This window comes from Streptomyces sp. Z26 (assembly GCF_003665095.1).
Classification (GTDB): Bacteria; Actinomycetota; Actinomycetes; order Streptomycetales; family Streptomycetaceae; genus Streptomyces; species Streptomyces phytohabitans.
The window spans coordinates 5,962,231-6,077,573 of the sequence record NZ_RCHV01000002.1; the positions used below are offsets into that span (position 1 = coordinate 5,962,231).

Annotated in this window: 94 protein-coding genes, 1 pseudogene and 1 riboswitch (2 of these 96 only partly in view); of the genes and pseudogenes, 42 read left to right on the top strand and 53 right to left on the bottom strand. The window is 74.2% G+C overall.

The window, feature by feature from the left end; translation table 11 throughout:
* From D7M15_RS25790 to D7M15_RS25810, 5 genes are all read left to right on the top strand, one after another.
* Nucleotides 1–761, top strand: the 3' portion of a protein-coding gene (locus D7M15_RS25790; RefSeq protein WP_121521401.1) for an ABC transporter substrate-binding protein. It extends 370 nt beyond the left edge of the window; only the last 761 of its 1,131 coding nucleotides appear in the window; its start codon lies beyond the left edge, outside the window; it ends in the stop codon at nt 759–761.
* Between the two features lie 3 nt (nt 762–764).
* Nucleotides 765–2,927 carry an ABC transporter permease gene (locus D7M15_RS25795; protein WP_121519689.1) on the top strand — a complete coding sequence of 721 codons (2,163 nt, stop codon included), beginning with the start codon at nt 765–767 and terminating at the stop codon, nt 2,925–2,927.
* A 71-nt stretch (nt 2,928–2,998) separates the two neighbouring features.
* On the top strand, nt 2,999–3,817 hold the full coding sequence (locus D7M15_RS25800) for an ATP-binding cassette domain-containing protein (protein ID WP_240649740.1): 819 nt from the start codon (nt 2,999–3,001) through the stop codon (nt 3,815–3,817).
* Between the two features lie 50 nt (nt 3,818–3,867).
* Nucleotides 3,868–4,605, top strand: a complete 738-nt coding sequence (locus D7M15_RS25805) for an ABC transporter ATP-binding protein (protein WP_121519691.1) — start codon at nt 3,868–3,870, stop codon at nt 4,603–4,605.
* Nucleotides 4,606–4,716: 111 nt separating this feature from the next.
* A complete protein-coding gene (locus tag D7M15_RS25810; RefSeq protein ID WP_121521403.1) occupies nt 4,717–5,916 on the top strand; it encodes an FAD-dependent monooxygenase in 1,200 nt (399 codons plus the stop codon).
* 79 nt (nt 5,917–5,995) lie between these two features.
* Here the strand turns inward: D7M15_RS25810 and D7M15_RS25815 are convergent, their stop codons facing one another.
* Nucleotides 5,996–6,961 carry a bacteriocin fulvocin C-related protein gene (locus D7M15_RS25815; protein WP_121519692.1) on the bottom strand — a complete coding sequence of 322 codons (966 nt, stop codon included), beginning with the start codon at nt 6,959–6,961 and terminating at the stop codon, nt 5,996–5,998.
* Nucleotides 6,962–7,353: 392 nt separating this feature from the next.
* Here D7M15_RS25815 and D7M15_RS25820 point away from each other — a divergent pair, with 392 nt between their 5' ends.
* Both D7M15_RS25820 and D7M15_RS25825 read left to right on the top strand, forming a co-directional pair.
* Nucleotides 7,354–7,992: a TetR/AcrR family transcriptional regulator gene (locus D7M15_RS25820; RefSeq protein ID WP_121519693.1), complete on the top strand. Its 639-nt coding sequence runs from the start codon at nt 7,354–7,356 to the stop codon at nt 7,990–7,992.
* 14 nt (nt 7,993–8,006) lie between these two features.
* On the top strand, nt 8,007–8,585 hold the full coding sequence (locus D7M15_RS25825) for a TetR/AcrR family transcriptional regulator (RefSeq protein ID WP_121519694.1): 579 nt from the start codon (nt 8,007–8,009) through the stop codon (nt 8,583–8,585).
* Nucleotides 8,586–8,627: 42 nt separating this feature from the next.
* On the opposite strand, the gene D7M15_RS25830 is transcribed toward D7M15_RS25825, so the two are convergent.
* The 5 genes from D7M15_RS25830 to D7M15_RS25850 all read right to left on the bottom strand — a co-directional run bounded on the left by D7M15_RS25830 (nt 8,628) and on the right by D7M15_RS25850 (nt 11,727).
* Nucleotides 8,628–9,347, bottom strand: a complete 720-nt coding sequence (locus D7M15_RS25830) for a VWA domain-containing protein (RefSeq protein WP_121519695.1) — start codon at nt 9,345–9,347, stop codon at nt 8,628–8,630.
* A gap of 294 nt (nt 9,348–9,641) precedes the next feature.
* On the bottom strand, nt 9,642–10,004 hold the full coding sequence (locus D7M15_RS25835) for a DUF397 domain-containing protein (protein ID WP_121519696.1): 363 nt from the start codon (nt 10,002–10,004) through the stop codon (nt 9,642–9,644).
* Nucleotides 10,005–10,083: 79 nt separating this feature from the next.
* A complete protein-coding gene (locus D7M15_RS29580; RefSeq protein ID WP_121519697.1) occupies nt 10,084–10,446 on the bottom strand; it encodes a DUF397 domain-containing protein in 363 nt (120 codons plus the stop codon).
* Nucleotides 10,447–10,525: 79 nt separating this feature from the next.
* The gene (locus D7M15_RS25845; protein WP_121519698.1) at nt 10,526–10,732 is read right to left on the bottom strand and encodes a DUF397 domain-containing protein; all 207 of its coding nucleotides are present in this window, start codon (nt 10,730–10,732) and stop codon (nt 10,526–10,528) included.
* Entirely contained in the window at nt 10,729–11,727 is a 999-nt protein-coding gene (locus D7M15_RS25850; protein ID WP_240649490.1) for a helix-turn-helix transcriptional regulator, read from the bottom strand. The genes D7M15_RS25845 and D7M15_RS25850 overlap by 4 nt, the downstream gene beginning before the upstream one ends.
* Before the next feature lie 151 nt (nt 11,728–11,878).
* Between D7M15_RS25850 and D7M15_RS25855 the strand changes: the two genes are divergently transcribed.
* A complete protein-coding gene (locus D7M15_RS25855) occupies nt 11,879–12,313 on the top strand; it encodes an ATP-binding protein (RefSeq protein WP_206337514.1) in 435 nt (144 codons plus the stop codon).
* Nucleotides 12,314–12,493: 180 nt separating this feature from the next.
* Nucleotides 12,494–14,554, top strand: coding sequence for a serine/threonine-protein kinase (locus D7M15_RS29255; RefSeq protein WP_240649491.1), 2,061 nt, complete (start codon nt 12,494–12,496; stop codon nt 14,552–14,554).
* 60 nt (nt 14,555–14,614) lie between these two features.
* Here the strand turns inward: D7M15_RS29255 and D7M15_RS25870 are convergent, their stop codons facing one another.
* Nucleotides 14,615–15,448 (bottom strand): aldo/keto reductase, encoded by an 834-nt coding sequence (locus tag D7M15_RS25870; protein WP_240649492.1) that lies wholly within the window; start codon nt 15,446–15,448, stop codon nt 14,615–14,617.
* A gap of 281 nt (nt 15,449–15,729) precedes the next feature.
* On the opposite strand from D7M15_RS25870, the gene D7M15_RS25875 reads away from it, so the two are divergent.
* A complete protein-coding gene (locus D7M15_RS25875; RefSeq protein ID WP_121519700.1) occupies nt 15,730–16,536 on the top strand; it encodes an alpha/beta hydrolase in 807 nt (268 codons plus the stop codon).
* 34 nt (nt 16,537–16,570) lie between these two features.
* Here D7M15_RS25875 and D7M15_RS25880 read toward each other — a convergent pair whose 3' ends face one another.
* Both D7M15_RS25880 and D7M15_RS25885 read right to left on the bottom strand, forming a co-directional pair.
* On the bottom strand, nt 16,571–19,258 hold the full coding sequence (locus tag D7M15_RS25880) for a polysaccharide lyase family 8 super-sandwich domain-containing protein (RefSeq protein ID WP_121521410.1): 2,688 nt from the start codon (nt 19,256–19,258) through the stop codon (nt 16,571–16,573).
* Between the two features lie 98 nt (nt 19,259–19,356).
* Nucleotides 19,357–20,700 (bottom strand): erythromycin esterase family protein, encoded by a 1,344-nt coding sequence (locus D7M15_RS25885; RefSeq protein WP_121519701.1) that lies wholly within the window; start codon nt 20,698–20,700, stop codon nt 19,357–19,359.
* 70 nt (nt 20,701–20,770) lie between these two features.
* On the opposite strand from D7M15_RS25885, the gene D7M15_RS25890 reads away from it, so the two are divergent.
* Together D7M15_RS25890 and D7M15_RS25895 are read left to right on the top strand one after the other, a co-directional pair.
* The gene (locus D7M15_RS25890; protein ID WP_121519702.1) at nt 20,771–21,580 is read left to right on the top strand and encodes a TioE family transcriptional regulator; all 810 of its coding nucleotides are present in this window, start codon (nt 20,771–20,773) and stop codon (nt 21,578–21,580) included.
* Nucleotides 21,581–21,836: 256 nt separating this feature from the next.
* Entirely contained in the window at nt 21,837–23,357 is a 1,521-nt protein-coding gene (locus D7M15_RS25895) for an MFS transporter (protein ID WP_121519703.1), read from the top strand.
* 91 nt (nt 23,358–23,448) lie between these two features.
* On the opposite strand, the gene D7M15_RS25900 is transcribed toward D7M15_RS25895, so the two are convergent.
* From D7M15_RS25900 to D7M15_RS25990, 19 genes are all read right to left on the bottom strand, one after another.
* Nucleotides 23,449–23,835, bottom strand: a complete 387-nt coding sequence (locus D7M15_RS25900; RefSeq protein ID WP_121519704.1) for a hypothetical protein — start codon at nt 23,833–23,835, stop codon at nt 23,449–23,451.
* Between the two features lie 161 nt (nt 23,836–23,996).
* Nucleotides 23,997–26,234 carry a glycosyl hydrolase gene (locus tag D7M15_RS25905; protein WP_240649742.1) on the bottom strand — a complete coding sequence of 746 codons (2,238 nt, stop codon included), beginning with the start codon at nt 26,232–26,234 and terminating at the stop codon, nt 23,997–23,999.
* Nucleotides 26,235–26,578: 344 nt separating this feature from the next.
* On the bottom strand, nt 26,579–27,088 hold the full coding sequence (locus tag D7M15_RS25910; protein WP_121519706.1) for a DUF4430 domain-containing protein: 510 nt from the start codon (nt 27,086–27,088) through the stop codon (nt 26,579–26,581).
* Between the two features lie 205 nt (nt 27,089–27,293).
* Nucleotides 27,294–28,820: a hypothetical protein gene (locus tag D7M15_RS28630; RefSeq protein WP_165906330.1), complete on the bottom strand. Its 1,527-nt coding sequence runs from the start codon at nt 28,818–28,820 to the stop codon at nt 27,294–27,296.
* The gene (locus tag D7M15_RS25920) at nt 28,817–29,761 is read right to left on the bottom strand and encodes an ECF transporter S component (protein WP_121521412.1); all 945 of its coding nucleotides are present in this window, start codon (nt 29,759–29,761) and stop codon (nt 28,817–28,819) included. Before D7M15_RS25920 ends, D7M15_RS28630 begins: the two co-directional genes overlap by 4 nt.
* 65 nt (nt 29,762–29,826) lie before the next feature.
* Nucleotides 29,827–31,485, bottom strand: coding sequence for an ABC transporter ATP-binding protein (locus D7M15_RS25925; protein ID WP_121519707.1), 1,659 nt, complete (start codon nt 31,483–31,485; stop codon nt 29,827–29,829).
* On the bottom strand, nt 31,482–32,639 hold the full coding sequence (locus tag D7M15_RS25930) for a CbiQ family ECF transporter T component (protein WP_240649493.1): 1,158 nt from the start codon (nt 32,637–32,639) through the stop codon (nt 31,482–31,484). Before D7M15_RS25930 ends, D7M15_RS25925 begins: the two co-directional genes overlap by 4 nt.
* The gene (locus D7M15_RS25935; RefSeq protein WP_206337425.1) at nt 32,636–33,721 is read right to left on the bottom strand and encodes a hypothetical protein; all 1,086 of its coding nucleotides are present in this window, start codon (nt 33,719–33,721) and stop codon (nt 32,636–32,638) included. The genes D7M15_RS25930 and D7M15_RS25935 overlap by 4 nt, the downstream gene beginning before the upstream one ends.
* Nucleotides 33,722–33,874: 153 nt before the next feature.
* A riboswitch (cobalamin riboswitch) is annotated at nt 33,875–34,019 on the bottom strand.
* A gap of 117 nt (nt 34,020–34,136) precedes the next feature.
* Entirely contained in the window at nt 34,137–35,195 is a 1,059-nt protein-coding gene (gene meaB / locus D7M15_RS25940; protein ID WP_121519708.1) for a methylmalonyl Co-A mutase-associated GTPase MeaB, read from the bottom strand.
* A gap of 13 nt (nt 35,196–35,208) precedes the next feature.
* Entirely contained in the window at nt 35,209–37,446 is a 2,238-nt protein-coding gene (gene scpA / locus D7M15_RS25945; protein WP_121519709.1) for a methylmalonyl-CoA mutase, read from the bottom strand.
* The gene (gene mutA, locus D7M15_RS25950; RefSeq protein WP_121519710.1) at nt 37,446–39,335 is read right to left on the bottom strand and encodes a methylmalonyl-CoA mutase small subunit; all 1,890 of its coding nucleotides are present in this window, start codon (nt 39,333–39,335) and stop codon (nt 37,446–37,448) included. The genes scpA and mutA overlap by 1 nt, the downstream gene beginning before the upstream one ends.
* 243 nt (nt 39,336–39,578) lie before the next feature.
* Nucleotides 39,579–42,962 (bottom strand): pyruvate carboxylase, encoded by a 3,384-nt coding sequence (locus D7M15_RS25955; RefSeq protein WP_121519711.1) that lies wholly within the window; start codon nt 42,960–42,962, stop codon nt 39,579–39,581.
* Nucleotides 42,963–43,287: 325 nt separating this feature from the next.
* Nucleotides 43,288–44,739, bottom strand: coding sequence for an FGGY family carbohydrate kinase (locus D7M15_RS25960; RefSeq protein WP_121519712.1), 1,452 nt, complete (start codon nt 44,737–44,739; stop codon nt 43,288–43,290).
* Nucleotides 44,736–45,452 carry a GntR family transcriptional regulator gene (locus D7M15_RS25965; RefSeq protein ID WP_240649494.1) on the bottom strand — a complete coding sequence of 239 codons (717 nt, stop codon included), beginning with the start codon at nt 45,450–45,452 and terminating at the stop codon, nt 44,736–44,738. Before D7M15_RS25965 ends, D7M15_RS25960 begins: the two co-directional genes overlap by 4 nt.
* Nucleotides 45,453–45,455: 3 nt before the next feature.
* Nucleotides 45,456–46,670, bottom strand: a complete 1,215-nt coding sequence (locus tag D7M15_RS25970) for a CoA transferase (RefSeq protein ID WP_121519713.1) — start codon at nt 46,668–46,670, stop codon at nt 45,456–45,458.
* A complete protein-coding gene (locus D7M15_RS25975) occupies nt 46,667–48,388 on the bottom strand; it encodes a thiamine pyrophosphate-binding protein (RefSeq protein ID WP_121519714.1) in 1,722 nt (573 codons plus the stop codon). The genes D7M15_RS25970 and D7M15_RS25975 overlap by 4 nt, the downstream gene beginning before the upstream one ends.
* A gap of 119 nt (nt 48,389–48,507) precedes the next feature.
* Entirely contained in the window at nt 48,508–49,515 is a 1,008-nt protein-coding gene (locus D7M15_RS25980; RefSeq protein ID WP_121519715.1) for a MaoC family dehydratase, read from the bottom strand.
* On the bottom strand, nt 49,512–50,873 hold the full coding sequence (locus tag D7M15_RS25985; protein ID WP_121519716.1) for an MFS transporter: 1,362 nt from the start codon (nt 50,871–50,873) through the stop codon (nt 49,512–49,514). Before D7M15_RS25985 ends, D7M15_RS25980 begins: the two co-directional genes overlap by 4 nt.
* A gap of 150 nt (nt 50,874–51,023) precedes the next feature.
* Entirely contained in the window at nt 51,024–51,986 is a 963-nt protein-coding gene (locus D7M15_RS25990) for a MaoC/PaaZ C-terminal domain-containing protein (protein ID WP_121519717.1), read from the bottom strand.
* Nucleotides 51,987–52,252: 266 nt separating this feature from the next.
* Between D7M15_RS25990 and D7M15_RS25995 the strand changes: the two genes are divergently transcribed.
* Nucleotides 52,253–52,606, top strand: coding sequence for an MmcQ/YjbR family DNA-binding protein (locus tag D7M15_RS25995; RefSeq protein ID WP_240649495.1), 354 nt, complete (start codon nt 52,253–52,255; stop codon nt 52,604–52,606).
* A 251-nt stretch (nt 52,607–52,857) separates the two neighbouring features.
* On the opposite strand, the gene D7M15_RS26000 is transcribed toward D7M15_RS25995, so the two are convergent.
* The 4 genes from D7M15_RS26000 to D7M15_RS26015 form a co-directional block, all read right to left on the bottom strand.
* Nucleotides 52,858–53,133 carry a glutaredoxin domain-containing protein gene (locus D7M15_RS26000; protein WP_121519719.1) on the bottom strand — a complete coding sequence of 92 codons (276 nt, stop codon included), beginning with the start codon at nt 53,131–53,133 and terminating at the stop codon, nt 52,858–52,860.
* Nucleotides 53,134–53,204: 71 nt separating this feature from the next.
* Nucleotides 53,205–54,539, bottom strand: a complete 1,335-nt coding sequence (locus tag D7M15_RS26005) for an NAD(P)/FAD-dependent oxidoreductase (RefSeq protein WP_121519720.1) — start codon at nt 54,537–54,539, stop codon at nt 53,205–53,207.
* 166 nt (nt 54,540–54,705) lie between these two features.
* Nucleotides 54,706–56,061, bottom strand: a complete 1,356-nt coding sequence (locus D7M15_RS26010; RefSeq protein WP_121519721.1) for an erythromycin esterase family protein — start codon at nt 56,059–56,061, stop codon at nt 54,706–54,708.
* Nucleotides 56,062–56,382: 321 nt separating this feature from the next.
* Nucleotides 56,383–57,567, bottom strand: coding sequence for a hypothetical protein (locus tag D7M15_RS26015; protein WP_121519722.1), 1,185 nt, complete (start codon nt 57,565–57,567; stop codon nt 56,383–56,385).
* Nucleotides 57,568–57,911: 344 nt separating this feature from the next.
* Here D7M15_RS26015 and D7M15_RS26020 point away from each other — a divergent pair, with 344 nt between their 5' ends.
* Nucleotides 57,912–58,328 carry a hypothetical protein gene (locus D7M15_RS26020; protein WP_121519723.1) on the top strand — a complete coding sequence of 139 codons (417 nt, stop codon included), beginning with the start codon at nt 57,912–57,914 and terminating at the stop codon, nt 58,326–58,328.
* A gap of 157 nt (nt 58,329–58,485) precedes the next feature.
* Nucleotides 58,486–60,228: a pyruvate dehydrogenase gene (locus tag D7M15_RS26025; protein ID WP_121519724.1), complete on the top strand. Its 1,743-nt coding sequence runs from the start codon at nt 58,486–58,488 to the stop codon at nt 60,226–60,228.
* Nucleotides 60,229–60,257: 29 nt separating this feature from the next.
* Here the strand turns inward: D7M15_RS26025 and D7M15_RS26030 are convergent, their stop codons facing one another.
* Nucleotides 60,258–61,724, bottom strand: a complete 1,467-nt coding sequence (locus tag D7M15_RS26030; RefSeq protein WP_121519725.1) for an MFS transporter — start codon at nt 61,722–61,724, stop codon at nt 60,258–60,260.
* A gap of 150 nt (nt 61,725–61,874) precedes the next feature.
* Between D7M15_RS26030 and D7M15_RS26035 the strand changes: the two genes are divergently transcribed.
* Entirely contained in the window at nt 61,875–62,540 is a 666-nt protein-coding gene (locus D7M15_RS26035) for a TetR/AcrR family transcriptional regulator (RefSeq protein WP_121519726.1), read from the top strand.
* 147 nt (nt 62,541–62,687) lie between these two features.
* Nucleotides 62,688–63,248 carry a dihydrofolate reductase family protein gene (locus D7M15_RS26040; protein WP_121519727.1) on the top strand — a complete coding sequence of 187 codons (561 nt, stop codon included), beginning with the start codon at nt 62,688–62,690 and terminating at the stop codon, nt 63,246–63,248.
* A gap of 108 nt (nt 63,249–63,356) precedes the next feature.
* Here D7M15_RS26040 and D7M15_RS26045 read toward each other — a convergent pair whose 3' ends face one another.
* Entirely contained in the window at nt 63,357–64,223 is an 867-nt protein-coding gene (locus D7M15_RS26045) for a DNA-formamidopyrimidine glycosylase family protein (protein ID WP_121519728.1), read from the bottom strand.
* A gap of 212 nt (nt 64,224–64,435) precedes the next feature.
* Between D7M15_RS26045 and D7M15_RS26050 the strand changes: the two genes are divergently transcribed.
* The 6 genes from D7M15_RS26050 to D7M15_RS26075 all read left to right on the top strand — a co-directional run bounded on the left by D7M15_RS26050 (nt 64,436) and on the right by D7M15_RS26075 (nt 72,819).
* Nucleotides 64,436–65,527, top strand: coding sequence for a LacI family DNA-binding transcriptional regulator (locus tag D7M15_RS26050; protein WP_121519729.1), 1,092 nt, complete (start codon nt 64,436–64,438; stop codon nt 65,525–65,527).
* A 103-nt stretch (nt 65,528–65,630) separates the two neighbouring features.
* A complete protein-coding gene (locus D7M15_RS26055; protein WP_121519730.1) occupies nt 65,631–67,259 on the top strand; it encodes an FAD-dependent oxidoreductase in 1,629 nt (542 codons plus the stop codon).
* Nucleotides 67,260–67,368: 109 nt separating this feature from the next.
* Nucleotides 67,369–69,576 (top strand): hydantoinase/oxoprolinase family protein, encoded by a 2,208-nt coding sequence (locus D7M15_RS26060; RefSeq protein WP_121519731.1) that lies wholly within the window; start codon nt 67,369–67,371, stop codon nt 69,574–69,576.
* 5 nt (nt 69,577–69,581) lie between these two features.
* Nucleotides 69,582–70,283: a hypothetical protein gene (locus tag D7M15_RS26065; protein ID WP_240649743.1), complete on the top strand. Its 702-nt coding sequence runs from the start codon at nt 69,582–69,584 to the stop codon at nt 70,281–70,283.
* A 6-nt stretch (nt 70,284–70,289) separates the two neighbouring features.
* Nucleotides 70,290–71,567: a TRAP transporter large permease subunit gene (locus tag D7M15_RS26070; RefSeq protein WP_121519732.1), complete on the top strand. Its 1,278-nt coding sequence runs from the start codon at nt 70,290–70,292 to the stop codon at nt 71,565–71,567.
* Between the two features lie 184 nt (nt 71,568–71,751).
* Nucleotides 71,752–72,819, top strand: coding sequence for a hypothetical protein (locus tag D7M15_RS26075; RefSeq protein ID WP_121519733.1), 1,068 nt, complete (start codon nt 71,752–71,754; stop codon nt 72,817–72,819).
* A 118-nt stretch (nt 72,820–72,937) separates the two neighbouring features.
* On the opposite strand, the gene D7M15_RS26080 is transcribed toward D7M15_RS26075, so the two are convergent.
* Nucleotides 72,938–73,363, bottom strand: a complete 426-nt coding sequence (locus D7M15_RS26080; protein ID WP_121519734.1) for an OsmC family protein — start codon at nt 73,361–73,363, stop codon at nt 72,938–72,940.
* A 517-nt stretch (nt 73,364–73,880) separates the two neighbouring features.
* On the opposite strand from D7M15_RS26080, the gene D7M15_RS29260 reads away from it, so the two are divergent.
* The 6 genes from D7M15_RS29260 to D7M15_RS26110 all read left to right on the top strand — a co-directional run bounded on the left by D7M15_RS29260 (nt 73,881) and on the right by D7M15_RS26110 (nt 78,336).
* Nucleotides 73,881–74,567 (top strand): MSCRAMM family adhesin SdrC, encoded by a 687-nt coding sequence (locus D7M15_RS29260; protein ID WP_240649497.1) that lies wholly within the window; start codon nt 73,881–73,883, stop codon nt 74,565–74,567.
* Nucleotides 74,568–74,693: 126 nt separating this feature from the next.
* Nucleotides 74,694–75,890: an oxidoreductase gene (locus D7M15_RS26090; protein WP_240649498.1), complete on the top strand. Its 1,197-nt coding sequence runs from the start codon at nt 74,694–74,696 to the stop codon at nt 75,888–75,890.
* A 146-nt stretch (nt 75,891–76,036) separates the two neighbouring features.
* Nucleotides 76,037–76,237: a hypothetical protein gene (locus D7M15_RS26095; protein ID WP_121521418.1), complete on the top strand. Its 201-nt coding sequence runs from the start codon at nt 76,037–76,039 to the stop codon at nt 76,235–76,237.
* Entirely contained in the window at nt 76,227–76,550 is a 324-nt protein-coding gene (locus tag D7M15_RS26100; RefSeq protein WP_240649499.1) for a hypothetical protein, read from the top strand. Before D7M15_RS26095 ends, D7M15_RS26100 begins: the two co-directional genes overlap by 11 nt.
* A 194-nt stretch (nt 76,551–76,744) precedes the next feature.
* Nucleotides 76,745–77,557 carry an arylamine N-acetyltransferase gene (locus D7M15_RS26105; RefSeq protein WP_121519736.1) on the top strand — a complete coding sequence of 271 codons (813 nt, stop codon included), beginning with the start codon at nt 76,745–76,747 and terminating at the stop codon, nt 77,555–77,557.
* Nucleotides 77,558–77,586: 29 nt separating this feature from the next.
* On the top strand, nt 77,587–78,336 hold the full coding sequence (locus D7M15_RS26110) for an endonuclease V (protein WP_121521420.1): 750 nt from the start codon (nt 77,587–77,589) through the stop codon (nt 78,334–78,336).
* Between the two features lie 176 nt (nt 78,337–78,512).
* Here D7M15_RS26110 and D7M15_RS26115 read toward each other — a convergent pair whose 3' ends face one another.
* Together D7M15_RS26115 and D7M15_RS26120 are read right to left on the bottom strand one after the other, a co-directional pair.
* Complete coding sequence (locus D7M15_RS26115; RefSeq protein WP_121519737.1) at nt 78,513–79,703, bottom strand: sulfotransferase; 1,191 nt, start codon at nt 79,701–79,703, stop codon at nt 78,513–78,515.
* A gap of 224 nt (nt 79,704–79,927) precedes the next feature.
* Nucleotides 79,928–80,251, bottom strand: coding sequence for a helix-turn-helix transcriptional regulator (locus D7M15_RS26120; RefSeq protein WP_121519738.1), 324 nt, complete (start codon nt 80,249–80,251; stop codon nt 79,928–79,930).
* 75 nt (nt 80,252–80,326) lie between these two features.
* Between D7M15_RS26120 and map the strand changes: the two genes are divergently transcribed.
* From map to D7M15_RS26145, 5 genes are all read left to right on the top strand, one after another.
* Complete coding sequence (map, locus tag D7M15_RS26125; RefSeq protein WP_121519739.1) at nt 80,327–81,094, top strand: type I methionyl aminopeptidase; 768 nt, start codon at nt 80,327–80,329, stop codon at nt 81,092–81,094.
* Between the two features lie 153 nt (nt 81,095–81,247).
* A complete protein-coding gene (locus tag D7M15_RS26130; protein ID WP_121519740.1) occupies nt 81,248–82,522 on the top strand; it encodes a CaiB/BaiF CoA-transferase family protein in 1,275 nt (424 codons plus the stop codon).
* A 1-nt stretch (nt 82,523) separates the two neighbouring features.
* Entirely contained in the window at nt 82,524–83,666 is a 1,143-nt protein-coding gene (locus tag D7M15_RS26135; protein WP_121519741.1) for an acyl-CoA dehydrogenase family protein, read from the top strand.
* A 116-nt stretch (nt 83,667–83,782) separates the two neighbouring features.
* Nucleotides 83,783–84,997 (top strand): acetyl-CoA C-acetyltransferase, encoded by a 1,215-nt coding sequence (locus tag D7M15_RS26140; protein ID WP_121519742.1) that lies wholly within the window; start codon nt 83,783–83,785, stop codon nt 84,995–84,997.
* Between the two features lie 72 nt (nt 84,998–85,069).
* Nucleotides 85,070–87,298, top strand: a complete 2,229-nt coding sequence (locus D7M15_RS26145; protein WP_121519743.1) for a 3-hydroxyacyl-CoA dehydrogenase NAD-binding domain-containing protein — start codon at nt 85,070–85,072, stop codon at nt 87,296–87,298.
* Nucleotides 87,299–87,310: 12 nt separating this feature from the next.
* Here D7M15_RS26145 and D7M15_RS26150 read toward each other — a convergent pair whose 3' ends face one another.
* Both D7M15_RS26150 and D7M15_RS26155 read right to left on the bottom strand, forming a co-directional pair.
* Nucleotides 87,311–88,144, bottom strand: a complete 834-nt coding sequence (locus D7M15_RS26150) for a MerR family transcriptional regulator (RefSeq protein WP_121519744.1) — start codon at nt 88,142–88,144, stop codon at nt 87,311–87,313.
* A gap of 236 nt (nt 88,145–88,380) precedes the next feature.
* Nucleotides 88,381–88,842, bottom strand: coding sequence for an Lrp/AsnC family transcriptional regulator (locus tag D7M15_RS26155; protein ID WP_121521422.1), 462 nt, complete (start codon nt 88,840–88,842; stop codon nt 88,381–88,383).
* A 109-nt stretch (nt 88,843–88,951) separates the two neighbouring features.
* On the opposite strand from D7M15_RS26155, the gene D7M15_RS26160 reads away from it, so the two are divergent.
* Together D7M15_RS26160 and paaI are read left to right on the top strand one after the other, a co-directional pair.
* Entirely contained in the window at nt 88,952–90,400 is a 1,449-nt protein-coding gene (locus D7M15_RS26160) for a pyridoxal-dependent decarboxylase (protein ID WP_165906331.1), read from the top strand.
* A gap of 53 nt (nt 90,401–90,453) precedes the next feature.
* Complete coding sequence (gene paaI, locus D7M15_RS26165; RefSeq protein WP_121521424.1) at nt 90,454–90,858, top strand: hydroxyphenylacetyl-CoA thioesterase PaaI; 405 nt, start codon at nt 90,454–90,456, stop codon at nt 90,856–90,858.
* 47 nt (nt 90,859–90,905) lie between these two features.
* Here the strand turns inward: paaI and D7M15_RS26170 are convergent, their stop codons facing one another.
* The 5 genes from D7M15_RS26170 to D7M15_RS26190 all read right to left on the bottom strand — a co-directional run bounded on the left by D7M15_RS26170 (nt 90,906) and on the right by D7M15_RS26190 (nt 97,173).
* The gene (locus tag D7M15_RS26170) at nt 90,906–91,436 is read right to left on the bottom strand and encodes a hypothetical protein (protein WP_121519746.1); all 531 of its coding nucleotides are present in this window, start codon (nt 91,434–91,436) and stop codon (nt 90,906–90,908) included.
* Between the two features lie 119 nt (nt 91,437–91,555).
* The gene (locus D7M15_RS26175; RefSeq protein WP_121519747.1) at nt 91,556–93,091 is read right to left on the bottom strand and encodes a M1 family metallopeptidase; all 1,536 of its coding nucleotides are present in this window, start codon (nt 93,089–93,091) and stop codon (nt 91,556–91,558) included.
* Between the two features lie 111 nt (nt 93,092–93,202).
* Nucleotides 93,203–94,138, bottom strand: a complete 936-nt coding sequence (locus D7M15_RS26180; protein WP_121519748.1) for an FAD-dependent oxidoreductase — start codon at nt 94,136–94,138, stop codon at nt 93,203–93,205.
* A gap of 66 nt (nt 94,139–94,204) precedes the next feature.
* Nucleotides 94,205–95,818 carry an ATP-binding cassette domain-containing protein gene (locus D7M15_RS26185; RefSeq protein ID WP_121519749.1) on the bottom strand — a complete coding sequence of 538 codons (1,614 nt, stop codon included), beginning with the start codon at nt 95,816–95,818 and terminating at the stop codon, nt 94,205–94,207.
* 287 nt (nt 95,819–96,105) lie between these two features.
* Nucleotides 96,106–97,173: a DMT family transporter gene (locus D7M15_RS26190; RefSeq protein WP_121519750.1), complete on the bottom strand. Its 1,068-nt coding sequence runs from the start codon at nt 97,171–97,173 to the stop codon at nt 96,106–96,108.
* Nucleotides 97,174–97,246: 73 nt separating this feature from the next.
* On the opposite strand from D7M15_RS26190, the gene D7M15_RS26195 reads away from it, so the two are divergent.
* Entirely contained in the window at nt 97,247–98,143 is an 897-nt protein-coding gene (locus D7M15_RS26195) for a LysR family transcriptional regulator (protein ID WP_121519751.1), read from the top strand.
* A 692-nt stretch (nt 98,144–98,835) separates the two neighbouring features.
* The gene (locus tag D7M15_RS26200) at nt 98,836–100,470 is read left to right on the top strand and encodes an ABC-F family ATP-binding cassette domain-containing protein (RefSeq protein ID WP_121519752.1); all 1,635 of its coding nucleotides are present in this window, start codon (nt 98,836–98,838) and stop codon (nt 100,468–100,470) included.
* A gap of 193 nt (nt 100,471–100,663) precedes the next feature.
* Here D7M15_RS26200 and D7M15_RS26205 read toward each other — a convergent pair whose 3' ends face one another.
* The 6 genes and pseudogenes from D7M15_RS26205 to D7M15_RS26225 form a co-directional block, all read right to left on the bottom strand.
* Complete coding sequence (locus D7M15_RS26205; RefSeq protein WP_121519753.1) at nt 100,664–101,632, bottom strand: acyl-ACP desaturase; 969 nt, start codon at nt 101,630–101,632, stop codon at nt 100,664–100,666.
* A 244-nt stretch (nt 101,633–101,876) separates the two neighbouring features.
* A pseudogene (locus D7M15_RS26210) lies at nt 101,877–102,988 on the bottom strand (MFS transporter).
* Nucleotides 102,989–103,195: 207 nt separating this feature from the next.
* Complete coding sequence (locus tag D7M15_RS26215) at nt 103,196–105,661, bottom strand: Tex family protein (RefSeq protein ID WP_121519754.1); 2,466 nt, start codon at nt 105,659–105,661, stop codon at nt 103,196–103,198.
* A gap of 227 nt (nt 105,662–105,888) precedes the next feature.
* The gene (locus D7M15_RS29455; protein WP_276314477.1) at nt 105,889–106,011 is read right to left on the bottom strand and encodes an LPFR motif small protein; all 123 of its coding nucleotides are present in this window, start codon (nt 106,009–106,011) and stop codon (nt 105,889–105,891) included.
* Nucleotides 106,012–106,103: 92 nt separating this feature from the next.
* A complete protein-coding gene (locus tag D7M15_RS26220) occupies nt 106,104–106,967 on the bottom strand; it encodes a hypothetical protein (RefSeq protein ID WP_121519755.1) in 864 nt (287 codons plus the stop codon).
* A 227-nt stretch (nt 106,968–107,194) separates the two neighbouring features.
* Nucleotides 107,195–108,112, bottom strand: a complete 918-nt coding sequence (locus D7M15_RS26225; RefSeq protein ID WP_121521426.1) for an enoyl-CoA hydratase/isomerase family protein — start codon at nt 108,110–108,112, stop codon at nt 107,195–107,197.
* Nucleotides 108,113–108,398: 286 nt separating this feature from the next.
* Between D7M15_RS26225 and D7M15_RS26230 the strand changes: the two genes are divergently transcribed.
* The gene (locus D7M15_RS26230; protein ID WP_240649500.1) at nt 108,399–108,866 is read left to right on the top strand and encodes an ATP-binding protein; all 468 of its coding nucleotides are present in this window, start codon (nt 108,399–108,401) and stop codon (nt 108,864–108,866) included.
* 80 nt (nt 108,867–108,946) lie between these two features.
* On the opposite strand, the gene idi is transcribed toward D7M15_RS26230, so the two are convergent.
* From idi to galE, 3 genes are all read right to left on the bottom strand, one after another.
* Entirely contained in the window at nt 108,947–109,507 is a 561-nt protein-coding gene (gene idi, locus D7M15_RS26235) for an isopentenyl-diphosphate Delta-isomerase (RefSeq protein WP_121519756.1), read from the bottom strand.
* A gap of 49 nt (nt 109,508–109,556) precedes the next feature.
* Entirely contained in the window at nt 109,557–110,492 is a 936-nt protein-coding gene (locus tag D7M15_RS26240) for a cation diffusion facilitator family transporter (RefSeq protein ID WP_121519757.1), read from the bottom strand.
* A gap of 173 nt (nt 110,493–110,665) precedes the next feature.
* Nucleotides 110,666–111,673 (bottom strand): UDP-glucose 4-epimerase GalE, encoded by a 1,008-nt coding sequence (galE, locus tag D7M15_RS26245; protein ID WP_121519758.1) that lies wholly within the window; start codon nt 111,671–111,673, stop codon nt 110,666–110,668.
* Between the two features lie 240 nt (nt 111,674–111,913).
* Between galE and D7M15_RS26250 the strand changes: the two genes are divergently transcribed.
* The 3 genes in view from D7M15_RS26250 to D7M15_RS26260 are tightly spaced (each overlapping or abutting the next) and all read left to right on the top strand, a layout consistent with a single transcriptional unit that may run on beyond the window.
* Nucleotides 111,914–113,791: a DUF5941 domain-containing protein gene (locus tag D7M15_RS26250; RefSeq protein ID WP_121521438.1), complete on the top strand. Its 1,878-nt coding sequence runs from the start codon at nt 111,914–111,916 to the stop codon at nt 113,789–113,791.
* Nucleotides 113,788–114,540, top strand: a complete 753-nt coding sequence (locus tag D7M15_RS26255; RefSeq protein WP_121519759.1) for a phosphocholine cytidylyltransferase family protein — start codon at nt 113,788–113,790, stop codon at nt 114,538–114,540. The genes D7M15_RS26250 and D7M15_RS26255 overlap by 4 nt, the downstream gene beginning before the upstream one ends.
* Nucleotides 114,528–115,343 carry the 5' portion of an iron-containing alcohol dehydrogenase family protein gene (locus D7M15_RS26260; RefSeq protein WP_121519760.1) on the top strand. Its footprint extends 249 nt past the window's final position, so 816 of the gene's 1,065 nt are visible here — the first part of the coding sequence; its start codon is at nt 114,528–114,530; the stop codon falls past the right edge of the window. Before D7M15_RS26255 ends, D7M15_RS26260 begins: the two co-directional genes overlap by 13 nt.

Here is a 115,343-nt window from a genome sequence, read left to right on the forward strand (position 1 = left end):
ACCGCCTCTGGCACACCGCGTTCCTCTCCGACGAGCCGGGCGCCGCCATCGCCGAGTACGTCAAGGACGAGGTCAACGGCCCGGTCTACGCGATCGGCCCCGACTACCAGGGCGGCTACGACGAACTCGGCGGCTTCACCGACGCGTTCAAGAAGGCGGGCGGCAAGCTGGCCAACCCGGGCGGCGAGACCAAGTGGACGCCGTTCCCGAAGACGACCAACTTCATGCCGTACTTCGCGGACATCGCCCAGTCCGACGCCAAGGCCGTGTACTCCTTCTACGCGGGCAAGGCGGCGATCGACTTCGTCAAGCAGTACGCCCAGTCCGACGCCGCGGACCTGCCGCTCTACACCGCGTTCGTCACGGAGGGCAGCGTGCTGCCCGCGCAGGGCAAGGCCGCCGAGGACATCTACTCGGTGCTGAACTACTCGGCGGACCTCGACAACGAGGCCAACCGTAAGTTCGTCGCGGACTGGTCCGCCAAGCACGACGCCCCGCCCACCACGTACGCGATGGCGTCGTACGACGCGGCCTCCGTCCTCGACAAGGCGATCGCCGCCGCCGACGACAAGGGCGAGGTGAACTCCGAGACGATCAACGACGCCATCGGGCGCCTCGGCAAGATCGAGAGCCCGCGCGGCTCCTGGGAGTTCGGCAAGACGCACTCGCCGGTCCAGAAGTGGTACCTGCGCCAGGTCCGGCCGGACGGCAAGCAGCTGGCCAACGTGATGGTGCAGGACCTGGCCACGGTCGGCGACTGACACATGGGTGCGTTCGACGCCCAGCTGGTGCCCGCGATCGACGGCGTGGCCTACGGGCTGTTGCTCTTCGTCGTCGCCGCGGGCCTCAGCCTCGCCTTCGGCACCGCGGGCGTGCTCAACCTCGCGCACGGCGCGCTGTACGCGATCGGCGCCTACCTCGGCGCCGACCTGAGCGACGGCACCTGGGGCGGGCTCGTCCTGGGCCTGCTCGCGGGCACGTCGGCGGCGGCCGCCGCCGGGGCACTGCTGTCGGTGGCGACCGCGCCACTGTCCCGACGCGGGCATCTGGCGCAGGCGCTGCTGACGTTCGGGCTGGCGCTCGCGACGGGCGACCTGCTGGTGGCGTACTTCGGCGCGGACGAGCTGCCCGTACGCATCCCCGGCGCGCTCGACGCGTCGGTGGACCTCTTCGGGCACCGCTACCCCGCGTACCGGCTGACGTTCATCGGCATGGCCGTGCTCCTGGCCGCCGTCGGCACCTGGGTGCTCACCCGCACCCGGGCCGGCGCGGCCGTGCGGGCCGCCGCCGACGACCCCGAGATGCTCGCCGCCGGGGGCGTCAACCCCCGCGCCGTGCACGCCGGGGTGCTGGCCGCGGCCGGTGCCCTGGCCGGGGCGGCCGGGGTGCTGGGCGCGCCCATCATCGGGCCGGGCCCGGGGACCGCCGACAACGTGCTGATGCTGTCGCTCGTGGTCGTCGTCCTCGGCGGGCTCCGCTCGCTGTGGGGCATCCTGCTGGCGGCCGTCGCCGTCGGCGAGGTGCAGACGCTGGGCGTGTCGATCGCACCCGACTGGGCGCCGTACCTGCTGTTCGCCTCCATGGCGGCGGTGCTCGTGCTCCGGCCGGGCGCCGCCCTGGAGGCGGGCCACGGCGGCCCCGACACCGGCGGTTCCGGCGGTGGCCCGCTCGGCCGCCTGCGCCGCCTGGCGCGACGCGGCGACGCCGCGGCGGGTCACGCCGTGAAGACGAACGGCCCGCCGCGGCCGTCCCGTCCACCCGCCGCGCGCGCGGCGGCGCTGCTGGCGCCGCTGCCGTCGCCGGTACGGGACGGGGTGCGCGCCGTGGCGCCGCTCGCGGTGTTCTTCCTGCCGCTGGTGTTCGCGCCCGTGGTGCTCGACGCGTACGCCGTCTCCCTGGTGTCGTACGCGCTGGCGCTCGGTCTCGTCGCCGTCAGCGTCACCGTGCTGACCGGCTACGCGGGTCTGCCGACGCTCGGTCAGACCGCGCCGTTCGCGGTCGGCGCGTACACCACGGCGCTCCTCGCGGACGAGGGCTGGACCGTCGGCCCCGTCCAACTCGCCGCCGCGGCCGGTGCGTCGGCGCTCTTCGCCCTGGTGACGGGCCCCGCCGTGATCCGCGCGCGCGGCACCACGGTGCTGATGATCACGGTCGCGGTCGGGGAGCTGACCGGCACCGTCATCCAGCAGACGAAGTCCGTGACGGGCGGTACGGACGGCCTCTACGGCTTCGACTCGACGGAACCGTTCTGGGGCGGCGCCCCGCTGGACGACGAGTTCGCCGTCTACGGCTACGCCCTGGCCGTCGCGGCCCTCGCCGTCACCGTGACCGTCCTCGTCCTGCGCTCCTCCGCCGGTCGGCTGCTCACCGGCAGCCGGGGCGCGGAGGCCCGGATGCGCGCCTCCGGCCACCCCGTCGCCCGCTACCTGCTGCTGGCCTACGTCGGCGCCGCCGCGCTCGCCGGGCTCGGCGGCTCGCTGCTGGTGAGCGTCCAGCAATACGTGTCGCCCGCCGACGCGGGCTTCGAGATCGCCGCGCTCGCCCTGCTGGCCGCCGTCATCGGCGGGACGACGTCGGTCCTCGGCACGCTGCTCGGCGTCGGGCTGATCGTCTGGACCCGCGACTGGCTGTCCGGGGTGTGGCCGGGACACGGACCGCTGCTGCTCGGCGTCCTGTTCATCCTCACCGTCTACCTGCTGCCGCGCGGCCTGGCCGGTCTCTGGCCGTCCGGCGTCGGCGGCCACGACGACGGCCCGGACGGCGGCGAGGCACCGCCCGGCGGCACGGCGGGCGGCACCGACCCGTACCGCGACCGGGGCTCCGGCTGGACCGGCGCCGCCAGCGCCCGTACGCCCGCCGGAGCCGACCGGGCCGCCACGCCCGTACCCGGCCGCCGCGCCGACGAGGCCCAGGAGGCCGCACCGTGACGCCCACGCCGCCCGCCGCCGCACCGGGCGCCGCCCCGACCGCCCCGCCGGGGCCGGGCGGCGGGCGCCCGGTGCTCGAACTCACCGGCCTCACCCGGCGCTACGGCAGCCTCACCGCCCTCGACGGCGTCGGCCTGCGCCTCGCGCCCGGCGCCCGGCACGCCGTCATCGGCCCGAACGGCGCGGGCAAGACCACCCTGCTCAACCTCATCGCGGGCACCGAGCGGCCCAGCGAGGGCAGCGTCGTCCTGGACGGCCGCGACCTGAGCCGTACGGCACCGGCCCGGCGCGCGCGGCGCGGCATCGCCCGCAGCTTCCAACAGCCGTCCGTCATCGCCGAACTGACCGTCCTGGACAACCTGGTGCTCGCCGGATGGCGGCACCGCCCGGCCGGGCACGCGGGCCCGCGCGGGCTGTTCGGCGCGGGCCGCCGCAGGCGGCGCGAGGAGACCGCCCGCGCCGGGCTGGCCGCCGTCGGGCTGGCGGGGTACGCGGCCCGGCGCGCGTCCGAACTCTCCCACGGGCAGCGGCGGTTGCTCGATCTCGCCGCCGCGCTCGCCACCTCGCCCCGGGTGCTGCTGCTCGACGAGCCCGCCGCCGGACTCACCGACCGGGACGTGGACCGGCTGCTGGGGGTGCTCGGCGCGCTCCCCGACGACGTCGCGATGCTGCTGGTCGAGCACCACACCGAGGTCGTCGCGGAGCTGGCCGACACCGTCACCGTCCTCGTGGACGGGCGGGAGCTGGTCGCCGGTCCGGTGCGTACGGCGCTCGACCACCCCGCCGTCCGCGACGCGTACCTCGGCACCGGAACCGGCGCGGACGGGGACGGCCGTACGGGCCCGGGTGCCGACACGGTCACCGCCCCCGGCCACGGGGGCACCCCGTGATGCCGCCGACGGACCGCGCGACGCGACCCGCCCGAGAGGACGTCCACCCGATGCTCCAACTCACCGGCCTCACCGCCGGATACGACGGCGGCACCGTCCTGCACGGACTCGACCTCGCCGTCCCGGCGGGCAGCGTCCACGCCGTCGTCGGGCACAACGGCGCGGGCAAGAGCACCCTCGTGCACACCGTCGCCGGACTGCTGCGGCCCGGAGCGGGCTCCGTACGCGTCGGCGGCACCGAGGTCGCGGGCCGCGCCGCGCACCACGTGGCGCGCGCGGGCGTCGGCCTCGTACCGCAGGGCCGCCGCGTCTTCGCCGGGCTCACCGTCGAGGAGCACCTGCGCCTCGCGCACCGACCGCCGCCCGCCGGGCGCGCGGGCCGCCCCTGGACGCCCGGCCGCGTGCTGGAACTCCTCCCACGGCTGGCCGAACGCCGCACCAACCGCGGCGCCGACCTCTCCGGCGGCGAACAGCAGATGCTCGCCCTGGCCCGCGCCCTGCTCGGCACACCGCGCGTGCTGCTGCTGGACGAGCCGACGGAGGGACTGGCGCCCGTACTGGTGCGCCAGATCCACGAGTTGATCGGCACCCTCGCCGACGACGGCATCGCGGTCCTGCTGGTCTCACCGAGCCCGGCGCTGGCCGCGAGCTGCGCCGCCGACGTCACCGTGCTGACCTCCGGCCGGGTCACCGCCCGCCTCGACGGGGACGCCGTACGCGCCGACCCGTCCGGCCTGCACGACGCCCTGGCGCTGGCGCCCGCACGCGCGCCGTCCGGTGCCCGCTGAGGCCCGTACGGGCGCAGCTGGTCCCCGTACGGTCCGGGTACGGATCACCTTTCCATCGACAATCGCAGATCACCGGGCCCGTACGGGCACCGGACCAGAGGAGTGGACTTCATGAGCGGAGGCAGCGTCGCCGTCATCGGCGGCAGCATCGCGGGTTGTGCGACGGCCATCGCGGCCGCCCGCGGGGGCGCGGACCGGATCACCGTCTTCGAGCGCGAGGGCGGCAGACTCCGGGAGAGCGGCGTCGGCCTCGGCATGCACAACGACCGGTACGCGGAGCTGGAGGCCGCCGGTTACGTGCACGCCTCCACCCCGTGGACCGAACTGAACCGCCGCGTCTGGACCTCGCGCGAGGGCGACGCGGAGCGCGGCCACGAGATCGGCGTCCAGCCGTTCCCGTTCCGCGGCTACGGCTGGGGCGACATCTGGAACGACCTGCGCGCCCGCGTCCCGGAGACCGTCGACTACCGTTCCGACGCGACCGTCACCACCCTGGAGCCCGACGCCGACGGCGTCACCGTGGTGCTGAAGGACGGCGCCCGCGAGCGGTTCGACGTGGTGATCGGCGCGGACGGCTACCGCTCGGTCGTACGGGAGACCATGTTCCCCGGCCTGAAGCCCGGTTACGCGGGCTACCTCGGCTGGCGCGGCACCTCGCCGCTGCCGCTCGACGAGGGTGTGGCCGAGCAGTCCGAGGCGCAGACCGTCGGCTTCCCCGGCGGGCACTGCATGATCTACCCGATCCCGGACGGCCAGGGCGGCCTGCGCACCAACTGGATCCTCTACACCATCCCGCCCGGCCAGGACCCGGCCGCCGCCCCCGCGCCCCCGGAGCGCACCCCCGAGCTGATGAAGCACCTCCAGGCGCTCGTCACCGACCACTTCCCGCCGTACTGGGCCGAGCGCGTGCTCCGCACCCCCGCGGAGAAGACCCTCATGCAGCCCATCTACGACCTGGAGGTCCCGCGCTACGCCACCGGCCGCATGCTGCTCGCGGGCGACGCCGCCACCGTCGCCCGCCCCCACACGGGCGGCGGCGCGGTGAAGGCCATCCAGGACGCGCTGGTGCTGGAACGGGCGTGGGAGAAGGGCGGCGACTGGGACGCGGTCCTCGGCGCGTACGACGCGGACCGTACGGCCGTCGGCGCCGCCATGGTCGAGCTGGGGCGGCGCCTGGGCCGGGCGCAGGTGGACGACACCCCCGACTGGTCCGCCATGGACCAGGGCGGGTTCGACGCCTGGTGGCAGGGCCAGCACCAGGGCTCGGACCGCAAGAGCGGCTTCGGTGGCCACGCCCTGAAGCGCGACTGACGCCCGCACGGCGCGCGCCCGCCCCCGTACGCGGGGGGCGGGCGCGCGCCGACGGCTCACGCGCGCCGTGCGAACGGCCCTACGCGCATTGGCCGTTGCAGTCGTAGGCGTAGAGCGACCCGCAGTCCTCCTCGACGATCGTGCAGCCGCCACGGTGACAAGAACCGGTGGAGCAGTAGTCGCTCTCGGTGGCGCAGAAGCAGTACGCGGGCGGACCGGCCGCCGTGTCAGGGGGCCCGAGCCGCGCGAGCAGCGCCCCCGTCTCCTCCTTCCCGAAGGCCGCCTCGGCCGACTCCTCCAGCCGCTTCAGGCGCGCGGACGGCGTACCCCCGCCCGAGACGAAGTGCCGGGGGATCATCTCCACGGCCTCGTCGAGCACGGCGGTCTGCTCCCGCGACAGGTCCGGGTGCGTCTCCCGGTACCGGCGCACCTGCTCCATCCACAACCGGGCCCGCTCCTGCGGGGGCTTGGCGCGCAGGATCGCCTTGCGGTAGGGCTCCGAGTACCGGACGACGTCGTCGTACCCGGCCGGGAGGCGGTCCTTGTTCGCCGCCACCCACGCCCTGGCGCGGGACGTCTCCGACTGCGCGAACGCCGGGGTCTGCCCGGCGAGCGTGAGACCCGCCGCGACGCCGACGCCTCCGGCGAGTTGGAGGAACCGCTTCCGCCCGAGCCCGGACCCCGTGGCCCGGTCCTCCGCCGCGCCCTCCGCGCCCGTCCTGGTCGCCTCCTCCCGGAGCCTTCCGAGCGCGCGCAGCACCCGTACCGTCGTACGGAACCCCAGCCTCCCGGCGAGCCTCGGTGCCATCGACGGGCCGGTCCAGGCCCGTACGTCCTCCCCACGGACGCGCAGCAGGGTCGGCTCCCAGGCGGGGTCGTCGCCCAAGGCGCGCCGCCGCCACCGTTCGACCTCGTCGCCCGCCAGTGGGACCACCTCGAGCTTCTGCCCACTCGCCTCGGCCACCGCCTCCGAGATGGCCGTGCACCTGCCGCACGAGCCGTCGAAGGCGAGCAGCCACCTCTCGTTCTTCCCCCGGTTCGACACGTTTCCCCCTGTTCGTCGTGTGGTGCCGGTTGGTCGGTCCGGACACAGGATGGGCGGAGGGGCGGCGGGCCCCGGAAGGGCAGTTCAAGCCAACGGGCCGCGCGTACGCCGATCGGTGCGCGAACTCCTCGTTCCGCCCGTTTCCGTCACGAAGGGAAGGGGGAAGTCCGACCCTCCCGTGGCTGCCGGTGGGGGAGCGCCGGGTGCGTCGCGTGAACGTGGCGCGGCGGTGGAGGCGGGTGCGGCGGGTTCGGCCGCGTGAGGGAGCGGCGTCTTCGGTACCTCGCCGCCCCGGCGTCGCGTCGTGCGGGGAGGTGAGAGGCGGACACAAAGTTGTTGGTCGGATGGCAAGTAAGTTGCCCGTGCGGGTCCCCGGTTGGTAGCTTCGCCGCGTGGAACGACGTACCCAGTCCGAGCGGCGCGCCGAGTCGCGCGAACGCCTCGTCAACGCCGCCATCCGGCTCCTGGCCGAGCACGGCTACGCGCACACCTCGCTCGCCCGCATCGGCGGCGCGGCGGGGCTGAGCCGTGGGCTGGTCAGCCACCACTTCGGCTCCAAGGAAGCCTGTATGCGGGCCGTGGTGGAGGAGTGCCGCACCTGGACGCACGCCCGTATCGAGGACGTCGGCGGCCACGGCGTGGACGCCCTGGACGCCGTCCTCGACGTCTACTTCGACGGGGTCCGCCAGGGCGACACCGGCCTCCGCGCGATGTCCGTCATCCTCGTCGAAGCCCTGACCGCGACCCCGGGCCTGCGCCCGGTCGTGGCCGAGACCAACGCCGAGACACGGCGGTTCATCGCGGCCCGCGTCGCCGAGATGCTGGGCCAGGACCCGCCGGAGCCGGACGGCAGCCCGGAGGTGTGGGCGCTGGCGACCCTGGTGCAGGGCCTCCTGCGCGGCGTCTCGCTCCAGTGGATGGCGGATCCGGAGAACGTCGACCTCCCGGCCGCCGTCGCCACGGCGAAGACCGTCATCCGCGCGGCGGTCGCGGCGTACGGCGACCCGGCCCGCGCCGTGGCGGCGGGGTAGGCGGTGACCGGGACGTGGTGAACGAGGAGGCGCCGACGCGCCGTTCGGACGCGCGGCGCAACCGGGAACGCATCCTGGCCGCCGCGACGGTTGAGCTGACCCGCGACGCCGACGTGCCGCTGAGCACCATCCGGCGGTGCGCGGGCGTCGGACAGGCCACCTTCTACCGGAACTTCCCCGACCGGGACTCCCTCGTACTGGAGATCCACCGCCACGAGATGCGGCACCTCGCGGACGCCGCCCCGCGCCTCCTGCGGGCCTGGCCGCCGGACCGGGCGCTACGGAAGTGGCTGGACGAACTGGCCCGCTTCGCCATGGCCAAGGCCGGGCTCGCGGAGGCGCTGCGCAAGGCGACGTGCACCCCCTGCCCGCCGGGCGGCCCGGCGCAGGCCCCGATCGCCGAGGCCGTCGAACTGCTGCTGCGCGCCAACGAGCGGGCGGGCACGGTACGTTCCGGGGTCACGGCCGAGGACTTCTTCCTCGTCACGGCCGGTCTCTGGCAGATCGACCCGACCGCCGACGACCGCGCCGCCCGTACGGCGCGCTTGCTCGACCTCGTCATGGACGGCGTCCGTACTCGCCCCGGCGACTGACCGGCACGAGCCCGCCGTCCCGTACGGCCCGGCGCTGGCGCGTCAGCCCAGCGCGCCGCCGCGTACGGCGGCGAGCCAGGCGGGGAACCCGTCGAGCAGCCGGTCGTACAGCTCCGCGTCCGTCACCGCGCGCGGGTCGCGCCCTGCGTGGAAGAAACCGGCGTTGTCCACCACGCGCCTTGCGGGGACGGCGAGTTCGTCGAGTCGGCGGAGGAAGGCGAAGTCGTTCGCGTCGGGGTCCCCGAAGCCGACGAACTGCCAGAACAGCGGCAGTCGGGCCGCCCGGCACAGATAGCGTTCGGCAGCCGTCCTGCTGCTGGGCCCGCCGTCGGTCTGGAAGACGACGAGCGCGGGTGCGCGGCTGCCGGAGGCGAGGTGGTGGTCGATGACGGCGTCCATCGCCCAGTGGGTGTGCGTACGGCCCATGTGGCCGAGAGAGTCGTGCAGCCGCGCGACCCGGCCCTCGTAGGCGCTGAGGGAGATCTCCGCGATGCCGTCCACGTCGGTGGAGAAGAAGATCAGCGGCACCACACCGTCGTCGTCGAGGTGCGCGGCGAGTCCGAGGATACGTTCGGCCAGGTGCTGGACGGTGCCGTCGCGGTAGTACGGGCGCATCGAACCGGAGCGGTCCAGCACCAGGTAGACGGCGGCGCGCACACCCTCCAGGGCGTTCTCGCGGAGGCTGTCTCCCGCCTTCTTGTAGAGGCTGACGAGCGCGGGCGCCGTCGCCTCCACCTTGGACAGGCTGATCGCGGACTTCAACTGCCCTGCCTTCCCGGCCCGTTGCCGGACCGACGTGGCGTGCGCTTTCGGGGCCGGCTCGAATGGCTCAGGAAAGACGACTCTCCTGCGCGTCTTGCTGAGGCCGAACGGAATCGCGTGCGGACTGGGATGAGGTGTGCTGCTCCGCCCCTCGCTTACCGGGCACCGCTGCGGTCACTCGTGCGGCGACTACCTGTCACGCCGTGAAGCCAGGCACGTGGAAGGGTACGACGGTTACTGGCCCGGCGCCGTACGCGTGATCTGCTCACCCGCCTTCGGCGGGTGTAGCCGAGGTCAGCCCTCGGTCGCGGTGCGGAGGAACGTGCCCCAGGCGGTGGGCGTGAAGGTGAGGCGGGGGCCGGTGGTGTGTTTGGAGTCGCGTACCAGGATGGAGCCCGGGACAGCTGCGATCTCGACACAGGCGGCGTCTTCAAAGTCGCTGTGGGTGCTCTTGGTCCACTCCAGGACAGTGTCGGCGAGGAAGGTGTCCCAGGCGGTCGCGTCGAAGGTGAGGCGGGGTCCGGCCTTGTCCTTGGAGTCGCGTACCAGGATGGAGTCCGGGACGGCGGCGATTTCGACGCAGCTGGCGCCTTCGTTGGTGCTGTAGGTGCTCTTGGTCCAGTGGAGGGTGTCGTCGGTGGTGCGCGTGATGCTCATGTCTCTCCCGTGGGTTGAGGGATGACGAACAGCCGCGTGGCCGGGGCGGGTTCGCCTCGGCCACGGGGTGGAGCGTGGTTCAGCGACCGGTGGCGCGGGTGATGAAGGTTTCCCAGACGCCCGTGCCGAAGGTGAGGCGGGGGCCGGTGGTGTGCTTGGAGTCGCGTACGCGGACGGTGCCGGGGGTCGTCGCGATCTCGACGCAGTTCGGACCCTCGTTGGAGCTGTGGGTGCTCTTGGTCCACTCCAGGACGGTGTCGGTGAGGAACGTGTCCCAGGTGGCCGTGTCGAAGGTGAGGCGGGGTCCGGCCTTGTCCTTGGAGTCGCGGACCAGGATGGAGTCCGGGGCCGCTGCGATCTCGACGCAGGCGGCGTCTGCACGGTCGCTGTAGGTGCTTTTGGTCCAGTGGAGGGTGTCGTCGGTGGTGCGCGTGATGCTCATGTCTCTCCCGTGGGTTGAGGGATGACGAACAGCCGCGTGGCCGGGGTGTGTTGGCCCCGGCCACGGGATGGAGCCTGGTTCAGCGACCGGTGGTGCGGGTGATGAAGGCTTCCCAGACGCCCGTGTCGAAGGTGAGGCGGGGGCCGGTCGCGCGCTTGGAGTCGCGGACCAGGATCGAGTCCGGGATGGCGGCGATCTCGACGCAGTCCGCGCCTTCGTTGGTGCTGTAGCTGCTCTTGGTCCACTCCAGGGTGGAACCGTCCCCAGCTGTGGGCTTGATGCTCATGTCTCTCCCAGCACTTGCTCGATGAAGGACCGCGACTCCCGTGGCGTGAGAGCCTGTGATCGGATGATTCCATACTGGCTTTCCAGGACCCGGGCGGATTTCGGGTCCGTGATCACCTTGCTGTAGATCAGCGCTTCGACGCGTCCCACTGTGCTTCCGTCGTCCATCTTCAGAATCCGGAACGCTCCGGCGAGCCCGGCGTGCTCTTCGCGGGCTGTCGGCATCACCTGGATGTCTACATGACGCAACCGACTGACCTCCAACAACCGTTCGAGTTGTCGTCGCATCACCATTGTGCCGCCGAGGGGCCGCCGTAGCGTCACCTCATCTTGGACAAAGGTGAGGGTGGGCTGCGGTTTGTGGTCGAAGATGTCCTGACGTGACAACCTTGCCCCTACGAAGCGGTCGATCTCGTCTTCTGTGTACGCCGGACGCCGGTTCATGTACAGGGCCCGCGCGTACTCCTCGGTCTGGAGCAGGCCGTGGATGACGGCGTTCGCGTACGCGCCCAACTCCACCGCGTCCGCCTCCAGTTTGGCCAAATCGCGGACCTTCTTCGGGTAGCGCGCCTCCGCCACGTCCTTCTTCAGCGCGGTCAGCGTCCCGCCCGTGTCCAGCGCCCGGTCGGTCGCCTCCAGGAACTCCGGTTGTGGGGCGCGGCGTCCGCGTTCCACGGAGGAGACCAGTTCGGCGCCGTAGCCGATGGCCGCGCCGAGTTCGGCCTGGGTGAGCCCCGCCCGTTCGCGGCACGCCTTGACCACGTGGCCCACCGCCCGTAGCACCGCCGCTGATTCGTCCTCCTCCTCGGACAGGCCGACCGCCTGCCCCGTGCTGTCCGCCGCCGCTGCCTGGTCCGTACGCGTACCGGAGACACCCATGCCGTCCATCCTCTCGCCCGTGCCGTCGACTCCGCGGGTGCTGCCCGTGACCAACTCGCCCGCCGCGCGCAGGGTTACCCAGGCGGGGTCGTACACATCGGAGTCGGGCCCGTACAAGAAGGGCGCGTACGGGTGGAAGCGCTGTTCACGCCGAACACGCGCGACCACGCTGGGTCACATGAACGACGCCATCTCGCCACCCGCCGACCGCACCGTTCCGCCCATGGGGCCCGTCCTTCCCGCCCAAGTCGGCGTGATCGAACGCCACATGACGTTCCAACTGTCCGCGACCCGGCGCGGCGCGCGGCTCGCCCGGCTGCTGGCGGTGCAGCAACTCGACGTGTGGGGCTGGCCGTACGGGTCGGACGCCTCGTGCGCGCTCGCGCAGGTCGTGGCGGAGCTGGCGTCCAACGCGGTGCTGCACGGGCGCGTACCCGGGCGGGACTTCCGGATGCGGCTGACACTCGCCCCCGTGTTCACCCTCCGTGTCGAACTGCTCGACGCCCGCGTGGGGGTGGCGCCTTGGCCGGATGCCGTACGTGCCGCCGCCGCCGGAACGTCGGAACGGTCCGACGCGGCGGACGTACCCGAGAACGGCCGAGGGCTGACGCTCGTCGCTGCCCTGGCGGACCGGTGGGGCGTCGTACGGCATCCGCACCCGTGCAAGACCGTGTGGGCGGAGTGGGACCTCGGCCGACGCTGAGCCGTACGGGCGCGGCCCCGGCCCCCGGCCCCGGCCTCCGGCGCGTCCCCGCCCGCCGTCGCGCGTACGTGCCCGCTTCCGCCCGTTCCTCGCGCCAAGTCACCGTCGGGACAAGGGAAACCGCGACGCGTGACGGTGCGTCTAAAGTTGCTGTACTCATCAACAACTCCAGGGGGGCGGATGCGCGACGACGGTACGGCCGGCAGTGGTCCGGACGACGGGCGGGAGACGGTGATCGCGGGCCGTTACAGACTGCTGCGCCAGCTGGGGCGCGGTGGGATGGGCGTGGTCTGGGAGGCGCTGGACACCAGCCTCGACCGGAAGGTGGCGGTCAAGGGGCTGCTGTACCCGGGTGCGGCGGGGCCCGAGGCGCAGGCGAACTGGGTGAGCCGGGCGCGGCGCGAGGCGCAGGCCATCGCCCGGATCGGGCACCAGAACGTGGTCGCCGTCCACGACGTGATCGAGGCGGGCAACCAGGTCTGGATCGTCATGGAGCTGCTCAACTCCCGTTCCCTGGCAGACCTGTTGCGCGAACAGCAGCAGCTCTCCGTACCGCACGCGGCACGCATCGGGCTCCAGGTGCTGCGCGGGCTGGCGGCGGTGCACGAGTCGGGGGTGCTGCACCGCGACGTCAAGCCCCACAACATCCTCTTCCGGCCCGACGGGCGCGCGCTGCTGATGGACTTCGGCATCGCCACGTTCGAGGGCGCCGCACAGGTCACGCGGTCGCACGAGATCATCGGCACGCCGCAGTACCTCGCGCCGGAACTGCTCGGCCACACGCCCGCCGGTCCCCGTACGGCGTCCGCCGCGTCGGACCTGTGGGCGCTGGGCGTCACGCTGTACGAGATGGTGGAGGGCAGGCGCCCGTTCGACGGCGCCACCAGCTACGAGATCTTCATCGCCGTGTGCGAGTCCCCGGCGCCGCCCATGCGGTACGCGGGTCCGCTGGCCGAACTCGTCGAGGCGCTGCTGAGGAAGGATCCCGGTCAGCGTCCGGACGCCGCCGAGGCGGACCGCATGCTGCTGGCGGTCACGGGCGAGTCGGCCGGGCTGGACGGCGCGGCGGCGCGTCCGGCGGCACCCGCCGCGCCCGCGCCCGTACCCCCGCCCGTGCCCGCCGCGCCCGTCTGGCCGGAGCCGGAGCAGGCGGGGGCCGCGCAGCCGGAGCCGCCCACCCCGCCGACGACCCCGCCCGAGCCCACGCCGGGACCGGCGCCCACCCCGGAGCCGACGCCCGAACCGGCGGCCGCCGAGCCGACGCCCGCCCCCGCCCCCGTACCCACGCCGACACCCGCGCCCGCGCCCGGGTCGTCCGCCCCCGGGTCGCCCGCGCACGCGCGGCGGCGCGGGGTGAAGGCCACGGCGGTGGTGGTCGTCGCGGCGGTGCTCGCGGGCGCCGGATGGTTCGCCTGGGCGCAGCGCGACGACACCACGGAGGCCGCCGGTTCGGACGGCAGGGGAGCGGCGGAGACCCGTTTCGTCGACGACCACCCCGTGCTGCGGGTCGGCGTCAAGGAGGACCAGCCCGGCCTCAGCGTGAAGTCCGGTGACGAGTACGTCGGCTTCGAGCCCGACCTCGCCCGGGAGATCGCCCGCGAACTGGGCTACTCCCCGGACCAGGTGGTGTTCAGCCCCGTCACCTCGGGCAACCGCAGCGACCGGCTCGGCTCCCGGGTCGACCTCGTGCTGGCCTCGTACAGCATCAGCGAGGAGCGCGAGAAAACGGAGCAAGTGCGTTTCGCCGGGCCGTACTTCGAGGCGCTGCCGGGACTGCTGGTGCGCAAGAACCGCAAGTACGAGGATCTCGGCGACTTCCAGGACGACCGGACCGCGACGGTCTGCACCGCGCGCAACTCCGTCTACGTACCGTGGCTGAAGGAGCAGGGCCTCGGCGACCGGATGGACCTGCGCGGCGGCTACGACGACTGCGTCACGGAGCTGCTGGACCCCGAGTCCGACGTGTACGGGGTGGCCACCGACGACGTCATCGTCGCCGGACTCGCGGACAAGTACTCCGCGAAGACCAAGGCGTTGAAGGGCCTCGGCGGCCTGGAGTCGTACGGCGCGGCGACCGCCGACGAGGAGCCGGGGCTGCACCGCGAGGTGTGCGCGGCCCTGGCGGAGGTGATGGCCAAGTCGGCGGACGGGAAGTCCCGTTGGGGCGAGCTGTACGCCCGCCACCTGGAACCGCTGATGCGGGAGCCCGCCCCCGACGAACCGGACCTCAGCTCCTGCTGAGGCCGCTTGGACGCGCGCCGTACGGGGGCGGGCCGGGGCGGCCCGCCCCCGTACCGGCGATCAGAACTCCTCGTGCGCCACCGGGTCGCCGCCCATCCGCTCCGCCGGGCGGGCCGAGATCCGGGACAGTTCCTCGGCGGTCAGCTCGAAGCCGAAGAGGTCCAGGTTCGCCCGCTGCCGGTCCGTGTCACCGGACTTGGGGATCGGGACGGCGCCCAGCTGCGTGTGCCAGCGCAGCACGGCCTGCGCCGGGGTGACCCCGTGCGCCTCGGCGGCGGCCGTCACCGCCGGGTCGTCCAGCAGGCCGTTCGCGCCCCGGCCGAGCGGGCTCCAACTCTGCGTGACGATGCCCTTGTCGGCGTGGAAGGCGCGCAACTCGTCCTGCGGGAGGGCGGGATGAAGCTCGATCTGGTTCACGGCGGGCAGCTCGCCGGTCTCCTCCTCCAGCCGATCGATGTGCTCGGCGGTGAAGTTGGAGACGCCGATGGAACGGACCAGGCCCTCGTCGCGCAGCCGCAGCATCGCCTTCCACGACTCCACGTAGCGGTCGATGCGGGGGAGCGGCCAGTGGATGAGGTACAGGTCGACGTAGTCCAGCCCCAGGTTCGTACGGGACTCCTCGAACGACGCCAGGGTCTCCGCGTACCCGTGGTGGCGGCCGGGCAGCTTCGTCGTCACGCAGATCTCGCGGCGCGGCACGCCGCTGCGGCGGATGCCGCGGCCGGTGCCGGTCTCGTTGCGGTAGTTGAGGGCCGTGTCGACGAGCCGGTAGCCCGTCTCCAGGGCGCCCGCGACGGCCCGTTCGGCCTCGTCGTCGTCCATCGGCCAGGTGCCGAGCCCCACGGCGGGGAGCGTCCAGGTGTCGTTGAGCGGAAGTACCGGGGCCTGGATCACGGTGGCTGACCTCTCTCGTCGTCGCGTCGCGCGTCCCGCGTACGGAGACGCGCGGGGCCGTACGGGCGGGTACCCGCCGTCCCACCCGCCCATCCTGCCCCGCCGCCGGTCGGCCGTCCCGCAGCGCGGCGGCACGTACGGGGTGTACGGGAGGTGCCGTGGGTGTGGCGGGGGCGGGGAGTCGTGCGGACGGGAACTAACTTGCGCGCGTGTCAGCAAGTATGTGACGCTCGGGGCTCCGGACCACAGGCGCCCCGACCGGGCGCCACCAAGGAGTCAGCATGCCCCCGACCGACCCGCAGGCGACGGCGGAACGCACGCCCGCCGTCTTCGTCCACGGCAACCCCGAGACCACCGCCATCTGGGACCCGCTCCTCGCGGAGCTGGGCCGGGACGACGTCGTACGGCTCTCGCCGCCCGGCTTCGGCAGCCCCCTCCCGCCCGGCTTCGGCTCACGCGTGGAGGACTACCGGCAGTGGCTCGTCGCGGAGTTGGAGGCGATCGGCCGCCCCGTCGACCTCGTGGGACACGACTGGGGCGGCGGCCACGTCGTCAACGTCGCCATGACCCGGCCCGACCTGCTGCACAGCTGGGTCAGCGACGCCCTCGGGGTGTTCCACCCCGACTACGACTGGCACCACCTGGCGCAGGTGTGGCAGACCCCGGGCAAGGGCGAGGAGGCGGTGGCGGAGCAGTTCGGCAGTACCGGAGCCCTCCTGCGCATCCTGCGCGACCGGGGCATCCCCGAGGAGACGGCCCGCCGGGTGGCCGAGGGGCTGGACGCGGACACGGGCCGCGCCGTCCTCGCCCTCTACCGTTCCGCCGCGCAGCCCGTCATGGCCCGCCTGGGGGAGGGCCTGGAGCGCGCGGCGCGTACGCCCGGCCTCGCCGTCGTCGCCACCGCCGACCGGGCGACGGCGACGGAGGAGCAGCGTCGCCGCTCCGCGTCCCGCGCGGGGGCGGCCGTACACGTCCTGGACGGCCTCGGGCACTGGTGGATGGTGGAGGACCCGGGTGCGGGCGCGCGCATGCTGCGGGACTTCTGGGCCACCCTGCCCGCCGCCCCGGACCGCCCCGCCGCCGGGTGACGGTCCCGCCCGGCCGCGCGCGGACGGACGGGGGTCAGGTCTCGCGGAGGGTGGCGGTGAACGAGCGGCCGTACGCGTGACGGGTCGGGAAGCGCAGCAGCGTGCCGCCCGCCACCCGGCGGCAGCGCACGCCCGGATCGGCGGAGACCAGCGTGAGGCGGCGGCCCGCCAGCAGCACCGCGACGCGGTCGCGGCGCGTCGTCGGGTCGGCGGCGGCGACGGTGACGCGGTCTCCGCCGCCTCCGCCCCCACGCCCGCCCGCTTCCCGTACGAGCACCGACGCCGGGCCGTCCAGCCGCAGCCCGGCGACCCGGTGCCCGCCCGCCGCGAAGGAGTTGACGCCCGTCAGCCCCAGCCCGGAGTGGCGTACGGCCTGGAGGCGCGGCGAGTTGGCGAGCACCTCCAGCGGCCCCCGCCCGCCACGCCCGTCCCCGCCGGAGCCCCCGCCCCCGTACGCCCGCAGCGCCGCCTCCGTGGCGTGCGGCACCAGCGCGTACGCGTACGCCGCCGGGCGCGCGCCCGGCTCCTGCCGGAAGTGCGCGTCGAAGACCTGCCGGGTGACGGGGGTGTCCGGGTTGGCGGTACGGACGACGCGGCGGCTGCGCGTCACGGCCTCCAGGGTGACGGTCACGGGCGGGCACGTGCCGAGGCCGGTGGGTGGGGACGTGCGGCCGGTGACCGTACGGGCCGGTGCGGAGCCCAGGAACGCGTACCCGACGGCCGTGCCTCGCGTCGCGTTCGCGTACCGCAGCCAGCGCAGCCGCCCCGTACCCGTACCCGCCCAGTCGTCGCCGTCCGCCGTCGCGCCCGTCAGCTCCAGCCGGTCGCCGGGCGGCGCCGTACGGGCGTCCACGGTCGTCGTCACCGCGCGGCCCGCGAGGTCGCCGACGCCCGCCGCCAGCACCACGATCTCGTCGTCCAGCAGGAACCACGACTTGGTCGCGGTCGCGTTCCGGTACACGGTGAAGTCCTCGGGCAGCAGGGCCCGTTCGGCGTACGCCACGTCGTCGGACTGCACCAACGCCGCCGTCCCGTACGCGCCGAGAACCGCCCCGCCGGAGTGCGCGGCGGTGCCGCGCGGGAAGTACACGTACGTGTTCTGGGACTCGGACGACGCGGTGAAGCCCAGCGGGTGGCCCGGGTTGTCGTAGTACGGCTTCCCGTACAGCTCCGGCACGCTCGACCGCCGCTCCACCGGCGCGGTGACGCCCGCGAGGCGGTACGGCGACACCGTCGCCAGGTGGTCGACGCCGTACGACGCGGACTGGTCCTGCCCCGCCAGGTAGAGGTGGTGGGCGCCGTCGCCCTGGAACCAGGGCAGCAGGTTCTCGCCGCTCATGTACTCGTACCTGCTGATCCGCTCCGAGCTGCGCGCCAGCGCGAACGCGTACCCGGGGCGGCGGTGCACGGTGCGGTCCATGGCGTTGAACGCGGTGCTGCGCGCGGGGGAGTTGAGGTCGGCGGCCGGTACGGAGTCGTCCGCGAGGACGTCGGCGTGACGCACGACGGTCAGCGGCGACGTGAACCTCGCGGGGTCCGGCGGCGCGTGCGACGCGGCGTGCAGGTGCCGGACGTAGCCGCGAAGCGCGGCGGCCCGCTCGCCCCGCGCGTACGCCGACAGGTCGGTGACGGCCTCCGCGACGGTCGCGGTGTCCGCGTAGCCGTCCGCCTCGCGGGAGACCGCGCGGCCCTTCACCGCCTCCATCATCCAGCCCTCGAACACCAGCGGCGCGAACCCGTCCGCCACCCACCGGTGGACGACCGGCACGAGCGCGTCCGTGTCGGCGTACCCCGTGCCGTCCAGCACCTTGAGCGTCAGCACGGCGCGGGTCAGCAGCGCCCGCCCGTACGACCCGGTGTACGCCACCGACGCGTGCTGGAGGAACGAGCCGTCCGCGTAGTGGCCGTCCGTCACCCCGTGCCGCGGGGCGTACGGGTCGACGGTCGCGTACACCGTCAGCTGGTCCTCCAGCGCCTTCCGGATACGGGCGTCGCCGTCCGTACCGCCGAGCAACGCGCCCTGGAGCATGCGGTTCGCGGTGATGTCCGCGAGGTTCGCGCCGGTGTGGAAGCGGGAGTCGAGATCGACGTCGCCGTCCTTGCCGTTGCGCAGGTACGCGTCCATCGACGCCAGGTACGCACGGGTCAACTCCGGGCGCTGGTCCGCGAGTTCGTCCGCGAGCAGCAGCAGGGTGGCGGTCGCGGACGTGGAGATGCCGATCTCCCAGTGGAACCAGTTGCCGTAGTAGCCGCCCGCCTGGTCGCCGTACCAGCGTTCGTGGAGCAGCGCCAGCGCGTCCACCACCCGCGCCCGTACCGCGTCGCCGTCCGGATGGCCGGGCAGCGGGCCGAGGCCGGGCGTACGGGTCGCGAGCGCGATCTCGTACAGCCGTCGGAAGGTGGTGTTCAGCGCCGCGTCGTCGGTGCCCAGCGGCAGCCCCGCGAACACCCCGTCCGCGCTCGCCGCGCCCATGTCGGCCGCGTCCATGTCGGCCAGGTGCGCGACGGCCGCCCGCGACACGGCGGCCAGCTTCGGGCCGGTCTCCGGACGGGAGTTGGAGGCGGCGGTCCCGGCGAGCACGTCCACGGCGTTCGCCAGCAGCCGCCCGTACGCGCCCGGCTCCGGCGGCCCGCCCGCCGCGGCGGCACCGGCGTGCGGCAGGACCGCCGTCAGCCCGGCGGCGGACAGGAGGGACAGCACGTGCCTGCGGGTGTGCTCCACGGTGGCCTCCGGGACGCGGGCGCCGCCGCCCACCGCGCGCGGACGGTCGCGGGCGCGCGAGGCGGGCGGTTCGTCGGAAACGGCAGTCGCCAGCAGTGTCACACGCGCGGCGCGTCCCAGCCAGGCACCGTACGGGGGCGGGCCGGGACGTCCCGCACGTACACGAGCCCGTCCGTACCCGCCAGCAGCGCCGGGTCGAACGGCGCGTAGCCGAACCAGGGCGACTCGCGGGGCGCGGGCGGCGTACCCCCGAGGGCGGCGGCCAGCGCCGCCGGGTCGACCAGCTGCCGGTCCTCCGGCAGCCCGTACAGCAGGCCCTCGACACTCTCCGGCGGCGGCACGTCCACCCCCTGGTGGCGGAGGGTGCCGACGGCGGTGGCCACGAAGGCGTACCGGCCGCCGAGGCGCGCGGCGGTGAGCGCGCCCGCGCCCCACCACTCCACCCGGCCCTGCCACATGCGCATGCTGCTGCGCCCCCGCTGGAGGTGGGAGTTGTGAGCGTGCACGAGCAGAGGACCGCGCTCCACGAGCGCCGCCAGGTTGGCGGCCATCAGCACGTCGCGCAGCGCGCACAGCCGCGTCATGCGGGACGGGGAGTCGTCGGCCATCGCGGCGTGGTAGCGCAGCAGGCCGGTGGCGGTACGCGCGTACAGGCGGGCGCGGTCCCAGGCGTCCGCGTGCCCGGCCTCCGCGTGCCCGGCCTCCGTGCGTCCGGCCTCCGTGCGTCCGGCGTCCGCGTGCTCCCCGTCGCCCCCGGCTTCTCCGCCCCCGGAGGGCGCCGACAGGTGCGGTGCCTCCGCCTCCAGCAGCGTCGCCAAGTCGTCCGCGAGCAGGCGCAGTTCGACCGCGTCCGCCGACCGCCCCACCGAACGGGACGGGTCCGTCATGGCCGCCGGGTCCGTCCACCGTTCGTCGGCGCCGAGCAGGCGGCCGAGCGCCGCCTCCGTACAGGGCAGCAGGTCCGCGTCCAGACGGGCGGCGAGGAACGCGTACAGGCCGGTGAGCGCCTGCCGAGGGCTCTCGGCCGCGCTGATCTCCAGCGGGCCGTCGAACCCGGCGAAGCGCACCCGCGCCGACGCGGGCCGCCCCTCGGCGTCCGCGCGGGCGTTGTGCGCGCGCATCCAGCGCACCAGCTCGCGGTTGGCGGCGGACGCGCCCCAGCCGTGGCTGAAACCGTGCTCCAGCACGCCGTCGAGGGTGCCCGCGCCACGGGTGACGTACGCGTCCACGGCCAGCCCGCGCAGACAGTCGCTCTCCAGGGCGACCGTGCCGTAGCCGCCCTCCTCCACCAGCTGCCGGACGAGGTCGTTCCGCAGCTCCAGGAGCGCGTCCTCGCCGTGCGTGGGCTCGCCCAGGGCGAGGACGTGGGGACGCTCCGGGAGGAGCCGGAGGAGGGCGGTGGCGTCGAGGGGACGGACGGAGTCCTTGAGGTCGATGGTCATGCCTTGAACGCTATCGTTGAACTTTCGGTGGAGACTTTCCTCCGAACAACCCCGTACTGAGGGGAGAACTGTGGCGCCCAACCCTCAAACCGGCGCACACCTCAGGCCCGTCGACCTGGCACGACGGCACGGCCTGTCGACGCAGGCCGTACGCAACTACGAGGCCGCGGGCATCCTCCCCGCCGCCGCCCGTACCCCGTCCGGCTACCGCGCGTACGGCCAGCTCCACGCGTACGCCCTCCACGCCTTCCTCGCGCTGCTGCCCGGCCACGGGCACCAGCGGGCGGCCGCGATCCTGTGCGCGGTCAACGAGGGCGCGACCGACGAGGCGCTGCACCTCGTCGACCAGGGGCACGCCCAACTCCTCGACGACCGGCGCACGTTGCGCTCCGTCGAGCGCGCCCTCCGCGACCTGGGTCCGGCGCCGGACCCCGCGCCGGACCCCGCGCCGGAGCCGCCGTCCGCACGCGGCGGCCGGACCGCGCCCCCGTCCGCCACCCGCTTCATCGGGGAGCTGGCGGGGGAGTTGGACGTACGGCCCGCGACGCTCCGCAAGTGGGAGCGCGCCGGGCTGGTACGCCCGCGCCGCGACCCCGTCACCGGCTACCGGGTGTACGACGGCGCCGCGGCCCGCGACGCCCGGCTGGTGCGACAACTGCGGCGCGGCGGGCACCTGTTGGAGCAGATCGCCCCACTGATCGACCAGGTGCGCGCGGCGGGCGGCCCGGAGCCGCTGGAGGCCACCCTCCGCGGCTGGCACGACCGGCTCTCGGCCCGCGGCCGGGCGATGCTGGCGGGTGCCGCCGCCCTGGACACGTACCTCCGGGCACGCGAGGAGCGGCCCGACGCGGGATCCGGCGGGCGGCCGGTGCCGGACTAGCGTGGCGGCGCGCTGGTCGGTGGTGGGATGTGCGTGGCGTCGTACGGGTGCGCCGCGCGTGCTCCTCTCCCGTTCGCGCACCCCGTCCCTCGCCTCCGCCTCCGCCTCCGACTTGGGCGAACCGGTGGGCGCGGGGCGCTGGCGCGCGCGTCCCACCCGGCGTACCTTGCCCGGACATAGGACGTCCCATGTCCTCGCCAGTGCCGAACCGCCTGACCCCGCCCGCACCGCTTCCGCCCCCACCGGAGGTCCGCCCGTGGCCACGTCGTACCCGCCCGCACCCGACTCGTTCCGCGGCCTCTCCGCCGGGCAGCGCAAGGCGTTCTTCGCCGCCTGGCTCGGCTACCTCCTCGACGGCTTCGACTTCGTCCTCATCACCCTCGTCCTGACGGAGATCGCGGACGACTTCGACATCAGCCTCACGAAGGCCGCGACGCTCGTCTCGGCCGCGTTCGTCTCCCGGTGGTTCGGCGGGCTGCTGCTCGGCGCCATCGGGGACCGGTACGGGCGCAAGCCCGCCATGCTGCTCGCCATCCTCGCCTTCTCGGTCGGCAGCGGCATGTGCGGATTCGCCTGGGGCTACTGGTCGTTGTTCGCCTTCCGCGCCCTCGTCGGCATCGGCATGGCGGGCGAGTACGGGTCCAGCGCCACGTACGTCATGGAGTCCTGGCCGAAGTCCATGCGCAACCGCGCCACCGGCTTCCTGCTCTCCGCCTACCCCATCGGCACCGTCGTCGCCGCCCTCGCCTACGAGGTGATCGTGCCCGCCGCGGGCTGGCGCTGGCTGTTCTACGCGGGCATCGTGCCCGTCGCCCTCACCCTCTACCTGCGGCGCGCGCTCCCGGAGGCCGCCGAGTGGCAGGCCGAGGTCGGTGACCGGCCGGACGTCACGACGTCGTCGGTGCTGCTCGCGCCCGGCCGCAGGCTGACCAACGGCGGGCTCACTGTGGTGCTGTCCACCGCCCTGGTGCTCCTCTTCAGCGGCAACGCGGGCTGCGCGTACCCCTGGCTGATCGCCGTCGTCGTACTCGGCCTCGTCGCGTTCACCGTCCAACTCGCGGGCGCGCTCTGGCCGGTGACGCTCGCCGTCATGGTCACCACGTTCTGCGCGTTCCTGTACTCGTGGCCCATCCAGTCGCTCCTGCCGACGTACCTCAAGACCGACCTGGGCTACGACGCGGGCCAGGTCTCCGACGCGCTGACCTGGGCGGGTCTCGGATACGCCGCCGGGTCCTGCCTCGCGGGAGTCGTCGGCGACCGCTTCGGCACCCGGCGCACGTACGTCTTCGGGCTGTTCCTGTCGTTGGGCTTCGTGTTCCCGGTGTTCGCGCTGGACTCGGGGAACGTGGTGCTGCTGTGGCTGTTCCTGTTCGTGATGCAGGCGTTCAGCCAGGGCATCTCGGGGCTGCTGCCGAAGTACATCGCCGACCACTTCCCGACGCGCGTACGGGCGGCGGGCCTCGGCTTCTCGTACAACGTCGGCGCCCTCGGCGGCGCCGTCGCCCCCCTCGCGGGCGCCTCCCTGGCCGAACGCACCGACCTGGGCACGGCGTTGACCGGACTCGCCGCGGTGCTCACGACGGTGGTGGCGCTGATGGTCGGCTTCGACGTACCGGCGCGCATCGGCCGCGCCCTCCACGTCGGCTCGGACGCCCCCGCCTTCGCACCCCCGAACACCGCCGCTACGGGAACGGGCGAGGGCGCGCGTACGGAGTCCGCCGCGACGCCGGGGAAGCCACCACACGGCCAGCCCGACGGGGGCACGGAAACCGGGTGAGACGGGTGGCCGCTCCCACCGACGAACCGCCCGTACCCGACGGAGTCGGGACGTACGAAGTCCCGTTCCCCGGTCGGGACTTGGGTGGGGGTCAGAAGCGGGTGGGGATCGCGTCGTAGAGGGCGCGGACGTTGCGGCGGGTGCCCTCGTGGTCGCCCGCGAAGCCGTTGCGCGGGTTGAGCTTGAGGGTGGTGCCGTCGGCGCGGCGGAGGTGGACGTAGGTGTTGCCGGTGTAGGTGCCCTTCGTCCGCAGCTCGTGCGGCAGTTCGCCCAGCGCCACCTCGTCCACCGGGTCGGCCCAGGCGAGGCCCTTGTCCTTGAGTGACCAGTACGCGCTCCGCACCGCCAGCACGCGTCGGTCGGTGACCGCGAGGACGATACGGCTGAAGCCCAGGCCGGTGTACGCGGGCAGCGCCGCCTTCACGGTCTCCTTCCGCAGGTGCGTGTGCAGCAGGCGGTCGAGTTCGGACGGTGCCACCGGGGCCTCCAAGTCAGGTGCGTGGAAAGGGAGTCGGGAAGAGGGGGACGGCACAGCGTATCCGGAGGAGGCGGCGGGCGGCGGGCCCGTCGACGGACCGCGGAGGGTCCGTCGACGGGCCCGCCACCGTACCCGGGTGGCGCGCTGGTCAGCCCGTGCCGTCAGCCCGTGCCGACGGCCGACGAACGCGCGGGCACCGTCAGCGTCTTGCCGTCGGAGAAGGTCACCGTCTGCTCGCCGTCACCGTAGTTGTGCGCGGCGTACGTGCGGGTGCCGCCCTTCTCGAAGACCGCCGCCGTCGGGCTGTCGGCGGTCACCGAGGTGTCCGGGGCACCGGTCGTGGCAAGGGTGTTGATCCAGTGGTCCACGTGCGCCCAGGACTCGCCCGCCTCCGGCTCGTACGCCTTCGGGTCCGCGTCGTACGCTTGTTTCGCCGCCGCCGGGTCGCTCAACGCCCGGAACTCCCACAGGATTTCGCGCCACTCCTGCGCGGGTCCGCCGTTCTCCCGCTCCAGTTCGGTGAGGTTGCGGTCGATGGCGGCCTTGTCGCGGGCCAGGTGCAGCGAACCGCCCGTCACGGGGAGGACGTTGATGCCGTGGATCTCCTCCGGGTTGGCGGTCCACCAGGTGCTGTACGCGCCGCCGTTGCTCCAGACCATGCCGAGCGTCTGGTGCCCGTAGCCCTCGGGGAAGACCTCCTGGTCGCCGTCGAACCAGTACTGCCGGATCGCCTCGGCCTCCGTCGTCAGCAGGTAGACGCCGAGGTCGCGCACGGAGGTGTCGCCGGTCGCGGCGCCCCACATGACCATCGCCGCGCTGAGGTTGATCGACTCGGACGAGGACTCCTGGTTGTTGCCCGCCGCGAACCCTTGGTGCCCGGCGGCCCAACTGTGCCCGGCGTACACGTCGAAGCCGCGCAGGAACGGGTAACGGTCGTCGTCCCGTGCCGAGTTGGCCGCGTCACCGATGAGTTCCTCGACCATGCCGCCCCAGGCGGAGTCGGCGGCCCACGCCTTGTCGTAGCGGGCGACGACGGACGCGGCCATCACGTAGTACGAGTAGTGGAAGTGGTGGTCGTTGAGTTCCTTGTCGCTGCCGTACGACGCGGGGTAGCCGGTCAGTGTCCGCCACTCGGGGTCGTAGCTGAACTCGGAGGCGCCGCCCGCCGTCAGCCACTCCTGGAGGCGTTCCTTGAGCAGCGTCAGCAGCTTGTCGCGGGCACCGTCGTTGCCCGACTGCTCGGCCAGCGGCACGAGTTGGGCGAGTCGGCCGAGGGCCTTGCCGGTCCAGTACGTGTCGGTGGCGCCGTTGAACGGGTCGGCGGAGTTCACCACCTCGTCGATGCGCGCGGCGAGCTGCCCCTTGTCGACGCCGTCCGTCTCGGGCAGCGCGGGCAGTACACCCGTGACGTCCTGCGAGGTCGTGAACGAGCCGCCCGCGCGCACCTTCATCGTGCCGCGCGGCGACACGTACTCGTACGCGGTCAACTCGTCGGAGGTGTGCTGCCATTGGTGCCGGTAGAGCGCCTGGAGGGTGCCGGTCTCCGTACCCTCGCGGGCCTCGGTCTCCAGCGTGTACGTGGCGTCGACCTTCCCGGCGGCGGCGTCGTAGTCCCAGTCGACGGTGGAGCCGGTGACGAAGCTGTAGGCGTACGCGCGGTAGTCGGCCAGGGCGTCGGGGCTGGGCAGGACGGCCACCGAGTAGTAGTCCTCGCCGCCGAGGTCGGCGCTGACGCGCGTGCCGTCCACGGTCCAGTCGCTGCCGCTCGGGGCGAACAGCGCGTAGTGGTGGCCGCCGACGGTCACGCCGAGGACGGCGCCGTCGTCCGCGAACACCTTGGGCGCCGCGCCCGTCTCGATCTGCGCGGCGCCGCCGGTGGCCTCCGCGTACACGTACGGGCTGCCGTGCGCGATCGTCGCGCGCAGGGTGCTGCCGCCGCCCGACCAGTACGGGCTGACCGTCCAGTCGGACCAGCCGTCGGCCTTGGTGTCGGGGGAGTTGAGCCCGGCCACGCCGAGCGTGAGGTCGGCCTTGTGCGCGAACTCGTACTGGCGGCCCTCGCCGACGATCGCCGCGTCGGTCGGGTAGCCGACCTCCAGGCCGCCGGAGACGGCGCGGTAGCTGAGGGGGTGCCCGTACATGGGCTGCGAGTGCGGCTGGTCGGGGTAGCGCTTGAAGACCAGTGAGGACCACCAGTCGTTGGTGGGGACGGGCCGGTCGGCCATCCGCTCGGTCACCTGCGGGGTGACCGGCCGGTCGGTGTTGTCGGTCGGGCCGGACGTTCCGGCCGGGCGGGTGTCGGAGTAACTGCCGCTGCCGACGGGGATCTCGGCCGCCGCGGCCGGCTGGCCCGGCACCAGGTACGTACCGGCGACGACGGTCGCCAGCGCCGTCAGCAGGACGGCGACGGGTCTGTGCCGGCGGTGGAGGAAGGGGCGCGAAACGGGTGATCTCACGTGCGGTACCTCGCAGGCTCGTGGGGAGAGGAGGGCGGGGAAGGCAGTTGAGAGCGCTCTCTTGGCGCGTGAACCTAGACGTGGCTTCAACCCGTGTCAACGCCGCTGACGGAAACCGGGCGATCGTTCCGTACGCCGTTCAGAAGGTGAACGGCCCGTACGCGCTCCGCCCCGGCACCGGGCGAACACGCCGGTGCCGGGGCGGAGTTGCGGTCGCCCCGCGTACGGGTCAGCTGTACGTACGCCTCAGTCGCGCGTACGGGCGCGGCGTGGCGTGCGGCTACGGGTCACAGCTCCGTCCACGTGAACGCGACGTCGTCGCCCGCCTCGATGCGGAACTGGCAGCCGCCGACCGGCGTGGAGGTGCCGTTCACGGAGATGTTCCAGTACGCCTCGGCGCCGCCCGTGTGGCCGTCGACGGTGCTGACGAAGTAGTCCTCGAACGACGCGTACCAGGTGCCGTCCCAGTCGAAGCCCTCCGCCTTGGCCGCGTCGTCGAGGGCCGCCGTGGGCGTCGGGCCGGGGCTCGGGTTGGCGCCGTTGTTGGTGCCGTCGCAGGGGTGGGTGCCGCCGGACGCGGTCGTGACGTCGTGGCCGGTGGTGCTGACCGTTCCGTCGAACACCGTGCTGTCGGGGCCCTGCACGGTGAGGTTCACCGTGATCGGGGCGGCCGCGGGCGCGGCGGGTGCCGCCGTGACGGCTGCGGAGGCCGTGGCGGAACTGCCGAGGACGAGCGCGAGCGCGGCGGTGAACAGCCCGGCTCTGCGGATGAGTCGGCGGGTGGTGGGTCGGTCCATGGGTCGGTTCCTCGTTTCGTGTGGTGGTGGTTCGCGGATCTCCCGCGATCGCTCGCGGAGGTCAACAGGGCGTACGAGCAGGGGTGTTGAGGGCGTACGGTGCCGACGGACCGTCGGGAGACGCCCGTTGTGGCCGTACGGCAGCGGGTGGTTCGGGTGACGGGGTCCCGGACGGGGCCCGTGCGGTCGGCTCGGCCCGGAGGGGTCAGCCGCGTGCGGCCTCCCTGCGGTGGCGGGCCAGGACGACGGTGACGCCGCCCGCGAGCAGGAGGGCGGCCGCCGCCGCGCCCGCCCCGAGGGCCGTGGTGCCGCTGGAGGCCAGCGAACCGCCTCCGCCGGTGGACCCGGTGGACCCGGCGCTGGTCGCCGTGGTGGTCCCGGCGGTCGTGTCTCCGGAGCCGCCGTCGGAGCCGCCCGCGTCGCCGTCGGAGGACGCGCCGCCGGTCGCCGTACCGGCGGATCCGGTCGCCCCGTCGGTCCCGCCGTCCGTACCGCCCGTATCGTCCCCGGACGTACCGTCGGTGTCGCCGCCCGCGCCGCCGGTCCCGCCGTCGCCGCCCGGGTCACCGGCTCCGCCGTCGCCGCCCGTACCGCCGGAGTCGCCGCCGGAAGGACCGCACTTCACCGGCTCCAGTCCGGGTGCCGCGCCCTCGGTGTCCACGTCCGCCAGCGACTTGGCGGCCAACGCGGGTACGGCCTGCGCGGTGGCGCGCAGCGCCGTGCCGTCGGCCTTGGGCTCCGCGTAGCCGACCGCGCCCCGGTCCTCGGCGGCCCCGTCGCAGCCGACCTGCACGGACCGCAGCCAGGCCGTGCCCTTGCCCGCCGCCTCGACCCGGCCGCCCGCGATGAGCGCCTGCACGTCCAGCGCCGTGGAGTTGGAGTTGCCGGGCGGCGTGCCGAAGCCGTTGTCGCGGAAGCCGCCGTCCGGCAACTGCTGCTTCTCCAGCCAGTCCAGGCCGTGGGCGGCGTCGCCCGTACGGCCCGCCGCGAGCAGAGCCTGCACGGCCAGACCCGTACTGTCCGTGTGGGACTTGCACTTGGCGGGGTCCGCCTTGAACGTCAGGGGGTAGCCGCCGTCGGCGCACCGGCTCTTCGCCAGGAACTCGACGGCCCTGGAGGGGAGTTCACCCGTACGTTCCAGCGCCAGCACGGCGAGGGACTGCGTGAACTGGTTGGACATGTCGCCGCTCGACGCCTTGTCCGTGAACCTGCCGTCGTCCTGGAGCCGCCCGAGGAGCGTGCCCCGCAGATCGAGGTCGCCGAAGTCCGCCAGGTCGCGGTGCGTGGCCGCGGCGACCAGCGCCAGTTTGGCGGCGCCGCCCGCGTTGACGTTGCCGGGCGTGCCCCGGTCCACGTACTCGGCCGCGTGCGTCTCCAGCCAGTCCGTGGCCTTGTCCGCCGTGTCGCCGCCGGTGCCCGTCGCGGCGAGCGCGAGCACGATGTCGGCCGTCAGCCCGTGGTCGCCCTTCGCGTGGGCGCCGTCGGTGAGTTGGGCCGCCATCCAGGTGGCGGCCGCCTTCGGCGGCGACACCAGGGTGTCGGCCGCGGCAGTCGTGCCGGGGGCGCGGTCGGAGCGCTGGTCCGCGCGGGCCGCCGTGCCGCCGCCCGGCAGCAGCAGCGCCGCCGCCACCGCGGCGGCGGTCAACGCCGCCGCGCCCGTCGGTGTGCGCCGTACGCGGGCGGGACGTGGCGGGTGCGTCGTCCCCGCTCCGTGGTCACTGGGTCCGGTCATGCGGGGGAGGCTCCTTCTGTCGTGAGGTGGGCGCCGGTCGTGCCGTCCGGCCGCGCGGTGTCGGTGGATGTGTCGGGGCTCCGATCGGTCCCGGCGGACGGGGCGTCCGCCGCCGCCTCCGCCGCGCCCGGCTCGGGGGCGTCCGCCGCCGTGAAGCTCACCGCCGCCCCGAACGCGGCGCGCCGGGCGGCCCGGCGGAGCACGGACAGTACGGCGGGCCCGACGGTGACGATCGCGACCAGGTTGGTGAGCGCGCGCCCGGTGTCCCACCCGGCGGTGGAGGTGACGAGCGTGAACACGGCGAAGCGGTGCAGGTTCTCCAGCACGGGCGCGCCGGCGACGAACGACAGGTCGGTGCCGGGGCCCAGCGAGTACGGCCAGAACCACATGTTCATCAGGAAGCCGAACGCGTACGCCACCACCACCCCGTACGCCGCGAGCATCGCCGTCTCAGCGCGGCCCGTCACGCGCCGCGGCAGCAGGCCCGCGCCCAGACCGATCCAGCCGGAGGCGAGCATCTGGAACGGCAGCCACGGGCCGACGCCCGCCGTCAGCAGCGCCGATGCGAACAGCGACGTCGAGCCGAGCACGAAGCCGAAACCGGGCCCGAACACCCGCCCCGCCAACACCAGCAGGAAGAACACCGTCTCGATGCCCGCCGTGCCCGCGCCGAGCGGGCGCAGCCCGGCGTTGAGGGCGGAGAGCACGCCGAGCATCGCCAGCGCCTTGGTGTCGATCCCACCGGACGACATCTCCGCGAGGACCACCGCCAGCAGCACTGGCAGCGTCAGCAGGAACAGCAGCGGCGCGTCCGTCGTGTGCGCGGTCACCTCGGGGGAGGGGGCGACGAACAGCGGCCAGCAGAACATGGCCAGCCCTGCCACGCTGGCCAGCGCCAGCACGACGCCGCTGCGCAGCCGTACGGGCAGTACGCGCGGCACGTGGCCGTCGCCCGCGCGTACACGGTCCACGTTCGCGCGTATGACGCCCGCGCCGTCCCGGGGGCTCACGCGGGACCACCCGCTGGGGCCGTACCCGCGGTGGCCGTCTCCCGCAGGGCCCGTTCGACCTGTTCCACGGTCAGCCACTCCTGCGGGGCGAGGACCTTCGCCACCTGCGGCGCGAACGCGGGCGAGGAGACGACGACCCCGGCCGTCGCGCCGTCCGCGACGACCTCGCCCTCCGCCATCACCACCACGCGGTCGGCGGCGCGCGCCACGAACTCCACGTCGTGCGTGGCGACCACCACCGCCCGCCCCTCGGCGGCGAGTTGGCGGACGAGCCGGGCGAACGCCTCCTTGGCGAAGTAGTCCAACCCCCGGGTCGGCTCGTCCAGCAGCACGACCGGCGGGGCCGCCGCGAGCTGCACGGCCAGGACGAGCGCGAGCTGCTGCCCCTCGGACAGGTCGCGCGGGTGGCGGTCGCCGGGGATGCCGGGCGCCAGGCCGTCGAGCAGCGTCCGGCAGGTGTTCGCACCGGCCTGCGACTCGGTGTCGGCCTGGGCGCACTCGGCGTCCACGCTCTCCAGGTACAGCAGGTCCGTTGCGTTCTGCGGCACGAGTCCGACCAGGGCGCGCGCCGTACGGGCGGGGACGCGGCCCGGGTCCCGGCCGCCCGCGGACACCGTGCCGGAGTGGCGCGGGCCGGAGCCCTGGAGGGCCCACAGCAGCGAGGACTTGCCCGACCCGTTGCGGCCCATCAGCGCGGTGACCTGCCCGGCGGGCAGGTCCAGGTCCACCTCCCGTACGGCCACCGTCGCGCCGTACGCCACGCTGACCCGCCGCGCGCAGAGCACGGGCGTGCCGCCCGCTCCCGTGGCGGGCCCGCCTGGGGAGGCCGGGCCCGGGGGCACGTCCGCCAGCCGTTCGCGCAGCGCGGGCGCCCGCCGCCGCGCGTCCCGCACGGACAGCGGCAGCGGCGTCCAGCCCGCGAGGCGGCCGAGGCGTACGACGGGCGGGGCCACGTCCGAGTCCCGCATCAGGTCCGCGGGCACGCCGTCCCGTACGCGCCCGTCGCCGGTCAGGTGCACCAGCCGGTCGGCGTACTGGAGCACGCGCTCCACCCGGTGCTCCGCGATCAGCACCGTCGTGCCGAGGTCGTGCACCAGCCGCGTCACCGCCGACAGGACCTCCTCGGCGGCCGTCGGGTCGAGCGCGGACGTCGGTTCGTCGAGGACGAGCACGCGGGGGTGCGAGGTGAGTACGGAGCCGATCGCGACGCGCTGCTGCTGGCCGCCGGAGAGCGTACGGAGCGCGCGGTGCCGCAGCCCGGCGATGCCGAGGAGGTCGAGGGTCTCCTCGACGCGCTTGCGCATGGTGTCCGGTGCGACGGCCAACTGCTCCATGCCGTACGCCAGTTCCTCCTCGACCGTGTCCGTCACGAAGCCGCTGAGCGGGTCCTGTCCGACGACGCCCACCAGGTGCGCGAACTCCTGCGGCGGCCGGTCCGCCGTGCTCGCCCCGGCCACGGTCACCCGGCCGCGCAGCTCGCCGCCGGTGAAGTGGGGCACCAGGCCGTTCACCGCGCCCAGCAGTGTCGACTTGCCGACTCCCGTACGTCCGGTGACGAGACACAGCTCGCCCTCGTCGATCCGCAGGTCCACGTCGCGCAGCGCGGGCCGTTCGGCACCGGCGTAGGTGAGGGTCACCCGTTCGAAGCTGATCACGAGACCGCCTCCCGCGCGGACGGGGCGGACGGGGTGGAGGGTACGGACGGGGTGGAGGCGGTGGTCGGTACGGCCGTGACCGGCGGCGGGGCGAGTACGGCGGGGAGTGCCGCGAGCAGCGCGGCGTACCCGGGCAACGGTGTCACCTCGGGCCATGTGAGCGGCGACAGCGACGGGTTGAGGGCCGCGGCGTCCGCGCCGGACGCGGCGAACATCAGCGCGGCGGCCCCGATCCCCGAGGCGGCCACGAGGAGTTCGGGGCCGCGCCACCGGTCCGGCCGGTAGCTGCTGCGCCGCACCCGCCGCCCGCCGAGCACGAACCCACCCGCCGCCAGGGCAAGTCCGGCGAGCAGCATCGGTGTGCCGAGGTACGCGGGTGAGTGCGCGTCCATCGCGCCGTACAGCCCGGCGCACACGCCGATCAGCCCGGACACCACCAACGTGCCCGTCAGCAGCCGGGTACGTGCCGGTACGTGCCCGGTCCGGCCGTAGCCGTGCGAGGCCATGGCGGCGGCCAGCGAGAGGGAACGGTTCATCGCGTCCTCCAGGACGGGGATGACGACGCCGCGCAGCGCGCCCGTACCGCGCCCGGCGCCGCCGCGCAGCCGTCGGGCGCGGCGTACGCGCTGGACGCTCTCGGCGAGCTGCGGCGCGACGGTCAGCGTGACGACGACGGACGTGCCCACCTCGTGGAGCGCGCCGGGCAGCGCCTTCAGCAGGCGCTTGGGATTGGCCAGGGCGTTGGCCGCGCCGACACAGACGACCATGGTGGCCAGCCGCAGCCCGTCGTACAGGCCGCCGAGCAGCTGCTCGGCGGCAACGGGTCCCAGCAGGCGTATCCCGGCGGCCGCCTCCGGCAGCGGGATCTCCGGCAGTTCGACGAGGACGGTGTCGCCCACGCCGCCGCCGAAGACGATCCGGAAGACGACGCGCACGCCGACGATGAACGCGCCCAGCAGCAGGTACATGCGGAAGGCCAGCGCCCATGGCGCGTCCGTACGGCGCCGCACCACCACGAGCCCCGTGACGGCCAGGAGCAGCGCCAGCAGCACCGGGTTGGCCGTACGGCTCGCCGCCGCGGCCAAGCCCAGGGCCCACAGCCACCACGCGCCGGGGTGCAGGGGGCGGGGGAGCGCCCGCCACGGCGGGTTCACGGCGCGGCGCTCCCCGCGCCGGGGCCACCGCCCGCGCCGCCCGAACCGGGGCCGCCCGCCGCCGGGTTCGCGCGCTCCGCGCGGCGGCGGTGCCAGCTGAGGGCGCCGGAGACGAGGGCCAGCACGGCGGCGGCGGACGCCCAGAACACCGTCCCGGCCGGGTCGCCGTGCTCCTCGGCGGCGCCCGCCGTACGGTCCTCGCCGCCCGTCCAGTCCTCCGCCTCGGTCGGCGTGACCACCGGGGAGGGCGCGCCGCCCGCCCGGTCGTCCGCGCCGGACGGACCGGCGCCCGGCCCCTTCTTCCCGTCACGGTCGCCGTCGGCCCCGCCGTCCGCGCCCTTCCCGGTGCCCTCCGGACCGCCGTCGCCACCGGTCGCGGACGTGTCGTTCCCGCCGGGCCCGCCCACCGCGCCGTCACCGCCGCCCGTACCGCCGTCGGCGCCACCCGGACCCGTACCGCCGGAACCGCCGGTCACCGAGCCGCCACCCCCGCCGGTCGAGCCGCCGCCCGTGCCACTGCCGCCCGAACCGCCGTCACCGGAGCCCCCGTTCGAGGACGAGGGCCGCAGCGGGGCGAGACGCGGGGCGGGCGCGTCGTCCTCGTCCCGACCGGTGGAGAACGACCAGCCCTCGAAGCTGCCCTTCGGCGGCGTGCGGTAGGTCGCGCCGTACTGGCTGTACGTCCAGCGGCCGCCGTCCGGCGCGTGCCAGTACGACCAGTACGCGGAGGAGGGCGGGGTGTCGACGCACCGCTCGCTGGACGGGCCCGGCTTGTTCTCCAGCCGACAGATGAACGACTCGCCCCAGCGGCTGGTCCCGGTGACCTCGATGCCCGCCGCCTTCAGCGCGGCGAGGCCCGTCGCCTGGCTGCCGACGGCGCACCGTACGAGGGTGGTGCCGCCCAGTTCGCGGAAGTCGACGACGACCGTCACGCCGTTACCGTCGGGGCAGAAACCGGGCCTGCCCCGGCCCGTGTCCACCGCGGCGGCGGGCGCGGGCGCGACCGGGCCGCCGCCCAGGGCCACCGCCAGCAGCGCCAGGACGGCGACGACCGCACGGACCACACGTACCGCACCGGCCATCGCGGGTGCCTTTCGTTCCGGGGCCGCGCGTGCGCCCGGAGAACGCCCCCGCGCACGACGAACCCCTGGCGCGCGTCCCGGAACGGGAAGCGGCAGGGGCCGGTGAACCAAAGGGGGTTCGCTGGCTTCGCTGCGGACCATGACAGTGAGAAGCGGTGCACGTCTCGCGGTGGGCGGTCCGGCTCGCAGCGGCACGGTGGGCAGCTGCTCACGGTTGCAGGTCAGCGCCGGATTTCCACCGGCTTTCCCCAGTCGCGAACGCATTCAGTTGTGGTGATCCACCAACTACGCGCGTGGATCGGCTCCATCGTATTCCCGACATGGTGCGACTGTCAGGCCGTTCAAGACAACTGTTCGGTCACGCGGGCCGGTCGGCGTACGGCACACCGCACCGCCGCGCCGGCCCGCGCGCCGTTCAGCCCTTGCGGAACGCCTCGATGATCCGTTCCGCCGCCAGCGTCGGAGTGGACGTGCCGTCCCGCACCTGCCGCTCCAACTCCGGTGCGAGGGACCGTACGTCGGGGTGCTCCCGCAGCCGGGCGAGCAGCTGGTCGCGTACGGTCGCCCACGTCCAGTCCACCTGCTGGTCGCGCCGCTTGGCCTGCAACAGGCCCCGGGCGTCCAGCAGTTCGCGGTGCGCCTCCAGCCGCTCCCACACCTTGTCCAGGCCGCTGCCCTCGCGGGCGCTGCACGTGAGGACCGGTGGCGTCCACGCCTCGTCCTGCGCCTGCAACAGCCGCAGCGCGCCCGCCAGTTCGCGGCCCGCGGACTTGGCCTCCCGCTCGTGCGGGCCGTCGGCCTTGTTGACCGCGATGACGTCCGCCAGCTCCAGCACGCCCTTCTTGATGCCCTGGAGCTGGTCGCCCGTACGGGCCAGGGTGAGCAGCAGGAACGAGTCGACCATGTTGGCCACCGTCGTCTCGGACTGGCCGACGCCGACGGTCTCCACCAGCACGACGTCGTACCCCGCCGCCTCCATCACCACGATGGTCTCCCGCGTCGCCCGCGCGACCCCGCCCAGCGTGCCGGACGTCGGCGACGGCCGGACGAACGCGTTCGGGTCCACCGCCAGCCGCTCCATCCGCGTCTTGTCGCCGAGGATGGAGCCGCCGGTACGGCTGGAGGACGGGTCGACGGCCAGTACCGCCACCTTGTACCCGAGCCCCGTCAGCAGGGTGCCCAGCGCGTCGATGAACGTCGACTTGCCGACGCCCGGCACACCGCTGATGCCGACCCGGCGGGCCCGCCCGCTGTGCGGCAGCAGTTCGACGAGCAGCCGCTGCGCCAACTCCCGGTGCGTGTCGCGGGTGGACTCGACCAGGGTGATCGCGCGCGCGATGTGGGCGCGGGACCCGGACAGCACCCCCCGCGCGTAGCTCTCGATGTCGATCTTCGGTGCCCTCGCCGTCCTCGTGGCTCCTGCGGCCGCCGCCTCCGCCGACGCGGCCGCTCCCTCCGTCGTCTCCGCTGCCATCGGTGTCAGCGGCTCACTGCCCGTGCCCGAGCGCGTCGGACAACTGCCCCAGCAGCTCGTACGCCGCGTCCGGGATGACCGTGCCGGGCGGGAACACCGCGGCGGCGCCCGCCGCGTACAGCGCGTCGACGTCCTGCGGCGGGATGACGCCGCCGACGACGATACGGATGTCCGCCCGCCCCGCCTCGGCCAGCTCCTCGCGCAGCGCCGGTACGAGCGTGAGGTGCCCGGCGGCGAGCGACGAGACGCCCACCACGTGCACGTCTGCCTCGACGGCCTGCCGGGCGACCTCGCCGGGCGTCTGGAACAGCGGGCCGACGTCCACGTCGAAGCCCAGGTCCGCGAAGGCCGAGGCGATCACCTTCTGGCCGCGGTCGTGCCCGTCCTGGCCCATCTTCGCGACGAGGATGCGCGGGCGTCGGCCCTCCGCCTCCTCGAACTCCTCCACGAGGCGCCGTGTGCGCTCCACCCCCGGGGACATCCCGGCCTCCTCCCGGTACACGCCGGTGATCGTACGGATCTGCCCCGCGTGCCGCCCGTACGACTTCTCCAGCGCGTCCGAGATCTCGCCCACGGTGGCCATCGCCCGCGCCGCGTCCACCGCGAGCGCCAGCAGGTTGCCCTCCAGGCCGCCGCCCGAGCGGTGGCCCTCGGAGGCCGCCGCGGTCAGGGCGCGCAGCGCGTCCTGGCAGGCGGACTCGTCGCGCTCCGCGCGCAGCCGCCGCAGCTTCTCGATCTGCTCGGCGCGCACCGCGGAGTTGTCGACGGAGCGGACGTCGATCTGCTCGTCGCTCTCCACGCGGTACTTGTTGACGCCGATGACCGGCTGCCGTCCCGAGTCGATACGGGCCTGCGTACGCGCCGCCGCCTCCTCCACGCGGAGCTTCGGGATGCCCGCGTCGATGGCCTTGGCCATGCCGCCCGCCGCCTCGACCTCCTCGATGTGCTGCCAGGCGCGGCGCGCCAGGTCGTGCGTCAGCCGCTCCACGTACGCGCTGCCGCCCCACGGGTCGATGACCCGGCAGGTGCCGGACTCCTGCTGGAGCAGCAGCTGCGTGTTGCGCGCGATGCGCGCGGAGAAGTCGGTGGGCAGCGCCAGCGCCTCGTCCAGCGCGTTGGTGTGCAGCGACTGCGTGTGCCCCTGCGTGGCGGCCATCGCCTCGACGCACGTACGGGTCACGTTGTTGTAGACGTCCTGCGCCGTCAGCGACCAGCCGGAGGTCTGGCTGTGGGTGCGCAGGGACAGCGACTTGGCGTTCTTCGGCTCGAACTGGCTGACCAGCTTCGCCCACAGCAGGCGGCCCGCGCGGAGCTTGGCGACCTCCATGAAGAAGTTCATGCCGATCGCCCAGAAGAACGACAGCCGCGGCGCGAACGCGTCCACGTCCAGGCCCGCGTCGAGCCCCGCCCGCAGGTACTCCACGCCGTCCGCCAGCGTGTACGCGAGCTCCAGGTCGGCCGTGGCCCCGGCCTCCTGGATGTGGTAGCCGGAGATGGAGATCGAGTTGTACTTCGGCATCTTCTGCGAGGCGTACGCGAAGATGTCCGAGATGATCCGCATCGACGGCTGCGGCGGGTAGATGTACGTGTTGCGGACCATGAACTCCTTGAGGATGTCGTTCTGGATGGTCCCGGCCAGCTTCTCGGGCGGCACGCCCTGCTCCTCGGCCGCCACGATGTACAGCGCGAGGATGGGCAGCACCGCGCCGTTCATCGTCATCGACACGCTCATGCGGTCCAGCGGGATGCCGTCGAACAGCTGCCGCATGTCGTAGATCGAGTCGATCGCGACGCCCGCCATGCCCACGTCGCCCGTGACGCGCGGGTGGTCGCTGTCGTAGCCGCGGTGCGTCGGCAGGTCGAAGGCGACCGACAGGCCCTTCTGACCGGCGGCGAGGTTGCGCCGGTAGAAGGCGTTGGACTCCTCGGCGGTGGAGAAGCCCGCGTACTGCCGGACGGTCCACGGCTGGTTGACGTACATCGTCGGGTACGGGCCGCGCAGGTACGGCGCGACGCCCGGGTAGGTGCCCAGGAAGTCCAGGCCCGCGGTGTCCTCCGCCGTGTACAGCGGCTTGACCTCGATGCCCTCGGGCGTCTCCCAGCCCAGGTCGGCGGCGCTCTTGCCGGTCCGCTCCTGGATGGCCGCCCGCCACTCCCCGGTGGTCGGGGCCGCCGGGGCGGCGCCCTCGGGGGTCAGCGGCACGTCCGTGAAGTCCGGTACGGCGCCCGGCCGTCGTGTGTCGCCCTGCATTACGCCACTCCCATGCGGTCGAGGACGGACGCGAGGACGGCGACCGCGTCACTGCCCACGTGGATGTACTCGTCGACACCGGCCCGCTGCCACGCCTCGCGGTGCTCCCGCGGCTTCCCCGCGAGCAGCACGCGCCGCGCGCCCGCCCCGACCAGGGCCGCCGCGACGGCCTCGGCCTGCTCGGCGTAGAGCGCGTCGCCCGAGCACAGGCAGGCCACGGTCGCGCCGCTGCGCGTGAACGCGTCCGCCACGGTCTCCGCGTCGACCGTCTCCGGGTCGTGCACGGGCTCGATGCCGCCCGCGCGGAGCAGGTTCGCGGCGAAGCCCGCGCGCGCGGTGTGCGCCGCGGCCGGGCCGAGCGCCGCCAGGAACACCTTCGGCCGGGCGCCGGTCTCCGCGAGGTGCGCGTCGGAACGGGCCCGCAGCTCCTCGTACGCCTCGTCGCGCCGGACCCGGGGCAGGCCGCCCGTCGTGGTGGGCGCCGGGCGCGGCGCGCGTTCCACCGGGGCCTGGTCCAGGATCGGGAACTCGCTGACGCCGGTGACGGGTTCACGGCGGCGGGCGAGGTCCTCCCGCCGCGCCTCCCACGTCGCGGCGATCCGGTCGCGCAGCAGACCCGAGCCGAGCGCCGCGGCCTGGCCGCCCGCCCGCTCGATCTCCTGGAACCACTCCCAGGCGGCGTGCGCCAGCTCGTCCGTCAGCCGCTCCACGTACCAGGAGCCGCCCGCCGGGTCGATGACCCGCGCCAGGTGCGACTCCTCGACGAGGATCGCGGAGGTGTTCCGCGCGATACGGCGCGAGAACGCGTCCGGCAGGCCCAGCGCGTCGTCGAACGGCAGCACCGTCACGGCGTCCGCGCCGCCCACGCCCGCGCCCAGGCAGGCGACGGTCGTGCGCAGCATGTTCACCCACGGGTCGCGCCGCGTCATCATCACCGACGACGTCACCGCGTGCTGCCGCTGCGCCGCCGCCGCGGACTCCACGCCGCACACCTGCGCCACGCGCGCCCACAGGCGCCGCGCCGCGCGCAGCTTCGCGATGGTGAGGAACTGGTCGGCGGTGGCCGCGTACCGGAACTCCAGCTGCGCGCACGCCGCTTCGGCGTCGACCCCGGCGGCGGTCAGCGCCCGCAGGTACGCGACGCCGGTGGCCAGCGAGCAGCCCAGCTCCTGCGCGGGCGAGCCGCCCGCCTCGTGGTACGGCAGGGCGTCCACGGTGACCGCCCGTACGCCCGGGTAGTCGCGGTGGCACACGGCGGCCAGCTCGGCCGCCTCGCCGAGCCGGGTGTCGAGGCCGTCGGTGGAGCCCGTACGGGCGACCAGGCCGAGCGGGTCGGCGCCGAGCGAGGCGAGGGCCGCGGAACGGGGCACCTCCCGCGCCGTGAACACGTCGAACAGCGCGCGGGCGGCGGGGGCGAAGTCCGCGCCCGCGTCGAGGACCACGGGCGCCAGGTCGAGGTACACGCCGTCGAGCGCCGCCGCGAGCGCGGACACGGGGACGCCGCCGTCGCCGACGGTGAGCCACAGCGCCGAGACGCCGCTCTCCAGGTCGGCCAGCATCGCCTCGTTGACCTGCCGGGGGTCGGTGCCGGTGTGCCGCTGGCGCACCTCCCAGCCGGAGAGCGCGTTGCCCTCGGGGCGTCCGCCGCGTACGAACGGGGCGGCGCCGGGGAGTCCGGCGTCGACGCGGACGTCCTCGGCGGTGTACAGCGGACGGGTGGCCAGGCCGTCCTGAAGTGGTGTGGCCAGGGCGTCCTCTGCCGCGTCCCCGGAGTCAGGAGTGGCACCCGTCTTGCGGAGCACGCCTTCGACGAGGCGCTGCCACTGCTCACGCGACGCGTCCGGGAAGTCGGCGGCGAGGGATAGCCCGTCGTCGGGCAGGACCGTCATGGGAGCAGGTTAGGGGAAGCGTGCGACGCCAGTCGTGCCCGCAAGGGCGTGACATTGGCCTCCTCGCGGCTTACTAGGTGTCCCACTAGACGTACTCGCCGCAGGTCACGCCCGTACAACCGGCCCCCGGGAGTGTCCGGTCCGTGAGACGCCGGTACGCGCGGCGGCGCCCGCCCGCTCGGGAGCGGACGGGCGCCGGGGAGCCGTGGCGCGGGCCGTACGGCGGGTACGGCCCGCGCGCGTTCAGCCGAGGACCAGCAGCAGGTCGCCGCCCTCCACCTGGGCCACGGGCGCGATGGCCGTACGCCGTACGGTGCCGCTCCTCGGCGCGGTGATCGCCGCCTCCATCTTCATCGCCTCGATGGTGCCGACGGTGTCACCCGCCTCGACGTCCGTGCCCTCCTCGACGGCGAGCGTGACGACGCCCGCGAACGGCGCCGGGACGTGCCCCGCGTCGTTCCGGTCGGCCTTCTCCGCCACCGGCACCTCGCTGGCGACGGCGCGGTCCCGCACCTGTACGGGCCGCAGCTGGCCGTTGAGGATGCACATGACGGTGCGCATGCCGCGCTCGTCGGGCTCCGAGATGGCCTCCAGGCCGATCAGCAGCTGCACGCCGGGCGCCAGCGTGACGTTGTGCTCCTCGCCGTGGCGCAGCCCGTAGAAGAACAGGTCGCTGGAGAGCGGCGCGGTGTCGCCGTGCCGCTCGCGGTGCTCGGCGAAGTCCTTGGCGGGGCCCGGGAAGAGCAGCGTGTTCAGGGTGGACTGCCGCTCCGCGGACGAGCCCTCCAGCCGCTTCCGCTCGTCGTCGGTCAGCTCCTTCACCTCCGGCGCCGCGGCCCGCCCGCTCAGCGCCCGGCTGCGCAGCGGCTCCGGCCAGCCGCCGGGCGGGTCGCCCAACTCGCCGCGCAGGAAGCCGATCACGGAACCGGGGATGTCGAAGCGCGCCGGGTCGGCCGCGAAGTCGGCGGTGGACACCCCGGCGCCGACCAGCGCCAGCGCCAGGTCCCCGACCACCTTCGAGCTGGGCGTGACCTTCACCAGGCGGCCCAGCAGCCGGTCGGCGCCCGCGTACGCCGCCTCGATGTCCTCGAAGCGGTCGCCGAGGCCCAGCGCGATGGCCTGCTGCCGCAGGTTGGACAGCTGCCCGCCGGGGATCTCGTGCTCGTACACCCGGCCCGTCGGCGCGGGCAGCCCCGACTCGAAGGGGGCGTAGACGCGCCGTACGGCCTCCCAGTACGGCTCCAGGTCGCACACCGCGTCCAGGCTCAGGCCCGTGTCCCGCTCGGTGTGCGCGGCGGCGGCCACGATCGCGGAGAGCGCGGGCTGGCTGGTGGTGCCCGCCAGCGCGGCCGAGGCGCCGTCGACGGCGTCCGCGCCCGCCTCCCAGCCCGCCAGGTACGAGGCGAGCTGCCCGCCGGGGGTGTCGTGCGTGTGCAGGTGGACGGGGAGCGCGAACTCCCGGCGCAGCGCCCCGACGAGGGTCCGCGCGGCGGGCGCCCGCAGCAGCCCGGCCATGTCCTTCACGGCGAGCACGTGCGCGCCCGCCTCGACCATCCGCTCGGCCAGCCGCAGGTAGTAGTCCAGCGTGTAGAGCCGCTCGTTCGGGTCCGACAGGTCGCCGGTGTAGCTCATGGCGACCTCGGCGACGGCCGTGCCCGTCTCCCGTACGGCGTCGATGGCCGGGCGCATCTGGTCGACGTTGTTCAGCGCGTCGAAGATCCGGAAGATGTCGATGCCGGTGTCCGCGGCCTCCTGCACGAACGCCCGCGTCACCTGCTCCGGGTACGGCGTGTAGCCCACCGTGTTGCGGCCGCGCAGCAGCATCTGGAGACAGATGTTGGGGATCGCCTCGCGGAGCGCCGCCAGCCGCTCCCACGGGTCCTCGTACAGGAAGCGCAGCGCCACGTCGTACGTCGCCCCGCCCCACGCCTCCACCGACAGCAACTCCGGTGTGGTGCGCGCGACATGGCCCGCGACCTCCAGCAGGTCCTTCGTCCGCACCCGGGTCGCCAGCAGCGACTGGTGCGCGTCGCGGAACGTCGTGTCGGTGACGCCCAGCGCGGCGCGCGACCGCAGGTCCGCGGCGAAGCCCTCCGGGCCGAGCGCGAGCAGCCGCTGCCGCGAGCCGTCGGGCACGGGCCCGTCGAGGCCGCCCGCGGGCAGCTTCTCGAACGGCGGGACGGTGGCGGGGCGTTCGCCGTGCGGCTTGTTGACGGTGACGTCCGCCAGGTACTCCAGGATGCGCGTGCCGCGGTCCGCCGAGCCGCGCCGGGTCAGCATCCCGGGGTGCTGCTCGATGAACGACGTGGTGACGCGCCCGGCGCGGAACTCCGGCTCGTCCAGCAGCGCTTGGAGGAACGGGATGTTCGTCGCCACGCCGCGGATGCGGAACTCGGTGACGGCGCGCCGCGCCCGCGCCACGGCGGTGTCGAAGTCCCGCCCCCGGCAGGTGAGTTTGACGAGCATCGAGTCGAAGTGCGCGGCGACCTCGGCGCCGAGGTTCGTCCCGCCGTCGAGGCGTACGCCCGCGCCGCCCGGCGATCGGTACGCGGTGATGCGGCCGGTGTCGGGCCGGAAGCCGTTCGCGGGGTCCTCGGTGGTGATGCGGCACTGGAGCGCCGAGCCGCGCAGCACGATCCGCTCCTGGCTCAGACCGAGGTCGTCCAGCGACTCCCCTGCGGCGACGCGGAGTTGGGACTGCACCAGGTCGACGTCGGTGACCTCCTCGGTCACGGTGTGCTCGACCTGGATGCGCGGGTTCATCTCGATGAAGACGTGGTTGCCGCGGGTGTCCACGAGGAACTCGACGGTGCCCGCGCAGGTGTAGCCGATCTCCTTGGCGAACCGTACGGCGTCCGCGCAGATCCGCTCGCGCAGCTCCGGGTCGAGGTTCGGCGCCGGCGCGAGTTCGACGACCTTCTGGTGGCGGCGCTGGACGCTGCAGTCGCGCTCGTAGAGGTGGATCACGTTGCCGTGGGTGTCGGCGAGGATCTGCACCTCGATGTGCCGCGGGTCGACCACGGCCTGCTCCAGGAAGACCGTCGGATCGCCGAACGCGGACTCCGCCTCGCGCGCCGCCGCCTCGATCGACTCCCGCAGCTGCGCCGGTTCCGCGACGCGCCGCATGCCGCGCCCGCCGCCGCCCGCGACGGCCTTCACGAAGACGGGGAACACCATCGACTCGGCCGCCGCGACGAGTTCGTCCACGTCGCGGGAGGGCGCGCTGGAGTCCAGCACGGGCAGTCCGGCGGCCCTGGCGGCGGCGATGGCGCGCGCCTTGTCGCCGGTCAGCTGGAGCACCTCGGTCGGCGGGCCGACGAACGTGATGCCCTCGGCGGCGCAGGCGGCGGCCAGTTCCGGGTTCTCGGACAGGAAGCCGTAGCCGGGGTAGACGGCGTCGGCACCGGCGCGGCGGGCCGCGCCGATCACCTCCTCCACGGACAGGTAGGCGCGTACGGGGTGGCCGGGCGCGCCGATGCGGTACGCCTCGTCGGCCTTGAGGCGGTGGGGCGAGTTCCGGTCCTCGTGCGGGTACACGGCGACGGTGCCCGCGCCCAGTTCGTAGGACGCGCGGAAGGCGCGGATGGCGATTTCGCCGCGGTTTGCGACCAAGACCTTCGAGAACATACGAGCTGACTTCTCCTGACGAGCCGCGACTGCTGCCCTGCTGTCCGATGTCTGCTGCTGTGCTGCGTACCGGCTGGTGCCCGGCGCAACGGCCTGTGGCCGCCGCCGGACGTCCGGCGCGGGTCCTCCGCCGGGCCGCCCTCCGGACCGCGCTGTCCGGGCGGGCGGGACTGATCGATCGATTGTTGAGCGACAGCATGCCGTTCCGGACGGCGGTCCGCCAGGAGAGCCCGGTCACAGTACGTACCGGTCACGTCGCGCGCCCCGCCGGTACGGGAGTGCCGTACGGGCGGGGCGCGGGGGACGGGGGAGGCGGGCGGGCGGCTCAGCCCGCGGGCCCGGCCGCCGCGTGGGCCGCGTCGACGGCGTCCCGCAGCGCCCGCCAGCGCGCGTGCAGCCGCGTGTACGCGGCGGCGCGCGCCGCGTCCGGCTCGACGGTGCGCGCCGCGCCGACCAGCCGGGCCCGCAGCGCGTCCGGGTCCGTGGCCACGCCCGTACCGAGGAACGCCAGGGCCGCCGCGCCGAGCAGCGTCACGTCCGGCTGCGGCGACACCAGCAGCCGCCGCCCCACCGCCTCCGCCCGCAGCCGCGTCGCGTGCGCGCTGCGCGAGGAGCCCCCGGCGAACGCGACGGGCAGCGCGCCCGTCGGGTCCAGCCGGTCCAGCGCGTCCCGCGCCGTGAACGCCGCCGCCTCCTGCGCCGCCCGCAGCAGGTGCGCCGCGCCGTGCCCGGGGTGCTGCCCGAGGACCGCGCCGCGCGCGTCGGGCCGCCAGTCGGGGAACCGCGTGCCGGTCATGCCCGGCAGTACGGTCAGTCCGTCCGCGCCCGGCGGTACGGCGGCCAGCCGGTCGTCGTCCACGGCGCCGACCAGCGTCCGCCAGTGCGCGACGGCCCCGCCGGTGAGCCCCGTGGCGCCGCCCGCGACGAACCGGCCCGGCAGTACGGACGGGTTGAGCACCGCGCCGTCCGGCAGCGCGCCCGGGTCGGGCAGCAGCCGCCCCAGCACGTCGGTGGTGCCCGCGACGTCCGCGACGACGTCCTCGGCCGTGCCCAGCAGCAGGCCGATGCCGACGGAACCGTCCGGGCCGCCGGACACCACCGGCAGCCCGGCGGGCAGCCCGGTCGCCGCGGCGGCCTCGGCGGTGAGCGCGCCCACCACCTCCGCGGGCTCCGACTGCGGCGGCAGCAGCGCCGCGTCCACGCCCGCGGCGTCGAGGAGTTCGCGGTTCCAGGCGCGGCGCCGCACGTCGGACGCCAGGGTGTACGCGGCGCTGATCGTGTCCGAGGTGAGGCGGCCGGTGAGCCGCGCGACGAGGAAGTCCTTCGGTGACAGCACGGCCCGTACGCCCGTCAGCTCCGCCGTCCCCGGCGCCAGCAGGAACGCGAGCGCGCCCCCCGCCGGGCTCGGGCGGCCCGCCGCCCGCAGCAGCCGGTCGACGGCCGCCGGGCCCAGCGCCGCCAGCTGCGGCACGCCCCGGGTGTCGGACCAGCCGCCGCCGGGCCCGACGGGCCGCAGCCCGGCGTCCACCGCGACGGTGCCGATGTGCGCGGCGACGGCCAGCGCCGTGGGCGCCGTACCGCCGGAGACCCCGGCCAGCGCGGCCCGTACGTCCTCGGCCAGGGCCGCCGCGTCGAAGGTGTCGCCGCCGACGCCGGAGGCGCGGGGGATGCGCCGCTGCGCGCGCACCCGCCCGGTGGTGTCCACGGCGGCGGCGCGTACGGCGGAGGTGCCCACGTCGACCGCGATGACGTGCGGGTCCGTCCCGGCCGCGCTCATTCGGCGTCGATCCGCATCAGGAAGGGGAAGTCGGGCAGGGTCCAGCTGGTCGTGAACTCGACGACCTCGCCCCTCTCGCCGTACGTCGTGCGCCGCACCTCCAGCACCGGCCCGCCCGGCGGGACGCCCAGCAGGTCGGCCTGTTCGGCGTCGAGCAGGGCCGCCGCCATCGACTGGTCGGCGTGGCGCAGTTGGACGCCGAAGCGCTGGGTGAGCGTGCGGTAGAGGGAGTCGTCCACGAGCGGTTCGCGGCAGAGCGACGGCGCGACGGCGTACGGCACCCACGCGTCCTGGAGCGCGGCGGGCGCCCCGCCGATCAGCCGCACGCGGGTCAGCCGGTTCGCCGTGTCGCCCTCCGCGCCGCCGAACGCCGCCGCCGCCTCGGGCGGCGCGGGCGCCGTCCCGCACGCGACCGTACGGGACGAGGCGGTGCCGCCGGTGTCGGCGATCTCGTCCGCGAAGGAGCGCAGGCGGTTGAGGCGCCGCCCGCGCTCCGTGTGGTCGCTGACGAACGTGCCGTTCCCCTGGAGCCGTACGACCAGGCCCTCCGACTCCAGCAGGTCCAGTGCCTGACGCACCGTCATGCGGCTGACCGCGTACTGCTTGGCGAGGTCCGTCTCGCCGGGCAGCCGCTCGGCCCGGCCCAGTGCGCCGGTACGGATCTGCGAGACCAGGTCGTCGTAGATCACCTGGTAGCGGGGTGCGCGCGGCATGCTTCAGATCGCTCCTGACTCGCGAAGGCGGTCCACTTCCCGCGCGGACAGCCCCAGGACGCCCTGGTAGACGTAGGTGTTGTCCTCACCGACCCGCGGGGGTGCCTTGCGGACCACGGGCGGGGTCTTCTCCATCCTGATCGGATTGCCGGGCATCCGGATGGTACCGAGTTCGGGGTGGTCCGCCTCCACGATCATGCCGCGGGCGGCGATCTGCTCGGACGCGGCGACCTCCGCGACGGTGGCGACCTTCGCGTACGGCACGCCCGCGTCGTCCAGCAGCCGCGCGATCTCCGCCGTGGGCAGGCCCGCCGCCCACGCGCCGATCTCGCCCTCCAGGAAGTCCTGGTGCTCCATCCGCCCCTCCACGGTCGCGAACCGCGGGTCGTCGGCCAGGTCCTGGCGGCCCATCACCGCGCACAGCCTCGGGAACAGGGAGGCGGTGCCCGCCTGTACGTAGACGGGGCCGTCGGCCGCCTCGTACACGTTGACCGGCGCCGTCAGCAGGTCGCGCGACCCGCTGCGGGGCATGCCCTGACCGAGCATCAGCTCCGACATGAGGCGGACGCCGAGCGCGGAGAACATCGTGTCGAACGACGCGACGTCCACCAACTGCCCCTCCCCGGTGCGTTCCCGGTGCAGGATCGCGGTGAGCGCGCCGATCGCGGCCTGGTAGCCGGTGGTGTAGTCCGCGATGTACGTGCCGCTGAGAGTGGGCTTGCCGCCGGGCTCGCCGGTCATGTCCATCAGGCCCGACGACGCCTGCGAGATCGCGTCGAACAGCGCGCGGCGCGAGTCCGGGCCGGTCTGCCCGAAGCCGGAGACGGACACCAGGACGATGTCCGGGTTCAGCTCCTTCATCCGCTCGTAGCCGATGCCCATCCGCTCGATGGTGCCGGGGCGGTAGTTCTCGACGACGACGTCCGCCCACTCCACCAGCCGCTCCAGGATGCCGAGCGCCTCGGGGTGCCGGGTGTCCAGCGAGGCGTCGTACTTGTTCCGGTGGTAGAGGAACATGTAGATGCTCTCGTCCCGGTGGTACGGGCCGTGGTGCCGGGAGTCCTCGCCGTCGGGGCGTTCGATCTTGACGACCTCCGCGCCGAAGTCCGCCAGGATCTGCGCGCACAGCGGACCGGCGATGAAACGCGACAGGTCCAGCACCTTCACGCCGTCCAGCGGCGCCGGCCCCCGGGCCGCGCCCGGTGTCGTACCGGTCATGCCTCCTCCATCTCCTCTGCGTCCGCCCGCTGCTTGGGCGCCACGAACGACGGGAACGTCCACGCGTTCACGTCCCGGTCGATCGGCACGTCCAGCACCACCGGGCCGCCCGCCGCGAACGCCTCCGCGACGCGCTTGCGCAGCGCGCCCAGGCCGGTGACGACCTCGCCGTCCACGCCCATCGCGCGGGCGACCATGCCGAAGTCCACCGTCCCGAAGTCGACGCCGGTGGTCCGCCCGTCGAAGTGCAGCTCCTGCTCCTGGCGGATGTTGCCGTAGCTGGAGTCGTTGAGCACGACGACGCAGACGTTGCCGCCGACGCGCGCCAGCGTCTCGATCTCACCGAGGCTCATGCCGAGCGACCCGTCCCCGATCAGCGCCAGCACCGGCCGGTCCGGGTCGATCAGCGACGCGGCGATGGCGGAGGGCAGCGCGAAGCCCATGTTCCCGAAGCCGACGGGCTTGATGTAGCTGTACGGGCGCCGCACCTCCCAGAGGAACGACCAGACGCCGGGGTTGCCCGCGTCCGGGATCAGCAGGGTGTCCTCCGGGGCCACCTCCCGCAGCGTACGGACGATGTCGGCGGGCGACAGCGGCCCCTCCGCCTCGGCGTCCGCCACGGCGGACCCCTCCCACCAGGCGCCGCGCGCCGTGTCCAGCGACGCCAGCCACTCCGCCCGACCGGCCTTCGCGTCGGCCGCCCGCCCGGCGGTGGCGGTGACCAGGTCGCGGGCGAACGAGCCGAGGTCGGCGACGACGCCGTCGGTGATCTCGGAGTAGTAGCGGCCGATCATCGCCGGGTCGACGTCCACCTGCACGATCTCGGGGAGCGCCCGCCGCCACCGGGTGGTGGACACGGCGTTGAGGCTGTTGCCGAGGGCCAGTACGAGGTCCGCGTCGCCGAGCACGTCACCGGCGAGCGCCGTACCCATCCGGGTCACCGCCCCGTACACCAGCGGGTGCGTCGTCGGCACCGAGCCGATCCCGTTGAACGTCGTGACCACCGGCACGCCCAGCGCCTCGGCCAGCGCGAGGACGTCGTCGGCGCCGCGTGCCCGGTTGCCGCCGTTGCCGAGCCAGACGACGGGCCGTTCGGCGCGCAGCACCCGTTCCGCGACCCGCGCCAGGGCGACGGGGCTCGCGGACGGCCGCTCGGTGACCCAGCCACGGCTGGGGTGCACGGCGGGCACCTCCGGCGGGTCCTCGACGTACCCCTCTATGGTGTCGCGGGCGAAGTCGAGGTGGACGGGGCCGGGGTTGCCGGTGAGGGCGTTGACGTACGCCTCCTCCATGGCCTGCTTGATGGACGAGCCGTGCGCCACCAGCCGGGAGAACTTGACGAGCGGCTTGACCAGTTCGACGTGGTCGGCGTTCTGCGCGTCGTCCTTGTGGATGTTCTCGCCGTTGTTGTTGCAGGTGATCACGAAGCCGGGGCTGGAGTCGCGGTACGCGCCGCCGACCCCGGTGAGGAGGTTGGTCGCGCCCGGCCCGGTGGTGGAGATGCAGGCGGCGGGCTTGCCGGTGAGGCGGCCGTACGCGTCCATCATCACGGCCGCGGCGTTCTCGTGCCGGGTGTGCACGAGCCGGATGCCGGGGGTGTCGATGATCGCGTCGGTGATGGCGAGGGTCTGCCCGCCGACGACGCCGAAGACGTACTCGACGCCGAGGGAGGTCAGCATGTCGACGACGACCTGGCCGCCGGTCCTGGGAGTGCTCATCAGCTGGGGTGCGCTTTCTGTGTCGGTGCGGGCCCCGGTCCGGGGTCCGTGGGTCTGCCGTGTACGGGCGTGGGGTGTACGGGCGCGGGGCGTGCGCGCGTACGGTCGGTCGCTCGGGGTCAGGCCGCGGGTACGGTCACGGCGGCCCAACCGGCCGTGATCAGGCGGCTGTCGGCGTCGCGCCGCACCCAGACCTCCAGCTCCACGCGGAGGCCGCCGTCGACCGGCGTCACCGAGGTGACGACGCCGGTGCAGGTGATCGGGTCGAAGACGTCCAGCGGGGCGAGGAACTTCACCCGCAGCCACCCCGACGTGAGGAACGTCGGTCCCGACCGCAGGGTCAGCAGTTGCGCGAGCACGCCGAACTGCTGCTGCCCCTGCACGATCGGCACCGCCAGCCCGCCCGCGCGGGCCACCCCGATGTCGTTGTGGATGTTCCGCACGTACTCCCCGACGCGGCTGAACACCGCCGCCTGCTCCGCCGTCACCGTCTTGCGCAGCGGCGCGAGCACGTCCCCGGGGCGTACGTCCGGCCCCAGCGCCGCCACGGTCCGGGCGTCCGCCGGTACCTCGCCGGTCACGCGCCGCTCGGGCGCCGCCGAGCCGCGACCGCCGATGGCGCCGGGGTTCGTCTTGAGGATCTCCACGCCCCGGTGGCGTACGACGCTCCGGCCGTCCGCGCCGGTCGCCGTGGCCTCCATGACGACGTAGCCCTCACCGCGGCGCGTGTACGCCTCGGTGTACGTGCCGTGCAGCGTGACCGTCTCGTCGAGCACCGCCGGGCTGTCGAACCACATCTGCTCCTCGGTGTGGTAGCCGACGACCCGGCTGGCCGCGTAGACCCGCGTGAACAGCTGCACGAGGTCGTTGCCCAGCAGCGCCGCGTGTCCCACGCGCCGCCCGCCGAACGGGCTCCCGCTGAGGTGCCACGGGGAGTGGTCGTCGTGCGTGAACGCGTACCGCTTGATCTTGTGGTCGTCGATGACGACCGGCACGGTGCCCAGGTCCTCGGGGATCTCCAGGTTCTCGAACTCCGGTTCCTTCAGACCCGCTTCGAGGTCCTCCGTACCGGCGGCGCGGCGCGGGTCGGTGAGGTCCCGCCAGGGCCGGGGGGACGGTTCCGTCATCGCTTCTCCTCGATCGGGTCGCCGACACGGTTCATGTCGACCCTGTTGGTCTCGGGCGCCTTGACCGCGCTCACGAGCCCGACGAGCAGGGCCAGCACGGTGATCAGGGCGATCGGCCACGGGTCCCCGTCGGTCGCCGCCAGCAGCGCGGTCGACGCGAGCGGCCACAGGCCGATCAGGACGCTCGGCAGCTGTGCCGCCAGGGACAGGCCGGTGTAGCGGACCTTCGTGCTGAACAGCTCCGCGAAGAAGGCCGGTTCGACGCCGTAGAGGGCGCCGACGCCTATCGCGTACGCCACGGTGTAGACGACGTACGTCAGCAGCACGGCGTCCGCGTCGAGGATCCAGAAGAAGGGGAACGTGACGACGATGCCGACGACCGAGCCGATGATGAAGACGGTGCGGCGGCCGATCCGGTCGGACAGGCGGCCGAAGTAGTAGTACGTGAAGATGGCCGCGGCGGCCGCGACGCTGCTCGCGACGAGCACGTGCGTACGGGAGATGTCGGTGTAGTTCTCCGCGAACGTCAGGCCGATCGTCAGGATGATGTAGCCGAAGACGGCCTCGCCCAGGCGCATGCCCATCGCCAGCAGCAGCGGCCGCTTGAACCGCCGGAACAGCTCCGCGACCGGCATCCGCTCCTCCTCCGCGGCGCCGCTCGCCTCCAACTCCTCCTGCGCGGCCTGGAAGGTGGGGGTCTCGGTAAGCTTGAAGCGGATGAACAGGCCGACGGCGATCAGCACGGCGCTCAGCAGGAACGGCAGCCGCCAGCCCCAGCTCTCCAACTGGTCGTCCGGCAGCGTCGACACGGCGGCGAAGATCCCCGTCGACATCACGAGCCCGACCGCGTTCCCGATCTGCGGGAAGCTGCCGTACGCGCCACGCTTGTCGGCCGGTGCGTACTCCACCGCGACCAGCGAGGCGCCACCCCACTCGCCGCCCACCCCGAAGCCCTGGATCAGCCGCAGCAACACCAGCAGCACGGGCGCCAGGACGCCGATCTGCTCGGTGGTGGGCAGCAGTCCGATGAGGAACGTGGAGCCGCCCATCAGCATGAGCGTGGTGACGAGCGCCGCCTTGCGCCCGAACTTGTCACCGAAGTGACCGAAGACGACACCGCCCACGGGCCGGGCGAAGAAGCCGACGCCGAAGACGGCGAACGCCGACAGGGTCCCGATGATCGGGTCGTCCTCGTTGGGGAAGAAGAGGTCACCGAACACCAGGGCCGACGCGGTGCCGAAGATGAAGTAGTCGTACCACTCGACGGCGGTGCCGACGAGGCTGGCCACGGCGGCGCGCCGGGCGAGCGCGGTGCGTTCCTGTTCGGATGCGGGTGGTGCGGTGGCTGGATGGGCCATGGGATGACTCCGTTGTCGACCTCGGGGAGCGGATGGGGAGTTGGGGGGACGGGTGCTGCGGGTGCGGCGGGCGTGGGGGCGTACGGGCGTGGGGCGTACGGGTCCGGTGGGGACGTGGGGGAGCGGGGGCGGGTCGGCGCGGGCGGCGGGTCAGAGCAGGGGGAAGGGGCGCTGCGCCGAGCCGTCGACCTCGGCGGAGGCCCAGCCGAGCGCCGTACGCGTCCCGTCGGCCTTGTCCACCCAGACCTCCAGCTCCAGCCGGTCGCCGTCGGCGCCGACGACGGCCCCGCCGGTCGTCAACTCCTCGTCCACGAACGCCGGGGAGACGAACCGCAGGTCCAGCTCGCCGGACGTGAAGAACGGGGCGCCGAACACGTCCACCAGGTTCGAGATGAGGAAGCCGGTCTGCTGCTGCGCCTGCACGATCGTGCGGTCGAGCCCGGAGGCGGCGGCCTTGTCGCGGTCGGTGTGCACGTTGGCGTAGCCGCGCCCGGCCCACGAGAAGACCGACATCTGGTCCTGGGAGAAGGCCGTCGTACGCCGCGGCAGCGGGCTGCGCGCCGGGGCGTCGAGCCGCGCCCGTTCCAGCACCGGCAGGGACGCGTCGTACGTACCGACCACCGTGCGTGACCGTTCCTCGCCCGCGGTGCGGTTCCGGCCGGTCACCTCCCCGGCGACCGTCCGCATGATCTCCTTGCCGGAGTGCCGTACGAGCAGCCGCCCGTCCTCGCCGCGCGCCTCGGCCTCCAGCACCACGTAACCCTGGCCGCGGCGCTCGTACTTCTCCGTGTAGCCGCCCTCGACCGTGACCGTCTCGCCGACCCGTACGGGGGAGTGGAAGGTCAGGCGCTCGTGCGTGTGCAGGCCCTGCGCGGTGTTGCCGTCGTACTTCTCGTAGAAGAGGAACAGCAGGTCGTTGGCGAGGACGAGGGGGTGGCCCACGGGTCCGCCGAAGGGCGAGTCCCGGAAGTACCACGACCCGTGGTCGTCCTCGCTGAAGGCGTGGTCGAGCACCTTGCGGCGGTCCACGGTCACGGAGACCGGGCCCATCGGTTCGGGGATCTCGACCAGCTCGTAGCGAGCCTCCTTCAGCTGCGACGTCTGCGACTTCATCGTCACCTCCGTGTGGGAAGCCCGAGAGGGCTAAGAAATGTCTAGACGACTAGTCTTTACGCTAGGTTCACGGATTCGCGCCTGTCAATGGCCGCGCGCCGGGGAAAATCCGACATCGGAGCGTGCTCGCGTGAACCCGGAGGGTGACAGTCTGAGGGTGCGGCGGGCCGCCGCCGCGGAGGCGCGGGAGCACGCGCGGGGCGGGGAGGCGTCAGCGGTCAGCGGTACGGGCGGGGGTGTCGGTGGGGCGTCCTAGGATGCCGGTCATGACTGCCGGTCCCGCCGACGTACGCCGCGCCGCCCTCGCCCTCCCGGAGACGACGGAGGTGCTCGCCTGGGGCATGCCCACCTTCCGCGCCGCCGGGAAGATGTTCGTGACGATGCCCGACGACGAGACGTCGTTCGCCGTCCGCTGCCCCAAGCTCGAACGGGGCGAACTGATCGCGGCGGAACCGGAGAAGTTCTGGGTGCCGCGCCACGAGGCGGGCTCGCACTGGGTGCGCGTACGGCTGGCCGCGCTGGAGGATCTGGCCGAACTCCGGGACATCGTCCTGGACTCGTGGCGCCAGGCGGCCCCACCACGCCTCACGGACACGTACGGCGACGCGGACCGCGCCTGAGGCCCGGTCCGCATCGCCTCTTTCTCGCGCTCGGCTCGCCTCCGGGCGCTCGTACCCGGTGCCGACGTTCCTCGACGCGGCGCTCGCTCGTGCCTCGCTCCCTTGGTCTCGTCGCTTTCGGCACCGGCGCGTCCTTCGGCTCGCTCGCTGTTGCGCGCTCGGCTCGCCTCCGGGCGCTCCTATCCGGTGCCGACGTTCCTCGACGCGGCGCTCGCTCGCGGGCGCATTGCGCCGTTGCCAGGCGCTGGGGGCTACTCCGGGAGCAGGTGCGGCGCGCGGGTCGCGACGGCCTCCAGCACGCGCTTCCTCGACGGGTTGACCATCGCCTCCCCGGCCACGGTCACCGTCGGCACGGTCTCGTTCCCGTCGGCCACCGAGCGGACGTACGCCGCCGCCTCCGGGTCCTTCCAGATGTTCACCTTGGTGTACCGGAGCTTGGTGAAGCGCAGGCGGGTCAGGAGCGCGGCGCAGAACACGCAGCCCGGCCGCCAGTACACGACCACCCCGTCGTCGTTCCCGGTCGTCATCGTTCCCCCTCCGTCGGGCCCGGCGTCCGGCTGTCGTCGCCGTGGCCCCCGGGTCCAGCCTAGGTCGTACGTCAGCCGCCGCCCGGCGCCGGTACGCGCGCCAGTTCCGGTGCCGCCGAGTCCAGCGGCACCGACCCGGAGCGCACCAGCCCGAACTGCACGCCCTGGCGCGGGAGTACGGCGTCGAGCAGCCAGTCCGCCGCGGTCCGCGTACGGTTGCCCGGCATCGCCGCCAGGTGGTAGCCGCGCGTCACGAGGCTCGCCAGCGGTCCGCTGAGCGGTACGTGCAGCGGGTCGGCCGCGGCCTGGAACCCGCCGAGGTCCACCATGAAGCCCAGGTCGTGGTGCTCGTACGCGCGCGCCTCGCCCCGCCCGCAGGACGCGGCGACGTTGCGCGCGGCGACCGCGCCCTGCCGCTGCGCGTGCTGCGCGGTCATGGGTGTCACCTCGCCGGGCCGCGTCAGGTCCGGTACGGCCGCCGCGTCCCCGCACGCGAACACCTCCGGGTGGCCGGGCACCGTGAGGTACTCGTCGACGCACAGCCGCCCCCGTTCCGTCGGCGTCCCCACGGACTCCACCAGCGGGTCGGGCCGTACGCCCACGCACCACACCAGCGTCCGGCTCGGCACGAACTCCCCGTCGTCCAGGAGCACTCCGTCCCGCCGGGCCTCCCGTACGGAGGTGCCCGTACGGACGTCCACGCCCCGCGCGCGCAGTACGCGGTCCGCGGTGCGCGACAGCCGCCTGTCCAGTTCGGGCAGGACGCGTTCGGCGATGTCCAGCAGCAGCCAGCGCGGTCGTACGGGCTCGCCCGCGTCCGTCGCCGCGCCCGCGTACGTGCCGTTGAGGCCCGCGTTGCCCCGGGCCAGCGCGTCGGTCAACCGCACGCCCTGCGCGGCGACCTCGGTCCCCGTGTAGCCCGCGCCGACGACGACGAAGGTGGTGCGCGCGGCCCGTTCCGCCGGGTCGTCGGACGCACCGGCCAACTCGGTCTGCCGGGTGAGGTGGTCGCGCAGGTAGAGCGCCTCGGGGATGCCGCGGAAGCCGTGCGCGTGCTCGGTGAGGCCGGGGACGGGCAGCAGCTTGTTGACGCTGCCGACGGTCAGCACCAGCCGGTCGTAGGCGAGCGTGGACCGGCCGCCCTCCGGGTCGGTGTACGTGACGCGCCGCCCGTCGAGGTCCACGCCGTCGGCCTCCCCGAGCACGAGCCGTACCCCCGGCAGGGTGCCCGTCAGCGACACCGCGACCCGGCGCGGGTCCAGGGCGCCGGACGCGACCTGGGGCAGCAGCGGCAGGTACAGGAAGTAGTCGTGCGGGTTGAGCAGCACGATGTCGGCGGCGCCCCGCGCGAGGCGGGACAGCGTGCGCGCGCACCGGTGCCCGGCGAAGCCACCACCGACGATCACGATCCTCGGGCGTCGTCCCACGGGGTACCTCCTGTCGCAGGGGAGCCGCGCGGCGCGGACCGTGGGGCGCGCCGCGCGCGGTCGCCCGTACCGCGTATCCGTCGGGGCGGGCCGGTACACACGGTCCGGCGCGCGGCGTGCGGGCGTGCTCCCTCCTGCGCGCGCGCTACACGAGGGGCCGCGCCGCCCGCAGCCGGTGCACGTGGATCAGCAGGTCGTGTCCGCGCGCCAGCCCGTACGGCCGGTACGGGTCGCCCGGCGGACCCACGTACCGGGTGGGGCGCCGCGCCTCCAGCCACTCGCGGGCCGCGGCGGGCGCGGACCGTGGGTCCAGCAGGAAGGCGGGGCCGCCGACCGCGTCGGCCACCCGGTCCAGCGTCTCCTCGCTGCTCCCCGGCGCGGGCCGCCCGAACCGTTCGGTGCGCCACACCCCGTCGTCGTCGGGGAAGACCGCCGCGCCGTGCCCGAAGGTCGTGCCCACGCCGACGTAGTCGCGGCCGAGCAGCTTCCGCAGGTACGCGCCCTGCGTCACCGGGTACTGCGCGGGCGAGTACGTCTCGTACGCCGTGTGCCCGTCGTGCGCCGACAGCAGCACGCGGTGGCCCGTCTGCCGGTGCCACCAGGCGGTGTTGCGCGCCATCAGCTCGTCGCGATAGCGCATGGCCTCGGGGATCTGCGCCGCGTCCCCGAGGTCGTGGGACAGCAGCGTCGCGGTCTGCGCCACGACGCGCGCGTGCTGCACCGTCCACGTGTACGCGGGTCTCGTGCCGTCCGGCCGCAGTCCCGCCAGCCGGGCGACGGCGTGCCGGGCCTGGTGCGCCAGGCGGCGACGCTCCCGCTGGGGGAGCGCCTGGAAGTCCGACTCGTCGGCGTGCGCGCGGAGTTCGCGGTAGAGCCCGTCGAACTCGCGCCGCAAGGCCGGGTGATGCTCCGCGACGTAACCCAGGACGCGGTCGAACAGGATGTCCGCGATACGCGGGTACGCCATGTCGTTGCCCATGAACTGCACCTGCCGCCGGGGGTGTCGCAGGTTGTACGCGCGCATCCACGTGAGGAGGTCCAGGTATTCCCGTACGTTCCAGGGCCACTTGCCGTCCGCGAACTCCTCCGCCATGATCGCCTGCGGCTCCCCGACACCGTGTCGCACGTAGTCGTTGATCCGCAGCCCCGCCACCCAGCTGACCTCCAACGCGAAGGTCGTGAAGCCCCTCTCCTCGACCAGGTGACGGAAGACGCGGTGCTTCAGCGTGAACAGCTCGCGCGCGCCGTGCGCCGCCTCGCCCAGCCCGACGACGGCGCTCCGGCCGATCGCCGCGCCCAGCGGGCGCAGGTCGGCGAGGTTGCCGTGCGGCTCCACCGACCGCAGGGGGCGCGCGGCCCGCGACAGCGCGGCGAGCACCGGCCCGGCGGGCGGTGCGGTGGGTCGCGGGCGGCTCCCGGCGTGGGCCGGTCCGCCTGTACGGACGGCCAGTGTCGACGCGGGCAGGGCGGCGAGCAGGGTCCGGCGTGGGACGAGGGGCATCGTGTGCTCTCCCTGAGACAGGTGCGCGGTGAGGGGGCGGTCGGGCCGGTCGGCGGCCAACTCGACTCAGCCTTCCCGTACGCGTCGACGCGGGCCAACCGGGAGGCCCCCGGCGGCCGTTGGGGCGCGCCGGGGGCGGCCCGCTGGTGCCCGCCCCCGTACTTACACCCCCGTACGGCTGTCCCGCCCGCCCCGGGGGCGCGGACGCGCGTCGACGGGGGCGGCGCGTGCGGGCGTACGCGGGACCCCTCCCCCCTGTCAGGGGTCCCGCGTACGCCGGTCCGGTGGCGGCCGGTGGTGGTGGTGCGCGGTGCGGCCGCGTCAGTAGTGGACGCGGGCTCCCACGGCGCGGTGGTCGGAGTAGCCGAGCGGACTGTCGCCGTCGTCGGTCAGCTCCTCGTCCGCCCGGTCGCCGTCCGCGAACGTCGGCACCACCGTGCCGCTGATCCGCGGCAGCGCCCCGCCGGGCTTGCGCGCCAGCACGTAGTCGACGCGCCGCAGGGCGCTCGTCTCCAGCGTCCACCGGTCCGCCCGGCACCCGGCCGGGTCGGCCTGGGCCGCGCAGTGGGCGTACACGGCGTCGCGGAAGCCGTACTTCCCGCCGAGGTCCCCGTTGGCCGCCTCGTACCAGGTGCGCCACGCGCCGTCCCGGCGGTCGTGCGCGTTGGTGTCGCCACCCGCCACGTACAGGTCGGTGGCACCGTGCGCGGGGTCGCTGTCGTAGCCGTCCTCGGTCAACTCGTTCGACAACTCACCGGTGTTGGAGTCCGCGCAGGCGTCACCGCCGTGCCCCATCGTCGGCCAGTGGAACGACGCCGCCGTGACCGTCCGGTCCGCGACCTTGTCGTGCAGCAGCGCCTTGACGCCCTTGGTACGCGGCTGGTCGTTGTTCACGCACACGCCGCCGACCTCGTTCTGCGCCTGCCAACGGTTCGCGGGAGACGCCGACTTGACCAGTTCCAGCCGGTCGGTACGCCAGATCACGGCGTTCGTCTGGCGCTTCTTGAACGCGTCGCACTCGCCGCCCGTCTTCGGCTTCGGGTCGTCCTCCGCGAGCACGCCCGCGTACTCCTCGCCGAAGTGCGTCCGCATGCGGTCCAGGAGGAGATCCAACTGCGCCCGGTCGCTCAGCTGTTGGACCAGGTAGACGTCCGGCTTCAACTCCTGGGTGCGCATGTAGTACATGAGGTCGTGCCAGTCGCCCGCGCACTGTTCCGGCGGGCGCTCGTCGGTCGTCGGCAGGTTCTCGACGTTGGCGTCGTAGACCTGGAGGAGGCCCGGGTCGTCGTTCGGCCGGGCCTCCTCGGCCGCCGTTACGGGTCCCGCCTGAACGGGTCCGGTCTGAACGGGTCCCGCCGCGGCGGGCGCCCCCGCCAGCAGCGGCAGTGCCAGGGCCCCCGCCCCCAGCGCCGCCGTGAGCGCCGGCGTGAGCCGGGCGCGGCGCCGGGCCGCCGGGTGCTCCGCGCGCCGTCGTGGAGCACCGCCCGTTCGTGAAGATCGCGTCATGCCGTCGTCCCCCGATCAGCTCCCCGCGCGGTGCGGGGATGCGCCGACGTTAGGGCGCGCCGGTGGGGGAGGCGTAGGTGTTTCGGGCGAGGCCGAAACACGGGTGGACGTTCCGCTTCCGGGCGCGGGCCGGGGTGGCGCCGGGCCCGGTGGGCAGCCCCGCAGGTCGTCCCTTGTGGTGCGTGACGAACGTGGTTACCTTGAGTAGCCCGAGGTGGCGGCACAGGTCAGGCGCACACCGTACGCGGCGCTCCGTACGCCGAACCCGTACGCTGCACCCCTCCCGCGCCCCACCTCTCCCCGTTCCGCACCCTGCCGCACTCTCCCGTCACGATGGAGCCCCGATGGCCGTCCGCCCCCGCCCGACCGCCGGTCGTCTGGCCGCCCTGCTCGCCGGAGCGGGCGTCGCGCACCTCGCCGTACCGAAGCCGTTCGACGCCATCGTGCCGCGCGCCCTGCCCGGCGACCCCCGCACCTGGACGTACGTCAGCGGCGCCGTCGAACTGGGCCTCGCGGCGGCCATCGCCCACCCCCGTACCCGCCGCCTCGGCGGGCTGGCGGCGGCGGGCTTCTTCGTCGCGGTCTTCCCGGCCAACGTGAAGATGGCCCACGACTGGCGCCACAAGCCCGCACCCCTGCGCGTCGCCGTCCAGGCCCGACTGCCGCTCCAGGCCCCGCTGGTGTGGTGGGCGCTGCGCGTCGCCGTGGACGGCGGGCGCGGCGCGGTCGGCGCGGACGGCGCCGCCGCCGACCGCCCCTGACGACATGGCCCCCGCCCCCGCCCCCGCCCCCGCCGCCCTGCCGGGACGGCGGGGGCGGCCTAGGCTCGGGGCGGAACGCCCTCGCGGGCCGGGCGCGCGTGCCCGCCGCCCGGCGCCCGCCGGGCGAGGGCACGAGTCGAACGAGGGGATGGCTGCCATGGCCACCGCGAACGTCGCCGATCAGCTCGTCCAGGTCCTCATCCAGTCCGGTGTCCAGCGGGTGTACGGCGTCGTGGGCGACAGCCTCAACCCCTTCGTCGACGCCATCCGCCGTTCCGACGGCGCCCTCGCCTGGGTGCACGTGCGGAACGAGGAGGCCGCCGCCTTCGCCGCCGCGGCCGAGGCCCAGATCACCGGGCGGCTCGCGGTCTGCGCGGGCTCCTGCGGGCCGGGGAACACCCATCTGGTCCAGGGCCTGTACGACGCCCACCGCAGCGGCGCCCCCGTGCTCGCCCTCGCCTCGCACATCCCCACCACCCAGATCGGCACCGGTTTCTTCCAGGAGACGCACCCGGAGAAGCTGTTCAGCGAGGCCGCCGACTGGTGCGAACTCCTCTCGCAGCCCGAGCAGATGCCCCGCCTCGCCCGTATCGCCGCGCAGCACGCGCTCGGCGGCTCCACCGTGTCCGTGCTGGTGCTGCCCGGCGACGTGGGCGAGCGGCCCGCCCCGCACCCCACCGGCCGTACGGTGCCCACCCCGGCCTGCGGCACGGTCACCCCGGCCCCGCACGCCGTGCGGGAGCTGGCCCGCCTGCTCGGCGAGGCGCGTACCGTCGCCCTCTTCTGCGGCGCGGGCGTCCGCGACGCGCACGCGCAGGTGATGCGGCTGGCGGAGACGCTGAAGGCGCCGGTGGGGCACACGTTGCGGGGCAAGGAGTGGGTGCAGTACGACAACCCGTACGACGTCGGGATGATCGGCCTCCTCGGCTACGGCGCCTGCCACGACGCCGTGCACGACGCGGACCTGCTGGTCATGCTCGGTACGGACTTCCCGTACGACGCGTTCCTGCCGCAGGCGCGGACCGTGCAGGTGGACCGGGACGCGCGGCGGCTCGGCCGCCGCACGCCGCTGGAGCTGGCCGTGCACGGCGACGTCGGCGCCACGCTCGACGCGGTGCAGCCGCTGCTGGAGCCGAGGACGGACCGGCGCTTCCTGGACGGGATGCTGCGCAAGCACGAGCGGGCGCTGACGACGGCCGTCGACGCGTACACCCGGAACGTCGACCACCACACGCCGATCCACCCCGAGTACGCCGCCAGCGTGCTGGACGAAATCGCCGCCGACGACGCCGTGTTCACCGTCGACACCGGCATGAACAACGTCTGGGCCGCCCGCTACCTCACCCCCAACGGCCGCCGCCGCGTGATCGGTTCGTTCAGCCACGGCACCATGGCCAACGCCCTCCCGCACGCGATCGGCGCCGCCTTCGCGGACCCCGCGCGGCAGGTCGTCGCGCTCTCCGGCGACGGCGGCCTCGCCATGCTCCTCGGCGAGCTGCTCACCGTCCGGCAGCACGAACTGCCGGTGAAGACCGTCGTGTTCAACAACGGTTCCCTCGGCATGGTGCGGCTGGAGATGATGGTGGACGGGCTGCCCGCGTACGAGACGGACCACGCGCCCGTCGACTACAGCGCGATCGCCCGCGGCATGGGCATCCCCGCCTGGCGGGTGGAGCGACCGGGCGGGGTACGGGACGCGCTCGCGCAGGCGCTGGAACGGCCGGGGCCCGCGCTGGTCGAGCTGGTCACCGACCCGAACGCGCTGTCGGTGCCGTCCCACATCACGTTCGGGCAGGTGAAGGGCTTCGCGCTGGCCGCCGGTCGGACGGTGCTGGACGGCGGCGTCGGCACGATGCTCGACCTGGCGCGCGCCAACCTCCGCAACATCCCGCGCCCCTGAGCCGGGGGTTTTCGTGAACGGGCGTGCGCTCAGGCGGACTTGAGCGGTCCGCCGCGGAAGGTCACGGCGGACACGAGGGCGCAGGCCACGAAGAGTCCCGCGGACGTCCAGAAGGCCGCCTGGTACCCGTGGATCGCGGCGAGCGCCGCGGTCCGTGTGCCGGGCGCCCCGCCCTCCGTGTGAGCGGAGGCCGCCGAGGCGGCGACCCAGCTGAGGAAGGCCGTGCCGGTCGCCCCGCCGATCTGCTGGGCGGTGTTGACCATCGCCGAGGCGACCCCCGCGTCGTGCGGCCGGACGCCGAAGGTGGCCGCGTTCTGCGTGGGGGAGAAGACCAGGCCCATGCCCAGCCCGGTGAGGACGAGCCCCGGCAGGACCCCGGTCGCGTAGTCGGAGTGCAGGTCGAGCCGGGCCAGGTGGGCCATGCCGCACGCGGCCACCAGCGCGCCGAGAGTGACGAGGGGGCGCGGCCCCGTGCGGGGGACGAACCTCCTGCCGACGAGCAGGGCGGACACCATGATGGCGACGATCGCGGGGAGGAAGGCCAGGCCCGTCCGGAGCGGGCTGAGGCCGAGGACCGTGGTCAGGTAGTAGGTGAGGAAGAGGAAGAGGCCGAACATGCCGCTGCCGGTCAGGGCGACCGCCAGATAGGCCCCGCCCCGGGTGCGGTCGCGTACGACCCGCATCGGCAGCAGGGGTGAGGCGGCGCGGCGTTCCCACGCGACGAAGCCGACGAGGAGGAGTACGCCCGCCGACAGGAAGCCGTACGTCCCGGGTGCGCTCCAGCCGTCCGCCTCGGCGTTCCCCAGCCCGTAGACCACGGAGGCGAGTCCCGTGGCGGCGGTGGCCACGCCGGGCCAGTCCATCGGTGCGCGGTGCCGCTCGGACGTCTCCTCCAGTTTGACCACCGCGCCGACGAGGCCGACGGCGGCGAAGACCACGTTGATGAGGAGGCACCACCGCCACGAGGCGTACTCGGTCAGCGAGCCGCCGAGCAGCAGTCCGATCGCGCTGCCGGAGCCGGTCACCGAGCCGTAGACACCGAAGGCCCTGGCCCGGTCGGCGGGCGTGGTGAAGGTGGTGGACAGCAGGGAGAGGGCGGCCGGAGCGAGTACGGCGGCGAAGGCGCCCTGCGCGGCGCGCGCCGCGACGAGCGTTCCGATGCCGCCGGCCGCCCCGCCGAGGGCGGAGGCCAGGGCGAAGCCCGCGAAGCCGACCTGGAGCATCCGCCGACGGCCGAACAGGTCGGAGAGGCGTCCGCCGAGCAGCAGCAGACTGCCGAACGTCAGGGCGTACGCGGTCACCACCCACTGCCGTGAGGAGTCGGAGAAGCCCAGATCCTGCTGTGTCGAGGGGAGGGCGACGTTCACGATGGTCGCGTCGAGCACGACCATGAGCTGGGCCAGTGCGAGCACCACCAGGGCCCAGCGGCGCAGGGCGGCGGGATCGGAGGAGGGGGGACGGGTGTCCGGCTCGGTGCGGGGGCCTGCTGTGCGCATGGGAGTTCCTCGGGGTCGACATAAGTTGAGGTGTCATCTCTACTTACCGGTGATCCTAGGGAGTCCGGACGTTAAGTCGAGATGGGTTCTCGACTTAGTGGCGCAGATCACCGTCCGACGGTCGGTTCCGTGCTGGCTAAGGTGGCGGCCATGTCGAGCGAACAGCCCCGCCGTCCGCTGCGGCGCGATGCCCAGCGCAATCGCGAGCGCATCATCGAATCGGCCCGCGAGGTGTTCGCCGAGCGTGGCGTCGAGGCCACGCTCGACGCCGTCGCCCGACGGGCCGGTGTGGGCGTGGGTACGGTCTACGGCCGCTTCCCGACGAAGGGCGCCCTGCTGCGGGCCGCCTTCGAGGAGCGTCTCGACGAGCACGTCGCGGAGATCGAGGCGGCTCTCCGGGCGCCGACCGGCTGGGTCGGGCTGGAACGCTTCCTGCACCGCGCGGCGGAGATCCACGCGACCAACCGCGGCATGCGCGACATCATGCTGGGGTCCGACCTCGGCCAGGAGCACTTCGAGCGGCTCCGCGAACGGATCTTCCCGCTGGTGCGGCAGCTCGTCGAACGCGCGCACGCGGAGGGGGAGTTGCGCGAGGACGTCACCGCGGGCGACATCCCGATGCTGTTGATGATGGTCAGCGAGGTCGCCCACCACAGTCGGGAGGTGCGACCGGACGCGTACGTCCGCTACATGCGGCTCCTCATCGACGGGCTCCGCCGGTCACCGGGGACCGGCGCGCTCGGCGCCCCCCTGACCAGGTCCGAGGTGGACACGCTCACCCGGCAGTGGCTGCCCGCCGCGCCGTCGCGCGACTGACCTCGCCCCGTCCCCGCCCCGGGTCGCGGCGCCCGGCCGATGAGTTCCGGGCGCCGTGGGAGTCGGAGCGTACGGAACGAACGGCGTGCCCGTACGCCGTACGCGAGGCCGTGCCCGTACGCGCCCGGCCCCACCCGGAGGAGACCCATGGGACAGCTCATCTACTCGATGATCACCTCGCTCGACGGCTACGCCGAGGCGGCGGAGGGCGACCTCGGCCCCGGCGCCGCCGACGACCCGGAGGTGCACACGTACATCAACGACCTCTTCCGGCCCGTCGGGACGTACCTCTACGGGCGGCGCATGTACGAGACGATGCTGTTCTGGGAGACCGCGCTCGCGGAGCCCGAACTGCCCCCGCACGCCGCGCAGTACGCCCGTGACTGGCAGGCGGCCGAGAAGGTCGTCTACTCCACGACGTTGGAGTCGGTGTCCAGCGGGCGGACCCGGATCGAGCGGAGCTTCGTCCCCGACGCCGTGCGCCGCCTGAAGGCGGAGTCCGCGCACGACCTGACCGTCGACGGCCCGAACCTGGCGGCGCAGGCGATCGCGGCCGGGCTGGTGGACGAGTACCACCTGTTCGTCACCTCGACCGCGGTCGGCGGCGGGAAGCGGTTCTTCCCCGACGGCGTACGGGTCGAACTCCGGCTGGTCGAGCAGCGGGCCTTCGCCAGCGGGCTGATCCACGCGCGCTACCGGCCGCGCTGAGCGGCCCCCGCCCGGCGCCCCCCCGCCCGGCGGTCCGCGCCGCGCCCCGAGTGCCGCCGTACGCGGGCCGGTCGGGGCGCGGCGGAGTGAACGGGCGCCGCTCCGCGCCTACTTGAGCAGCCGCGACATGCGCCGGTCCGCGAGCGGTTTCCCGCCGGTCTGGCACGTCGCGCAGTACTGCAACGACGAGTCGCTGAACGACACTTCGCGCACCGTGTCCCCGCAGACGGGGCACGGCTGCCCGGCGCGCCCGTGCACCCGCAGCCCGCTCCGCTTCTCGGCCTTGAGCCGCCCGGCGGCCACCCCGTGCGAACGCTCGACGGCGGCGCGCAGGGTCGTGCCCAGCGCCTCGTACAGCGCGTCCGCCTGTTCCCCGGTGAGCGTGCCCGCGATCTTGAACGGGGACATGCGGGCGGCGTGCAGGATCTCGTCCGAGTACGCGTTGCCGATCCCGGCGATCACCCCCTGGTCGCGCAACACGCCCTTCAGGCGCCGCCGTTCACCCTCCAGCAGACCGCGGAAGACCTCCGCCGTGAAGTCCTCGCCCAGCGGGTCCGGCCCGAGCCGCGCGATGCCTGGCACCTCCAGCGGGTCCCGTACGACGTACACCGCGAGCCGCTTCTGCGTGCCCGCCTCCGTCATGTCGAACCCGGCGCCGTCCGGGTCCGCCAGTCGCAGCCGCAGCGCGAGCGGCCCCTTGCCGGGGCGGGGCGGCGCGTCCGGCAGGCGGTCCTGCCAACGCAGCCAGCCCGCGCGGGCCAGATGGGTCACGAGGGTCAGTTCGCCGGTCTCCAGGGCGAGGAACTTGCCGTACCGGGACACCCCGGTGAAGGCGCGCCCCTCCAGCGCGTCGGGCGGCGGGTCGTAGGTCTTGAGGACGTTCACGGCCACGGCGTGTACGCGGGCGACGGACCGGCCGTCGAGCCGGTCGGCCAGGAACGCGCGGAGGGCCTCGACTTCCGGCAGTTCGGGCATACCTCCAGTCTGCTGGCTGAAAACCGTCCTGTCACACCCCTTGACGGCACCCCGCTCCCGCGCCCACTCTGTCCGCTAATCCGCATTACTCCCGTCCCTGGTTTCCGCACACCGGAACTAATGCGTATTAGTAGCAGTGACCTGGAAGGAGTCGAGTGAGCAGCAAGCGCGGTCCGCAGGCCACCCGTCGGGGACGGCCCCGGCAGGCAGACGTGGCACGTGCCGCCGGGGTCTCCCAGACGACGGTGTCGCTGGTCCTCGGCGGCAACAAGCAGGGCATCGTCATCCAGGAGGCCACCCGGGAACGGGTTCTGGAGGCCGCGCGCACCCTCGGCTACGTGCCCGACCCCGCCGCCCGCAGCCTCGCCACCGCCCGCAACAGCCTGCTGGGCGTCTTCAGCTTCACGGCGACCTTCCCCACCGACGCGCGGCACTCGTACCACCCACTGCTCGCCGGGGTCGAGCAGGAGGCCGCGGCGCAGGGCTACGACCTGGTGCTGTTCACCGGGTCCAGCGCCCACGGGCCCGCCGCCACCACGCCCGAACAACTGGACCGGGTGCGGCTCGCGGACGGCTGCCTGTTCCTCGGCCGCCACATACCGGCGCGGGAGCTGCGCCGCCTCGTGCAGGACGGCTACCCGGCCGTGCACGTCGGCCGCCGCGACGAGCTGGAGGGTCTCGCCTGGGTCGGCGCCGACTACGTCTCGGCCAGCGCCGACGTCGTACGCCGCCTCGCGGACGCCGGGCACCGCCGCGTCGTGCTCGTCCGCGAGGACGACGACGCGCCCGCCTCCGACGACCGCGAACGCGGCTTCCGGCTCGGCCTCGAACGCGCCGGGCTGCCCGCCGGACCCGAGGCGGTGTTCCGTACGGCGGACCCGGCCGCGGAGCTGACGGCGGAGCGCGTACGGGCCTGGCGCGCGGACGGCGCCACCGCCTTCGTGGCGGAGGAGACCGACACCGGCGGCGCCTGGCGCGCCCTGCTCGACGCGGTGGCGGCGGCCGGGCTGGCGGCGCCGCGCGACCTGTCGCTGGCGCTGCTGGGGGAGCCGCCCGCGGACCTCGTCGGCGGGCCGGTGCCGACCGGGTTCGACGTGCCGCGTACGGAGCTGGGGGCGACGGCCGTACGGCTGCTGGTGTCCGTCATGGCGGGCGAGCCGCTGGCCGAGGAGCCGCGCGGCGGGGAGCCGGAGCGCGGCGAGCCCGGGGGTGGCGGGCGGCAGCCCGGCCCGCTCGTGGCGTGCGCCTTCCGGGCGGGCGCCACGGCGGGCCCGCCCCCGCCACCCCCGCCCGGCACGGCGTAGCGGCCCGCCAACCGCCGCACGCCGGGCCCCCGCACCGCACGCCGGTCACGCGCACGAACCGCACCACCGCACCACCCACCGCACCGCAGAGGGAGACGCATCCATGCCCCGTCCGACAGCCGCCCCGGCCGCCACCGACGTGCTCATCGTGGGCGGAGGGCTCGGCGGCGTGGCCGCCGCGCTCGCCGTGTGCCGCGCGGGCCGCCGCGCCGTACTGACCGAGGAGACCGACTGGATCGGCGGGCAGCTCACCTCGCAGGCGGTCCCGCCCGACGAGCACCCGTGGGTGGAGCAGTTCGGCACGACCGCGTCGTACCGCGCGCTGCGCGAGGGCATCCGGGGCTACTACCGGCAGTGGTACCCGCTGCGTTCCGAGGCGCTGGCCCAGCGCGAGCTGAACCCGGGCGCGGGCCGCGTGAGCAAGCTGTGCCACGAGCCGCGCGTCGCGCTCGCCGTGCTGGAGGCGATGCTCGCCCCGCACCTGGTCTCCGGCCGTCTCGTGCTGCTCACCGAACACCGGCCGGTGGCCGCCGAGTCCGACGGCGACGAGGTACGGGCCGTCACCCTCGCCGACACCCGTACCGGCGACCGGCACACCGTCGCCGCCCGCTACGTCCTGGACGCCACCGAGACCGGCGAACTCCTCGGACTCGCCGGGGTCGAGCACGTGAACGGCGCCGAGTCGCGCGCCGAGCACGACGAGCCGCACGCGCCCGAGCACGCCGACCCGCTGAACCAGCAGGGCATCACCGTCTGCTTCGCCCTCTCCCACCACGAGGGGGAGGACCACACGGTGGACCGGCCGGCGGAGTACGACTTCTGGCGCGCGTACCGCCCCGACTTCTGGCCCGGCCCGCTCCTCGGCTTCCTCGCCCCCGACCCGCGCAGCCTGGAGCCCGTCCCGCGCACGTTCGTGCCCAACCCGGAGACCGACCCGCTGGACGTCGCCGCCGACCAGAGCGCCGACGCCGGGGACAAGGAGCTGTGGGGCTTCCGCCGCATCCTCGCGCGCGGGCTGCACCGGCCCGGCGCCTTCGACTCGGACGTCACGCTCGTCAACTGGCCGCTGAACGACTACTGGTTGAAGCCGTACGCGGGCGTGGACGACGCCACCGCGCGCGCCGCGCTCGACGGGGCGCGGGAGCTGTCGCGCTCCGTCCTGTACTGGCTCCAGACCGAGGCCCCCCGCGCCGACGGCGGCACCGGCTTCCCCGGGCTGCGGCCCCGCCCCGACGTGACCGGTACGCCCGACGGGCTGGCGAAGGCGCCGTACGTACGGGAGTCGAGCCGCATCCGCGCCGTCACCACCGTCACCGAGCACGACGTGGCCATCGACCTCGTCGGGCCGTACGGCGGCACCCGGCACCGGGACGCGGTCGGCGTCGGCAGCTACCGCATCGACCTGCACCCCTCCACGGGCGGCGACAACTACGTGGACGTCGGCTCCGTCCCGTTCGAGATCCCGCTGGGCGCGCTCGTGCCCCGTCGCGTACGGAACCTGCTGCCCGCCGGCAAGAACGTCGGCACCACCCACCTCACCAACGGCTGCTTCCGGCTGCACCCCGTCGAGTGGAACCTCGGCGAGGTCGCGGGCGCGCTCGCCGCGCACTGCCTGGACGAGGGTGTGGAGCCGCGGCAGGTGCAGGCGGAGGACAAGCGCTTCGCGGAGTTCGCGCGGCTGCTGGACCGGGAGGGGGTGCAGCGGCACTGGCCGGACGTACGCGGCTACTGACGGCCGTACGGGCCCCGCGCCCGCGTCGCGACGGCACCCCGCAGCCACACCCCGCACGCATCCCCGCAACCGCACGCACCCCGCACCAAGACGAGAGAGGTGCACGATCATGAGCTTCCCACGCGTCCGCGTCGGCATCGACGTGGGCGGGACCTTCACCGACGCCGTGGCCGTCGACGCCGCCACCCTCGAACTCCTCGGCCAGGTCAAGGTGCCCACGAGCCACCACCACGCGGACGGCGTCGCGCACGGCATCGTCGACGCCCTCGACCGGCTGCTCACCGAGGTCGGCCGCGCCCCCGAGGAGGTCGCCTTCCTCGCGCACGGCACCACCCAGGCCACCAACGCGCTGCTGGAGGGCGACGTCGCCACCGTCGGCCTCGTCGGCATCGGCACCGGCCCCGGCGCCACCCTCACCCGGCGGCTCGCCGCGCTCGGCAAACTTCCCCTCACCCCCGGCAAGCGGTTCCCGCTGCGCTACGCCCACGTCGACGACCCGGCGGACGCGGCCGCCGTACGGGCCGCCGTCGAGGAGCTGCGGGACGCGGGCGCCGAAGTGCTCGTCGCCAGCGAGCCGTTCAGCGTCGACCTGGCGGAGGGCGAGGACGCCGTGGTCGCGGCGGGCCGCGCGTACGGCATGCCCACGACCGCCGCGCACGAGATCACCTCGCTCTACGGGCTGCACAAGCGGACCCGTACGGCCGCCGTCAACGCCGCGATCCTGCCCCGGATGCTGGCCACCGCCGACCTCGTGGACGCCTCCATCACCAAGGCCGGGGTCACTGCGCCGCTGATGGTGATGCGCTGCGACGGCGGCGTGATGTCCCTCGACGAGATGCGCCGCCGTCCCCTGCTCACCGTGCTGTCCGGCCCGGCGGCGGGCGTCGCGGGGGCGCTCATGCAGGAACGGGTCAGCGAGGGCGTGTTCCTGGAGACCGGCGGCACGTCCACGGACGTCAGCGTGATCCGGCGCGGCAAGGTCGCCGTACGGCACGCCACCGTGCTCGGCAAGGGCTCGTACCTCTCCGCGCTGGACGTGCGGACCGTCGGCGTCGGCGGCGGCTCCATGGTGCGGATCGGCACGGGCGGCCGGGCCGTCGGCCGCCTCGCGCGCCTCGGCCGGTCCCGGGGCGGCGCCGCCCGCGCGGGCGGCGCCGGGCCGCGCGTCATCGGCGTCGGGCCGCGCAGCGCGCACATCGCCGGACTGCCGTACGCCTGCTTCGCCACCCTCGACGACCTGCGCGACGCCCGGCTGGAGACCGTCGCCCCCATGGCCGGCGACCCGGCGGACCACGTGGTGCTGGAGGCGGCGGGCGGCCGGTACGCGCTCACCCTCACCTGCGCCGCCAACGCCCTCGGCCGCGTCGGCGAGACCGACTTCGCGCGCTGCGACCCGGCCGTGGCCCGCGCCGCGCTGGCGCCGCTCGCGGCGGCCCTCGGCACGGACGTCGCGGGCGCCGCCACGCAGGTCCTCGACGCGGGCACCGCGGCCGTACGGGAGGTGGTCGACGCGATGGTCCGCGACTACCGGCTCGACCGCGACACCGTCGTCCTCGTCGGCGGCGGGGGCGGCGCCGCCGCCGTCACCCCGCACCTGGCCGCGGTGACCGGGCTGACCGGCCGGATCGCCGAGCACGCGGAGGTGATCAGCCCGATCGGCGTCGCCCTGGCGCTCGTACGCGAACAGGTCGAGCGCCTCATCCCCGGCGCCACGCAGGAGCAGATCCTCGCCGTACGGAACGAGGCCGAGAGCGCCGTCGTCGCCCAGGGCGCCGAGCCCTCGGGCGTCGAGGTGGAGGTGACCGTCGACCCGCAGACCAGCACCGTACGGGCCGTCGCCACCGGCGCCACCGAGCTGCGCACCCAGGACCGCGCCCACCGCGCCGACGCCGACGAGCGGCTGCGCACCGCCGCCGCCAGTCTCAAGACCGACCCGGGCGCGGTGCGGGTGCTGGCCGAGACCGACGCGCACACCGTCTACGGCACCGAGGCCCGCCGCCGCTTCCCGCGCGGCACCCGGCACCCGGTGCGGGTCGTCGACGCGGACGGCGTCGTACGGCTGCACGCGCCCGACGCCCGGATCGAGACGACGACGGTCGGGAGCGCGCCGGAGCGGCTGGCGCGCCTCGTACGGGAGACGACGTCGTACGGCGACGGCGGCGTACGGGCGCCCGCCCTGCGGCTGCTCCTCGGCTCGCGCATCGCGGACCTGTCGGGCGTGCTGGAGGCGGAGCCGCTGCTCGCCCTGGCCCGCAGCGAACTGCGGGCGCGGCCCGCCGACGAGCCGGTCGTGGCCGTGGTGGAGGTGCGGTCGTGACGGCCGTGGCACGGGGCCCGCGTACGGGCCCGGCGGCCGAGGTGCGCGCGGACTGCGCGCGGCTCGCGGCCCTGGACGACCGGGAGTTCGGCGTACGGCTGCTGGCCGCGACGCCCACGCACGAGGGGCGCGACCCGGCGCTGCTGGCCCACTGGGCGCGCGCCGCCGAGGAGTTCGGCGCCGGGCTCGCCACGGGCGACGGCGCCGTGGGGGACGGCCCCCCGGGGGACGGCGTCGGGCCGCGCGTCGTGGAACGCACCGGCGGGCTGGACCCCGAACGCCTACTGCTCGCCCGCTACACCTCGCGCCCGGCGGCCGTCGAGCTGTACACCGACTCCGTCGCGTACGCCGAGGAGCTGATCGACGCGCTCGGCTGGCGCGACTGGTACCCGGCGGGCTCCGTACGCGCCGCCGCCCTCGCCCACGAGGCGGCCCACTGCCGCCTGCACGCGAAGGAGCGGAAGGCCGCGCTGCGGCGGGCGTTGGGGCACACGGTGCTCCGCCTCGGCCCGTACCGGCTCGCCGGGCACGTCGCCGGAGCCGACGAACTCGCCGCGCACGCCTACGCCCGCGCTACCTGCGGCCTCGGCCGCAGCCCGCTGCTGCTGACCGCCGCGCTGAGCCGCGCCCTCCGCCCGGACGGGCCACGGGGCGGCACGCGGCACCGTACGGACCACAGAGCACCCACCGTCCCCGGAGAGGGGTGAGCCCCGATGGGCCTCGTCATCCTGGTGATCATGGCGGCCGGTGTCGCCGCCATGCTCAGCCGCAAACTGCCCACCGCCTTCGCCCTCGTGCTGCTCGGCGTGGCCGTCGCGCTGGTCGCCGACGCGCCGCTGACCGGCGAGCACAGCCTCATGGACAGCGTCCTCCAGGAGGGCTCCGTGATGCTGGCGTCCACCATGGTCGCCATCCTGCTGGGCTCCTGGCTCGGCAAGCTGCTGGACGAGACGGGCATCGCGAGCACGCTCGTACGGAAGATCGTCGAGTTCGGCGGCGACCGCCCCACCGTCGTCGCGCTCGGCGTGCTGGGCGTGTCCCTGCTCGTCGGTACGGTCACGGGCTCGGCACCGGCCGCCATGCTCGCCGGGATCATCGGTATCCCCGCGATGGTCGCCGTCGGCATCCCCAAGATCACGGCGGCGGGCACGATCCTCATGGGCATCGCGGCGGGCATGCCGTTCGAGCTGCCGGTGTGGCAGTTCTTCTCCACGGCGCTGGACCTGGAGGTGTCGACGGTGCGCGGCTTCATGCTGAAGCTGTTCCCGTTCGCCCTCTTCTTCGCGGTGCTGTTCGTGCTCGTGGAGTCCCGCCGCAAGGGCGTCGAGCACGCCTGGTCGCTGCGGGCGCCGGAGAAACGCGACAGCCGCGCGCGCAGGCTCGGGGACGCGCCCTGGTACGCGCTGTTCACGCCCGCCGTGCCGATGGTCCTCGCGCTCGGCTTCGAGCTGGCGATCATCCCGTCCATGCTCGCGGGCGTGCTCTACGCCCTGGTCACCACGACCCGGCCGCGCGAGATGAACGCCCGGCTGCTGCGCACCCTCTACGCGGGCTTCGAGGTCGCGGCGCCCCCGATCGCGCTGTTCGTCGCGATCGGCGTGCTGCTCACTGCCGTCCAACTGCCGGGCGCCGTCGAGGCGTTGGAGCCGCTGGTGAAGGCCGTCAGCCCGCAGAACCAGGTGCTGTTCGTGCTGCTGTTCACGCTGCTCGTGCCGCTCTGCCTCTACCGCGGCCCGCTCAACGTCTACGGCCTCGGCGCGGGCATCGCCGGTGTCCTCATCGCCACCGGCATCTACCCGGCGATGGCCGTCCTCGGCCTGACCACCTCCTACAACCAGGTGCTCGGCGTCTCCGACCCGACCAGCACCCAGACGGTGTGGAGCGCGCAGTACTCCGGCGTGTCACCGCAGCAGGTGATGGTGCGGACGCTGCCGTACGTCTGGTGCGTCGCCCTCGGCGGGCTGTGCGTCACCGCCGCGCTGTACGTCTGAGGCCCCGCTCCCGCCTCGACCCGCGCTCCGTCCGAACTCCCGCTCACGCCCGAACTCCCGCCCCACGGCGGCCCGTTCCACCTCCCCCACGCACGCCCACGACACAAGGTGACGTCCTGAACCCCTGTGCCGCTCCCGCACCACCACGCAGGGCCAACGCGCCCCCGAGTGAAGGAGAAACGCCATGCCGGAGCCGTACCCGTACCCCTCCGGGGACCCCGCCCCCGACCCCGTGCGCCGCCGCACCCTGCTGCGCGCCGCCGCGGCCGTACCCGCCGTGCTGGCCGCGGGCGGCGCCGCCGGAGCCGCGTCCGCGGCGCCTTCCGGGCCCGCCGCGCCGACCGCTGCCGCCGCCCCCGGCGGCTTCCCCGACTACACGTACGCGCGCACCCTGCTCACGCCCGGCGACCTCACGTACAACCCGACGGGCGAGATCATCTTCCCGTGCGTACGCGGCGTCTACGACCGCCTCCCCGACCCCCTCGGCCGCTACTACCTCTACTACGCGCCCCACGACGCCCCCGGCGGCATCTGCCTCGCCTACGGGGACTCGCTGGAGGGCCCGTTCACCGAGTACGCGGGCAACCCCCTGGTGCGGAACGAGTGGCAGCCGCACTACAAGGTCAGCCACGTCTCCTCGCCGCACGTGCTGTGGAACGACGACGTGAAGGAGCTGTGGCTCTACTTCCACGGCGAGAACGACACGACGCGGCTGGCCCGTTCCCAGGACGGCATCCACTTCACGTACGACCGGACGGTGCTCACCACCGCCGACCAGCCGGACGCCACGGAGACGTCGTACGCGCGCGTGTTCCGGCACGACCTCCCCGCGCGCGGCGCCCGCTACGTGATGACGTTCATGGTCAACCGCAGCACCGACCACCGCGACGTGGGCTGGGGCTGGTCCCCGGACGGGCGGGAGTGGTCCTTCTCGGCGGAGCCGCTGATCCGCCACTCCGACGTCGGCGCCGTCAACGTCAGCGCCGGGCACCTGCTGCACCGCGACGGCAGCACCTACGTCGTCTACCACACCGACAAGGGCAGCGGCGGCAACATCCTGATCACCGAGCTGGGCGACGACTTCTCCCAGCGGAACCACCTCGGCGTCTTCTACGACTCCGGGTCGGCGGCGCCGGAGAACGGCCGCGCGGCGGCACCGGCGTTCGGCACCGACCACGGCGTGCCGTACATGGTGTACGAGGCGGGGGAGCGGCTGAAGGGCAGCATCGCCGTCGCCCGTGGGCGCGCCTGAGCCTACGGGCCCGCGCGGCCGGGGTGACGCGTACGGGCCCGGCGCCGCGCGGCGCCGGGCCCGTACGGTCGCCCGGTCCGCCGTGGCCCTGGGCGGGGCCGCGGCGGACCGGAGCGGGTCAGGCGAGCTTCGCGGAGAGCGTGATCGTCGTACCCGAAAGCGCCTGGCTCACCGGGCAGTTCGTCTTCGCGTCCTCGGCGGCCGAGGTGAACCCGGCCTCGTCCAGACCCGGCACCTCACCCTCGACGGTGAGGTGGATGCCGGTGATGCCGGTGCCCGGCTGGAACGTGACCTCGGCCTGCGTGGTGAGGCGGGTGGGCGGATTGCCCGCGCTGTTCAGGCCGTTGGACAGCGCCATGGAGAAGCAGCTGGAGTGCGCGGCGGCGATCAGTTCCTCGGGGCTGGTCTTGCCGTTCGGCTCGGCCGAGCGGGCGGGCCACGAGACGGCCTGGTCCCCGATGCCGGACGAGTCGAACGAGACGGTGCCCGCGCCCTCCATCAGGTTGCCGCGCCATACCGTGTGTGCCGTACGTGTGGTGGCCATGCGTTTCCCTCCTGCGTATGAACGGGTTACAGGGTCGATCCTGCCTCTCCCGGCGTCGCGGCGCACGGCGTGACGCGCCGCGGGCGCGTGAGGAGCGGCACGCGGTGCCCGCCGTACCCGGACGGTCGTCCCAAGTCGGACACGCGATGCCGGGCGGACGATTCCGGATACGCGGTCAAGTGCCGGGACGCGGCGGTGGTTTCGGCTCCCGGCCCGCCGCTCCCGGGTACGGGTGCCCCCGGTGGGGCACCCTTCCGGGTACGCCTGCCCGGCCGCCGGCACCACCGTCCCCGCGCTCAGGGGCCGACACGGCGTTCGCCCCCCCCGTACGCCGAGTCGCCGCCACACGCGGGGCGTTGGCCGGGGTCACCGTACGGCCGCCGCTTCCGCCCGGCGCGTACGGCGGCGGGCGCGCACCGGCCGGGGCGGCGGTACGGAGGGTGGCGACGGACGGTAACCTCGCGGACCATGGCTCGTGCTCGGGGATGTACTCGGGGGATGAAGGTGAGGAACGCCGATGACGGCACTCGGTGACGCAGAAGGCGACGGCGCGGACGCGGGAAGCGGCACGGACGGCGGCGGAGGCGGCGGTACGGCCGGGGGCGCGGCGGTCGCCGCCGTCGCGGACACCGCGAAGCCCGCGCGGTCGGACGCGGAGTCCCCGCCCGCACCGGCCAAGGCGGCCGCCGCGCCCGTCCAGGGCGCCGCGCCCGACGGCGCGGGTGCCGGGCCCGACGCGGGACGGGACCGCGAGGCCGAACTGGACACGCACGCGGACCTCGACCCCGAGGCCGACCCGGACCCCGACGCCGACCCCGGCGAGGAGGCCGACGCCGGATACGTGGACGACCCGGACAGCGACGGCGACGCGGAGTACGACGACGAGGACGCGTACGGGCCCGACGAGGCGCTCGACGACGCGGGCGAGCCCGAGCCCAGACCGGGCATGACGCCCCGTCAGGCGCGCCAGGTCCGCGCCGTGACTTCCGGCGTGGTGATGGCGGCCGTCGGCGCGGTGCTCGTCGTCCGGCTCCGGGACACGCCGTCGCTGCTGACCGTCGCCCTCTACGGCGTCGCGCTGATCCTGTCCGGCACCGCCATCGTGCTCAGCCGCCGAGGCCGTACGCGGCTCGCGACGGCCGTGCTCGGCTCCGGTTTCGTGGCGGTCGCGCTGGCCGAGCAGCTGGCCCCGAGCGGGAGTTGAGCCCGGGGCGCGGGGAGCGGGCATGGTTCTTCGGTGTCCGGTCGTACCGGCCGTACGGGCGTTCCGACGGGCGGGTCCCGTCGTGGGCCTGGCAGCGCGCCGGGGGATCGCCTAGGTTCCTGGTCCATGACTGCTGACCGGTCCACCACGGCCGAAGGGCCCGCGACGGCCCAGGGAAACGTACGGCGTACGGGTGGCGCACGGCGTACGGGCCGCGTGCTGCCCGCCGTCGTCTGCGCGGCGGCGCTGGCCGCGACGCTCGGCGCCGGACCGGCGCGGGCGGCACAGGACCCGGACGCGGAGCGGCAGTCGGGGCAGCGTACGGCGGCGGCCCTGCACCGGGGCGGCGCCGGATGGTCCCTCAAGGACACCGGCTCGGACGCCCGCTTCCGCGGCCTCGACGCCGTGAGCCGCGACACCGCCTGGCTGGCCGGCAGCGGCGGCACCGTCCTCCTCACCCGCGACGGCGGGCGCGCCTGGCGGGACGTGTCGCCGCCGGGCGCGGGCGAGCTGGAGTTCCGCGACGTCCAGGCGTTCGGCGCGCGCGGCGCCGTCGTCCTGGCCATCGGGCCGGGGGAGGAGTCGCGGGTGTTCCGTACGGAGGACGCGGGAGCGTCCTGGACGGAGACCTTCCGCAACGACACCCCCGAAGCCTTCTACAACTGCCTCACCTTCTTCGACCGCGACAACGGGCTGGCCGTGAGCGACCCCGTCGACGGCCGGTTCCGCGTCCTGTCCACGGCGGACGGCGGCCGCGGCTGGCGGGTGCTGCCCGCCGACGGGATGCCGCCCGCGCTGGCGGGCGAGGCGAACTTCGCCGCCAGCGGCCAGTGCCTCGTCAGCAACGGCAGCCGCGACGTGTGGCTGGCGACCGGCGGCGCCGGGAAGGCCCGCGTCCTGCACTCCGCCGACCGGGGACGGCACTGGACGGCGACCGACGCGCCGCTCCCGGCGAGCGCCCCGGAACGCGGCGTGTTCGGCCTCGCGTTCCGCGACACGCGCCACGGGCTGGCCGTCGGCGGCGACTTCCGGCCCGGCGAACGCTCCCCGCACGCCTCGGCGGTGACCCGCGACGGCGGCGGCCCGTGGACGGAGAGCACCCGTCCGGTGCCCGAGTACCGTTCCGGCGTCGCGTGGCTGCCGCACACCCGGAGCGCCGCCCTGGCCGTCGGCCCGACCGGCACCGACGTGACCCTCGACGGGGGCCGCGCGTGGCGGACGGTGGACGGCGGTTCGTACGACACGGTGGACTGCGCGCCCGACCTCGGCTGCTGGGCGGCGGGCGAGAAGGGCCGCGCCGCCCGCCTGCAACTCCACCCCTGACCACCCCGCGCCGCCCGTACGCCGGCCGTTCCCGCACGCCGCGCTCCACGCGGAGCGGCCCCGCCAGGGTGACAGCCTCGGCCGGAGAGGGAACGATGTCAGTAGGGCCTGTTATCACTGAGGTCATCGACCAAGGGGAGCCCAGCATGCAGACCACAGCACAGCCCACGGTGATCCACCGGACCCCCGAGCAGTTACGTGCGCAGCGTCAACGGCTGCTCGACGCGGTCCACATGACCCATGATCAACTCCGCGAACGAGCGGAGACCTACAGCCTCAGCATGGAAGAACTCGACGTGTGGCACACCATCGAAGGGATCGACTACCTTCTCGAAGGTGACTGCTGACGAGGCGCCGTCTCGTAAGCTGCCCAAGCTCTCCGAGATGCACCTCCCCGTCGGTGGCCACCGCATGCGTCCGGCCCTCGAGGACGTACTCCTCTTCCTCCAACGCGAGTTCGCCATCGACACCGCACAGGGCTGGAGAGCCGTCCTCGACGAACACCTCTGCAACTGGCGTGACCTGCAACTCAAGTCCGCGGTCCGCGACAACCCCGAAGCAGCCGCTGAAGTCCTCCGACTCCTCGGCTACCAGGTCAGGTCGCCGACGGTGGTCGCACCGAGAAGCGACCCCGACAGGAACAAGCTGTACTGGCCGTAGGCCACGTGCCGTAGGTCCAGCCGTCGGGTTCGTCGAAGCGCGGGCCTCGCCGCTGACTGCGATCCGTCTCGTATCGTGCCGCGCTGTGCTTGCCGCTGCTCGTCGTCGAGGGCCCACAGGTCGCGGCGGTGGCCGGGTGTCGGCGGTACGCGGACGGTGCGTACGGCACCGGTCGCGCGCGGGATACTGGGTGGATGGATACCGCCGCCGTCGACGCGTACCTCGCCCGTATCGGTGCCGATCGCCCCGCCGCCGCCGACGCGGAGGCGCTGCGGGTGCTGCACCGCCGTCACCTGACAGCCGTTCCCTTCGAGAACCTGTCGATCCATCTCGGCCAGGACATCGTCCTCGACGAACGGCCGCTTCTCGCCAAGATCGTCGACGATCGCCGGGGCGGTTTCTGCTACGAGGTGAACGGCACGTTCGCCGCCCTGCTCCGCGCCCTGGGCTACGGCGTCGACCTGCTGGCCGCGCGCCCCTACGCGGGCAAGCGGCTGGCCGTGCCGTACAGCCACATGGCGCTGCGCGTACGGACCGTGGACGGGTCGGTGTGGCTGGCCGACGTCGGGTTCGGCAAGCACAGCGAGTACCCGCTGCTGCTCGACGCGGAGGGTGAACAGCCGGACCCCGGGGGCGTGTTCCGGATCGTCCCGGCCGCGGACGGCGACCTGGACGTGCTGCGGGACGGCGAGCCCGAGTACCTGCTCGACACCCGCCCCCGCGCGCTCGCGGACTTCGAGGCGGGGTGCTGGTACAACCGCACCTCGCCCGACTCGCACTTCACCGGCTCCCTGGTGTGCTCGCGGCTCACGGAGGACGGCGGGCGGCGTACGCTCAGCGGCCGCCTGCTCGTGACGACGAGTGCCCGAGGGGCGCGTACGGAACGGGAGTTGGCGGCGGACGAGGTGCTGGACGCGTACCGTGAGCTGTTCGGCGTCACGCTGGACCGGGAGCCGGTGGTCGTGGACCGCGCGCCGCGCGTCGTGGACCACCCGGCGGGCGCGTGAGCGGGACCGCCGAGGCCCCGGAAGCCGCCGTGACGCCTGGGGCCGCCGCGACACCCGGGGCCGCCGGTGCGGTCGCGCGCAGCGGGCCGTGGCCGGTCACCGAGGCGGAGGCGCGGGCCGTGCAGGAGGAGTTGCGGGCCCGGGTCGAACGGGCCGACCACGCGCCGCCGCCCGGCACTCCCGGCACGCTGCTGGCCGGGGTCGACGTGGCCTACGACGACGCGCACGACACCGTCGCCGCCGCGGCCGTCGTCCTGGACGGCGCCACGCACGAGGTCGTCGCGCGGGCCACGGAGTGCGCGCGGGTGCCGTTCCCGTACGTGCCCGGGCTGCTGGCCTTCCGCGAACTCCCCGCCGTACTGGTCGCGTTGGAACGCCTCGACCGCGTACCCGACCTGGTCGTCTGCGACGGCTACGGCCTCGCGCACCCCCGCCGCCTCGGCCTCGCCAGCCACCTCGGGGTGCTGACCGGGCTGCCGACGATCGGCGTGGCCAAGACCCCGTTCCGCTACCGGCACGGGCCGGTCGGCGCGGTACGGGGTGACGGCGCGCCGCTGCTGGACGGTACGGAGGAGGTGGGGCGCGCGCTCCGTACGCGGGAGGGCGTACGGCCGGTCTACGTGTCCGTCGGCCACCGCGTCGGGCTCGACTCCGCCTGCGCCCACACCCTCGACCTGGCACGCCGCTACCGCCTGCCGGAGACGACCCGGCGGGCCGACGCCCTGTGCCGGGCGGCGCTGCGCGAGGCGCTGGAGGACGCGGGGCGCGCCGGGCACTGACCCCGGCGGCACACCGCCGAACCGGCCGGGCGGGAACGGGTGTCGGACCACGGGACCCTCCCCGGCGCCGCCGGGTACGTTCCGCCCCTGACCGGCACACGCAGGCGGGCCCTCGGGGTGGTCGCCGTACGCGCCCGCCTGGGCGAGGAGTCGGAAGGCGCGCCGCCGGACACCACCTACGCGTGCGACTCCGCGTCCGGCTGACGCGCCACCGGCCGTCCCAGCCGCCGCATGCCGGGGGCGCAGCGCTCCCGCAGCTCCGCCAGCTCCTCCGGCGGCAGCCGCAGCGCGGCGCCGCGCCGGGCGCCGTGGAGCAGCGCGGCGCCCCGCTCCAGCCAGTCGGGGTACGGCTCCACCCCGGCGAACGTCGCCAGCCGCGCCAACTCCTCGCGTGGCGTGGCGACCAGGCCCTCGTACGACAGCCGGGTACGCCGGTCCGGCGGCAGCTCGGCGAGGAGGTCCTCACCCTCGACGACCAGTTCGGACCAGAGGGCGCCGAACCCGGTGACCGGCAGGGGTCGTTCGAGGAGGAGGGCGGGGTCGAAGCGTTCGCTGAGGACCTCGGCGAGTTCGGGCGGCAGCGTCCGGACCAGTTCGGGGGTGAGCTCCGAGAAGCGGCGCGTGCCGGTGCGCCGGAAGATCTCGCGGAGGACCGCGATCGAGCGGTAGCCGACATGACGGCTCATCGACACGGCGCAGTCGGGGCCGTCGCGATGGAGGTGCGCGAACCGCGCGTGCGGGAAGGCGGCGCGCAGCCTGGGCACCGCCTGGAGGGAGTACCCGGAGCGTTCGACGACGGCGCGGCCACCGCCGAACCGCGCGCCGAGCAGCGCGAACAACGCCTCGTACTGCCGCGCCGCGGGCCGGCGCGGCAGGCGGCGGATCTCCGGCTCCAGGGCGTCGAACGCGGCGTCCACGTCGGCCGGGTCCACGTGCGCCGCGTCGGCGCCCGCCGCCTCCGCGTCGCCCCCGCCGCCTCCGGCGCCGCTCCCGCCCGTGGCGCCCGTGCCGTTGCCGGGCGCGGAACCGGCCACCAGGTGCGGCAGGACCATCAGGCAGAGCGCGGGGATGCCGGTGGTGTCCGCCGCGTAACGGCCGCCGCGCAGGCGGTTGTAGAGGAACTCGGGGAGCGGCACGCCGCTGCGCGTCATCCCGTCGAAGAAGTGGTTGGGCTCGGCCAGCACCCGCCAGAACTCCTCGCCCGACAGCGGCTCCTGGGGAGTCGAGTGGTCGCTGAGGGAGGCGAACATCTCGTTCAGGCTGAGCACGTCCGGGTGCAGGTTCAGCACGCGGGACAGTGCGGTCGAGCCGCTGCGCCCGGTGCCGACGACGAAGGTCAGGGGCCGTACGCCCGCGTACTCGTCCACGCCACCCGCTCCGCTCGCCGTCCCGTCGCCCGTACGGGCGCCCGCCCACCGCGCCGCGCCCGGGGGCGCCCGGCCGTGCGCGCCCGCCGCCGGACACCGGCCCGTGCGGCCGGTCGTACCAGCGGCGACCGTACCCCACCGGACGTCACCGGCACGGCGCCGACGCCCGTACGGGCGAGGGCGCGTGCGCGTGTACGGGATCGGTACGGGCGGGGCCCGTACCGTCAGGCCGACAGCCGCCGCACCACCGCCACCGGCTCCGTACGGCCACCGCTCCCACCGCCGTCGGTCGCCGCGTCCGCGCCCGCCGCGAACGCCGCCTCCGCCAGGCTGTCCAGGGACAGCCCCAGCGTGGTGGCGAGCGCCGCCACCGTGAAGAACGCCGGGGTCGGCGCCCTCCCCGTCTCGATCTTGCGGAGGGTCTCGGCGGAGACCCCGGCGGCGGCCGCGACCTCCACCATGCTCCGTTCCCCGCGTGCCTGTCGCAGCAGCGTGCCGAACCGCTCGCCCCGCTGCCGCTCCTCCTCGGTCAATCGTGTGCGCACCATGAGCGTGATACTAATACCGGTATAGAAATTGGGGTCACTCGACCCCCGTCACCCATGCCCGGAGGCAGCAGCACCATGGTGGAGATCAAGACCGACGACGCGCTGGACCTGATGCGCGAGGCCGGACGCGTGGTGGCCCACGCGCTCGCCGCCACGCGGGAGGCCGCCCGGATCGGCACGACCCTGCGCGAGCTGGACGAGGCGGCGCACGCCGTGCTGCGCGAGGCGGGCGCCACCTCGCCCTTCCTCGGCTACCAGCCGTCGTTCGCCCCCGTCCCCTTCCCCGCCGTCCTCTGCGTCTCGGTGAACGACGCCGTGCAGCACGGCATCCCCACCGACTACCGCCTCCGCGACGGCGACGTCGTCAGCGCCGACTGCGGCGCCGAGCTGAACGGCTGGACGGGCGACGCCGCCGACACGTTCATCGTCGGCACGCCCCGCCCCGAGGACGAGAAGCTGATCGCCGACACGCGCGCCGCGCTGGAGGCGGGCATCGCGGCGGCCGTCGTCGGCAACCGCGTCGGGGACATCTCGCACGCGATCGGCACCCGGGCCCGCGCCGGGCGGTACGGGATGCCCGCCGACTTCGGCGGCCACGGCATCGGGCGGCGCATGCACGAGGACCCGCACGTCGCCAACAGGGGCCGCCCCGGGCGCGGTTACCCGATGCGGCACGGGCTGGCGATCGCCATCGAGCCGATGTTCATGGTGGGCGGCAGCGACGCGTGCCGTACGGGTGGCGACGGCTGGACGATGTTCACCGCCGACGGCAGCCGCGCGGCGCACATCGAGCACACCATCGCCGTCACGGAGTCGGGCCCGCGCGTGCTCACGCTGCCCTGACCGGGCGCCCCGCGCCGACCCTCTCCCGCCCCACCCGACCCCGTGGCCCCGGACCCGGCCACGGGGCTTGTGGAACGTGCGGCACCTTCATAGCATCGCTGGTGTTACATCGTTTGTGTCAAACGGCTTCCGTATCCGACGGCTGGGGTCCCCATGGCAGCGGAACACCCGCACGCGCGTCCCGCGCGCGGACACGACGCGACGGCGGCACCGCACGGGCCGCTCGACGGCGTCCGCGTGCTGGAGCTGGCCGGGATCGGCCCCGGCCCGTACGCCGCGATGGTCCTCGCGGACCTCGGCGCCGACGTCGTACGGGTCGACCGCCCCGGCGGCCCCGCCCTCGGCATCGACCCCGCGTACGACGTCACCAACCGCAACAAGCGCTCCGTCGTCCTCGACCTGAAGACACCCGAGGGCGCCGCCGCCGCGCTCGACCTGGCGGACCGCGCCGACGTGCTGCTGGAGGGTTACCGGCCCGGCGTCGCCGAACGCCTCGGCCTCGGCCCCGACGCCTGCCTCGCCCGCAACCCCCGCCTCGTCTACGGGCGGATGACCGGCTGGGGCCAGGACGGCCCGCTCGCCCAGCGGGCCGGGCACGACCTCGGCTACGTCGCGGTGACCGGCGCCCTCGGTATCACCGGACCCGCCGAGGGCCCGCCGTACGCGCCCGCCAACCTCCTCGGGGACTACGCGGGCGGCTCGCTCTACCTGGTGATCGGCGTGCTCGCGGCCCTCCACCACGTACGCGCCGACGGCGGGACCGGGCAGGTCGTGGACGCGGCCATCGTGGACGGTACGAGCCATCTGTCCGCCATGCTGCACGGCATGCTGGCGGCGGGCGCCTGGCAGGACCGGCGGGCGGCGAACCTGCTGGACGGCGGCAGCCCGTTCTACGGCACGTACGAGACGCGCGACGGCGGACACATGGCCGTGGGGGCGCTGGAGCCCGCGTTCTACGCCGAGTTCACCCGACTCCTCGACCCGGGCGGGCCGTCCGCCGCGCCCGCCGACGGGCCGGACGCCGCCGCTCCCCTCCCGCCGCTCCCGCCACGCGAGGACCCCGCCCGCTGGGCCGAGCTGCGTACGGCGATCGCCGCCCGCTTCCGCACCCGTACGCGCGACGAGTGGACCCGGGTCTTCGCTGACTCCGACGCGTGCGTGGCCCCGGTCCTCTCCCTGCGCGAGGCGCCGCACCACCCCCAACTCGCCGCCCGCGCCACCTTCGTGGAGCACGACGGCATCACCCAGCCCGCGCCCGCGCCGCGCTTCTCCGCCACCCCCGGCTCCGTACGCGGCGGGCCCGCGCTGCCCGGCGCGCACACGGCGGAGGTCGCCCGCGACTGGGGGGTGCCGGACCTGCCCGCGCCCGCCGCGGCCCTATCGCCCGCACCCGTACCCGCATCCGCCCCCGAGCAGGAAGCCGACTGACATGCAGCGCGAGATCTTCACCGGCGACCACGACGCCTTCCGGCAGACCGTGCGCACCTTCCTCGCCAAGGAGGTCGAGCCGTACCACGCGCAGTGGGAGCGCGACGGCGTCGTCTCCCGCGCCGCCTGGCTGGCCGCCGGACGGCAGGGGCTGCTGGGGCTGGCGGTGCCCGAGGAGTACGGCGGCGGGGGCGAGCCCGACTTCCGCTACGCGGCCGTGCTGGCCGAGGAGTTCGCGCGGGCGGGCGCGACCGGGCTCGCGCTCGGCCTGCACAACGACATCGTCGGCCCGTACCTCACCGGCCTCGCCACCGACGAGCAGAAGCGCCGCTGGCTGCCCGGCTTCTGCTCGGGCGAGACGATCACGGCCATCGCCATGACCGAGCCCGGCGCGGGCTCCGACCTCCAGGGCATCCGTACGAGCGCGGAGGACGCGGGCGACCACTGGGTGCTCAACGGGTCGAAGACGTTCATCTCCAACGGCATCCTCGCGGACCTCGTGGTCGTCGTCGCCCGGACCACGCCCGAGGGCGGCGCGAAGGGCCTCAGCCTGCTCGTCGTGGAGCGCGGCGCGGCGGGCTTCGAACGCGGCCGGAACCTCGACAAGATCGGCCAGAAGGCCCAGGACACCGCCGAGTTGTTCTTCCACGACGTGCGGGTCCCCAAGGAGAACCTGCTCGGGGAGTTGCACGGCGCCTTCGGCCACCTGATGACGAACCTCGCCCAGGAACGCATGGCCATCGCCGTCGCCGGGATCGCCTCCGCGGAGCACGTACTGGAGCTGACCACGGCGTACGTGAAGGAACGCGAGGCGTTCGGGCGGCCGTTGGCGAAGCTCCAGCACGTGCGGTTCGAGATCGCGGAAATGGCCACCGAGTGCGCGGTCACCCGTACCTTCGTCGACCGGTGCGTCGCCGACCACGCGAAGGGCGCACTCGACGCCGTGCACGCCTCGATGGCCAAGTGGTGGGCCACCGAACTCCAGAAGCGCGTCGCGGACCGCTGCCTGCAACTGCACGGCGGCTACGGCTACATGAACGAGTACGCCGTCGCCCGCGCGTACACCGACGGCCGGATACAGACCATCTACGGCGGGACCACGGAGATCATGAAGGAGATCATCGGCCGCTCGCTGCTCGGCTGAGCCCACCGCCGCCCGCCCGAACCCGCCACCCGAGCCCTCCGCCCCGCCCCCGCCGCACCCCCGGCCCGGCACACCGACCCGGCACCCCGGACCCGACTCCCGAAAGGCAGCTCAACGTGACCACGGAAGCGTACGTCTACGACGCCATCCGCACCCCGCGCGGGCGCGGCAAGGCCAACGGCGCCCTGCACGGCACCAAGCCCATCGACCTGGTGGTCGGCCTCATCCACGAGCTGCGCCGCCGGTTCCCCGACCTGGACCCGGCCGCCATCGACGACGTCGTGCTGGGCGTCGTCGGCCCCGTCGGGGACCAGGGCTCCGACATCGCGAAGATCGCCGCCATCGCGGCGGGCCTGCCCGACACCGTCGCGGGCGTGCAGGAGAACCGCTTCTGCGCGTCCGGTCTGGAGGCCGTCAACCTGGCCGCCGCCAAGGTACGTTCCGGCTGGGAGGACCTGATCCTCGCCGGTGGCGTGGAGTCCATGTCGCGGGTGGCGCTCGGCAGCGACGGCGGCGCCTGGTTCAACGACCCGATGACCAGCTTCGAGACCTCCTTCGTGCCGCAGGGCATCGGCGCCGACCTGATCGCCACGATCGAGGGCTTCAGCCGCCGCGACGTCGACGAGTACGCCGCCCTGTCCCAGGACCGCGCCGCCGAGGCGTGGAAGGACGGCCGCTTCGACCGTTCCGTGGTGCCCGTCACCGACCGCAGCGGGGTCACCGTGCTCGACCACGACGAGCACATGCGCCCCGGCACCACCGCCGACTCCCTCGCCAAGCTCAAGCCGTCCTTCGCGGACATCGGCGAGCTGGGCGGCTTCGACGCGGTCGCGCTCCAGAAGTACCACTGGGTGGAGCGCCTCGACCACGTCCACCACGCGGGCAACTCGTCGGGCATCGTGGACGGTTCGGCGCTCGTCGCCATCGGCAACGCGGAGGTCGGCGCGCGCTACGGGCTCCGCCCCCGCGCCCGTATCGTCTCCGCCGCCGTCTCCGGCGCCGACCCCACCATCATGCTGACGGGCCCCGCGCCCGCCACCCGCAAGGCGCTCGCCAAGGCCGGGCTGACCATCGACGACATCGACCTGGTGGAGATCAACGAGGCGTTCGCCGCCGTCGTCCTCCGCTTCGTCCGCGACATGGGCCTGTCCCTGGACAAGGTGAACGTCAACGGCGGCGCCATCGCCATGGGACACCCGCTCGGCGCCACCGGCGCGATGATCGTCGGCACGCTCGTCGACGAACTGGAGCGCCGCGACCAGCGGTACGGCCTGGCCACGCTGTGCGTCGGCGGCGGCATGGGCATCGCGACCGTCGTCGAACGGCTCTGAGCCCGCGCCCGTCCACCGGCCCCGCCGCCCCGCACACCCGGCACGTCCCACCCCAAACGGAGAACCACCACCATGGCTGTGTCCAACGAGTCCACGGCGTCCACCATCCGCTGGGAGCAGGACGGGACCGGAGTCGTCACCCTCGTCCTCGACGACCCCGCCCAGTCCGCCAACACCATGAACGAGGCGTTCCAGACCTCCCTGACCGAGGTCGCGGACCGCCTGGAGGCCGAGCGCGACAGCGTCCGCGGCATCATCGTCACCTCCGCCAAGAAGACGTTCTTCGCGGGCGGCGACCTGCGCGAACTGATCCAGGCGCGGCCCGAGGACGCCGAGCGCGTGTACGCGACGGGGATGCGCGTCAAGCGCGACCTGCGGCGCATCGAGACGCTCGGCAAGCCGCTCGTCGCCGCCCTCAACGGCGCCGCGCTCGGCGGTGGCCTGGAGATCGCCCTCGCCTGCCACCACCGCGTCGCCCTCGACGCGCCCGGCTCGAAGATCGGCTGCCCGGAGGCCACCCTCGGCCTGCTCCCCGGGGGCGGCGGCGTCGTCCGTACGGTACGTCTGCTGGGCATCGCGGACGCCCTGCTGAAGGTGCTGCTCCAGGGCCAGCAGTACCGTCCGGCGAAGGCGCTGGAGGTCGGCCTCGTCCACGAGGTCGTCGCGACGCGGGACGAACTCCTCGCCGCGGCGCGGGCGTTCGTCGACGCGCACCCCGAGTCCGGGCAGCCCTGGGACGTCAAGGGCTACAAGATCCCCGGCGGTACGCCCGCCCACCCGAAGTTCGCGGCCAACCTGCCCGCGTTCGCCGCCAACCTCGCCAAGCAGACCGCCGGCGCCCCCTACCCGGCGCAGCGGAACATCCTCGCGGCGGCCGTGGAGGGCGCGCAGGTCGACTTCGAGACCGCGCAGGCGATCGAGGCGCGCTACTTCACGGAGCTGGTCACCGGCCCCGTCGCGAAGAACATGATCCAGGCGTTCTTCTTCGACCTCCAGGCCGTCAACTCCGGCGCGAACCGCCCCCGCGACGTCCCCGAGCGCCCCGTACGCCGCGTCGCCGTGCTCGGCGCCGGGATGATGGGCGCGGGCATCGCGTACTCCTGCGCCAGGGCCGGGATCGACGTCGTGCTGAAGGACGTCACGCGGGAGGCGGCGGAGAAGGGCAAGGCGTACTCGGCCGGGCTCCTCGACAAGGCGCTGTCCCGGGGCCGTACGACCGAGGCGCGCCGCGCCGAGCTGCTGGACCGCATCACCCCGACCGGCGACGTGGCGGACCTCGCGGACTGCGACGCCGTCATCGAGGCCGTCTTCGAGGACACGGCGCTGAAGCACAAGGTCTTCCAGGAGGTCCAGGACGTGGTGGCGCCGGACGCGCTGCTGTGCTCCAACACCTCCACGCTGCCCATCACCACGCTCGCGGAGGGCGTACGGCGCGACGGGGACTTCGTCGGCCTGCACTTCTTCTCGCCGGTCGACAAGATGCCGCTGGTCGAGATCATCCGCGGCGGGCGGACCGGCGACGAGGCGCTGGCCCGCGCGTTCGACCTGGTGCGGCAGATCCGCAAGACGCCGATCGTCGTCAACGACTCCCGCGGCTTCTTCACGTCCCGCGTCATCGGCCACTTCATCAACGAGGGCGTCGCGATGCTGGCCGAGGGCGTCGACCCGGCCACCGTCGAGCAGGCCGCCGCGCAGGCGGGCTACCCGGCCAAGGTCCTCTCCCTGATGGACGAGTTGACGCTCACCCTGCCCCGCAAGATCCGTGACGAGACCCGCGAGGCACTCGCCGCCGCGGGCACCCCGCTGCCCGACCACCCGGCGGACGCGGTGATCGACCGGATGGTCGACGAGTTCGGGCGTACGGGACGCAGCGGCGGCGCGGGCTTCTACGACTACGACGAGCAGGGGCGGCGCACCGGCCTCTGGCCCGGCCTGCGCGAGCACTTCACGGCGGCGGCCGCCGGGGCGACGGCGGACGGGGCGCCCGTACGCCCCGAGGACGTCGACCTCACGGAGCTGCAGGAGCGGATGCTGTTCGTCGAGGCGCTGGACACCGTGCGGTGCGTCGAGGAGGGCGTGCTGACGTCCGTCGCGGACGCCAACATCGGCTCCATCATGGGCATCGGCTTCCCGCCGTGGACCGGGGGCGTCCTCCAGTACGTCAACGGCTACGCGGGCGGCACCGCCGGTTTCGCCGCCCGCGCGCGGCAGTTGGAGGCCGCGTACGGGCCGCGCTTCGCGGTGCCGCCGCTGCTGGCGGAGAAGGCGGCGGCCGGGGAGCGCTTCAGCGACCAGCCGTAGCGCCGGACGGTTCTAGCCGTCGGCCGGGGTCGGCGGCGCGGCCGCCTCCGCGCCGCCCACGCGCGGGGAGCGTTCCTCCGGGAACGCCCCCCGCAGCTCCTCCCGCAATGACCGCTGGAACGCGGTGAGCAGCGCCTGCACCACGATCGGCTGCATGTGCGCCGACAGGGACTTCATCCGCTCCAACTGCTCCGGGCCGACCTCCTGTTCGCGGTACGGCTCCCACACCTCGTCCTTGAACAGGGTGCTCAACTCCCGTGCCGCCGCCCGCGCGTGGCCCTGGAGCACCTCGCGCGCGGCCAGGATCGCGGGCTGCGAGATCGGCACGTCCAGCAGCCGCGTCCCGAGGTGCAGCAGCGCGGGGTCCACCCGGAACACCTCCGGGTCGTCCGTGCGCTCCAACACGCCCATGGCGGCGAGCCGTTCGAGGTCGTCGTCGGTCAACTCCCGTCCGACGCGCCCCTCCAGCTGCCCGCGCGTGCTCTCGTCCACGGTGTCGGGCGTCCAGGAGGCGACGACGGCGCGGTGCAGGGCCAGGTCGTACGAGCTGAGGTCGTCGGGCAGCCGCTGGAGGTAGCGTTCGATGGCGGCGAGCGTCATGCCCTGGTGCTGCAACTCCTCGATCAGCGCGAGCCGCGACAGGTGGTCCGGCCCGTAGCGGCCGACGCGCCGGGCGCCGATGGTGGGCGGCGGGAGCAGGCCGCGGGTGCCGTAGAAGCGGATGGTGCGCACCGTCACCCCGGCGCGGGCGGCCAGCTCGTCGACGGTCAGGGTGTCGGACCCGGCGCCCTCCCCGCTCCGCTCCCGGTCGCCCTCCCGGTCCTGGCCCCGGTCCTGGTCCGCCATCGGTCCCGCCTCCCTGACTGGTCCTCCGGTCCACCGGTGCGCCCGGCCGTCCCGCGTACGTGGGACAGTATTGCTGTCTCACCACTTCTGTGAAAGCTCTCGCCGCGCACCGGCCCCCGCACGCCGGTCCGTTCCTGGGTCGGCGCACGCCCCAAGCGCCGCCTGCTGGCGGAGCTGGACGGCCTGCACCAGAGCGACCCGGGCACTCGCGCCCGGGGGTGTGTCCGGGCCCCCGCTCAGGCAGTGGGGAGTCCCAGCCCCGGTGTGCTCTTGACGGTCTTCATCGTGAACTGCGAGTTGGTCCGCGCCACCCCCGGCAGCCCGGTGAGCCGGTTCAGGTAGAAGCGCTCGTACGTCGCGAGGTCGGGCACCGCCACCCACAGCACGTAGTCGGGCTGCCCGAACAGCCGCAGGCAGTGCACCACTTCGTCGAACCCGGCGACGGTCTCCTCGAACGCCTCGATGGTCCCCTTGTCCTGCACCGACATCTCCACGTGCACCAGCACCCGGAAGCCGCGCCCGAGGGCCTCCGGGGCGACCGACGCGTGGTAGCCGGTGATCACGCCGTCGCTCTCCAGCTGCCGTACGCGGCGCAGGCAGGGGGAGGGGGAGAGGCCGACGCGGTCGGCGAGTTCGGTGTTGGTGAGGCGCCCGTTCCCGGTGAGGTGCGCGATGATTGCGCGATCGGTCCTGTCCATGGCAGAACATGCTAATCGGGGTAGCGGATGGGGGCACATTCGGCATCCTGTGCGGCGCCTCCGGGGCTACGGTGAGCCCGTCACCCACCGCCCACCACCGGAGGCCCCCGTGTCCGACCAGCCGATACTCGCGTTGAACGAAGCCGAGCGGGAGACCGCCGACCGGCTGCTGAGCACGTTCCTCGGCGATTACGAACGCACGCTGCGCAGCCGCCCGCTGGTGCCCGACGTGGACCGGGGGACGCTCGCCGCGCTGCTCTCCGACCCGTTCCCCGACCAGGGGGTGGGTGTCGAGGGGGTGTTCCGGGAGATCGACGAGCGGATCGTGCCGAACTCCACCGCCGTCGCCCACCCGCGCTTCCTCGCGTACGTACTGGGGCCGCCCAACGGCATCGCGCCGTACGCCGAGGCCGTCGCCGCCACCCTCAACCAGAACTGCAACTTCTGGCAGCTCTCCCCGGCCGCGAGCGTCGTCGAGCGCGCCGTGACCAACTGGCTGGGCGGGCTGTTCGGCTACGGCGAGGAGGCCGGCGGCATCCTCACCGGCGGCGGCTCCCTCGCCACCCTCAACGCCCTGACCACCGCGCTGCACGCCCGCCGCCCCGACTTCCGCGCACGGGGCCTCCAGACGTCGGCGCCGCCACTGGTCCTCTACACCTCCCGCGAGGCGCACCGCTGCGTGGACAAGGCCGCCGCGATCCTCGGCCTCGGCACGGAGAACGTCCGGCACATCGCCACCGACGACCGGTTCCGCATGCGCGTCGACGCGCTGGAAGAGGCGATCCGCGCGGACCGCGCCGCCGGACGCGAACCGTTCTGCGTGGTGGCCACGCCGGGCACGGTCACCAGCGGCTCCGTCGACCCGGTCGACGCGATCGCGGACGTCTGCGCGCGCGAGGACCTGTGGTTGCACGTGGACGGCGCGTACGGCGCGCTGTTCGTGCTCTCCGACGACGTACGGGAGTCCTTCGCGGGCGTCGGCCGCGCCGACTCGATCGCGCTGGACCCGCACAAGATGCTGTTCGCGCCGCTGGAGGCGGGCTGTCTGCTGGTGCGCGACCGCAGCCTGCTGGCCCAGGCGTACGCCTTCTCCTCCTCGTACCTCACCGTGGAGGAGGACCCGCTGATGCTCGACTACATGGACTACGGGCCCCAACTGTCCCGCGACTTCAAGGCGTTGAAGGTGTGGAGCGCGTTGCGGGCGTTCGGGGTGGACGCTTTCCGGGCAGCGGTGGACCACACGCTGCGACTCGCCCGCCGACTGGCGGACCGCGTCGAGGCCGCCCCCGAACTGGAGTTGATGGCGCCGGTGCCGCTCACCGCCGTCTGCCTGCGGATCAGGGGCGCGGGCGACGCCGAACACACCGCCGTGCTGGCGCGGCTGATCGAGGAGGGGACCGCTTTGTTGGGACCGGCCAGGCTGAACGGGCGCCAGGGCATCCGGGCCTGCGTCACCAACCACCGCACCACACCCGCCGACATCGACCTCGTCGTCGACCGGCTGGTCGCCCTCGCACGCGAGACGTGCCCCGGCGGCGTCGGCGGGGCGGCCCGGTGAGCGGGGACCCGCGCCCGCCCGGCGACGACCCCGGCGACGACCCCGTCGGCGCGATGTTCGCCGCCGACGCCGCGTCCCGCGGCCTCGGCATCGAGCTGCTGTCGGCGGGCGAGGGCGCCGCGGTGGTCCGGATGACGGTGACCGCCGCGATGCTCAACGGCCACGGCATCGCCCACGGCGGCTACGTCTTCCTGCTTGCCGACACCGCCTTCGCCTGCGCCTGCAACAGCCGGGGGCCGGTGACGGTCGCCTCCGGCGCCGACGTCTCGTTCACCGCGCCCGTCCACGAGGGCGACGTCCTGACGGCCACCGCGCACGAGCGTTCCCGGCACGGCCGCAACGGGATCTACGACGTGACCGTACGGCGGGCGGAGACGGTGGTCGCGGAGTTCCGGGGCCGCAGCCGGGCGCTCGGGGACCGGCCACGGAGCGGGGGAGGGCGTACGTCGGGGGCGTGAACTCGGCGTGTACGGCGGCCCGTTCACGCGCCGGTCCACCCGCCCGGTCACGCGTCCGCGCGCGCCGGCTCCCGCCCGGCGGCGACCGTCCAGGCCCCCACGCCCCACAGGGACAGGGCGGCGACCAGGCCCACCACGAGGCGTACGGTCGCGTCCGCGCCGTCCGCCGCCCACACGGCCAGGCCGCCCGCCCCGGCCGCCGTCAGCAGGGCCGCGGGCACCCGCAGCCGCGGCTGCCCGAACACGGCGGCGAGCGGCAGGAAGTGCAGCCCGACGACGACGGCGACCAGCGGCGGTACGAGCACCGGCTCACCGGCGCGGGCGCAGCCCACGGCGATGGCGATGATCAGCAGCCACTGGAGGCCGTTGATCTGATGGAAGCGCCTGCGCCGGTCCGGCGGGAACGGGCCGCCCTCCGACGCGGGCAGCGACCGGCGCGCGGCGAGCATCAGCGCCACCGCCACGACGCACCCGGCCGCGATCGCCACCGGCCGTGCCGGACCGCTGAACGCGCTGGTGGCCAGCAGCCACCAGCCCACCCCGAACAGCGCGAGAAACCCCACCCCTGACTTGAACATGGCGTCACTGTAGGCGGAGAAACGTCACACCGCCGCGTTCCGTCCCCGCCGGAGACGTACGGGCGGGCCGCGCCGTGACGCGGCCCGCCCGGAACGCGGGTGCCTTGGGGCCGGTGGCGTCAGTGCCCGTGCCCGCTGCCGTGGGCGTCGCCGTGCGCCTCGTGCTCGCGGCCGTGCTTCGTCGCCTGGAGGTCCTCCCACGACTTCGGCCGCTCCGCCTTCGCCGCCGGGACCCGCTTCGCGGCGCCGCTCTCCGCGCCCGCGGGCGCCTCCGGCCGCGTCGGCTCCCGCAGCCAGGTGTCGAACAGCGCGTCCAGCGACTTGCCGGAGACCTGCTCCGCGTACGCCACGAACTCGTCGACCCGCGCGTCACCGCCCCGCCGCTCGTCCTGCCAACCCTTGAGGATCGCGAAGAAGTCGTCGTCACCGATCTCCGCGCGCAGGGCGTGCAGCGCCATGGCGCCGCGGTCGTAGACGGCGTCGTGGAACTGGTTCTCCGCGCCCGGGTCGGCGGGCCGCACCGTCCAGAACTCGTCGTCCGCCGGGTACGAGTCGTACGTCCAGTCGGAGATCTCCTGGGCCGTGCCCTCGCCCTGCTCCTCCGACCAGAGCCACGACGCGTACGTGGCGAAGCCCTCGTTCAGCCAGATGTCCTTCCAGCCGTGCACGGAGACGCTGTCCCCGTACCACTGGTGCGCCATCTCGTGCACGACGAGCGACATGTTGGAGCCGGACGCGAAGCTGCGCTGGCTGTAGAACGGCCGGGTCTGGGTCTCCAGCGCGTAGCCGGTGTCGGTGTTGGGGACGTAGCCGCCGATGGCGTTGAACGGGTACGGGCCGAAGACCGACGACAGCCACTCCGTCACCTCGGCGGTGCGCTCGATGCTCGCGCGGGCGCCGCGGTCGTTCTCGCCGAGGTCCTTGCTGTACGCGTTCAGCACCGGCAGCCCGTCGGACGTCTCGTCCTTCGTGATGTCGAACTTGCCGACGGCCAGCGTCGCCAGGTACGACGCCTGCGGCTGGTCCGAACGCCAGTTGAAGCGCGTCCAGCCCGCCTGCGCGCGCTCGGAGGTGAGCACGCCGTTGCTGATCGCCTGCGTGCCGTCCGGCACGGCCACGCTCACGTCGTACGTCGCCTTGTCCGACGGGTGGTCGTTGCTCGGGAACCACCACCAGGCGGCCTCCGGCTCGTTCGCCGCGACACCGCCGTCGGGCGTGCGGTGCCAGGAGGTGAAGCCGTTGACCTCGACCTCCGAGGGGGTGCCGGAGTAGCGCACGACGACCGTGATGCGCTGGCCCTTCTTCAGCGGCCGGTCGGGGGTGATCTCCAGCTCGTGCGCGCCGGACGTGGCGAACGACGCCTTCCGCCCGTTGACGCGGACGTCGCTCACGTCGAGCGCGAAGTCGAGGTTGAAGCGGGAGAGTTCCTGCGTGGTGGTGGCCAGCAGGGTGGCGGTGCCCTCCAGACGGTCGTCCTCGGGCTGGTACTTCAGCCGCAGGTCGTAGTGCGAGACGTCGTAGCCGCCGTTGCCGTAGTCCGGGTAGTACGGGTCGCCCACGCCGGGGGCGCCCGGCGCGGGTTCGGCCGCCGACGCCGGGATCGTCAGCAGCAGGGAGGCGGCGACCACGGCCGGGGCGAGGAATCTCTGACGCACGGGTTCTCCATCTTTCTCGGGACGCGTTCTGCACGGTCTGCATCGGGTTACGGGCATCGGGCTGCGTTGCCACGTGGTGCGGGCTCCGGGCCCCGGACGATGTCTACTCTGTCAGGACACGTCATGTCCACGACGTTCCGCCCGTCGGAGGGCGTCCGACACCAGCCGTACGGAGTCCTCCGCGCAGGCCCACGACACCGTGACGCCCGCCCCGCCGTGCCCGTAGTGGTGCACGCAGACGCCGCCGCCCGGCAGCCGTACGGCCTTCAGCCGCACCCGCGGCCGGTACGGGCGCAGCCCCACGCGGTGCTCCAGCACCTCCGCCCCGGCCAGCGCGGGCAGCACCCGGGCGCAGCGCGCCACGATGTCCGCGGCCGTGCCCGGATCGGGCTCCGGGTCCTCGGCGTCCTCCTCGGCGGTCCCGCCGAGCAGCAACCCGTACGGCTGCGGGATGACGTACGTGGACGCCGCCGCGCCGTGCGCCGCCGCCACGTACCACTCCTCGACGCCGACCGGGTCGGCCACCACCACCAACTGCCCGCGCACCGCCCGTACCGACGGGTCCGGCACCAGCTCGCGCGCGCCCAGGCCGGTGCAGTTGACGACGACGGGCGCGGCCGCGGCGGCCTCCTCCAGCGAGCGGGCGGCACGCCGTTCGACGCGGCCGCCCGCGGCCTCCAACCGGGCCTGGAGGTACCGGAGATACGTCGTCATGTCGACCACGGGCGTCACCGTGCGCGGCCCCACCAGCGCCGACCACTCCGGCGTGCTGGCGCCGTCCGCCATGGTGCCCGCGCGCATCCGTACGCCCGTCGCCGCCGGGTCCCGCGCGAGCGCCGCGAAGGTGCCGAAGGAGCGTACGGCCCACTCGGCGGCGAGCGCGGCGGGCTCGATGCGGTACGGCCAGCACAGCCCGCCCGCCACCGCCGAGGTCGTCGCGGCGGCGGGCTCGCGGCTCCACAGCCGTACCCGCACGCCGTCCTCCGCGAGCAGCACGCCCGTGGTCAGCCCGACGACCCCGCCTCCGACGATCAGCACCTCACGCATGGACGCACGCTAACCGCAGCCGGTGCGCCCGCGCACGGGTGCGCCCGCACCGTGGTGCGCCCTCGCTCACACCTCCTCCGGGTCGACGGGAGTCAGCTCGCCGTCCAGCCGGAGCCAGCGCGTGACGCCGATGTCCCGCAGGAACGGCACGTCGTGCCCGGCCACGATCAGCGCGCCCTCGTACGAGCCGAGCGCCGCGACGAGCTGCCGGACGCTCGCCATGTCGAGGTTGTTCGTCGGCTCGTCGAGCATGAGCAGCTGCGGCGCGGGCTCGGCCAGCATCACGGCGGCGAGCGTCGCGCGGAAGCGTTCACCGCCGGACAGCGTGCCCACCGTGCGGTCCGCCCGCGCCCCCTTGAACAGGAAGCGCGCCAGCTGCGCCCGTACGCGGTTGTTGGTCGCCTCCGGCGCCAGCCGCGCGACGTTCTCGACCAGCGACAGGTCGTCGTCCAGCACGTCGAGCCGCTGCGGCAGCGACCGTACGGGCACGTGCGTCTCCACCTCACCGGCCACCGCGGGCAGCCCGCCCGCGATCGTGCGCAGCAGCGTGGACTTGCCCGAACCGTTCCGCCCCAGCAGCGCGATCCGCTCCGGGCCGTGCACGTCGAGCGTCGCCCGCGCGCCGCAGCGCAGCTCCACGTCCCGCAGCGTGAGCACCCGCCGCCCCGGCGGTACGGCCGTGAACGGCAGGTCCACGCGGATCTCCGCGTCGTCCCGTACGGCCTCGGCCGCCTCGTCCAGCCGTTCCTTCGCGTCCTCCAGGCGCTGTTCGTGCAGGAGGCGGTGCTTGGCGCCGGAGACCTGGGCGTCGCGCTTGCGCTGGTTCATCACGATCTTCGGTTCGCGCTTGTTGGCGCTCATCTTGTTGCCGTAGCGCACCCGCTTCGCGAGTTTCGACTGGGACTCGGTCAGCTCCCGCCGCTGCCGCTTCACGTCGGCCTCCGCGACGCGCACCATGCGTTCGGCGGCCTCCTGCTCGGCGGCGACGGCCTCCTCGTACGCGTCGAGGTTGCCGCCGTACCAGTGCACGCCGTCCGGGCGCAGATCCGCGATCCGGTCGACGAGGCCGAGCAGTTCGCGGTCGTGGCTGACGACGACGAGCACGCCCGGCCACGCGGACACCGCCGCGTACAGCCGCTGCCGCGCCTCCCGGTCGAGGTTGTTCGTCGGCTCGTCCAGCAGCAGCACGTCCGGCCGCGCGAGCAGCAGCGCCGCCAGCCGCAGCAGTACGGACTCGCCGCCGGACACCTCGCCGACGGTGCGGTCGAGGCCGACGCCGACCAGCCCGAGCTGGTCGAGCGTCGCCCGCGCGCGCTCCTCCACGTCCCAGTCGTCGCCGACTGCCGTGAAGTGCTCCTCGGCGGCGTCGCCCGCCTCGATGGCGTGCAGCGCGGCACGCGCGTCGGCGACGCCGAGCGCCTCGTCGACGCGGAGCGAGGTGTCGAGGGTCAGGTTCTGCGGCAGGTGGCCGAGCTCGCCGGTGACGCGTACGGCGCCGCCGAGCGGGGTGAGTTCGCCCGCGATCAGCTTCAGCAGGGTGGACTTCCCCGTGCCGTTGAGCCCGATGAGCCCGGTCCGGCCGGGCCCGACGGACAGGTCGAGACCGTCGAGGACGGGGGTGCCGTCGGGCCAGCCGAAGGTCAGGCCGGTGCAGGTGATGGAGGTGGTGGTCGATGACATACGGGGTCTCCCGTCGCGGTGCTGCCGCCGGGACGTGCGGCGCGTGCGGATGGTGGGCAACGCGGGAGACACCGGGCCCCGGGCAGGGGCGGAGGGGAGATGCGCGGGGCGGCAGGGCCGGGAACGGCGGATGCGCGGGACGGCAGCTCGCTTCCGAGGTCGCACTCGTGGCACACCAGACGGGGCACACGGTGTCTCAGAACCTCAGACGAGCAACTGCCTCTCCTGTCGACGGCAACAGAGCCGTCGACGACCGTACGGCGCCCGCCGCGCCGCCGCAACGGGATTTACGCCGCGCCCGCCGCGCCCGCTCCGCGCGCCGCGCCCGGCCTTCGCCCCCGCCCGGCGGTCCGTTCGCGGGCCGGGGCGCGCGTCGCGAACCAGACCGTGCCCACCACCAGCGCGCTGCCGCCGACCTGGAACGCCGTCGGGCGCTCACCCAGCGCCACCACCCCCACCAGCACGGCCAGCACCGGCTGGAGCAGCAGCAGCGCGGCACCGGTGTTGGCCGCCAGCAGCGGCAGCGCCGAGCCGATCAGCAGCCACGTCAGCACCTGCCCGAACAGCGCCAGCGCGGCCAGCCATCCCCACGACGCCGCCGTGTGCGGCGTCGCGATGCCCGTCATGACGCCGCCCACCACCCCCGCTGAGGCGGCGGCCGCCGCCGTGGAGACGCACACCGGCAGCACCGTGTGCGTACGGCCGCCCGCGAGGCGCGTGAGGAAGAGGTAGCCGGCGTAACTGACGCCCGCCGCCGTCCCGTACAGCACTCCCGTCACCGGGTCGCCGTTCGCCTCCGCGCCACCGACCGCGCCGCCCGCCAGGGCGACGCCCGCGAGCATCACGGGGATCGCCAGCACGAAGCGCAGCGGCATCGGGGCGCCCGAGACCAGCCGGGCGAGCAGCGGGAAGACGACGACCTGCACGTTCAGCAGGACGGCGGCGATCGACGCCCCGAGGTGGAGCACGGACGCCGACCAGAGGACGAAGTCCACGCCGAGCAGTACGCCCGCCGCCGCGTCCAGCAGCAGCAGGCGCCGCGTACGGCCGCCGACCCGCGCCAACTCCCGCAGCGCGAACGGCACCAGCACCAGCAGCGCCAGCGCGCAGCGCAGGAACGCGGCCGTCCCCGCGTCCGTACCGGACAGCTTCACGAACGCGCCCGACGCCGCCGTGCACGCCGCGCCCGCCGTGAGCAGCACGACGGCCCGCGCGGGGACGGACTGCGGCTCGGGGCGCGGGGCGGTGGTCGTGCTCACCGGGACGCCCGCCGCGGTGGTCGTGCCCGCTGCCGGGGTCGTGACCGCAGCCGTGGTCGTGGGCGCGCCGTCGGCGCGCCGGGATGCCGATGCCATGGCTCCACTCTGGGGCCGAAGACCCGTCAACAAAAGCGAAGCTTTCTGATGATGTCCCGGTAGCATCGCTACCGTGTTCAGTGTCGACCGCCTCCGCGCCCTCTCCGCCGTCGCCGCGTACGGCTCGATCGCGCGGGCCGCGCGCGCCCTCCACGTCACGCCCTCCGGCGTCTCCCAGCAACTCGCCAAGCTGGAACGGGAGTCCGGGCACCGGCTGCTGGAGCCCGACGGCCGGAGCGTACGCCTCACGCACGCCGGCCGGGTCCTCACCGAGCACGCCGACCGCGTCCTCGGTCAGCTCGCCGCCGCCGAGACCGACCTGGCGGACCTGCACGAGGAGATCCTCGGACCGCTGCGGCTCGGCGGCGTCGGCAGCGCCCTGCGCACGCTGCTCCCCGGCGCGCTCGCGGACCTCACGCGCGACCATCCGCGGCTCGCCCCGGCCGTACGCGACGGCGAGGCCGTCGACATGCTGCCGCTGCTCCTCGCGGGCGACCTGGACCTGCTGGTGATCGAGAGCTGGAGCAACCGGCCGATGGCGCTTCCGGCGGGCGTCGCCTTCGAGGCGCTCGTACGGGAACGCGTACACGTCGCCCTCGCCGCCGAACATCCCCTGGCGGAACGGGAGTCGGTGGACCTCGCGGAGCTGGCGGACGAGCCGTGGGCGGGCTGCGCACCGGGTACGGAGCCGCGCGAGGCGCTCGTACAGGCCGTACGCGCCCGTGGCGGCGAGCCGCGCCTCCGCTACACCGTGGCCGAGTACACCACCCAACTCGCCCTGGTCGAGGCCGGGTTGACTGCGGCGCTCGTCCCGGCCATGGCGCAGCGGCCCGCACCGCCGGGTGTGCGCTTCGTCGACTGCGCGCCGGGCCTGGAACGCGAGGTGCTGGCCGCCTGGCGCGGCAACTCCCGCAGCCCGGTCATCCGCGCGGCCCTCACGGCCCTCCGCCGCCGGGTCCCACCCGTCTGAGGGGGCGCGGCACGCGTGGCGCGGGGGCGGGATCGAGCCGGAACGCGGTACGCGCGGCAGCTGTCGGGGCGTGCCGGAGACGTCCCGGGGACGCGCGCGCGGTGGCGGTTCCGGGTGGATGCCGCCGCGAGCGTGCCCGCCCACTCCCTGGGGCGGGAACGCACGCGTGCGGGAGGCAGAACGCCGACGCCCCGCCCGTTGCGCGAACTCCAACACCACCTCACCGGACCGGAGTTGACGCGCGTGCGGGCACTCTACAGTCCGTACGGGCGCACACAAGTACGGAAGGTTCGCTGCTGTGTGAACGCATTCCGGCGGGTGCGCGGACGGCCCCGCGCGGCCCCGGCGGTGGCCTGCGGACGCGCCCGCCCCCTTTACCCGAGCGCCTGTTCGCGGCGACCCTGCGGTGGGGGACATCGGCGGAGAAGCACACGGCGCTGCTGCGACAGGAGGCCCCATGGACGGCAGGCACGGGTTGCCCGGCAGTCGCGGGGTGGCGGTCGCGATGCTCGTACTGACCGCGTTCACCGTGCTGGGAGCGCTGGTCGTCGTGTGGCGGCTGACCGGCTGACCGGCCCATCCGCCGTACGCGTACGGCGTGCGCCCGCCGCCGTGCGCGGGCCGACACGTACGGCGCCGCCGCCGGAATCCGCGCGCCCCGGCGCCCGCCCATCGCCTAGGATCACGACCTCATGTCTGCCACTCTCGTCGCCAAGAACCTCGCCGCCGGCCACGGCGACCGTACCCTCTTCGCCGGGCTCGACCTGGTCGTCGCCCCCGGCGACGTGATCGGCCTCGTCGGCGTCAACGGCGCGGGCAAGAGCACCCTGTTGCGGATGCTCGCCGGACTCGGCACCGCCGAGGAGGGCACCGTGCGCCTCAGCCCGCCCACCGCCACCGTCGGCCATCTGCCGCAGGAGCCGGAGCGCCGCGAGGGCGAGACCGTACGCGGCTTCCTCACGCGCCGTACGGGAGTCGCCGCCGCCGAGGCCGCGTTGGAGGAGGGCACCCGGCTGCTGTCGGAGGGCCTGCCCGGCGGCGACGACGCGTACGCCGTCGCGCTGGAACGCTGGCTCGCGCTCGGCGCCGCCGACCTGGACGAGCGGGCCGCCGAGGTGACCGCCGGGCTGGGCCTCGACACCGGCCTGGACCGGCCGATGACGGCGCTCTCCGGCGGCCAGGCCGCCCGCGCGTCCCTCGCCTCGCTGCTGCTCAGCCGCTACGACGTGTTCCTCCTCGACGAGCCCACCAACGACCTCGACCTGGACGGCCTGGCCCGGCTGGAGACGTTCGTGACGGGGCTGCGCGCCGGGACCGTACTGGTCAGCCATGACCGCGAGTTCCTCGCCCGCACCGTCACCGGCGTCCTCGAACTCGACCTGGCGCAGCAGCGCGTGAACCTCTTCGGCGGCGGCTACCAGTCGTACCTGGACGAGCGCGAACGCGCCCGGCGGCAGGCGCGCGAGGACTACGAGGAGTACGCCGACACCCGCGCCGACCTGGAGGCGCGCGGGCGGCGGCAGCGCGGCTGGATGGAGAAGGGCGTCCGCAACGCGCGGCGCAAGATGAGCGACAACGACAAGATCGGCCGAAACTCCCGGGTGGAGGCCACCGAGAAGCAGGCCGCGAAGGCACGCCAGACGGACCGGATGATCGAACGGCTGGAGGTCGTCGAGGAGCCGCGCAAGGAGTGGGAGCTGCGGATGGACATCGCGGACGCGCCCCGCTCCGGCTCCGTCGTGGCGGTGCTCCGCGGCGCCGAAGTGCGGCGCGGTGACTTCCGGTTCGGGCCCGTCGACCTCCAACTCGACTGGCGCGACCGGGTGGCCGTGACCGGCGCCAACGGCTCCGGCAAGTCGACGCTGCTCGCCACGCTCCTCGGGCGGCTCGAACTGGCGGCGGGATCGGCGGTGTTGGGGTCGGGCGTGCAGGTCGGTGAGGTCGACCAGGCGCGGCGGTTGTTCTACGGGGAGGAATCGCTGCTCGACGCGTTCGGCGCCGCCGCGGACCTCCAGCCCGCCGAAGCCCGCACGCTGCTCGCGAAGTTCGGCCTCAAGGCCGTCCACGTACTGCGCCCCGCCGCGACCCTCTCGCCCGGCGAACGCACCCGCGCCGCGCTGGCCCTGCTCCAGGGCCGTGGCGTCAACCTCCTGGTCCTGGACGAGCCCACCAACCACCTGGACCTGCCCGCCATCGAGCAGTTGGAGTCGGCGCTCGCCGGGTACGAGGGCACGCTGCTGCTCGTCACCCACGACCGGCGGATGCTGGAGGCGGTGCACACCACGCGCCGTCTGGAGGTGGCGGACGGCCGGGTCACGGAGAGCTGAGCCACCCGCTCACGGTCCACCCGCTCACGCCTGCCCGCCCATCGCCGCCCCACGACGCACGGCGGCGGTGCCGGGCCCCACACCCGTGCACCGCCGCCTCGTGGGCGTGACCGCGCCCGTACGCGCCCGTGGCGCGCCTCTCCCCGTGGGCGGGTCACGCGGGTCCCTCCGGGCCCGCGCGTCCCCGCGCGGCTCAGCCCGCCGCGCGCGCCGCCTTGCGCGCGTTCCGCGCCGCCAGCTTCTCGTCGAACTTCGCGGCCTCGCCGTCCAGTCCGTTCATGAACAGGCCCAACTCCTCCTGCGCGCGCAGCCCGTCGGGGCCGAGCCCGCCGATCTCCATCACCTTGAGGTAGCGCAGCACGGGCTGGAGCACGTCGTCGTGGTGGATGCGGAGGTTGTAGATCCCGCCGATGGCGATGCGCGCGGCGGACCGCTCGAAGCCGGGCATGCCGTGGCCGGGCATCCGGAAGCCCACGACCACGTCCCGTACGGCCTGCATCGTCAGGTCCGGCGCCAGCTCGAAGGCGGCGGCGAGCAGGTTGCGGTAGAAGACCATGTGCAGGTTCTCGTCCGTGGCGATGCGGGCGAGCATCCGGTCGCAGACCGGGTCACCGGACTGGTGGCCGGTGTTGCGGTGCGAGACGCGGGTGGCCAGCTCCTGGAAGGCGACGTACGCGACGGAGTGGAGCATGCTGCCCGCGTTGTCGGACTCGAAGCCCTCCGACATGTGCGCCATGCGCAGGTTCTCCAGCTGCACCGGGTCGACGGCACGGGACGCCAGTAGGTAGTCGCGCATCACGATGCCGTGCCGCCCCTCCTCGGCGGTCCAGCGGTGCACCCAGGTGCCCCAGGCGCCGTCGCGGCCGAAGAGGGTGGCGATCTCGTGGTGGTACGAGGGGAGGTTGTCCTCGGTGAGCAGGTTGACGACGAGGGCGATCCGGCCGACCTCGGTGACCTTCGACTGGTCCGGTGCCCACGCCTCGCCGTCGAACGGGCCGTCGAAGTCGCGCGCGGCGGTCCACGGCACGTACTGGTGCGGCATCCAGTCCTTGGCGACCGCCAGGTGGCGGTTCAGCTCCTTCTCCACCACCTCTTCCAGCGCGAAGAGCAGACGGGCGTCCGTCCACTGGTCCGTACCTGCGTGCGGGGTGGCGGTGGTCACGGCGACTCCTGACGGGGGAGGGGACGGTGGGGCGGGTGGAGGTGCCCCCAAGGAACAGCACTTACGGTTCCGTAGGTTACGACACCGTAGGTTGATGTCCCGGAGAAGGCAAGGCGATGTGTCGGCGCTGTCGCGTCGCCGCAGGCCAGAGCGCCCGTGGCGGAACGGTGTGTGGTGTACGTCTCCCGCCGGACCCCGCGTCCGCCACCGTCGCGTCCACCCGGACGGACGGACGGACGGACGGCTACGCGCGCGCCCGCGGCCGCCGGTCGGCCAGCAGCACCGCGCAGGACGCGGCCCCGAGCAGCCCGCCGAGGAGGAACGCGCCGCGCACGCCCGCGTACGGCAGCGCGAGCGCGCCGAGGGCGGCGCCCGCCGCCATCCCGGCGTGGTACGCGCCGGAGTTGGCCGCGAGCGCCAGGTCCGTACGGCCGGGCGCGCAGCGCAGCACCGCGTGCTGCGCGGCCAGGAACACCGGGCCCAGCGCGCCACCCGTCACCAGCAGGAACACCACGGCCGCGGCCGGACGCCCGCCCGCCGCCCACAGGCCCAGCAGCCCGGCGCCCTGCGCCGCCACCGCGACGGCCAGCACGGCGTCGGGGAAGCGTCGAGGAGCGCGCCCGCGACCCCCGTACCGGCGAGGCACGCCGCGCCGAACGCGACCAGCAGCAGCGCGACCGCGTCCGGCGCGAAGCCGCTCACGTCGCCGAGGAACGGCACCACGTACGTGAAGCCCGCGAACCCGCCCGTGGCCGACAGCGCCCCGGCCGCCAGCACCGTACGGAAGCGGCGGGCGTCGGGGCGCGTGCCGTACGCGGCGCGCTCCGCGCCCGGCGCGGCGGTCGGCAGCAGCGCCGCCACCAGCACGAGGGGCACCAGCCCGAGAACGGCGGGTACGGCGACGGACAGCCGCCAGTCCGCGACCCGCCCCAGCCAGGTCCCGGCGGGCACCCCGGCGACCAGCGCCAACGACCCGGCGACGGACAGCGCCCCCATAACCCGCCCGCGGACCCCGGACGGGAACAGGCCCACCGCGACCGGCCCCAGCACCGCCCAGAACAGCGCCTGGGCCAGGGCGGTCGCCACCCGCGCGGCCAGCAGCTGCCCGTACGAGGCGGCCAGCGACGCGGCGAGGCCGGACCCGACGAGCGCGGCCAGCACCCCGGTGAGCACGTGGCGCCGGGGGACGGCGCGTACGGCGTGGGTGAGGGGGAGCGAGGCGACGGCCACGGTGAGGGCGTAGCCGGTGACGAGCAGGCCGACGGCGGGCACGGGCACGCGCAGGTCGGCGGAGACCGGCTCCAGCAGGCCGACGGGGAGGTTCTCGGCGGTGTTGAACGCGAACGCCGCCAGCATCAGCGCGGCGAGCAGCGTACGGGGGTGCCGGGGCGCGGGCCGTGGGGCGCCGCCGTCGCGCGCGTACGCCCGTTGCGCGCCCCCGTGCCGTTCCGTCGCCCCGTCCACGGGGACAGCCCAGCGGGCGGACCGGGGCCGCCGCAACCAAGTTCCCCGGCGGGGGAGTCGGGCGGTGCGGGTGCTCCGTACCGCCCGACTGCCGTACGGCTAGCGCTTCTTGCCGCCGCCGCCGAGCAGGCCCGCGCGGCGCAGCGCGTCGGCCATCTCGCTGTTGGCGGGCGGCGCCGCCTCGCGGCGCTTGCCGCCGCCACCGGCGCCACCGCGCCCGCCGCCCGGCCCCTGACCGCCCTGGCGCTGGCGCGGGGCGCCGCCGCCGGGTCCGCCGCGTCCGCGCCGCCGGTCGCCCGAACCGCCCGCGCCCGCACCGGAGTCGGCACCGGCCGCACCGCCCGTACGTTCGCCCGCCGCCTCGTCGTCGAGCCGCAGCGTCAGCGAGATGCGCTTCCGCGCCACGTCCACGTCCTGCACCTTCACCCGTACGATGTCGCCGGGCTTCACCACGTCGCGCGGGTCCTTCACGAACGTCCGCGACATCGCGGACACGTGCACCAGCCCGTCCTGGTGGACGCCGACGTCCACGAAGGCGCCGAACGCCGCCACGTTCGTCACGACCCCCTCCAGCACCATCCCCGGAGTCAGGTCGCCCAGCTTCTCGACGCCCTCCTTGAACGTGGCCGTACGGAACGCGGGCCGCGGGTCGCGCCCCGGCTTCTCCAGCTCCCGGAGGATGTCCGTCACGGTCGGCAGCCCGAACGCGTCGTCGACGAAGTCGTCGGGGCGCAGCGTGCGCAGCACCGCCGTGTTCCCGATGAGGGAGGGCACCTCGGTGCCCGCGGACCGGACGATCGTGCGCACCAGCGGGTACGACTCCGGGTGCACGGCGGAGGCGTCCAGCGGGTCCGTGCCGCCGAGGACGCGCAGGAAGCCCGCGCACTGCTCGTACGCCTTCGGGCCGAGCCGTGCGACGTCCTTCAGCTGCTTGCGGTCCCCGAACGGGCCGTTGCTGTCGCGGTGCGCCACGATGTTCTCGGCCAGTCCGCCGCTGATGCCGGACACGCGTGAGAGGAGCGGCGCCGAGGCGGTGTTGACGTCGACGCCGACGCCGTTCACACAGTCCTCGACGACCGCGTCCAGCGAACGGGACAGCTTCACCTCGGCCAGGTCGTGCTGGTACTGCCCGACGCCGATCGACTTCGGGTCGATCTTGACCAGTTCGGCCAGCGGGTCCTGGAGGCGGCGCGCGATGGAGACGGCGCCGCGCAGCGACACGTCCAGGTCGGGCAGCTCCTGCGAGGCGAACGCGGAGGCGGAGTAGACCGAGGCCCCCGCCTCCGACACCATCACCTTCGTCAGCTTCAACTCCGGCCGCTTCGCGATGAGTTCGGCCGCCAGCTTGTCCGTCTCGCGGGACGCGGTGCCGTTGCCGATCGCCACCAGCTCCACCTGGTGCCGGGCCGCGAGCGCCGCCAGCGTCTCCAGCGAGCGCTCCCACTGCTTCTGCGGCGCGTGCGGGTAGATCGTGCTGGTCTCGGCCACCTTGCCGGTGGCGTCCACGACGGCCACCTTGACGCCCGTACGCAGCCCCGGGTCCAGGCCCATCGTGGCGCGGGTACCGGCGGGCGCGGCCAGCAGCAGGTCGCGGAGGTTGGCCGCGAAGACCCGTACGGCCTCGTCCTCGGCCTCCGTGCGCAGCCGCAGCCGCAGGTCGATGCCGAGGTGCACCAGGATGCGGGTGCGCCAGGCCCAACGGACCGTGTCCGCCAGCCACTTGTCGGCGGGACGGCCGCGGTCCGCGATGCCGAAGCGGTGCGCGACGGCGCGCTCGTACGTGCTCGGCACGGGCCTGCCCGACGCGTCCACCGCGGGTTCCGCACCCGGCTCGGGCTCGGGCTCCGGCTCCAGGGCGAGGTCCAGGACCTCCTCCTTCTCGCCGCGCAGCATCGCCAGCACGCGGTGCGAGGGCAGCTCCGTGAACGCCTCGGCGTAGTCGAAGTAGTCCTTGAACTTCGCGCCCTGCTCCTCCTTGCCCTCCCGCACCTTCGCGCCCAGGCGGCCCCGCGACCACATGCGTTCGCGCAGCTCACCGATCAGGTCGGCGTCCTCACCGAACCGTTCCGCGAGGATCGCGCGCGCCCCCTCCAGCGCGGCGGCGGTGTCCGCGACGCCCTTCTCCCCGTCCACGTAACCCGCCGCGGCGGCCTCGGGCTCCGTACCCGGGTCGGCCAGCAGGCCGTCCGCCAGCGGCTCCAGCCCGGCCTCGCGCGCGATCTGCGCCTTGGTGCGCCGCTTCGGCTTGAACGGCAGGTAGATGTCCTCCAGCCGCGCCTTCGTCTCCGCGGCGCGGATACGGGCCTCCAGCGCGTCTTCGAGCTTGCCCTGCGACCGTACGGAGTCGAGGATCGCGTCGCGCCGCTCCTCCAGCTCGCGCAGGTAGCGCAGCCGCTCCTCCAGCGTGCGCAGTTGGGCGTCGTCGAGCAGCTCCGTCGCCTCTTTGCGGTACCGGGCGATGAACGGGACGGTCGAACCGCCGTCGAGCAGTTCCACCGCGGCCCTGACCTGCCGCTCCCGTACGCCGAGCTCCTCGGCGATCCTGCCTTCGATGCTGGTCGTCACGTTGATCCGTTCCGCCTTGTCGCTGCCAGTTGCTCCCGGATGTGCCCCGGTGAGCCTGCATTGTGGCAGGCGGCCCCGGTCGGCGGACGCCGGGACGCGCCCCGCGCACGGCTGTGCCCGGGGCGGCCGCGCGCGTCGCGGGGCCGCCCCGGGCACGGGGTCCCGTCCGGTACCGGGAGGGGCTACGGGGTGGTGCCGGGGGTGTTACGGGTGGTGACGCCGTACGGTCAGGTCCGGCGGCCCGCCCTGGAGGCGCCGCTGAACAGGCGCGCCACGGCGCGGAACGGCAGGGTCACGATGGTGGCGATCGCGCCACCGATCATCCGGAAGATGTCAGCTATGGCCTTCATGGGTCCCGAGTTGCCGCCGCGGCCGTTCCCAAACCCCGCCCGGCGCGCCGCGTTTCCCACGCGGCGGGCCGGGCGGGTCCGTCCCCGGACGGTCAGCCCTTGCCGAACAGGTCCGCGGGGAAGGCGCCGTTCTCCAACGCGGACTTGGTGAAGCCCGTGGCCAGATCCGTCAGCCGGGCCACGCCGTCCGCGCCCAGCAGCTCGTACGGCCCCCGGTCCAGCTCGTCGGTGTCGTCCTCCAGCCGCTTGCGCAACGCCAGCCCGTCCTCGGTGAGTTCGCCCCCGGCGTCCAGCAACCCCCGGTCGCGCAGCCGGTCCTGGGCCGCGGTCCAGTCCTGCTCGTTGTAACCCCGGGTGGACAGCACCCACTTGGGGGCCATCCCGCGCCCGCTCGCCGTATGGCTGACCAGGGCCTCCAGCGGGTCGAGCGAGGCGTGCTGGAGGACGGCGACGTGCGCGTCCCCACGGTGCTCGCGCAGCAGCGTGGCGGCGTGCCACAGCGCGAGGTGCGGGTCGTCGGGCACGGGCAGGTCGGCGTGGGCGGCGTACAGCGGGCGGCCGGGCCGGGTGCAGCCGCGGGCGGCCTCCAGGGCCAGCTCCGCCGCCTCGCGGACCTCGCTCCCGGCGACGGTCTCCTCGCCCAGCAGCCTGCGCAGCGTCACGTCCACGGAGCGCAGCCGCGCGGCGAGCACCGTCTCGGGCGAGGCGAAGTCCCAGACCTCGGGCACGAAACGGGCGACGAGGGTGTGGTTGAAGTTGTAGAAGGACGCCGTGACCGCCCCCGGGCCCACCGCGCCCATCGCCGCGGCCCGCCCGGCGAGGTAGACCGCCGAGGGGTCCTCGATGCCGTACGGCGCCAGCTCCTTCGCCAGGTCGGGTGCGAAGTACGCGGCGGAGTGCAGCGGGTTCAGGACGTTGTGGCAGCGTCGTCCTGCGCGCTCGGGGAGAGTCGTCATGGCCTCACGTTACCGAGGGGTAAATGTGGGACGGAAGGGGATGCAAGCATTCCGTCCGGCCTGTGCGAGACCTGCGCGCGGCCTCTGCGGGACCTGCACGCGAGCGCCGTACGGGGCGTACGGGCCGCGTGTGCCCGTACGGGCGCCGGTGGGGCGCCGTACGGACCGTACGGGCGTCCCGTGGCCCGTACGGGCGGCGCACGGGTCGTACGGCGCGCCCCGGCCGGTCAGAGCGACCAGCCGAAGCGCGGGGCCCGCCGTTCGAGGAACGCGCCGACACCCTCCGCCAGCTCGTCGCCCGCGGCCGACTCCCGCCGCCAGTACGCGACGCGCGCCGCGTCCACGGGGCCGTCGGCGAACTCCTTGGCCGCCGCCTGCGTCAGCTGCGAGCGGGTCGCGAGCAGCTCGGTGAAGGCGGCCACCCGCGCGTCCAGGTCCCCGTCGGGGTGCACCTCGTCCGCCAGCCCGCAGAGCAGCGCGCGCCCGGTCCCGATCAGCTCGCCGGAGAACAGCAGGTACTTGGCGGTGGCGGGCCCGACCAGCCGGACCAGCCGCCGGGTGGACGTCGCCGGATAGACGATCCCCAGCTTCGCCGGTGTCACCCCGAACAGCGCGCCCTCGGCGGCGAACCTCAGGTCGCAGGCGGCGGCGAGCTGGCAGCCGCCGCCCACGCAGTGGCCCCGTACGACGGCGAGCGTGGGCTTGGGGAAGGCGGCGAGGGCGTCCTCGGCGGCCACCGCCAGCTCCTGCGCGTCGCGCGCGGGGGCGGTCGTGGCGGTCGGGGGCGTGCCGTTCACCGCGCCGGGGTCGTTCTCCGTGCGGGGGTCGTTCACCGCGCCGGACCCCTGCGTCCCATCGGGCTCGTACTCACCGCCGGCCCCGTGCGTACCGCTGGCCTCGTCCGTCCCGCCGTGACCGAGGTGCGCGCGGAGCGTGCTGATGTCCGCACCCGCGCAGAAAGTGCCGTTCGCGCCGGTCAGGACCAGTGCGCGCACGGACGTGTCGCTGGCAAGTGCCGCCAGGAGTACGGGGAGTTGCCGCCACATCGCCGGTGTCATCGCGTTTCGCTTCGCGGGGTGACGGATGGTGACCGTAGCGACTCCGTTGTGCCGCTGCGTGTCCAAGACGGCCTCGGTCGACTCCATGAGCGCGATCGTATCCCGCGCGGCGGTCACGGAAAGTTGCATTCGCCAGGCCAAGTCCGATCAGGCATGACCAAAAGGCATAGTTATTTTGTCAAGTTCCATCGATAAGTGCCGACTTCCATTCACTGCACCGGGCATCGGGTGTGAGATATCAACACTCGATGCAAGAACAGATGCAAGAACACTCGATGGGAGCGGGGTGCGGGAGATGAAGATCCGCGGGAGTCTGTCGCCGGAGACCGGTGGTGGCCGCGCCCCGGTCGTGACACCGGTTCAGGAGCGCGCCATGCCTCTCTGGTACGAGGGCACCTGGCGGTTCAGTGCCCCACCGGTCGACACCGCGGTGCCCCAACTGCGGCACGCCGTCCGGGACCTGGTGCGCAGACAGCGCGCACCGCTGACGGACGACCTGCTCGACGGCCTGCTGCTGATCGTCTCCGAGCTGGTCACCAACTCCGTACGCCACGCGGCCCTCCTCTCACCCGAGGTCGGCGTGGAGGTCACCCTCGGCGCGTCGTGGGTGCGGATCGCCGTCGAGGACTCGCACCCGTACCGGCCGAAGGCCCTGGAGGCCGACCCCGACCGGCAGCACACCGGGGGGCGCGGCCTCCTCCTCGTCAAGGCGGTCACCGCCGAGGCGGGCGGCGTCTGCGACGTGGAGCAGACGAGCTCCGGCGGGAAGGTAATCTGGGCGGCCCTGCCGCTGCCGGGCACCTGCGGCGGCGAGCCGCTGCCCGGCCCGCCCGCGGTCTGACGCTGACGCCCCTCCCGGCTCCGCACCCTCCCCGGCGGCCGTGCGTCGCCGGTCACGACGCGCGGCCGCCGATGGGAGCGTTACCAGCCGGCGGTGGGCCCGGTCAGCTCCCGGATCACCGGCCGGGCCGCGTCCAGCACCGTCATGAACCACGTCGAGAACGGCCCGTCCGCGTGCCGCTTCTCCAACTCGCCCGGCGAGACGAACACCGTCTCCGCGATCTCCTCGGCGTCGGGCCGCAGTTCACCCCGTACGAAGCCCGCGAAGAGGTGGTTGTACTCCTGCTCGACCAGCCCGGACACCGGGTCCGGGTGGTTGTAGCGCACGGTCCCCGCCTCGCTCAGCAGCGTCGGCGCCGTGCCCAGCTCCTCGCCCACCCGCCGGGCGGCGGCCACGAACGGGGGCTCGCCCGGATACGGGTGCCCGCAGCAGGTGTTGGACCACACGCCGGGGGAGTGGTACTTGCCCAGGGCCCGGCGCTGGAGCAGCAGCCTGCCCTGCTCGTCGAAGAGGAAGACGGAGAACGCGCGGTGGAGTCTGCCGGGCGCGACATGGGCGGCCAGTTTCTCGGCGGTGCCGATCGTCCTGCCCTCCTCGTCGACCAGTTCGAGCATGATCGGCTCCGCCGAGCTGTCCGCCATATCGTCCTTCTCCTGTGCTTGTCCGGTTACCCGGCCAGTGTGCCGTATGTCAGTGACACAACCTGGCTTCGTGGACAGCATGTCCACGTGGCTCCAGCTGGAACGTGCAGTGCTCCACGTCGAACCGGGAATCCAGCCTGTACTGCAGTTCGTGCAGCACCCGTTCGTGGCCGACGCCGTCCAACGTGTCCTGGTCCACGACGACATGGGCCGACAGCACCGGCATGCCCGAGGTGATCGTCCACACGTGCAGGTCGTGCAGGTCCTCGACGCCGTGCACGGAGAGGATGTCGCGCCGCAGCTCCTCCATGTCCACGTCCCGGGGCGCCGCTTCGAGGAGTACGTCCAGCGCCTCGCGCGCCAGCCGCAGCGTCCGGGGCACGATCATCACGCCGATCAGCAGCGACGCCACGGGGTCCGCCGCCTGCCAGCCGGTGGCCATGATCACCAGGGCGGAGACCAGCACGGCGACCGAGCCCAGCGCGTCCGCCAGCACCTCCAGGAACGCGCCGCGCACGTTCAGGCTCTCCCGCTGGCCGCGCATGAGCAGCGCGAGGGAGACGAGGTTGGCGAGGAGGCTGAACGCGCCGAAGGCCAGGGTCAACCCGCCGTCCGTCTCGGCCGGTTCGAAGAAGCGCGCGGTGGCCTCGTAGAGGATGTAGCCGCCGACGCCCAGCAGGAGAAGGCAGTTGGCGAGGGCGGCGAGGATCTCCGCGCGGGCGAACCCGAAGGTGCGATGCGCGCTGCTCGGCCGGTTCGCGAAGTGGATCGCGAGCAGCGCCATGCCCAGCCCGAGCGCGTCGGTCGCCATGTGGCCCGCGTCGGCGAGCAGTGCGAGGGAGTCGGCCGCGAGCCCGCCCGCGATCTGCACGACCATCACGCAGAGCGTGATGCCGAGCGCGATCCGCAGCCGTACCCGGTGGGCCGCGGCGGCCGTGCCCGCCGTGCCCGCCGGGAGTGCTCCGTGGTCGTGTCCCGCGCCCATAGTGCCGCCTTCCGCGTCGTGCCGAACGTGCTCACGATCGCCAGTGAACTACGGCCCGGGGGTATCCGGCAACGTGGCACTGAAGACGGTTGTCATCTGCCCTGACCTGCGCTTTTCCTTCCCAGGTCAGAGGGTTGGGCGGGGTGCTCGGACGGGTGGCGCCAGCGCGTCGCTCAGCCGGTCGCGGGGTGCCGCAGGCGCCAGCCCGCCCAGGCGGAGGAGACCATCTCCGGCACGTCCAGCCGGGCCGTCCAGCCCAGTTCCCGCGCGGCCAGGTCGGCGGCGGCCACCACCCGCGCCGGGTCGCCCGCGCGGCGCGGCGCCACCTCGGCGGGGAGGTCGTCGCGGCCGGTGACGTGGGCGACGAGTTCCGCCATCCCGCGTACGGAGACACCCCGCCCGGTGCCGACGTTCACGGTGAGGTCCCCCGGCCCGTCCCCCGTGTCGGCGCCCGCGTCCGGGGTGGTGGCGTCGAGCCGACGGGCAGCCGCCAGATGGGCCTCCGCCAGGTCCTGCACGTGGATGTAGTCGCGGACACAGGTGCCGTCGGGTGTCGGGTAGTCGCCGCCGAAGATCCGGGGCGGCACACCGCGGGTGAGGGCGTCGAAGAACATCGGGACGATGTTGGAGACGCCGGTGTCGGCGAGTTCGGGCCGCACGGCCCCGGCGACGTTGAAGTAACGCAGGCACACCGTGCCGATGCCGTGGGCCCGCCCGGCCGCCCGTACCAGCCACTCGCCGGTGAGCTTCGTCTCGCCGTACGGGTTGATCGGCACGCACGGGGTGTCCTCCCGTACGAGGTCCACGTCCGGGCTGCCGTACACGGCGGCCGACGAGGAGAGGACGAAGCGCCGCACGCCCGCCGCGGCCACCGCCTCCAGCAGCACGGTGAGCCCGTGCACGTTCTCCCGGTAGTAGCGCAGGGGCTGCTCCACCGACTCCGCGACCTGCTTCTTCGCCGCGAGGTGCACCACACCGCGTACGCCGTGCTCCGTCAGCGTGCGGTCGAGCAGGGCGCGGTCCAGGACCGAGCCGCGGACGAGCGGGACCTCGGGCGGCAGCCGGTCCGCGACGCCGCTCGACAGGTCGTCGAGGACGACGACCCGCTCGCCCGCCTCCGCCATCGTCCGCACCACGTGCGCCCCGATGTATCCGGCGCCGCCTGTGATCAACCACGTCATGGCGGCACCCTATCCGGCACGCCACGACCCCGTTTTGGACCTCGGCCCAAGATCAAGCATGCTGTCACCGGCACGGCAACCCCGCCCCGGTGAATGCGCGGTGAACGCCCGCCGCCAACTATCCGATAACCTCTGCCGAATGCCGCCCTCCGGCGAACGGTTGAGGGCGCTCTTCCCGACCGCTGCCCGGACGTTACGCCGTCCTGCCGCGGACGTGCCAGCCGCCAAGGAGTGAGACCGCTGTCCACCGCCATCCTCACCGGTCAACCGGTCGCCGGGTCGCCGCTGGAGGGCGATCTGTGGTCGCTGGGTTTCGAGGTGCGGATGGTGCCGGACGCGTCGGGCGCGGCCGCCGCGCTGGGCGAGGTGCCCGCCGGTGACCGGGTCGCCGTCGTGGACGCCCGCTTCGTCGGCCACCGGCACGCCCTCCGGCTCGCCCTGACCGACCCCCGCTTCCCGGCCGCCGCCGTCCCCGGCGCGGTGACCGTGCGGCCGGAGGCCCGTACGGCGCTGGCGCGCGCCCTCGCGGCGGACGCGAGCCCCGGCGCGGACCCCGAAGCGGCCCCGGACCCCGGCCCGGACCCCGACGCGTCGGCCGCCGTCCGTACGCGCCCCGGCACCCGTACCCTCCCCGACACCCTCGCCGCCGCCCTCGACGCCGACGGCACCGCCGTCCACCGGCCCGAACTCGGCGTGCTCGTCGCCACCGTGCCCACCGACGACGCGGAGCGGAGCGCGGCGGCCGAGGCCGTCGCGGCCGTCGACGACGAGGCCGTACGGCTGCGCGGCGCCGTGAAGTCCCGCGACGGCTTCTTCACCACCTTCTGCGTCAGCCCGTACTCCCGCTACCTCGCCCGCTGGTGCGCCCGGCGCGGCCTCACCCCGAACCAGGTGACGACCGCCTCCCTGGTCACCGCCCTCGTCGCGGCGGGCGCGGCCGCGACCGGCACCCGCGGCGGGTTCGTCGCGGCGGGCCTGCTGCTGCTCGCCTCCTTCGTACTCGACTGCACCGACGGGCAGTTGGCCCGTTACGCGCTCAAGTACTCGACGATGGGCGCCTGGCTCGACGCCACCTTCGACCGCGCCAAGGAGTACGCCTACTACGCGGGCCTCGCGCTGGGCGCCGCGCGCGGCGGCGACGACGTGTGGGCGCTCGCGCTCGGCGCCATGGTGCTCCAGACCGCGCGCCACGTCGTCGACTTCTCCTTCACCGAGGCCAACCACGACGCCACCGCCAACACCAGCCCCACGGCGGCCCTTTCGGACCGTCTCGACAGCGCGGGCTGGACGGTGTGGGCGCGCCGCATGATCGTGCTGCCGATCGGTGAGCGGTGGGCGCTGATCGCCGTGCTCACCGCGTGCACCACACCGCGTACCACCCTCTGGGTGCTCATCGCGGGCTGCGCCTTCGCGGCCTGCTACACCACGGCCGGACGCGTGCTGCGCTCGGTGACCCGCCGGGCGGAGCGCACCGACCGGGCCGCGCTCGCCCTCGCGGAGCTGGCGGACAGCGGCGCCGCCGCCGCGCTCGTCGCGCACGGCGCAGTCCCCGCCGCCCGCCGCCTCGGCGGCCTGCCCCTCGCGCCGACGGCCGCCGCGCTCGGCGCCGCCGCCGTCACGGGTACGGCGCTGTGGGCGCCGGTCGGGAGCTGGTGGCCGGTCGCGGGCGCGCTGGCGTACCTGCTGCTCGCCGGGGTCGCGGTGGCCCGGCCGTTGAAGGGCCCGCTGGACTGGCTGGTTCCGCCCTTCTTCCGTATGGCGGAATACTGCACACTGCTGGTGCTCGCGGCCCGTTCCGAGGTGAACGGCGCGTTGCCCGCCGCTTTCGGGCTGGTGGCCGCCGTCGCCTACCATCACTACGACACGGTGTACCGCATCCGCGGCGGCACGGGAGCGCCTCCGCTCCCGCTGGTGCGGGCGATCGGGGGGCACGAGGGACGGACCCTGGCGGTCACCGTCGCCGCCGCCCTCTGGGCGGGCGGCACCGGACAAGGCTTCACCCTCGCGCTGACCGTGCTCGCCGCGGCCATCGCGGCCGGGGTGCTCAGCGAGAGCGTCCGCTTCTGGGTCTCCTCCGGAGCACCCGCCGTACACGACGAAACAGGAGAACCCGCATGATCGGCCTCGTGCTGGCCGCTGGCGCCGGACGGCGTCTGCGTCCCTACACCGACACCCTGCCGAAGGCACTCGTCCCGGTCGGCCCCGAGGGGGAGGGGGAGCCCAAGACCATCCTCGACCTCACCCTCGCGAACTTCGCCGAGGTCGGCCTGACCGACGTCGCCGTGGTCGTGGGCTACCGCAAGGAGGCGGTGTACGCGCGCAAGGCCGAGCTGGAGCGCACGTACGGCGTCACCCTCACCCTCATCGACAACGACAAGGCCGAGGAGTGGAACAACGCCTACTCCCTCTGGTGCGCCCGTGACGTCCTCAAGCAGGGCGCCCTCCTCGCCAACGGCGACACCGTGCACCCCGTCTCCGTGGAGAAGACGCTGCTCGCCGCCCGCGGCCACGGGCAGAAGGTGATCCTCGCCCTCGACACCGTCAAGCAGCTCGCGGACGAGGAGATGAAGGTCGTCACCGACCCGGAGAAGGGCGTTCAGCGCATCACGAAGCTGATGGACCCGGCGGACGCCACCGGCGAGTACATCGGTCTCACCCTCATCGAGGCCGAGGCCGCCGAGGAGCTGGCCGACGCGCTGAAGACGACCTTCGAGCGCGACCCCGACCTCTACTACGAGGACGGTTACCAGGAGCTGGTCAACCGCGGCTTCAAGGTCGACGTCGCGCCCATCGGCGACGTCTCGTGGGTCGAGATCGACAACCACGACGACCTCGCCAAGGGACGGGAGATCGCATGCCGGTACTGACCCGACTGATCCCGTCCCCCCTGACGGTCGACATCCGGGCCGGTGCACTCAACGACCTCGGCAACCTCCTGGCCGACCAGCGCATCTCGCCGTCCGGCAAGCTCGCGGTCGCCATCAGCCCCCGTTCGGGGCAGGCGCTGCGGGACCGGATCTCCCCGGTGCTGCCGGGCGCCCAGTGGTTCGACGCGGCGGACGGCACGATCGACGGTGCCGTACGCCTCGCCGACGACATCAAGAAGTCCGGGCGCTACGACGCGGTCGTCGGCCTCGGCGGCGGCAAGGTCATCGACTCCGCGAAGTACGCCGCGTCGCGCGTCGGCCTGCCCATGGTCGCCGTCGCCACCAACCTGGCGAACGACGGCCTGTGTTCACCCGTCTCCACCCTGGACAACGACGCGGGCCGCGGCTCGTACGGCGTGCCCAACCCGATCGCGATCGTCATCGACCTCGACGTGATCCGCGAGGCCCCGGTGCGGTACGTACGCGCCGGGATCGGTGACGCGATCAGCAACATCTCGGCCGTCGCGGACTGGGAGCTGTCCCACCGCGTCACGGGTGAGGCGTTCGAGGGGCTGGCCGCAGCGATGGCGCGCAGCGCGGGCGACTCGGTGCTGCGCAACCCCGGCGGCATCGGTGACGACGACTTCCTCGTCATCTACGCCGAGGCGCTGGTGCTCACCGGCATCTCCATGTCCATCGCCGGCGACAGCCGGCCCGCGTCCGGAGCGTGCCACGAGATCTGCCACGCGCTGGACCTGATGTACCCCAAGCGCTCCGCGCTCCACGGTGAGCAGTGCGGACTC

Bases quoted from the DNA above. Each gene is read 5' to 3' on its own strand.
- D7M15_RS29455 (WP_276314477.1), bottom strand. From the start codon at position 106,011: ATGAAGGCCATAGCTGACATCTTCCGGATGATCGGTGGCGCGATCGCC.
- D7M15_RS26150 (WP_121519744.1), bottom strand. From the start codon at position 88,144: ATGGCGGACCAGGACCGGGGCCAGGACCGGGAGGGCGACCGGGAGCGG.
- D7M15_RS26155 (WP_121521422.1), bottom strand. From the start codon at position 88,842: ATGGACAGGACCGATCGCGCAATCATCGCGCACCTCACCGGGAACGGG.
- paaI (WP_121521424.1), top strand. From the start codon at position 90,454: ATGTTCGCCGCCGACGCCGCGTCCCGCGGCCTCGGCATCGAGCTGCTG.
- meaB (WP_121519708.1), bottom strand. From the start codon at position 35,195: ATGGCAGCGGAGACGACGGAGGGAGCGGCCGCGTCGGCGGAGGCGGCG.
- D7M15_RS26080 (WP_121519734.1), bottom strand. From the start codon at position 73,363: ATGGCCACCACACGTACGGCACACACGGTATGGCGCGGCAACCTGATG.
- D7M15_RS26120 (WP_121519738.1), bottom strand. From the start codon at position 80,251: ATGGTGCGCACACGATTGACCGAGGAGGAGCGGCAGCGGGGCGAGCGG.
- D7M15_RS26170 (WP_121519746.1), bottom strand. From the start codon at position 91,436: ATGTTCAAGTCAGGGGTGGGGTTTCTCGCGCTGTTCGGGGTGGGCTGG.
- D7M15_RS26035 (WP_121519726.1), top strand. From the start codon at position 61,875: ATGTCGAGCGAACAGCCCCGCCGTCCGCTGCGGCGCGATGCCCAGCGC.
- D7M15_RS25875 (WP_121519700.1), top strand. From the start codon at position 15,730: ATGCCCCCGACCGACCCGCAGGCGACGGCGGAACGCACGCCCGCCGTC.
- D7M15_RS25805 (WP_121519691.1), top strand. From the start codon at position 3,868: ATGCTCCAACTCACCGGCCTCACCGCCGGATACGACGGCGGCACCGTC.
- D7M15_RS25965 (WP_240649494.1), bottom strand. From the start codon at position 45,452: ATGCCGCGCGCACCCCGCTACCAGGTGATCTACGACGACCTGGTCTCG.
- mutA (WP_121519710.1), bottom strand. From the start codon at position 39,335: ATGACGGTCCTGCCCGACGACGGGCTATCCCTCGCCGCCGACTTCCCG.
- D7M15_RS26225 (WP_121521426.1), bottom strand. From the start codon at position 108,112: ATGGAGTCGACCGAGGCCGTCTTGGACACGCAGCGGCACAACGGAGTC.
- D7M15_RS26105 (WP_121519736.1), top strand. From the start codon at position 76,745: ATGGATACCGCCGCCGTCGACGCGTACCTCGCCCGTATCGGTGCCGAT.
- D7M15_RS26045 (WP_121519728.1), bottom strand. From the start codon at position 64,223: ATGCCCGAACTGCCGGAAGTCGAGGCCCTCCGCGCGTTCCTGGCCGAC.
- D7M15_RS25810 (WP_121521403.1), top strand. From the start codon at position 4,717: ATGAGCGGAGGCAGCGTCGCCGTCATCGGCGGCAGCATCGCGGGTTGT.
- D7M15_RS26020 (WP_121519723.1), top strand. From the start codon at position 57,912: ATGGCCGTCCGCCCCCGCCCGACCGCCGGTCGTCTGGCCGCCCTGCTC.
- D7M15_RS26220 (WP_121519755.1), bottom strand. From the start codon at position 106,967: ATGACGACTCTCCCCGAGCGCGCAGGACGACGCTGCCACAACGTCCTG.
- D7M15_RS25985 (WP_121519716.1), bottom strand. From the start codon at position 50,873: ATGGCCCATCCAGCCACCGCACCACCCGCATCCGAACAGGAACGCACC.
- D7M15_RS25970 (WP_121519713.1), bottom strand. From the start codon at position 46,670: ATGACCGGTACGACACCGGGCGCGGCCCGGGGGCCGGCGCCGCTGGAC.
- D7M15_RS25990 (WP_121519717.1), bottom strand. From the start codon at position 51,986: ATGAAGTCGCAGACGTCGCAGCTGAAGGAGGCTCGCTACGAGCTGGTC.
- galE (WP_121519758.1), bottom strand. From the start codon at position 111,673: ATGACGTGGTTGATCACAGGCGGCGCCGGATACATCGGGGCGCACGTG.
- D7M15_RS26240 (WP_121519757.1), bottom strand. From the start codon at position 110,492: ATGGGCGCGGGACACGACCACGGAGCACTCCCGGCGGGCACGGCGGGC.
- D7M15_RS25845 (WP_121519698.1), bottom strand. From the start codon at position 10,732: ATGAGCATCAAGCCCACAGCTGGGGACGGTTCCACCCTGGAGTGGACC.
- map (WP_121519739.1), top strand. From the start codon at position 80,327: ATGGTGGAGATCAAGACCGACGACGCGCTGGACCTGATGCGCGAGGCC.
- D7M15_RS26095 (WP_121521418.1), top strand. From the start codon at position 76,037: ATGCAGACCACAGCACAGCCCACGGTGATCCACCGGACCCCCGAGCAG.
- D7M15_RS25910 (WP_121519706.1), bottom strand. From the start codon at position 27,088: ATGGACCGACCCACCACCCGCCGACTCATCCGCAGAGCCGGGCTGTTC.
- D7M15_RS26180 (WP_121519748.1), bottom strand. From the start codon at position 94,138: ATGCGTGAGGTGCTGATCGTCGGAGGCGGGGTCGTCGGGCTGACCACG.
- D7M15_RS26070 (WP_121519732.1), top strand. From the start codon at position 70,290: ATGGGCCTCGTCATCCTGGTGATCATGGCGGCCGGTGTCGCCGCCATG.
- D7M15_RS26135 (WP_121519741.1), top strand. From the start codon at position 82,524: ATGCAGCGCGAGATCTTCACCGGCGACCACGACGCCTTCCGGCAGACC.
- D7M15_RS26060 (WP_121519731.1), top strand. From the start codon at position 67,369: ATGAGCTTCCCACGCGTCCGCGTCGGCATCGACGTGGGCGGGACCTTC.
- D7M15_RS26090 (WP_240649498.1), top strand. From the start codon at position 74,694: ATGACTGCTGACCGGTCCACCACGGCCGAAGGGCCCGCGACGGCCCAG.
- D7M15_RS26190 (WP_121519750.1), bottom strand. From the start codon at position 97,173: ATGGCATCGGCATCCCGGCGCGCCGACGGCGCGCCCACGACCACGGCT.
- D7M15_RS26185 (WP_121519749.1), bottom strand. From the start codon at position 95,818: ATGTCATCGACCACCACCTCCATCACCTGCACCGGCCTGACCTTCGGC.
- D7M15_RS26040 (WP_121519727.1), top strand. From the start codon at position 62,688: ATGGGACAGCTCATCTACTCGATGATCACCTCGCTCGACGGCTACGCC.
- D7M15_RS26255 (WP_121519759.1), top strand. From the start codon at position 113,788: ATGATCGGCCTCGTGCTGGCCGCTGGCGCCGGACGGCGTCTGCGTCCC.
- D7M15_RS26010 (WP_121519721.1), bottom strand. From the start codon at position 56,061: ATGCCCCTCGTCCCACGCCGGACCCTGCTCGCCGCCCTGCCCGCGTCG.
- D7M15_RS25980 (WP_121519715.1), bottom strand. From the start codon at position 49,515: ATGACGGAACCGTCCCCCCGGCCCTGGCGGGACCTCACCGACCCGCGC.
- D7M15_RS25935 (WP_206337425.1), bottom strand. From the start codon at position 33,721: ATGGCCGGTGCGGTACGTGTGGTCCGTGCGGTCGTCGCCGTCCTGGCG.
- scpA (WP_121519709.1), bottom strand. From the start codon at position 37,446: ATGCAGGGCGACACACGACGGCCGGGCGCCGTACCGGACTTCACGGAC.
- D7M15_RS25835 (WP_121519696.1), bottom strand. From the start codon at position 10,004: ATGAGCATCACGCGCACCACCGACGACACCCTCCACTGGACCAAGAGC.
- D7M15_RS25975 (WP_121519714.1), bottom strand. From the start codon at position 48,388: ATGAGCACTCCCAGGACCGGCGGCCAGGTCGTCGTCGACATGCTGACC.
- D7M15_RS26055 (WP_121519730.1), top strand. From the start codon at position 65,631: ATGCCCCGTCCGACAGCCGCCCCGGCCGCCACCGACGTGCTCATCGTG.
- D7M15_RS25795 (WP_121519689.1), top strand. From the start codon at position 765: ATGGGTGCGTTCGACGCCCAGCTGGTGCCCGCGATCGACGGCGTGGCC.
- D7M15_RS26200 (WP_121519752.1), top strand. From the start codon at position 98,836: ATGTCTGCCACTCTCGTCGCCAAGAACCTCGCCGCCGGCCACGGCGAC.
- D7M15_RS26145 (WP_121519743.1), top strand. From the start codon at position 85,070: ATGGCTGTGTCCAACGAGTCCACGGCGTCCACCATCCGCTGGGAGCAG.
- D7M15_RS26000 (WP_121519719.1), bottom strand. From the start codon at position 53,133: ATGACGACCGGGAACGACGACGGGGTGGTCGTGTACTGGCGGCCGGGC.
- D7M15_RS26075 (WP_121519733.1), top strand. From the start codon at position 71,752: ATGCCGGAGCCGTACCCGTACCCCTCCGGGGACCCCGCCCCCGACCCC.
- D7M15_RS26230 (WP_240649500.1), top strand. From the start codon at position 108,399: ATGCCTCTCTGGTACGAGGGCACCTGGCGGTTCAGTGCCCCACCGGTC.
- D7M15_RS25855 (WP_206337514.1), top strand. From the start codon at position 11,879: ATGACGTTCCAACTGTCCGCGACCCGGCGCGGCGCGCGGCTCGCCCGG.
- D7M15_RS29580 (WP_121519697.1), bottom strand. From the start codon at position 10,446: ATGAGCATCACGCGCACCACCGACGACACCCTCCACTGGACCAAAAGC.
- D7M15_RS25885 (WP_121519701.1), bottom strand. From the start codon at position 20,700: ATGACCATCGACCTCAAGGACTCCGTCCGTCCCCTCGACGCCACCGCC.
- D7M15_RS26015 (WP_121519722.1), bottom strand. From the start codon at position 57,567: ATGACGCGATCTTCACGAACGGGCGGTGCTCCACGACGGCGCGCGGAG.
- D7M15_RS29255 (WP_240649491.1), top strand. From the start codon at position 12,494: ATGCGCGACGACGGTACGGCCGGCAGTGGTCCGGACGACGGGCGGGAG.
- idi (WP_121519756.1), bottom strand. From the start codon at position 109,507: ATGGCGGACAGCTCGGCGGAGCCGATCATGCTCGAACTGGTCGACGAG.
- D7M15_RS25955 (WP_121519711.1), bottom strand. From the start codon at position 42,962: ATGTTCTCGAAGGTCTTGGTCGCAAACCGCGGCGAAATCGCCATCCGC.
- D7M15_RS26030 (WP_121519725.1), bottom strand. From the start codon at position 61,724: ATGCGCACAGCAGGCCCCCGCACCGAGCCGGACACCCGTCCCCCCTCC.
- D7M15_RS25995 (WP_240649495.1), top strand. From the start codon at position 52,253: ATGACTGCCGGTCCCGCCGACGTACGCCGCGCCGCCCTCGCCCTCCCG.
- D7M15_RS28630 (WP_165906330.1), bottom strand. From the start codon at position 28,820: ATGACCGGACCCAGTGACCACGGAGCGGGGACGACGCACCCGCCACGT.
- D7M15_RS25960 (WP_121519712.1), bottom strand. From the start codon at position 44,739: ATGAGCGCGGCCGGGACGGACCCGCACGTCATCGCGGTCGACGTGGGC.
- D7M15_RS26025 (WP_121519724.1), top strand. From the start codon at position 58,486: ATGGCCACCGCGAACGTCGCCGATCAGCTCGTCCAGGTCCTCATCCAG.
- D7M15_RS29260 (WP_240649497.1), top strand. From the start codon at position 73,881: ATGACGGCACTCGGTGACGCAGAAGGCGACGGCGCGGACGCGGGAAGC.
- D7M15_RS26130 (WP_121519740.1), top strand. From the start codon at position 81,248: ATGGCAGCGGAACACCCGCACGCGCGTCCCGCGCGCGGACACGACGCG.